Genomic DNA, 115,343 nt, shown 5'->3' with positions numbered 1-115,343 from the left:
AAGGTTGCAAAATATTATACTCCTGATGAATTCAACCAGCTTAAAGAGATTGCCCTTTCAAAAGGCTTCAGCCACTGTGAGTCAGGCCCTATGGTCCGGTCTTCCTATCATGCGGACGAGCAGGTTAACTCAGCCACAAAGGCGAAGGCTGCTCTTGCAGCGTCCGAAGCAAATAAAGAAGTACTTGAAGCATAAGTTAAATGTTATGGCATCCGCGACTCGGGTGCCATTTATTTTTCACCAAATCGGTCGACATAGCCAAAGAGGCATCTGGCAAACACCAGACGCCTTTCAACTAATTCTCCTTATTGTCCCATACGGCGAAGTTCTTCTTTATCGTCTGGAGTCTCCCCGTTTTCATTTTCGGATTCATTCATCCGCTTGCCTTGCGGAGATTTTTTCATCTCCTTAATAACAGCCGCGATAGCTGCATCCGAATTTTTACTTGATGTATTTAAACTGGACAGGGTTTCGATATCATTCATTAGCATTTTGTTGTCCGATACATAAACGTGGAAAAAGCGGGGTACAAACGACATGGCGGTCCTTTTTACCTGATCTGCTGTTAATTCACGATTGTTTGTATCGGTTTCATATGCAATAAGGACTTCTTCATCGGTAACGAGGGTTACAACTTCATTGACATTTGGCAAGTCGGTACTTATCCTGCTGATGTGTCCGGCCAATTCCTGGCGATCAAGCGGCGCTTCATGATCGTTTTTCGCTGAACGGTCTCCCATAATTGGGCTTTTATAATGGCGTACAAATCCAAAACGCTGGCTTTTATCCGCCTTCTTCTCTTCGCCCTGGTCCAATACTTCGGCACGGCGATTGTTTGTATACATATGTGTGTTGTTCCCGTAGCGGTCAGCACCGGCATTTTCTCCCCCACAGCCAGCAAGCAATAGGCCGCAAAGGGAAAGTGCATACAGCTGCTTTTTCATGGCAACGCACCTCCTACCAGAAGTATTGCCCAACGGAGGACTTTTTCTATTAGTAAAAGGATGGGAATCGGTTATAATGGAATAAAGTGAACCTTCCATAAGTGGGTGGTCCATCCCACTTGTGGTTAGGTGAACCAATCGGACCTTTACGGGCAGTTGGTCCCCACCTATACCTTCGTTAACCTTTGAAAACCCGAGGTGGGGGTCTTACTGCACGTTAAGAGTGGGATAAAGATTTGCCCGTAAATGAGGTGATAGAATGGTCGTAGTCAATAATACAGCTTACGAAGTCGTTGAGGATTTCAGGGATGGATTCAACGAGGATGCGTTCAAGGAAAGGTACAGTGAAATCCTGGCAAGATATGATTACATTGTTGGTGACTGGGGGTATGGACAGCTTCGCTTGCGGGGCTTTTTCGATGACCAGAACCAGAAAGCTACTTTTGATACAAAAATTAGTACATTGACCGAGTACTTATACGAATTCTGTAACTTCGGCTGTGCCTACTTCGTTGTGAAAAAAGTGAAGAAATAAACATCATGTGGGGTTTTATTTTTTAGGTAACCGGCGTAAAATGTGAAAGTAAATAGGGAGAGCCCGGTCTAGGGGCTGTCCCTATTTTTTAAGGAAAAGATTAAATAAACTCGGACAGAAAGGACCTCAACTCTTCCGCATCTTCTTCCGATAGCTGAAAGGCGAATTCAAGGTAGCCTTCCTCTTTCAAATCATCGTCTCCGATAATTGCAAACCTGCTCCCTTGCATATCAAGAACCAGCGTCTTGCCGAAGTGCCTGTCGGACTGAATTAAAGCCAGGTCGAATCGGGTGTTGTCGCCAACGAAGCTGACAAACCTTGTTCTTGTCTGCTCGATATCATCATATAAGTAAAAACGCTCTGCCATGGGTATACTCCTTCAAAAAATGTTTTCTCTCTTCATCTTACCAAAACATGATAGTGATTTACACGAAAATGCCATTGGAAGATCTATAAGGTCAAGCCGACAAATTCTGTAAAAATTTGCCCTCGAAAAATCACGGTTTTTGCAAAATTGTGATACAATACTTAGGTAGGTACACCGGAGAGGAATGAAATGAATGGTCCGTTTTTATGCGGCAAAAGCCAAACAGCTTTTGCAATGGGGAAAAATTGTTTTGCCCCTTTCATCAATAAAGTTCTATCCTCCACAATTCGTTCTTCGGAACCCGGTTGTCCAGGGGGTTAAACTAGCCTTTAAAGATGGAAACGAAGCAGCAGTTATTGTTTTTAATATAAAAAACATCCGAGACATCGCTGAATATCTTGGACCTATACAGTTTCCGAAGTTTATGTTGCGCTTTAAACAAATCTTCAGGCAGGCAATCGAGCTTGAGGTAGATAAAGACGATATTATAACCCTGCATGACTTTTTTGTGGACGGCATTTCTCTCTACTTAAAGGTAAGCCAGGATCATGGAATTTCCTCAATCGAAACCATTATGGGTACAGTCGCAAAGGAAGCCAGAAAAGCTCTGCATTCCGAGTTTGAAGGTGTCAGCATGGTACTTGAGAATGGTTATATGTTTATTGAGAAGAACTCTTTTTCCATTCACGAGGCTGTCCAGAAGTCCCATCATCAGGCAGTTGCCATGGCGGAAAAGAGAGTTGACTCAGAATTTAATGAAATGGTTTTTGTGATGGGAAAAATTGTTTCACAAAAGGAAATTTTCCTGCTTGCCCAGCCCATAATTGATGTCGCAACAAAAGAAATACGTGCCTGGGAGATGCTAACGCGTGGCCCGGCTGGAACCATGCTCGAAAATCCTTTAACACTATTTTCAGTAGCAAGGCAGACCGGAAAGCTGTATGAACTTGAAATGGTCGTTTTTGAAAAAGCACTAAACCAAATTGCATCAATTGGCTGCAAGGATGATGTCTTCATTAATTTTACCCCGCTGACAATGGGGAACAGCCGCTTTATCCGTGATGTAAAAAGACTGTTCCAAAACCATAAGACGATATCACCGAAACAAATTACTTTTGAAATAACTGAACGGGATTCGATTGAAGGGATGCGGGACTTTATCTATAACATCAAAGTCCTGCGCCTCATGGGCATCCGGATTGCTGTTGACGATACAGGCTCCGGCTATGCAAGCTTGAACACGATTAGCGAAGTAATGCCTGATATTATTAAAATCGATCGTTCCGTCATTCAAAATATCGATAAGAATGCCGTAAAGGAATCAATGTTGAAGGGGCTGCTGCTTGTAGCGAAAGAGGCCGGCTCGCTTGTTGTTGCGGAAGGTATCGAAAATGCGGAAGAAGCTTCCGTCCTATCCCGCAATAATGTTGATCTCGCCCAAGGTTTCTTTTACGCCAAGCCAGCTATGCTGCCTAAAAAAATCGCAACATAGGAAGTGGAATGATTATGTATTTTGTAGACCGTGGATTAATGGAACAAAAACTCCAATTTATCGAACGCCAAACAACACTTTTCCGAAGCCGGGAAAAGTGGGAAACCGAGCTTGAACAAGCCGCGCTTGAACGGATTACACACATGCTTGCCGAGTCGGTCCTAGACGTTGGTAATGCTATTATTGATGGTTTCATCATGCGTGACCCTGGCAGCTACGAAGATATTATCGACATCCTTCTGGATGAAGAAGTTATCGACAGTACTATAGCTGAAAGCATGAAAGTGCTAATTAGCCATAGAAAGCAGCTTGTCCAGTTTTACACAGCCATCGACCACGAGACCATGGCCGCGGACCTTACCAGAGTTCTCGGTGAAATTGAAGCCTTCCCTGCAAAGGTTAGGAAATACCTCGCCGAGAAAACAGGACCCGTATCTGCTTTCGTAAACTAAGTTGGGAATATTGATCGAATGAGAGGCCGCCTAATAAGCGGTCTCTTTACTTGAATACGGGTGCAAGGACATTTTGCGTGTGGGCAAGTACCAAAATGTACTCGAAACCCGATTTCAAGGACATTTCACCTGTCAGGCAACACCAAAATGTACTCGAACACCAATTTGAAGGACATTTCATCTGGGGGTCAGTACCGAAATGTACTCGAAGAGCTATATAAAGGAAAAATCATTTGTAGGGAAGCACCTTCATATGGCTAATGAAGACGGGAACAGCCGCTAAAGTCCGTCGTTAGCCAATTCTAAAGCGAGGAATCACCAGAAATCCTGCAGGGGCGTATCCCTTTTCAAATGGATTCTTTTAGGGCATGATAGGATTTGACTAGTTTACAGGAGTGATTTTATTGAAAACGTATAAAGGTTATCTGATAGATCTTGATGGAACAATGTATAAAGGCTCAGAGAGGATTGAGGCTGCCTCCGGGTTTATTCAACGGCTTCAGGCAAAGGGGATTCCTTATCTTTTTGTAACAAATAACTCAACGCGCACACCGGCTCAGGTTGCCGAAAAGCTTAGAAGCTTTGATATACCGGCGGAGGAGGCGCAGGTTTTTACAACCAGCCAGGCAACCGCAAATTATATTTATAACCAAAAACAGGATGCATCTGTTTATGTAATTGGCGAGGAGGGCCTGATTACCGCTTTCAAGGAAAAAGGAATTCGATTTGCGGGTGAGGATGCCGATTATGTTGTTTCAGGGCTTGACCGCGAAATCACCTATGAAAAGCTTGCTGTTGGCTGCCTTGCAGTCCGGAACGGAGCTATCTTCATATCAACAAATGGCGATATTGCCATTCCGACGGAGCGCGGTATGATGCCTGGAAACGGCTCACTGACTTCAGTAATCGCTGTTTCAACACAAACGACACCGATATTCATTGGAAAGCCTGAGCCAATCATCATGGAACAAGCCTTAAAAGTGCTTGGTGTGGCAAAAGAGGACACCCTGATGGTTGGGGATTATTATGATACTGACATTATGGCGGGAATCAATGCCGGAATGGATACCCTGCTCGTCCATACAGGGGTAACGACAAGGCAGATGGCTGAAGGCTACGAAACAAAGCCAACGTATGCAGTCGATTCGCTTGACGAATGGGAAGTATAAAAAAGCACCCACTTTAGAACTTAAGCCATCCTGAAGTTGTACTTGTATAATTTAATGATTGCTGCCTTCCACTTAGGAAACTATGGATTCAAAGCCCTTCCTTATCTCCATATATTGGTTTATTATGGAAGAGGGGGATTCAATGCGAAGTGGAATAGTGGCGTTCGTTATAGGAATAGGTTTGCTTGTTATGTCATTCCCGTTGATTTTTTCAGCCATTCGAGAAACGTTTATTAACAAAAACTTACATGAAGAATATGAGATTACACCTGTCTTTTTTTCAGATATCCATTACTTCATCGAAGATAATGGCGATATAGGAATTGAAACTATTGGAAATGCATCTATACTGGTTGGTAATCAATTCAGAGTTCCAAGCGAAATTCACTTAGCTGACGCTTCACTCGAAAAAATCGACGATATGGGTTTTTTTGAACAAACCTTTCTGTATCATGATCAAATGATAACAATAAGAGATCAGTTTCCCTTAGGAGAATATTCCGACCCTCTTCACTATTTTCCTGTAAGTGCGACATCTCCTATTGAGGTAATCATAAACGGACGTTCCTTCGAGGATTCAAAGCCTATCCAATTTCGGCCGAGTGAATTTGGCGGAGATAGATATAACAATGGACTAGGACTGTTACTGGTACAAAACAAATCTACAAGCCAGGAATCTTTAGCAATCATTAAACATTTTGGTGAAGATGAAAGCTGGTCAGTGAAGAATAGCCACTGGAAAATCCTCTTGGTCTCAAAAGAAGGACAAACTAAAGTTGAAACTTTTGATAATAGAGAAAGAAAAGCTGCTCCATATCGGACTGCTTTTATTAATGAAGCCAATGTAGCACCTACGTGGCTGGGGTATACAACCGATGAAGTTGCGTTTTATACAACCTTTATGTATCCGCTAATTTACCCCTGGTTTACTGCTTTCCTTGGTTTATTGTTCACGGTAATCGGGGGCATTCAAAGAATCTTTTTTACACAGTCAACAGCAGTTTAACTCAAAAAGAAGCTGCCCTTTACTGAGGGCTGCTTCTTTTATTGATTATGGCCAGGATATTCATTTGTTTAGAGGCGCCTTTCTATAATGCCCTATTCCACGTTTTCAGCTCTATGGGCAAGCCGGCTTGATGCGGCAGCTGCGACGGCACCGACGATGTCATCAAGGAATGTATGGACCTCGCCCGAAGTCTTGTCGTTTAACTGGCGGAGGATCCCTGGTTTTTGTTTATCAATATATCCATAGTTTGTGAACCCAATTGAGCCATACACGTTCACAATCGAAAACGCAAGAACTTCATCTACTCCATAAAGCCCTTCATCTGTTTTTATAATGGATTGGAGCGGTTCTTCAAGAAGCCCCTTCTCGGCAAGCATATCAAGCTGTATTCCTGTAATGATTGCGTTCTGGACCTCACGCTTGGAAAGGACCCGCTCCACGTTATGAAGGCAGTCTTCAATTTTCAGGTCGTCATGATAATTTTGCTGTAAAAAATAAACGAGGTCAGCGATATCCTGAACCTCGACTCCTCGCTCTTTAAGCCATCTGCGGGCAGTCGTTTCTGTCAAATCTGCTTTTTTCATTTCTCCCATTTGCTAATCACCTTTTCCTTGAATATTCACTATCTATATACCCTTTTTCTTTACATTATGCATGACCGAGACAAAAGGCTCAAATTTTGGCTGGCATTCTTTTCTATTCTGCTCAAATGCCGGGTGTTCATGCCGCCTTTGGAAATTTCTCAACAATTAGTGTTGGCTCCACACCAATCCCTCAAACGAAAATGCTAACAGAGGGAAAGCAGACATATACATTTCAATAGGAAACAAATGAAAGTGGGTGTCGGGATGCTTGAGAAAATGCTTGAACAAGTTTATGGGATAAAAAGCGAAGAATATATGCAAGTGGAATCATTTAATGCGTTTCGGGGCAATGGGAATTATTACTTTGTTGCTGACCCTGGCCCAAAGGATGAAGAAGAAATAGAGGAACTCCAAAAGCTTGCAGCCCATTTGGCAGCGTACGGCGATACGAATGTTCCAGCTCTCCTGCCAACACAAAGCGGAACCCTGCTTGCACAGTGGGAAAATAAAAGGTTTTGTCTTTTAACCTGTCAGCTATCGGAGCGAAAAGCGAACCAAAGGCTTGGAAGGAGGCTGGCTAAATTCCATGAAAGGGGGAGGTTTGTTCCCTTTCAGGTTCAGAAGAGTTCGCGAATTGGAAATTGGAAGCAGTTGTGGGAAGCAAGGATGGATCAAATGGAAAAGGTATGGTCCGAAAAAATATTTCAACCATCTGATGAACAATTTGAAAAACTTTTTATTGAATCCTTTCCTTATTACCTTGGTTTAGCGGAAAATGCGGTTCAATACCTTGTTGATACAGAAATTGATGATGACCCCCTGGACAGTGACAGTGGTACAGTTTGCCATGAACGTTTTTCCGAGTACACTTGGGGCAAGCGCTATATAATAAAAAACCCGATGGATTGGGTATTTGACCATCGCAGCAGAGACCTTGCCGAGTGGGCGAGAGGGCGTTATTTTCACAATAGCCGGACGTGCGGGCCGGAAATAACCGCGTTTCTTGCCAATTATCAGGAAGTAGCTCCATTATCGCCGTTTTCATGGCGGCTTCTCGTTGCCCGGCTTTTGTTTCCGGTGCATTACCTGGAAACAATCGAAACATATTACAGTGCATCTCGGGAATCAGACAGACGTGCCTCTGAAGAAAGGCTTGCTGCGATTATCAGGAAGAGTGATGATTATGAACAATTTCTCGCCGGTTTCTTTGCCCTTGCTCATGCACCTGTTGCCTCAAAGCTTCCGAGGCCCGAATGGCTTATGGCCAAATAAACATTAAACTGCATGTACTATTCCCTTGCACCCTAAACAATCTAACTGCGCCGTTAAAAAAGCGGCCAGTTTTTTTAGTTATTCTGGAAGTTTATACTGTGAAAGGTGATAATGTAGCTAGAGTAGCAGCCAGCGGGCGCATTCAGCCCATAAGCCACTTAATGCGCAAAGTTTTTCATTTTATTTTAACGGAAATTTAGATTCCCGAACAAATTAGTTTTCTTATCTAAAAATTATGCTAATATATGGATATATCAGACAATCTTGGAGGTCAACTATGAAACCCTATGTATACATAACAAGACAAGTTCCAGAAGAGACTGTTTCCTTGTTAACAGAAAAATATGAGGTTGCTATGTGGGAGAAGGATGATGTCCCTGTTCCGAGAGAAAAGCTTCTTGAAGAAGCTAGAAAAGCAGATGGACTCCTTACCGTCCTTTCCGATTCTATTGATGAAGAAGTTCTGTCAGCTGGGGATTGCCTTAAGGTTGTGTCTAATCTCGCTGTTGGATATGACAATATCGACCTTGCGTCTGCAAGCAGCAATGGAATTGCAGTCACGAATACACCGGATGTTCTGACCGATACAACGGCTGATTTTAGCTTTGCACTTTTGATGGCTTCGGCGCGCAGGATTGTTGAGGCTTCCGATTTAATTAAGGAAGACAAATGGACAAGCTGGAGCCCCTTTCTTATGGCAGGACGTGATATCCATCATAAAACGATTGGCATCGTCGGCATGGGGAAAATCGGAGCTGCGGTCGCAAAGCGTGCCACTGGTTTTGATATGAATATCCTTTACCATAACAGATCGAGAAATATGCAGGTGGAAGAAGCGATCGGTGCCCAATACGTATCCTTCGAGGAACTTGTTGCCGAGTCCGATTTCATTGTCTGCCTTACTCCGCTTACAGAGCAGACCCGGAATATGTTTACAAGAGATGTTTTTAGAAGAATGAAGAAATCAGCTATCTTTATCAATGTATCACGCGGCCCGGTCATTGATGAACAGGCCTTGTATGATGCACTCGTTGAAGGAGACATAGCCGGTGCCGGCCTGGATGTTTTTGAAAAAGAGCCAATCAGCGCAAGCCATCCGCTCCTGAAATTGAAAAATGTAACGGCGATTCCGCACATTGGCAGTGCAAGCGTTGAGACTCGTACAGCGATGATCGAAATTTGCGCCGAAAATATTGACCGTGTCCTGTCTGGCAAGGAGCCGAAAACACTTGTCAATAAGGATTGGAAGCAGGCGTAGAACAGCAAAAAGCGATTGCCACATGGGCAATCGCTTATTTTAGGAAAGATTAAAATACTTGTTCTACTTCAACTACTCCAGGAACTTCTTCAAGAAGGGCGCGCTCAATGCCGGCCTTTAATGTGATTGTCGAACTAGGGCAGCTGCCGCAAGCACCAAGTAAACGGAGTTTTACAATGCCGTCCTCGACATCAACTAATTCACAATCACCGCCGTCGCGGAGAAGAAATGGACGCAATTTATCTAGTACATCCTGGACCTGTGAAAACATTTCTTGTTCGGTCATGAAAATCGACTCCTTTCATAGTATCTATTATAATCGGAGAAGGGTTAAAAATCCATTCTCTAAATTAGGAAATCTTATTTTTGTATCATAAATTATCTTTTTATGTTCTTAATGTTGTAAAATTTGCTTTAGGGGGGATCGAAATGGCTGAATCAAAAGTTGAAATTATTGTCTACGGGGCGGAGCAGCTTTGTCCAAGCTGTGTAAACCTCCCATCATCAAAAGAAACATACGAATGGCTTGAAGCCGCTGTGGCAAGAAAGTTTCCAAACCAGCCGTTTGGGATTACATACGTGGATATTTATAATCCGCCTGCAGATCCTGCCAAACGAGACTTTGCAGAACGCGTCATTGACGAAGACATGTTTTATCCCGTCGTCTTGATTGGTGACAAAGTCGTCGGTGAGGGCAATCCACGCCTAAAAACCATCTTCGCGGAACTCGAAAGTTATGGCTACCAGGCGGGATGAACCAGTCCAGCGGGCAATCTTTTTTGAGAATAAACGAAAGAATGATAAAACGAAGACAGCGACTACCAATCATAAGAGCGATGAATGACAACTCGGGGGATCGAGGCATCAAGATGTCATTCATAAAGGTGATGAATGACAACTCGGGGTGTTCGAGGCATGAAGATGACATTCATAAAGACGATGAATGACAACTCGAGGTGTTCGAGGCATCAAAATGTCATTCATAAAGACGATGAATGACAACTCGGGGTATTTGAGGCATCAAGATGTCATTCATAAAGGTGATGAATGACAACTCGAGGTATTTGAGGCATCAAGATGTCATTCATAAAGGTGATGAATGACAACTCGGGTTGTTCGAGGCATGAAGATGTCAAAAAAATCTTTTACAAAATTGGCCTTCCTCACTAAGAGGAAGGCATTTTGCATCTATTCAGCCTCTTCTGGCGAAGGGAAGAACGCAACTTTGAAAACCAAAATTTCCCCAAAACTTTTTAAAAAAACTTACCCAGTCAAAATGAAAAAACCAGGCCTCCCGAAGCCCGGTTCAAAATAATCATCCTTTATGATATTTGTATAACCAAAGTACACCGGATTTGATTAGCCGCGCGACTCTGCCGGTGATCGCCCGTTCCGCCATCATCCCAAAGCCTTCTTTCTTCCCAAGTGATCCCAGAACACCCTTCAGCTTGATCGGAGGGAATGTCTCTGGCAGCGCCTCGCCATTCCAGCGTTTCTTCAGTACCTCAGCAATCTGCTCAGCCTGGCCCTCCGCCAGTTGGGCGCTTGGCGCATGAGGAAGGCTCGCGCAATCCCCGACCGCAAACACATCCTTATAGTCTGGTAGATGGTGATGGGCGGTAATCTTCAGCCTGCCCAGCGAATCCTTTTCCACATCGAGGCTCCTGACTACCGCGCTTGCTTGAATACCAGCAGTCCAGACAATTGCATCGCATGGAACCTGCTCAGTATGGTTAAAAAGCAGCCCTTCTTCAACTCTAGTAATATTAGAATTATTGACAATCTCAACATTGTGTTCAATGAACCAGTTTTCCACATATTCACTAAGCCTGTCGGGAAAGTCCGAAAGAATGTGCTTGCCTCGGTCAAACAGCTTCACACGCAAATCCGTGCGGCTTTCACTTAATTCGCTGGCAAGCTCAACCCCGCTAAGGCCGGCTCCGACAATCCCGACCGTCGAACCAGGGGCAAGATTGCTTAACACCTGATACGTCTCGCGTGCTTTGCCGATGCTCTGAATGCTTAGTGTATAAGTGTCTGCGCCGGGGACATTATGGTACTTATCCTCACAGCCCAGCCCAACCACCAGACTGTCATAGCCCAGCTTCGTGCCATCAGCAAACTCCACAGCTTTTCCTTCGAGATCAATATTCGCCACATCCCCATAGCGAACCGTCAAACGCTCATGCTTCGGAAAGTCAACACGAAGCTCCCGGTCAGACACCGTCCCGGCAGCAAGCGCATAGTATTCAGTCTTCAAACCGTGATATGGTACACGGTCAACGAGCGTAATCTCAACATCTTCCGGAAGATGATCCGGAAGCAGCTCATCAATTAGCTTCAAGCCGCCATAGCCTCCGCCAAGGATTACAAGATTCTTCATTTAAAATTACCCCTTTTTCTGTCGCAAAAAATATGATGTCTTGCAGGTGGAAATTTTTTCAGCATAATATATTTTCAGTAAATTTGCACAGATAAAGTATAGCCGAGTTGTGTCGATATCTCAACAAAAAGCGTTTACATAGTGACTCCAACCACTAAATGTGATAATTGACTGAATCTTAAAAAAACGGTACGATGATACGTATAAATGAGGTGAAGCCCAATGATTAAACCACGCATCGAATTTTGTGTCGACAACCTTGCAAGCGGTTCACATGCTGCCCGTGCCAAGCTCGGGCAAGACCCCAACCTCGACATTATCGAAAAGGGATGCCTTGGCTACTGCGGCAAATGCGCAGCCTCCTTCTACGCCCTCGTCAACGGCAAACCCATCCAGGGCGACACCCCCAGCAAATTAGTCCAGAACATCTATCACCATTTGGAGGACAACCCCATTTTTTAATGCTTTTTTGGAAAAATGGGCCGATGCCCTTAGGTGAAATAATTGAGTGAAATCCAGCTCCAGCGCCTAGCGTCTAGTGTCCTTCGCTCACCGCCCTACGATAAGTCAAGCACGAACACGCCTTTGGCTCTTCGTGTTTCCTTTATCTCAGTTGGAGAAACTCCACAAGGAAGCTTCGGAAGCATAGGCATCGCACGAAGGAAAAGCGATAGCTTTTTCGAGGAGGCCATAAGGCGCTTACCAGGACGCTTCCGCTTTATATGCTACACGAAGCAGACTAGTTGAGGAATTGCTCCCAACAGAATATACTATTACTAAGGTAATTTTTTGAAGGAGGGACTTGGATGGAAAGCCAAGTAGTGAATATAACTGAAGCAGCTGCGTTGCAGATTAAAGATATGATGAAGCAAAACGAAGAAGAAGGCTCATTCCTCCGCGTAGGCGTAAAAGGCGGCGGATGCAGCGGTCTATCCTATGGCATGGGCTTTGATCAGGAAATTAGCGAAAGCGATATTCTGCTTGAGCAGCATGGAATCCAAATTCTTGTGAATAAAGAAGACGGACCAATCCTGAATGGCACAAAAATTGATTTCAAACAATCCCTGATGGGCGGCGGATTCACCATCGACAATCCAAACGCTATCGCTTCCTGCGGCTGCGGATCTTCATTCCGTACAGCAACCAAGACTGGCACACCAGAGGAATGCTAAACCGACATTCATTCGTTTAAATAAAGCCTCCCAGACGAGCAAAGATCTCTGGGGGTTTTTTTTATTAAAGGGGAAGATTTGCTTCCTAATATATATATAGTTACAAAAATAAACACACCAGCCGACCGGACTGGTGTGTTAAATAAGTCTATTTAAACATGGATGAGCTATGGAGTGGCTGAACTTTTGCTTTTGGATCAATGTAAGCTTTCGCATTGTTGACTGCTGTAGGTGCTTCGCCAAAACCGCTGGCAATAAGCTTCACCTTGCCATCGTACGTGCAAATGTCGCCGGCTGCATAGATGCCTGGGACATTTGTTTCCATTCTTGAGTTGACCACGATGGAGTTCTTTTCGATGTTAAGGCCCCATTCCTTGATTGGTCCTAGTGAAGAAACGAATCCATAATTGACGATGACGGCATCCACATCGATAACTTCCTTCGTTTCACCATCGGCAGTTGCAATGACCACTTGCTTGACTTCGCCGTCAGCGCCGATTAATTCATCCGGAACGAAAGGAGTTTTCACTTCAACCTTTGAATTAAACAGGTTTTCAACACTATGTTCGTGCGCGCGGAATTTATCACGGCGGTGAACAATTGTCACCTTTTCTGCAATTGGCTCAAGCATTAGTGCCCAGTCAACAGCGGAGTCTCCACCACCAAACACAACAACCTTTTTACCGGCAAAATGGTTCAAGTCATCGATGAAATAATGCAAATTTGTTTTTTCGTATTGTACTGCGCTTTCCAACTCAAGCCGGCGGGGCTGGAATGCACCGTTGCCTGCAGTAATGACGACAGTTTTTGAAAAATGAGTTTCGCTGTTTGTTGTCAGCTTGAACACTCCGTCAGCCTGCTTTTCAACTTTCTCAACCGATTGTTCCAGGGCGACGTCAGGATTAAACTTCGCCATTTGTTCTTTCAGGTTATTAACCAGTTCCTGGGCACGGACTTTTGGGAAACCTGCAACATCGTATATGTATTTTTCAGGATAAAGCGCGGATAGCTGGCCGCCCAATTGAGGAAGGCTTTCAATGATTTTGACCGAAGCCTGGCGCATCCCGCCATAAAAGGCAGTAAATAGGCCAACTGGGCCTCCTCCAATGATTGTAATATCATAAACCTTTTGTTCTTCTTGCACTCCATATCCCCCCAACAAAGTAGTAAAGGTAGTCCACACATTATCATACCACAACAGGTGGATAACAAGCCATAGTTCACCACGTTTCTGAGTGTGAATATAGCTTTATTAACGTGGAAAAGGGTAATTATTTGTTTATTACTTCCAATTTAGGGAAAAGGAAATATACTGAATAGTAGAATATTTAGAAAGCGGTAACATTGTTAAATTAATTCCTTGAAAACAACTTTGAAAAGGCATATTATGAAGTGTGGATATATTGTTACTATTTTGTGACAAAAAAAGTACATTTTTTTAAGTTCAATCGTGAAAACTCTCACAAACTCATTTTTTATTTTCTTTCTTTCGGTTTACCATAAGGAACAAACTATTTTTCATTAGCTAAAAATAGCTAATAGAGCAAAAGCTAATAGTAATTATAATTTTTTCGTAAAGGTGGAAGTGATTGCATTGAAAAAGCCAAAAATAGTGATTCTCGGTGCAGGATATGGCGGGCTTATTACAGCAGTCAGGCTGCAAAAATTAACTGGCGATAACGAGGCGGACATTGTTCTCGTCAATAAGCATGATTACCATTATGAAACAACTTGGCTGCATGAGGCATCCGCTGGGACGCTTCATCATGACAAGGTCCGTTATGACATAAGCAGTGTCATCGATCGCCATAAGGTTGAATTCAAGGAAGACATCGTTCTCGAAATCAAAAAAGATGAGAAGAAAGTCATTCTTGAAAAAGGCGAGCTCGAGTATGATTATCTGGTTGTAGCTCTTGGAGCAGAACCGGAAACGTTCGGAATTAAAGGATTGAAGGAATATGCGTTTGGAATCACTAATGTAAACGGAGCTCGGCAAATCCGTGAGCACATTGAATATCAATTCGCGACTTATAGCACGGAAGAAGAAAAGAAAGATGAACGTCTGACTATTGTTGTTGGCGGCGCCGGATTTACTGGAATTGAATTTCTTGGCGAGCTCTCCAACAGGATTCCCGAGCTTTGCCATGAATACGATGTAGACTTCCAAAAAGTCCGTGTTATCTGTGTAGAGGCTGCCCCAACAGTGCTTCCTGGCTTTGATCCGGAACTAGTTGATTATGCAGTTACCACACTCCAAAAGCGTGGCGTCGAATTCATGATTGGAACTGCCATTAAGGAAGCAACACCTGAAGGCATCATGGTTGCAAAGGGTGAAGAGCTAGTGGAAATCAAGGCCGGTACTGTAGTATGGGCTGCTGGTGTCCGCGGCCATGCCGTCATTGATAAGTCCGGATTCGAGGCAATGAGGGCACGCGTGAAAGTTCAGCCAGATCTTCGAGTACCAGGCTATGAAGATATTTTCATAATCGGTGACTGCTCACTGGTTATTAATGAAGAAACCAACCGCCCTTATCCGCCTACAGCGCAAATCGCCATCCAGCAGGGCGAGCATGTGGCTAAAAGCCTAGCTGGTTTGATTCGCGGTAAAAGCGAGCTAGAAGCATTCGTTCCTGATATTAAAGGGACTGTCTGCTCACTGGGTGAAGATGACGCAATTGGGGTTGTGTACGGCAGAAAGCTGACCGGCGCGAAAGCATCCTTCATGAAGAAGGTCATCGACAACCGTTCGCTGTTCATGATTGGCGGCGCAGGCCTCGTCCTGAAAAAAGGCAAATTTAATTTTCTATAATAAGAAAGAGGGCAGAGCAATCTGTCCTCTTTTGCATTCACATGAACACCACCACTTAAAGTGTTATTGGTACCATTTAAGGTAAAAAAAGTGATTGAAATGTAACCAACAACAGCTATTAGTGACATTTTAGGGTGTACAAAGCTTGAAATGTAACCAATAAGGGTTATTGGAATCATTTTAGATGAAAAAAGAGATTAAAATGTAACCAAACCGAACCTTTCGATAAAACTGATGTAGAGATTTGCGGCTTGCTCGCTAATTCGCAGGCTTTCTTGATACTATAAATGTGTATTTCTTACTGGGAGGAATCGGTTTATGGCTTCAAATAAACGGGGGAAAGTCTGGCTGGCTGCTGCTGGCCTGGTAATTTCCAAGGAAGGCAAGTGGCTTGTTGTTAAAAAGAGTTATGGAGGGCTAAAAGGTAAGTGGTCCATCCCGGCCGGGTTCGTCGATGAAGGTGAAACAGCTGACGAGGCTGCAGTACGCGAGGTTAAGGAAGAGACCGGGCTTGATTGTGAGGTCAAGGGCTTGATTGGGCTCCGGACTGGTGTAATTGAAGATGTGACCAGTGATAATCTGCTCTTATTTTTACTGGAAGTAAAGGGAGAAGGGCTGTTATCAATTCAGGAACGTGAAATTGTGGAAGCTGCCTATCTGTCGCCAGCCGAATTGATGGAAGATGAGGATGCCTCTGTGCTTATTCACTATTTAATCGGCCTGGGAAAGCTGCAGAACCTTCCTGGCAAGGAAGGGCTGGATCCCGGAAACCTTTTTGGTTACACAACCTATAAGCTGTTTTTCTAATTATTAGATAAAAAAGGCATATTTTTTAAAAATTCAGTATATTTAAGAAATAGAAAGCATTTAAAAGCTAGACGTGCTTGTATGCGTTTACATAGGCGATTTTGGAGGTATATCCTGCTTTTCCTTTTCATATAATCCTGTTATATTATCAGAAAATTAAGTTATTTGAAAAGGAGCGATTGGATTATGGCGACAGCGAAGGCCGATACGAAGAAATGTGATTATTGCGGAGGGCATGGCTATTTCCAGCTGCTGCTTGGCGGATCTGAAACATGTACCTGCTGCGGCGGATCAGGCAAGAAAGGAAAATAATATAAACGAATAGTAAACGCATCAAACCTGGTTGACTGTTCCCCCTGAGGTTAAGTAAACTAGACTTGAGTGTCTGGGGGGATATACATGGGAATCGTTGAATTAACTATTTCAATATTATTATTTTTTGTTTTATTTTTCGGCATCGGGTTTATCCTGAATATGCTGTTGCGGATGTCATGGGTCATGGCAATTATTTATCCAATCGTTGTATTTATGATCGTTGATAAAGTCAGGTTTATCGAATACTTTACAAATTCAAGAGCTGCTTTTACAGATCTGGTGGAAAGGCTAGTCTCACTCGCTTCCGCTGATATTATAATTCTTACAAGCGGTATGGCGGGGGCTCTGGCAGCAGGAGCTGCAATCAAGCTTTTGCGTAAAAATGGATATCGGATGTTCTAGCCTTTTTCTTCGTGAAAAAGGTTTTTTTTATGTCCGTCTAGGCAAATTTTCCTGCTTAAAATGACTTTTTTCCTCCTTTTATGATTATTTTCCTGAATCTTGGGAAAGATTGTGTGTGGGAGGAGTGAAAATTTAATGAACCTACTTACAGTATGGGCAAAGCGGTTGACCATGACAATTTTGTTTGTAATGGCGCTAACAACCACGTTTCAGTCCATCTCGGGGGTAGAAGCAAAGATGCTTATTGCCTATTCCGGACCAGGACAAGTTGCCCAGGAAAAAGATTATAGTTTTAAAACTTTATTTGCCCATAAATTTAAAGAAATTGGATTAACATTAAAAAGCCTCGGACATGCAGCCATGCCAGAGCATCTTATCTCATCGAGTACAGCGGTGGCGGGAACGCCTCCAAGCCTGGAGGAAGCAATCGACTGGAGCAAATACAAAAAGAAAAAGGTTATAGCAACAGGCTACACCGCCGGGGTCGAATCAACTGGCAAGGACAAAAGCCACCCAGCCTATGGAATTACATATTCTGGTGTAAAAGTAAAACGGGATTTATTTTCAACGATTGCAGCTGACCCTAAGGTTTTTCCAATTGGGACTGTCCTGTTCATTCCGAATTACGGCTATGGAGTAGTGGCCGACACGGGCAGCGCAATTAAAGGACATAAGTTGGACCTGTATTACGATACAGTTGAGGAAGTGTATGATGATTGGGGCAAGCGAACACTTGAAGTGTATATTGTTAAAATGGGCAAAGGGAAAATAACAGAAAAAGAACTTGCAAAAATGAATGCAACCGAGTCGCTGCAGGTATTCAGGCAGCAATATATTAAATCTGAGAAGAAATAATACTATTTTTAAGGCTGGCAAATTTTATGCCAGCTATTTTTTGTGTTGCTAGTTGCATAGGTTGTAAAGCAAGTTCCCTTTTTTGTAGATTGCGGTAAAGGAAGGTATGATAAATATAAAACGCAGTATGAAAAAGTAATCGGTGTTTAAAGTGCAAAACTTTTAATAACCATCCTTCAGAATTGCCAGCTGCAAAGGAGGGAGGCAATTATGTATCCGCCAGAGTATTATGAGTTTTTTATAAAATTTAACGAGGGCGATTATTATACATGCCATGACCTTCTTGAGGAGATGTGGATGGAGGAGAAGGGCAATTTGTTCTTCAAGGGATTATTGCAGATGAGCGTGGCGATTTACCATTATGAATATGGGAATGTAAAGGGGGCCCGGCTGATGATGCGGGCTGCTCATGATTATCTCCAGGGGTATCGTCCGCGTCATTGGGGGCTGGATTTGGAAAACGTAATTGCGTTCATTGAAGAGTGCCAGAAGCGAATCCCGGATGGCGTCGACCGGGTTCCTTTTGAAAAAATCGGTTTGCTGCCCGTCCTTCCGCAGCTCTATTTATATTTGGAGGATTAGGCCAGAGCCGCGGCTGTGTGTTTTTTGAAAGATTCGCTATAATTGAAGGATAGGGACTTAAGGAGGTTAGGATATGTTTACTGTAAAATTGGAAGTGGATTTTCAGGCAAGCCATGAAAATTTACTGATTGGGCTTTATGATCGGCCGGTGAAATTTGATGGTGTGCTGAGCAGCCTGGATGAGTTGTTTGAAGGACAGCTTAATGAGCTCGCAAAGGATGGCGATCTTTCAGCAAAGCTGAAGGAAGTTGGGAAAGTACATAGCTTCGGCAAGGCTGGAGCAAAGAAGCTTTGGTTTGTTGGGCTTGGGCGTGAGAAGGAAGTTACGTTTGATAAGCTGCGTGAGGCTCTTGGGCGCGCGTTTAAGGCGCTGAATAGTGCGAAGCAGGAGGAAACGGCTGTACTGCTTGATTCTTTTGTCACAAGTGAAATTGAAGCGGATGATGCTGCATACGCGGTAGCTGAAGCGTTAACCCTTTCTACATACAAATTTGACGGCTATAAGCAAAAGCCAAACGAACGGGAGAAGAAGCTTGAACGCGTAACGGTTTATACAACGAACGCCGATGAAGAAGCGATTAGAGCTTCTTTGGCAGTGGGGCATGCCTATGGCCAGGGAACGAATTCCGCACGCACCTTGGTGAATTTGCCAGGGAATATGCTAAAGGCTACTGATTTAGCTGAGTATGCCCGGGCTCTTGGTGAAAAGTATGGCTTTGAGACAGAAATCCTTGGCCTTGAGGAAATCAAGCGGCTCGGTATGGGTGCGTTGCTAGCGGTCAACCAGGGTTCCACTGAGGAACCAAGAATGATTGTCCTGAAGTACCAGGGCAAGGAAACATGGGAAGATGCGATTGGCCTTGTTGGGAAAGGAATCACCTTTGACACCGGCGGCTATTCGATTAAAACGAAAGCAGGGATTGTCGGCATGAAAACCGATATGGGCGGTGCAGCGGCAGTCCTTGGTGCGATGGAAATCATCGGTGAGCTGAAGCCTGAACAAAATGTCGTGGCGGTCATCCCTTCAACTGATAACATGATTAGCGGAAATGCATTTAAGCCGGATGATGTGATTACGTCTTTAAGCGGGAAAACAATTGAGGTTCTAAACACAGATGCTGAAGGCCGGCTAGTCCTGGCTGATGCGGTCACTTATGCGAAACAGCATGGGGCGGGCTACCTTGTAGACGTTGCGACGTTGACTGGCGGGGTCATCACGGCTTTAGGCCTTCATACGACTGGCGCGATGACAAACAATGAAGCGCTGTACGAGCAGGTGCTGGAAGCTTCGTTTGAGGCTGGCGAACAAATGTGGCAGCTGCCGATTTTTGAAAAAGACCTGGAGCGGGTAAGGGGATCGAAAATTGCCGATTTGAACAACTCGCCAGGCTCAGAAGGGCATGCAGTCATGGGCGGCGCGTTTGTCGGTGAGTTTGCTGAAGGCACACCATGGGTTCATCTTGATATTGCTGGAACTGCAACAACGAAGAGTGGGAATGACTTAGGGCCATCTGGCGCGACAGGCGTCATGACCAGGACGCTTGCATTGTTCGTTGAGCGGTTTGAGCCTTTGGAAAAATAACAGGTAAGTGGAAATCCCCGGAAAATCCGGGGTTTTTTTTGTCGAGTAGAAAAAGTCCAGTACCCAATTTCCTTTCAAGGGCATTTAGGGAGTTCCGGCGGCTCAAAATGTACTCGAAACCCATATTCAAGGACATTTCGCCGTTCCGTCGGCCTCAAAATGTCCATGAAACCCATATTCAAGGACATTTCGCCGTTCCGTCGGCCTCAAAATGTCCATGAAACCCATTTTCAAGGACATTTCGGCGTCCAAATAACCACTAAATGTACTCGAAATACGTGTTCGGCAATGCTTTCTCGATTGGTTCAGTTAAAACACTTAAATACCATCGACTAGAGACCCTCAAATAAATACTAGCTTCCAAGCCCGCCCACTCCTTCTGCTCCGCTCCCGCATATGTAATAAAGAGAGATAAGAGTTAAACAGAAGGAGGTTCCCAGATGAATCAACCACTCAATTATTACCATCATGGAAATGACCAGCGGATATTTGTGGCACCGCTTGTAGGAGGTTTCCTTGGAGGCTTGTTAGGCAGTGCGATAACTCCAAGGCCCTATGGGTATGGGGGTGGCTTCGGAGCCCCAGGCTTCGGAGCACCAGTATTTCCTCCATACGGCTATGGTTCGCCTTACATGTATAGGCCGCCGTTTGGCTACCCATATTACCCATATTGATCCGAGAGGGCTGCCTCCAAAAGGAGCAGCCTTTTTTATTATTTTCAGTTTTCAAATAATAAAATGCAGGGTACAGAATGGAAGTGAGGAGAATTTGGAAGGGTGGTTTGCTTTCTATACATGTTGCTGGTGTGGTAAAATGGAAGGACATAGAAAACGACTAAATTCCAGATTAAGCTTACTACTACGACTTCAGTACTTGCTTGCTATTACAATCGCCGAAGCTTACTAGCCTACCTCCACCAATTCCGTTCACCACAAAACTAACACTTTGCCTCTGCATAGTTCAAATATTCAATTTTAATAAAAGATGAAGTTACTTGTGCATGTATTTTTTTCAAATTTTCTTCCTTGGGGAAGATGGTGGGTTAAGGTTTTTCCACTAATCGTTAGTTATCAAGTCTTTTCTGTCAGAATCCGCCTATAATGGATATTATGAATGAATTAAACGGCTATACGGTTGGATGAAAATACGCATTTATAGTGCTGGCTAAGAAATAGAATTGCGGTCGTAGACGATCTTACAGATATCAGCTCTAAAATAACATGATCCATTAACACAGCCATTGTATTAAAAATGTTTAGGCTAGGGGGGGACAAAGATGGAAATGGAATTCTTAGTTACAATGCTTAAGGAAAGCGGCTATACCGGTCTGTTTTTATGGATACTGCTTGGTGCCTCCACACTGCCTGTTCCTAACGAACTTATTATGATGACAATTGGCCTTGCTGCCTCACAGACTCCATCTCATGCAGGTCCAATTTTTCTAACTACCATTGCTGGTGTTCTGTCGGCTGTCAGCGGTAGCTATTTGCTTGGGAGGCTTATTGGACACCCGCTCCTTCAGTTCTTGCTAAGAAATGAACGTTTTGCCAAGAAGCTTTCATCCTCACAGCGACTTATGGAAAAATACCATGCATATTCCCTTTCATTCAGTTACTTCCTGCCTGGAGCACGCAGTATCATCCCGTTCCTATATGGGTTCAGTAAGCTATCTTTTCGGAAGTTCGCTTTATATGCGTACAGCGGTGCAACGTTGTGGGTATTTATTATGTTCACAGCGGGTTACCTTTTCGGGGATCATATAGACGTGGCAGCAGCATATGCCGGGGAAATAGGGCTCGTGATATTAATCCTTGCAGCTATTATCATTGCCACCGTTAAGCGCCACCGCAAAAGGAAGCCCTCTGGTGATGACTTGGATCAACCAATTGTTCGAGTAACAGTTCCAGCACTTCAAAAACCGGAATAGGAAGCAGAGCATGGTCCCTGCTTCCTCTGTCCTTGATTTCATTTCTGTGTTCGAAAAGGTCGATAGCTCCCAGTACAACATGGGCAAGGCCGAATCCCATAACCGTGTTGGATAAGGTTTTATTAACCCCATTGTTTCGGGACATCGCGTAGCCAGCCGCAGTAACAGCTGTTCCAAGTATTGTTGGGACAAGATCTTCTCTGTTCCTCACCATACGCGCTCACCTCATTCGAATTTTTGTCCGACCACACTTTATGTTTCGGACGTACATAGCATTAGCAGTTCGTTTTTTTATAAAATAGAATATCTTATATGGAAAGTAGGGGTTTGGATGGAATTGAAGGATACCATGATTGAAGCGCTTGGCATAGAAATTACCTTGCTTGAAAAAGGCAGGGTTGAAGCAACGATGCCTGTCGATGGAAGGACACGCCAGCCTTTCGGTTTATTGCATGGCGGGGCATCCGTGGCTCTTGCGGAAACGGTGGCCAGTATCGGTGCGTACGAATTGGTCGACAAAGAATATGAAGGAGTCGCTGGCCTCGAAATTAATGCAAACCATATTCGTGGCAAATCGGAAGGCGTCGTCAAAGCTGTAGCAACGGTCTTGCATCAGGGCAGGACAACGCAGGTGTGGGATATCAAAATAACGGATGAACAGGATAAGTTGATTTGTGTTTCCAGGTGTACGATGGCGGTTCTCAAGCTTAAAAAATAAGAAACAGGGCAGCCGAGGATGCTGCCCTGTTTTTGTGCTTTTTGTTCAGGCTTATTGTTAAAAAATTTAAAAATTTCGTCTTCTTCCGTGCTATAATATAATTAATTATTTTTTAATATAGAGCACACGCACAATTATTTGTACAGGTTCCTTTATATAATGTAGTACAAGGCGTGTAGGGAAGGAGGGACGAAGTGACAGCGAAAAAGCAGTATTTGTTTATTGATTTTGAATTTACCATGCCAGAGAGGAATGTAAGGTCCAGGGAGTTTTATCCCGAGATTATTGAAGCAGGCATTGTGGCTGTTGTAGATAACAAAATTCATTCCCAGTTTTCCGCCTATGTTGTGCCAGCGCGGTTCCCAATCCTATCAGAACGTTGCAAATCATTCTTACATATTTCCCAGCAGCAAATTAACACAGGGATTCCATTTTCCGAGTTGGTCAAGCACTTTGAAGAACTGGGCCGGGGATACGACAACACAATCGTTACATGGGGAAACATGGACATGAAGGTCCTTCGGCAAAATTGCACTGCCTCAGGGCTGCCATTCCCGCTAAAGGGACATGAAATTGATCTTTCTATGGAGTACAAACGGTTTTTTGGGGACCAAAACCAGACAGGGCTTTGGAAGGCTGTCCAGGAATATGGAAAGGAAGGGACAGGGAAGCATCACCGCGCCCTTGATGATGCGCTCACTACTTACAATATCTTTAAGCTTGTTGAAAAAGATAAGCGTTACCTTGGAAAGCCAAAGCCGACGACAATTGGCGACAGGGTTGACTTTTCAAAGCTATTAAACGAATTCGCATAAAAGGCCAAATCACTATCATGTGATTTGGCCTTTGTATTTATTTAAAGTAGTCTTGCTCGAGAGCTTCAATATTCCGAAGGCTCATCTCGGCAAATGCGCTATCGTCACCTTCGAGTTCGGCCTTCATTTTCCCAAGTGCCTCCTTTAAGGAGACTTTATATTCCGGAACTTCGCCTTCATATTTCTTAACCATTTGTTTTGGGATGACTGCGCCTTCCCGGTATGAGAGTGCTCGCCTCTCATGGAAAAAGCCAACTTCTGCATCCTTTGGGTGATGGAGATCGCCCTGCAGAGGGTGCTTTAAAACGGCCAATACCCGGACCAACATCCCAGCGGGCCTTTCCTCTACGAATTCCGTTATGTATTTTCCAGTCTTGTATATCCCCGTTACTATTTCTCCTTGATTGAATCCGGACAAGTGGATCAACTCCATTTCGCAATTTGCATTTGCTATTATTATGAAGGAAGATTATTCAAAAACAAAGTGCAAAACATCAACAAATCAGGTAAATTAGAACAATGGAGGGATGTTAATATGAAAAAGAAACTTCTCGCGTCTATATTCGGCGCTATGCTTATTCTATCTGCTTGCGGGACATCCGAGAACAATGCCGATAAGAAAAACAACAATGGTAACGGTGGCAATACGAGCGAAGAAGCACCACAGGAAAAGGCCCAGGAACAAGCAAAGGCTCCTGAAGGCGGTTATCCACAGCTATCGACAGAAGTTGCTGAAAATGAGCGGCTTGTCGAGATGGTGACCTCGATGGGAACAATCAAAATTAAACTGTTCCCCGACCTTGCACCAAAAACGGTTGACAACTTCATTAAACTGAGTGAAAAGAATTATTATGATGGCGTTATATTTCACAGGGTGATAAAGGACTTCATGATTCAGGGCGGCGATCCGGAAGGCACTGGGCGCGGAGGAGAGAGTGCGTTCGGGGGACCATTCGAAGATGAGTTTAGCCAGAGCCTTATGCATTTCCGCGGTGCGCTATCGATGGCGAATTCAGGCCCGAACACAAACGGAAGCCAGTTCTTTATTGTCCAAAATGACAAGCTAGACGAAGGCCTGGCAGAACAATTGAAGAGTGCCGGCTACCCGGATGAAGCAATCAAGGGCTATGAGAAGGGCGGTACACCGACGCTCGACTTTAGGCACGCCGTTTTTGGACAGGTTATTGAAGGAATGGATGTAGTCGACAAGATTGCTAATGTTGAAACAGGTGAAGCGGACAAACCTGCCAAAGACGTGGTCATCAAAGATATTAAAATAGTAAAATAATCTGCTTTAACAACAACTTTTTGTGAAGCGTTTTAAAAGGCTTATTTCCAAACGGGTATGATATACTACAAATGTATTTTGCCGAGAGGAAGTAATCATAATGGAATCCCTGGTACTGTCGCTATTTCTCTATTTTCCGGAAGATAAAACCGAATACATTCCAGCAGCCATCTCGTTTTTCTTTTTCTTTCTCGCCTGCGTCGCCACATTCTGGCTGATTCTACGCATTTCGAAAAAGGAAGCAAGCAAGGCGAAAGAGCTTGAGGAAAAGCTGCTTAAACAAGAACAATCGGAAGGAAACAGATAAAACGCTGTTTCCTTTTTATTTTGTAGTAGTCTGTTTGGAGCTTCATTAATTGATTGGCCTTCATATTACCATGGAGAAGAAACGAATAATCAATCAGCATTATGATACTGTTCAGCTCAATTGTTGTACCGAGTACAATTTGGGTTTGTCTGCCTGACGAAATGTCCTTGAAAACCTATTTCGAGTACAATTTGGGTTTGTCTGCTCGACAAAATGTCCTTGAAAACCTATTTCGAGGACATTTTGAGTTTGTCTGTCTGACGAAATGTCCATGAAAACTCATTTCGAGTACAATTTGAGCTCGGTTGCCTATTAAAATGTCCTTGAAGATTAAATTGAAGGACATTTATGGTTCAATCACTTACCAATTTTTTCCTTGAGAGGTAATCCAATGAAAGGACTTGTCCTAAAATTAGTGGCTGTCCGGGTTTTGTTCTTTGCGTGTCGACTTTTCCTCCCGGCCTATTTCGTTGCCGGTTGTGAATTCGTATGAGGCTTCCACTCCGGAGTTTTTGGCCTTATTTCCTTTACGGACGCGGTATTGAGACAGGTTCCTGTAGACCATTTTAATCAACCTTTCTATTGGTGATATCTTATTTTTCGCAGGAAAAGCTGTTGTAATTCGGTAATTTCCTGTTTTTTAACTGGGAGATTAGAAAATAAGAACAATAACTGATAAAATGAAAAAGTGAATCTTCCATCAGTGGGGACCTTACTGTCCGTTAAGAGTGGGATAAACGCAAACTACACTTTATGTTTCAAGGAGAGAATTGTTGTATGAATAAGATTCTTGTATTCGGCCACAAAAATCCTGATACGGATACGATTTGTTCCGCTATTGCTTATGCGGAGTTAAAACGGAAGCTTGGCGTTAATGCAGAAGCTGTCCGGCTGGGAGATATTAATGGCGAAACTGCACATGCGCTCAAAACTTTTGGCGCAGAGGCACCACGCCTTGTTGAAAAAGTTGCTGGTGAGGCAGCAGGTGTCATTCTTGTTGACCACAATGAAAGGCAGCAGAGTGCGGATGATATAAACGAAGTTAGCATTCTTGAAGTGATCGACCATCACCGGATCGCAAACTTTGAAACAAGTGACCCGCTCTATTATCGGGCAGAGCCTGTAGGCTGCACAGCAACGATCCTGAACAAGATTTATAAGGAAAAAGGAATTGAGATTGAGAAGGCAACTGCCGGACTGATGCTGTCCGCGATCATTTCCGATTCACTTCTTTTTAAATCACCAACTTGTACCCAGGAAGATATTGATGCGGCTGCCGAGCTTGCAGAGATTGCCGGGGTTGACGCTAACGAATACGGGCTTGCCATGCTGAAAGCAGGAGCAGACCTTAGCGACAAAACGATTGCCCAATTGATTTCACTTGATGCGAAAGAATTCCAAATGGGTTCAAGCAAGGTTGAAATTGCACAAGTGAATGCAGTCGATACAAACGATGTGATGAGCAAGAAGGCTGAGCTGGAGGATGCTATCACAGCTGTTGTTAACGAGAAGGGACTTGATTTGTTCCTGTTCGTTGTCACGGATATCCTGACAAATGATTCCGTTGGCCTTGCAATCGGACGTGAAGCTTCCGCGGTCGAGCAGGCTTATAATGTTGCTCTTGTTGATAACACCGCTGTACTGAAAGGCGTCGTGTCACGGAAAAAGCAAATCGTTCCGGTTCTGACAGAAACATTCCAAAAGCGCAATCAATAATTAAAGAAAAATGCCGTCCCGGGCTTTGGCCAGGGGCGGCATTTTTGTGGGAAATCCCAGTTTGTCCTGAATAAATGAAAAACTGTCCCGATTCGTTTAAAATCTGTCTTAATTCTTTCAGAGAATGTCCTGATTAACGAAAATCTTGTCCTGATTATCAAAAAAACTGTCCGATAAAAAAAGGACGGCAAACGAGAACTGTCCCCATTAGCCGAGTGCCTTTTTCAGTCTCTGCAGTCCGTCTAAAAGAATGTCGCGGGGACAGCCGATGTTCATGCGGACAAAGCCTTCGCCGCCGGTGCCGTATTTCGGTCCAGGCTCAAGGCCGAGTTTGCCGATTTCAACCAGCCTTCTCTGTAGTTCCTCATCTGGCAATCCAAGGTTACGGAGATCAAGCCAGATTAAATAAGACGCATCAGGTTCGATCAATTTGACAGCAGGCAGTTCCCGGCTTATAAATTCCCGCGCAACCCCTACATTTTCTTCTAGGTAAGCGGTCAATGCTTCAAGCCAGTCCCAGCCATGCAGATAGGCGGCTTCCATCGCTTTAATCCCGATGGCGTTCAAGGTGAAGAAGCCCTGGCGCTTTTGGAATGCCTGGAATTTCTCCCTCAAGTCATCGTTAGGGATAATGACAGCGGAAGTCTGAAGCCCAGCGAGATTGAAGGTTTTGCTCGGTGCTACACAGGTGATGGTCTTTGCCGCGATTTCGTCTCCCAGGCTAGCAATCGGGATATGCTTGTGGCTGCTAAACACAATATCCGAATGTATTTCGTCGGATAGAATCAGGCAGTCATACTGAATGCAAAGCTCAGCGATCCTCGTAAGTTCTTCCCTCGTCCAAACCCGTCCGCCTGGATTGTGAGGATTGCAGAGTAGAAATAGCTTGCAGCCTTTTTTCAGCGATGCTTCAAAGCTGTCAAAATCAATTTCATACCGGCCATCCTTCAAAACGAGAGGAGATGCCTCGATGACTCGGCCGTTAAGTTCGGTCATATCAAAAAAGGGCGTGTAAATTGGCGGCTGAACAAGGATTCTGTCACCCGGATCGGAAAATGATTGAATCGCCATACTGATTGACGGAACAACACCGGGAGAAAATAAAATCCATGAAGGGCGAATAGTCCAGCCATGCCTCCGTTCAAGCCAGCTGCTGATCGCTCCATTTACAATGGGAGGCACAAAGCTGTATCCGAAGACACCGTGGTCCACCCTGGTTTTAATTGCATCGAGCACCTGCTGTGGAGGATAGAAATCCATATCCGCAACCCACATCGGCAGGACATCAGAAGTCCCGTAAATCTCCTTCGTCATTTCCCATTTGACGGAACCTGTATTAAAACGATCTATTTTCTTATCAAAGTTCATACTTCATTCCCTCTCTATATACATTTTAACTAGCCCGGAGCTATGGTAAGATAATCAGGAAAATAACAAGAATGCAGGTGAAAGCATGGAAACAGCTACATTGAATCTGCTGCTTGCAGATGAAGTGAATGATTGGGACCCTTTCCGCCTTGGTGGCGGATTTTATGATACGGAAATTGCTGATATTGTTGCTGCTGTCCACGAGTTGGATAGTGTAGCTGAGCTTGCAAGGCGAATCCAGGATATCTTTGAATTTTCATTCGAGGAAAAACTTCCGCTCGATGAATGCCGTAAAGCTGCCAGCAGGATGCTTGTGCTGAAAACTGATAGTTCCTGTGAGATCTAGACTTCTCGCGGCCGCAATGCGTTATGTTTTAAGGGCGTAGGCGCAAAGCATTTTTCTAAAAAAGAAAAAGGCCTTAGCCGATAAAATCATGCATCAGCTGATATACTTTTTCGGGCTCTTCTTCCATGATGAGGTGGCCAGTGTTTTCAAGGACAATCATTTCGGAGTTCTTCAGGTCGCGTGTGAGCCGTTTACCGACTGCGACGGGTGTGACGCGGTCGTGTTCTCCCCAGATGAGCAGGCAAGGGATGTCGAGCTGCTGGAGCGCTTCTGGAGGAAGGTCGCCTTCCCGGTCATGGATGAACTTCCCTAATCCATGGAACATGTCCTTGTTTAAAAAAGGCAGCATATAGCCTCTGAGCATGTCCTCGTCAATGAGGGATTGGTCATGGACGACGAGTTTGAGATTGTCTTTAACGCCTCCTGAGCGGACGAGCCAGCGCTTGACGGCCAGATGGAATAAGGGCAGTTTACTCCCTATTGATAGAAGGCGGCCCGGCGGCTTTAGGTAGCCCGAACTGCATAACAAGACAACTTTCTCGGCGATGCCGGGCTCAAGAGCTACCATATTGAGTGAATATTGGCCGCCCATTGAATGTCCGGCAAGGATTGGTTTTTTTATATCCAGCTCTTTGAGAAGCGCAATCAGAGTGGCAGCGATGTTTTTGTATGTAAACAGGAAGCTTTTTGCTTTGCCGCTTTTTCCAAAAGGAGGGACGTCGACTGTCAGTATGTTGTAGTCCTTTTTTAAAAGCGGTACGAGTTTCCGAAAGCAGAAAGTCGAGGCCAGAAAGCCATGGATGAGTACAACAGTCTTCGCTTCAGGGCGGCAGGGATGCCATTCGTAATACATATCAATTCCATTTATCTTTTTTATGTTCGCGTCAGCAATTTGAGACATGCCCGGCCTCCTTTTATGGTTTTTAATAAGTATATACCTTCTTAGCATACCCTTAAATCATTTAAGCTTTGCTTGCTTTTTAGGTGTCATGTAAAAGTGACGGTGAGGAGGAAGGAGCGTGCAAATTTTGTGTGCAGGAGTTACTGGGTTTGAGCCTGCTCCTTCGGTTGGCAGCGGTGATTTCAAAAAAACTATGAAGAGCATATATCGTTCAAGGGTAGTTGATTTTTCCCCATCTACTCCGGGAAGGAATTATCATATGTGCACGGTCATCACCGAAGAGGATAAGATTCGTATTTTGTTAAATGCGCATTACCCTTTTCTAGCTTTTTCAAAAATAGATTCTCTTGAATTCATTGAGGGATTGGATTTGGCCGGCATGCTTGGGGAGCATTATCATATACTTGGTCCAGAAAAATTATATGTGCCTTTACGATTTACCAATATAGGAAAAAAGTTCGTCATTGCAAATGAAAACACCCTTCATCAAAACGATCAACAACAAATAGCGTATTGGAAGCCAAGCACTGTTGGTGAGGTTGTGTTCAATAATTGGGATTAGGAAAGGACGATAAAAAACAAACCGGCAGGCCCGTCCAGGGCATGCCGGTTTTTTGTGATTTTGAATTAGGATTTAATGGCTTTTTGATCGATAGCCTTTTGGAGAATCTGTCTGGCATTTTCTTTGCCGAGTTCATTAATGAGCAGGTCGATTTCCTGGTCTAGAACAGAATGCTTTACATGGTAGGTTGTTCCCAATAAATCGGAAGGAGCAATATCCAGGACTGTACTGATTTTTAATACGGTTTGGACCTCTGGAATTTTTGCGCCAGCTTCATAGTTCTCGAGTGTCTGTACGCCAATTCGGGCTTTTCTTGCAAGATCCTGTCTAGTCATATTCTGCATTTCACGGGCTTCTTGAATTTTTTTCCCTATCATGCTCATTTCTATTACCTCCCTGGTAAAAGTAAGTAGTATCTTTATGACATTGAAAACTGAAGAAAGTTTAAGGATAGGCAAGATATTCTTGATATTATTGTATCATTTTTCAAGAGATAGTTTTTGTTGAAAATCTGAACAAAGTGTTACCATTCTGCAGTTTTTACGTAAAAAGGTGCGTTTATATTGCTCTTCTCAGTGGAATACGGGTAGGGAAGGCATTCTATGGGCTTTGATTAAGTAAGCCTGTTGTGATATAATTTTATATTGCGTATAAATGGGATAAAATTAAGTCAAACCTAGGAGTGTTAGTATGTCAGAAAAAATTGAAACAGGCAGTGTCCTAACTGGAAAAGTAACGGGAATTCAGCCTTATGGAGCGTTTGTAGCGCTTGATGGAAATACTCAGGGCCTCGTCCATATTTCAGAAATAACTCACGGATATGTAAAGGATGTCAATGAATTTTTGAAGGTCGGCGATGAAGTGAAAGTTAAGGTTCTATCTGTAGATGAGTCAGCAGGTAAAGTTAGCCTTTCTATCAGGGCTACAGAAGAAGCTCCTGCCCAGCAGCCTCGCGCGAAAAAGCCGCGTCCGAAGCGCCAGGCAGCAGCAATTATGCCAGAAGCTCAACAGCAGGAAGGCTTCAACACACTGAAGGAAAAGCTGCAGGAATGGATCGACCAATCCCAGCAAGAAACTAATAAGTAAGAAAAAAGGGTCTGTACCTCAAAGGGTGCGGACCTTTTTCGTTACTTGGAACATATCTGATTCAGCGTTAGATTGGGGTTTGCTGGAAGAATCCGTCCATGTGCCTATGAGATTAATCCACTAAGTTGGTTTGCTGGAAGAATCCGTCCCCGTACCTATGAGATTAATCCACTAAAGTTGGTTTGCTGGCAGAATCCCAACCTTCGGCTCTGAGATTAAAGACAAAATGGTTTAAAGCTTTGCTGATTTTTTACGGTTTTACTTTTTCAGGCTTATTATTCACAGAATCTGTTATACAATCACTACAAAATTTCTGTTCTGTTAGGTACAATGATAATAGCAAAGTTTTGTAAATGGACGGACGGTGACTTGTCCGCAAAACGGAGGGATAGGAATGGTACATACTACAAACACCCACGAAATTATTGAACAAACAGAAAAGTTCGGAGCACCCAATTATAATCCGCTGCCGATCGTGATTTCAAAAGCTGAAGGTGTATGGGTTGAAGACCCGGAAGGCACTAAATACATGGACATGCTGAGTGCCTATTCGGCGGTCAACCAAGGCCATCGCCATCCGAAAATCATCCAGGCTTTAAAAGATCAAGCTGACAGAGTTACTCTGACATCAAGGGCATTCCACAATGACCAGCTGGGACCATGGTACGAAAAGGTTTCAAAATTAGCAAATAAAGAAATGGTATTGCCTATGAACACTGGTGCCGAAGCAGTCGAGACTGCTATCAAGGCAGCGAGGCGATGGGCTTATTTTATAAAAGGGGTAGAGGAAAACAAGGCTGAAATCATCGGCTGCACCGGGAACTTCCACGGACGTACAATGACGGCTGTTTCCCTGTCTTCTGAAGAGGAATACAAAAAAGGCTTTGGACCAATGCTGCCTGGTATTAAACTGATTCCATATGGAAGCCTTGATGCATTGAAGGAAGCGATCACCCCACATACCGCTGCATTTATCATTGAACCGATTCAGGGAGAAGCAGGCATTATCATACCACCGGAAGGTTTCATGAAAAAAGCGTATGAGCTATGTAAGGAAAACAATGTCCTGTTTATTGCTGACGAAATCCAAGCTGGCCTAGCCAGATCTGGTAAAATGTTTGCATGTGAATGGGAAGGGTTTGAGCCTGATATGTACATCCTTGGCAAAGCGCTTGGTGGCGGTGTATTCCCTATTTCCTGTGTTGTAGCGAACAAGGATATACTCGAGGTATTTAATCCCGGCTCTCATGGTTCAACGTTTGGCGGCAATCCAATGGCATGTGCGGTGTCAATTGCAGCTCTTGATGTACTTGTGGATGAGAAGCTTGCAGACAGGTCGCTTGAGCTGGGTGAGTATTTTATGAGTAAATTAAAGGAAATTACAAACCCGCGAATCAAGGAAGTGCGGGGCCGAGGCCTGTTTATCGGTGTGGAGCTTACCGAGCCTGCACGTAAATACTGCGAGCTGCTGAAAGAAGAAGGGCTGCTTTGCAAAGAAACGCACGATACAGTGATCCGCTTCGCGCCGCCGCTTGTCATTACTAAGGAAGAACTTGATTGGGCAATTGAACGGATTAAAAAAGTATTGGAATAGATGTCACCTGGGCCGGGAGACCACTAAACATCCCGGCCTGGTAAATTTGAGTACAGGCGCCATTCAGGCGATATGTAAAAGCTAAGGGGAGCCCGAACATGCTGGAATCAACGCAAGTCATAATCAAAGAGGCTATCAGGAAGCTTGGCTATGATGATGGCGTGTACGAGCTATTGAAGGAGCCGGAACGAATGCTCGAAGTACGCTTTCCGGTAAGGATGGATGATGGCTCGGTTAAGGTTTATACCGGATACCGGGCCCACCATTCCGATGCTATTGGCCTCATCAAGGGCGGTGTCCGCTACCATCCTGATCTAACTGTGGATATTGTTAAAGCTCTCTCGGTATGGGCAGGGCTTCAATGTGGAGTTACCGGGCTTCCTTTCGGAGGCGGAAAGGGCGGTGTCGTCTGTGACCCGCGCCGGCTAAGCCTTGGTGAGCTTGAGCGGCTCAGCCGGGGATACGTCCGGGCAATATCCCAAATTGTCGGGCCTGCCAAAGATATACTAGGGCCGGATCTTTTTACGAATTCACAGGTCATGGCATGGATGATGGACGAATATAACAAGCTGAAAAAATATGATTCAGCGAGTTTTATTTCCGGCAAGCCGCTTGTCCTTGGTGGCTCGCAAATTCGGGAACAGGCTGGTGCTATTGGGATTGCCATCTGTATCGAGGAGGCCGCGAGGAAAAAAGGTATACGGCTACAGGGAGCAAGTATCATCATTCAGGGGTTCGGGAATGCGGGAAGCCACCTAGCAAAGCTTATGGTGGACGCAGGTGCGATTGTCACGGGAATTTCCGATGCCTACGGAGCGCTTTACGATCCTGATGGGCTGAATGTTGCCTATTTGCTTGGAAGGCGCGATAGCTTTGGAACGGTTACATCCTTATTTGAGGGTACGATTTCAAATGAAGAGTTACTTGAGCATGATTGCGATATCCTGGTTCCTGCTGCTGTTTCCAGACAAATCACAGTCAATAATGCCCGCAATATAAAAGCATCTATAGTGGTGGAGGCTGCAAATGGACCTACTACAATAGAAGCCTCGCGCATACTCAATGACCGTGGAATTCTGCTCGTCCCGGATGTACTGGCAGGTTCCGGAGCGATCACAGCCTCGTATTTTGAATGGGTGCAGAATAAACAGGGATTATATTGGTCTGAAGAGGAAGCGGAAGAACGGCTCCGAGAAAAAATAACCGCTGCTTTTAACAACATTTATGATTTGGCTAGTGACTGGAAAGTCGATATGAGGCTGGCGGCATATATGGTAGGAGTCCGCAGAATGGCAGAGGCTGCCCACTATCGAGGTCTCTTATAAAAAACGAAAAAAATCCCCAGCTGCGGGGATTTTTTTTTCGATTCTGCTTTCTATCTGGTTGGGTTTGTTTGTGACGCTTCTTCACGTTCTTGGCTAGGAGCAAACAGTAAGCCAAGATTGATTAATCCAGCAAGACCTACCAGTCCATAGATAATCCGTGAAATAGCAGAATCCTGGCCGCCGAAGATAGAGGCAACTAAATCAAATTGGAAGAAGCCGACAAGGCCCCAGTTAATTGCGCCGATGATAGTAAGGATCAGTGCCAGCCTTTGAATTGTGCTCATCTTTATCCTCCTTAAAATGGAATGTAAACGTTAGTAATATTCCCATATTAAGGTGTACTATACATTTAGAAATTATTTTACCAGAGCGGCATTTCCAAACTAAACAGCAAAAAGGAAAACGGCGTACTTTTTGCATTTATTTTTGGAATAATAAATAATAGTGTATGTGAGAAGGAGGAGATTACATGGAGAACTTTACATTTTACAACCCTGTTAAATTAATCTTCGGAAAAGGCCAGCTCGACCAGCTGAAAAATGAAGTTCCTCGTTATGGCAAGAAAGTTTTGCTTGTATATGGAGGGGGCAGCATTAAACGCAGCGGTCTTTATGATCAAGTAATATCCCTGCTTAATGAAATCGGCGCAGAAGTTTTCGAACTTGCTGGCGTTGAGCCGAATCCGCGTGTTTCAACTGCCCGGAAAGGGATCGATATCTGCAAAACTGAAGGAATTGACCTGTTGCTTGCTGTTGGCGGCGGCAGTGTTATTGATTGTACAAAACTGATAGCGGCTGGAGCAAAATATGATGGAGATGCCTGGGATATTGTTATTAAAAAAGCTCAAGTCCAGGATGCGCTTCCATTCGGAACTGTATTGACACTTGCCGCTACTGGCTCAGAAATGAATGCAGGATCGGTTATTACAAATTGGGAAACAAAAGAAAAGTATGGCTGGGGTGCCGGTGCTTTGACAATGCCGAAGTTCTCCATCCTTGACCCAGTCAATACGTTCACAGTACCGCGCGACCAGACAATCTACGGGATTGTTGACACGATGTCACATACATTCGAGCATTATTTCCATACCGCAGCAAACACTGAGTTCCAGGACCGGATGTGTGAAGGCCTCCTTAAAACAGTTATTGAAACTGCTCCTAAGGCCTTGGAAGACCTTGAAAATTATGACCACCGTGCAACCTTGCTGTATTGCGGAACAATGGGGCTGAACGGAATGATCAATATGGGCTTCCGCGGCGACTGGGCCACACATAACATTGAGCATGCGGTATCGGCTGTTTACGATATCCCTCATGGTGGCGGACTAGCCATCCTATTCCCGAATTGGATGAAGCATAACTTGAAGCATGACCCAGCCCGTTTTGCAAAAATGGCTGTCCGTGTTTTCGATGTTGATCCAAGTGGAAAGTCAGACGAAGAAACAGCGCTGGAAGGCATCGAAAAGCTTCGTGAATTCTGGACAGGCATTGGTGCGCCTTCACGCCTGGCCGATTATAACATCGACGATAGCAATGTGGAACTTATGGCTGACAAAGCCATGGTCAATGGCGAATTTGGCGGCTATGTTAAACTGAATCGCGAAGATGTACTCGCAATCCTGAAAGCATCACTCTAATAGAATCGGGCTGTCCTTATGGGGCAGTCTTTTTATTTTTAATAATCTCAACTAGCCATGATTTAGTCAGGTTCATGAGGCGGTTATAAAATAACCCTCTACTTAAAATCCCTCTTGTCACCAATTGTCTAAAAATGAACCCGCTTTCAAAAATGGCTGTTCCTTGATTATCCGAAAAGCATTGGGTAAAGTGGGTAATGATAAGGTTAGGCATCATCCATTAACTCTGTATTATGCCTGGCTAAACCAATCGGCACGGCCTACAAGCTGCATACATATTTTGAAAAAGCAGCTTGCGGTTCTCCGAGAAACCATAAAACACGGAGGTTCCAAAATGACACATATCCGTTTTGATTACACGAAGGCACTTAGCTTCTTCGGCGAGCACGAACTTACGTATTTGCGTGACGCAGTAAAAGTTGCCCATCATTCCCTGCATGAAAAAACCGGCGCGGGAAGCGACTACCTAGGCTGGATTGACCTGCCGGAGAACTATGACAAAGAAGAATTCTCCCGTATCCAAAAAGCGGCAGAGAAAATCAAATCTGATTCCGACGTCCTCATCGTCATCGGTATTGGCGGTTCTTACCTTGGTGCGCGCGCAGCTCTTGAAATGCTCGGCAACAGCTTCTACAATGCAATGCCTGCTGAAAAGCGCGGCACACCGCAAATTCTGTTTGTCGGAAACAACATTTCTTCAACTTACATGCACGATGTTGCCCAGCTTCTTGAAGGCAAGGATTTTTCAATTAACGTAATCTCCAAGTCCGGTACTACAACTGAACCGGCGCTGGCTTTCAGGCTGTTCCGGAAGCTTCTTATTGAAAAATACGGGGAAGAGGAAGCGAAGAAGCGAATCTACGCGACCACGGACAAGGAGCGCGGCGCATTAAAAACACTCTCCGATGAAGTAGGCTATGAAACATTCGTGATTCCCGATGACGTTGGCGGCCGCTACTCGGTACTTACTGCGGTAGGCCTACTGCCAATTGCAGTTAGCGGTGCAGATATCGAGAAAATGATGAAGGGCGCAGCCCAGGCGATGAATGATTACAGCGGTTCTGAGCTGGAGGAGAATCCTGCTTATCAATATGCGGCAGTACGGAATATTCTCTACAACAAAGGGAAGACAATTGAATTGCTTGTCAACTATGAGCCAGGTCTCCAATATTTTTCTGAGTGGTGGAAGCAGCTGTTTGGCGAAAGTGAAGGAAAAGACCAAAAAGGGATTTACCCATCATCCGCAAACTTCTCGACTGATTTGCATTCCCTTGGCCAATATATCCAGGAAGGCCGCCGTGATATGTTTGAAACAATTATTAAAGTGGAAAAACCACGGTATGAGTTAACGATTGAGGAAGAGGCTAATGATCTAGATGGTCTGAATTACTTGGCCGGTAAGACAGTTGATTTTGTTAATAACAAGGCATTTGAAGGAACGATGCTTGCGCACACTGACGGAGGCGTCCCGAACTTGATCGTTTCAATTCCAGAAATGGACGAGTACACATTTGGTTATATGGTTTACTTCTTTGAAAAGGCCTGTGCAATGAGCGGCTATCTGCTTGGGGTCAATCCGTTTGACCAGCCGGGTGTTGAGGCATATAAAGTTAATATGTTCGCATTGCTTGGCAAACCAGGGTTCGAAGAGAAAAAAGCGGAGTTGGAAAAACGCTTGAAATAAGCCTGAACCAACAAGTACAGAGACGCAGGGCTGGGATTGAAGAAATCGGCAGGAATCCGGATGTGTGGCAGAGGAGTTCATGAAAGAAAAACGCGGTGCTAGATTAAGCAGCGCTTTTCCACCCTAACATGCTAAGGAAGAGGTGCGGCAATGATACCGATTAAAAGCAGTGTTGAAGGAAAGGATTTTTCACTCAGGGAACTTGAAGATGCATTAAGACCACTTGGCTATAGCATCGGCGGCAATTGGGATTATGATCATGGTTATTTTGATTATAAAATCGATGATGAAGGAACCTATCATTTTTTCAGGGTGCCATTCCAAGCTGTCGATGGCCAGATTGACGGTGGAAACCCGCGAGTAAGAATTGGGACTCCGTTTTTGCTGGCCCACCAGTACGAAGACGGTGTCGATGATGAGGGGAATATTGGGACTTTCTCAGGATCGGTCAACCAGTTCCAGTCACCGGAGGAAAAAGATGCTCCAATTGATTCGGAGTATGTTAATCTTGCGTCGAATCTCGTTTCCAAGCTAGAAAGTGTGCTTCTGTAATTATTATTTTATCCGGGCGGTAAGACCCGCCTCGGATAGTTTAAGGTTTAAGGTAGAATAAAGTGGAACCAATCGGCCGCGAAGGTCGTGATTGGCCCATCTAACCATCAGTGTAAAAGCCACTGATGGAAGATTCACCTTATCGCAATAAATTGATCGGTGGATTCAATTGTATATGAGAGGGGCGGATTGATATACAAATCCTCCCCTTTTTTTATTCCCAGTAAAAGCATTTCTTTCTTTGCCCATGCCTCTTTTGCTTCTGCAAAGCTTTTTCCAACCAATTTTTCCTCAGCTGCACAGGAAGCAAGACGGCTCTCCTGCAACTCTCCCATCATTTTTAACAGCAGGCCTGCCCCCCGTGAATGAAGGCTGCTTAACATGAAAATGCTCGCTAGCTTATTTGATTGCAAAATCTGATCAGCGCCTGCACGCTTTGCGTTGATCACCTGCTCAGGTGTCAGGATTTCCACAATGCAGGGCACCTCGGGGCAGAGCCCTTTAATCGTCAACAGCGTCAAAATCGAATTCATATCTGCCTGAAGCTCCTCAGGGCTATGGTCTGCCGTTATCAGCACCATTTCCGCTTTGGGGATATTGCCTTTTAGTATCGTACTATCTACATGGGGTTTTCCTTGAATGAAGTGGACAGGTTTTCCTGGAAGCGGGTTTTCCGTAAGGGTTTCGTCTATCAGGACAATCTCAAGTCCGCTTCCCGAGCCGGATAGCTTGGTGATGACCTCACGAGACCGTTCATTCCAGCCGATAATTGCCACATGACTTGTACCCTTATATGGAAGCTTCCCTTCAGAATAGGCATTTTGCCGCGTAACGGCAGCAGTGGCAAGCGAAACCAAATAGAAGGAGACAAGTCCAGCCCCGAATAAAATCAGGATGGTTGCAGCTATTCTACCGGCAAGGGAATGTGGAACATAATCTCCATAGCCGACAGTTGTGGCGGTAATGATAGCCCACCAGATGCCATCATAGATGGTTGGAAACGTATCCGGTTCAAGGACAGTAATTGCAATTCCGAAAGACATGAAAACTAATAGTGTCAGCAAAGTTATCCTAACGAGAACAGGTAACCGCAAAAATTGAATATACCACCGATTGGGCATAGAGTCCTCCCCCATAGTAACAATTTACTCTAATTCCTTTTTAGACTATCAGTATGGTCAAGGTAAGAAAATCCCATAAGTGCCTGGTTTGAATTTATCAATATTCCGTCCACAAAAAACACCTCCAAAAAAGGAGGTGTGTTAACACTTTAATTTCTACCAAAGATAATCTCCTTCTTTTTTAATGTCGGACTTTGATACATATTCCATGTTCGGAATATGGACAAAGGTTTCCGTCTGTAAATCAATATAACCGGCACCGCGTGTTGTATCCTGAGGCACCCACATGCCTTCGAGCTTAATTTCATTCCAGGCGTGGTCTTTACCGTAAACCACCCTGGCTTCAATACCAGCTGCCCGGTGCAATGCAGCGGACAGGTGTGAAAATCCCATGAACATTGCCTTCCTCGATTCCAGGGCTTCCATTGCAGACTTAAATGTGAAGCTTTGTCCCCTTAAGGTTGCGAAATATGTTTCAGCGTCGTATTCAAGATTTTCGGTTACCCAAACGTATATTGCTGCCGACTTCTCATGATCTGTTTTCTTCTCCTTAATAATCTCCTTAGCAAGCTGGATAACTTGCGGATTATCACTTTGAACAACTGAACTCGGTAAAAGAAATGGGTTTCCGGCAATCGTTTTTGTAACATGATAGGATAGCACGGTGGCAAGTCCATGATCTTTATTTCTTAGTGTGCCGGCCTCGTTCAAAATGCCTTTCGCCACCGCGAAAGGCAGATTTGGCTGGGAGGCAACAATTGCACCAAAAAAGAAAACGATAAGAAAGAATTTCTTCATTCTAATTCCCCTATCCTCATGTTGGAAATGATATCGGTATAACATTGTACTTTAAAGGTAAAGGAAAAAATTAGAATTATCAACTAAATTGTCACAAAAAATTCAAAAATAAACAGGATAAAGATTGCTTTAGGCGACTTTTTCCATTGACTTTATTGGGATAGCCTAATTTGTTGGATTTTTACTATAACAATCTTTCTTTCTATAAAATCAATAACCTTTCAGTTAATCAAAAAAGGAATAAAATCCTTAATTTAGGCGAATACTATAACCGGTCGAATGCAAATTGGAGGTGGCCGGCTTATGGATACACAAACTGAACGAAAACAAACCGGGCTAACAACCCTGCTGCAGTCATCCGAGCGAAAACAAATCGCAGCAGCCATGGCCGTTCTGGCAGCTTATTTAATGCCGCTTTTCTTCCTTGGGGAAGGGGCTCATATTCGGGTTCATGACAATCTCGATTCCAATTTGGCCTGGTACAAGGTTCTGGCGGAAAGTGGACAGACCTTTGGTTCAGTTGAAGCAATTATTCCGCAAATAATCAATGGCAATCTATCAAGAAATGCATTTGGCCCCGAGCTTAGCGGAATTGTCTGGTTGCATGCAATCTTGCCCACTATGGCTGCCTATTCAATTAGCCAGGCGTTAACAAGAATTCTTGCTTTTATAGGGATGTACCTCCTTTTGAAAGGCCACTTTATTACAGAATCCCGTCGCCACTGGATTGTCGTTATTACAGCACTAGCATTCGCTTTGACTCCATTTTGGCCTTCGGGAATGTTGAGCACTCTCGGAATGCCTCTATCGTTTTGGGCCTTGCTGAACATCCGGTCAGGTGATAGGAGAATAAGCAGCTGGATTGTACTATTGTTGTTGCCGCTTTATTCAAGTTTTGTACTTGGTTTCTTTTTCTTTCTTGCATCTATGGGGGGATTCTGGTTAATTGATTCACTGAAACAAAGAAAGCTGAATTTGCGATATTTAATGGCGATTGCCATGATGACAGCCGCATTCCTCTTAGTCGAATACCGGCTGGTCTATTCCTTTTTGTTTGATGATGAGCCAAACAGCCGTGATGAATACTTTCATGCGAGGCTCTCCTTTTGGCAGGCAATCAGGTTATCGGTTAAAAATTTTTTCCTTGGACACACACATGTCATGACCGTACATGGACTTTTTATTATGGCTGCGACTTTCATCGCGCTATGGTTTGTTTTTTCAAAAAAAGTCTGGAGAGAGGAGTGGCAGTTCCTCGTGCTGCTTGGGGTGAACGTGCTGTTATCAGTTTGGTATGCATTCTGGTTTTACAGGGGCTGGCTGCCTCTTACAGAACGCTTTCACTTCCTGGACACGTTTAACTTTGCGCGTTTTCATTTTATTAGGCCAATGATTATTTATATCGGATTTGCGCTTGCTCTTAGGATTCTTGCTGATACAGGGATTGCATGGAAAAGGGCGGGTATTGTCCTTGCAGCTGGCCAGCTCGTACTCTTACTAGGTTTTAATGATGAAATTATTTACCGAAATAAGCCAACCGTTGGTGAGTTTTATGCAAAAGAGCAGTTTGGGGAAATTGCTGAGCATATCGGGGAGCCGAAGGAGTCTTATCGAGTGGCAAGTATTGGCCTTCACCCGGCAATCGCCCAATACAACGGTTTTTACACGCTTGATACGTACAACAATTTTTACCCGCTTTCTTATAAATACGAATTTCGCAAAATCATTGAAAAGGAACTGGCCAAGAATAAAAAAATTCGTACCTATTTCGATGAATGGGGCGGACGCTGTTATCTGTTCACAGCCGAGCTCGGGAAAAGGTATATGTTCAAAAAAGACTCTAACGCATTCCTGAAAAACCTGGAGCTTAATATTGGCCAATTTAAGCGAATGGGTGGGAGCTACATTTTTTCTAGCGTGCCCATATTGAATGCGGATGAAAACGGCCTGTTGCTTGAAAAAGTATTCGATTCAGATGAGTCGGCATGGCGGATCTATCTATACAAGGCTGTTTAATTGTGCTTTGTCCTGATAATTTTCGCATACCGAGCTTCACGAATAAGGCAGGGGCTTTTTACTTTGAAAAGATCCATTAAATAAAAGTGATCAGAACGTTGTCACACTGGAGGTACCTATTATGACTGAACCAGTCTTAACCATTGTTGTTCCATGCTATAACGAGGAAGAAGTATTGCCGTTGACTATGACACGCTTGAGTGATTTGCTTAGCCAAATGATTAAAGACAGGCTAGTTTCGCCCCGAAGCCGACTTCTTTTCGTTGATGACGGAAGCCGGGATAGAACGTGGGAGATTATTTACAAGACAGGCTTTGCAAATGACCTTGTAAAAGGTGTGAAGCTTGCCCGGAACGCTGGACACCAAAATGCACTACTCGCCGGAATCTATGCGGCCAAAGACGCATCCGACTGTATCCTGTCTATTGACGCTGACTTGCAGGACGACATCGAGGTTATACCCCAGTTCGTCAAGAAATACCATGAAGGCAATGAGGTGGTGTACGGGGTAAGAAGAAAGAGGGACACGGATACGTGGTTTAAGCGATTTACTGCGCAGAGTTTTTATAAGGTGATGGCCAGGCTTGGGGTAAAGCTTGTCTACAATCATGCAGACTTCCGCCTTCTTGGTAAAAGGGCAGTCGCGGAGCTTGAACGTTTCAGGGAGGTTAATATGTTCCTAAGAGGGGTAGTTCCTCTGCTCGGTTTCAATACTGCAGAAGTGTATTATGACAGGCAGGAGCGCCAGGCTGGTGAATCGAAATATCCGCTGAAGAAAATGCTGGGTTTTGCCTTCGATGGCATAACATCGTTTTCTGTTACACCAATCCGTTTCGTACTTACCCTGGGCCTTACGTCTTCCCTAATAAGCATTTTGTTTGGGCTATATTTCCTTTTCCTGAAGTTTTTCGGGGAAACAGAGACAGGCTGGACTTCACTCATTGTGTCGATATGGCTAATCGGGGGCCTTCAGCTAGTGGCAATTGGCCTCATCGGAGAATATATCGGTAAAATTTATAAGGAAACAAAACAAAGGCCAAAATTCATCGTCGACGTTGATATGTACAATCTCCCATTCCTGCGCAATAGCAAGCAAGAATCTGAACTGGAGCGAATGAAACTTGATCGAAGTAAAATACCTGAAACCAACTAATTTATTCATTCGCTTTGCAATGGTCGGTGTCGCCAATACGATTGCCGGCCTATTTATCATGCTTTCATTATTAAATCTATTCAATGCTTCCTACTGGATTTCTACCTTCATTGGCAACACAGCTGGGGCTGTACTAAGCTTCTACCTTAATCGAACCTTCACTTTCCGTAGCAAGGTTCGTTTCACCAGGGGTGCTCCAAGATTCGTACTCGTTATCTTAGTTTGTTATATTTTCTCCTACTGGATAAGCGGCAAGGTTGTAGCGCTTGGTATTGCAGGCTTTCTTCCAGCGGGCCTCCACAACGATGCGGCGGTCCTTATCGGAAGTGCCATATATACAATCAGCAATTACTTTGGGCAAAAATTGTTCGTCTTTAAATAGTGCATAGGGATAGAGGTTTTTCATTTTATAGTCGTACAGGCCCCCTTGCCTGAATACAATTTGTAGACAGGCTTTTTTGGGGGGGACTTCATTGCATGAGTATTTATTTAAGTTACATACTGTTAGGTTTATCACTTGCCGCGCCAATCGGGCCAATTAATGCAGCTCAGCTGGACCGCGGGATCCGCTACGGCTTCTGGCATTCCTGGCTAACCGGTGTTGGTGCTGCTGTGGCAGATGGAATATATATGCTCATTGTCTATGTAGGTGTTGTTAAATTCATTGATGCTCCATTGGTTCAAACCTTCCTGTGGCTTTTTGGTGCCTTCGTTCTTATCTACAGTGGTGTTGAAAGTCTAATTGGAGTAAAAGGGCTCACCATTGACCGGGGCCAAAAAAACGAACCGCTTATTAGATCGTTCATGTCCGGTTTTTTCATGAGCTTATCCAACCCTTTAACGATATTATTTTGGCTGGGGATTTATGGATCTGTTCTGGCCAAAACCGCTGCTTCCTACGGTCAGGGGCAATTGGTACTCTACAGCCTCGCCATATTCACCGGACTGTTGATATGGGACATTTCTATGGCAACACTTGCAAGCGCAGCAAAACGCTTCTTAACATCAGCCTTTCTTACCGGAATCTCCATACTATCTGGACTCTCCCTAATTGGCTTTGGCATCTACTTCGGCTGGCAAGGCATCAAAGCCGTACTCGCATGGTAGCGCTTATAGGGGTCAGACCCTTACCCTTGAGGGTAAGGGTCGACCTTTTTTATACCGTTCTTCCTGTAGCACCCGGCGATTTATCGGTATTGCCCTGGCCATTATAGTCATAAGCTCCGTTTTTCTTACCCGCCGGCTGGTTACGGTCAGAGCCAATGTATTCTCCTTGGTGTTTTTCCTGGATATGCTGGAATTTCCCTTTATCACGATTCGGCATTGTTTTTCCCTCCTTATACCTTTAGCTTGCAACTTCGGCTCAGCCTTATCCGAACAAATTTCTGCATAATAACAGGCTGTTTATTTGAAACTAAAGGAAGATTGCAACCGCGCATAATGTGTGCGGATTATTAGGAAAGGGGCCAGCATATGTTATCTTCAAGCCAAATGGAAGAACTGCGGTCTCGCTTGATTAAGGAAAAGGCGGACCTGGATGGGCATTTTTCACAAAACGATGAATTTGGACTGCGGCGTGGGCACGACCATGAATCACTGGGGGAGCTCTCCAGCTATGATAACCATCCGGCCGATGACGCGACCGAATTATATGAACGGGAAAAGGACATTGCCCTAAACGAACATTACAATCAACAAATTGACAATATAAACAGGGCGCTCGAAGCAATGAATAATGGGACCTATGGAAAGTGTCAGGTTTGCGGTATGGAGATTCCATATGAGCGACTTGAAGCACTTCCGGATACAACCTACTGCAAGGAGCACAGCCCGGATCAGGTAACTTCTCACACCCGACCTGTTGAAGAGGGCGTTCTAATGCCGCCGTTCGGAAAATTTGACAAGGATGAAGAGGACGAAAGCGTTTCCTATGATGCAGAGGATGCCTGGCAGGAAGTCGCTTCATATGGAACATCGGAAACACCATCCGATTTTGCCTTTACTGATGAAAAAGACCACTATAATGATGATTACATCGAGTCTGAAGATCCAGTTGGATATGTCGAGGACTATGAAAACTTTGTAGGTGTCGACATGTATGGAAAGAATATCACTGTCTTTCCCAATGGACAGCATCGGAAATATGAGCAGGAGCTTGATGAGGCAGGGACGATGACAGCATTTGGAGACTTGCCGGCTTATGAGCATGATCCATACGTTGATGATGATCCTGCTGACGGCCTGCAAGACCGGCATGGGGACGGGGACGGGCGCTAAGCCTGTTCCTTTTTTAGTTATTGTCCTGTATCAAAGGCCATGAATGACAACTGGGTGTCCGAACAGAAGCCAAGTGTCATTCATAAAGGCCGTGAATAACAACTCGGTGTCCGAACAGAAGCGAAATGTCATTCATAAAGGCGATGAATGACAACTCGGTGTCCCAACAGAAGCAAATGTCATTCATAAAGATAATCAATACAAATGAGCATCAAGAAGGCAGCGAAAATGGCGGGGATAACAATTAAAAAAGTGTCCCTGAGAAACCCTCAAGGACACAGTTTAACTATAATCTTTTAGATAACTTAAATCGAAAGCCTAATTATTTTCTCGTATAAGATAAATTTCTTATTTACCCCTTGGCAGGTCTTCTTCACTGCCATCCGGGCGCTCGATTTTACCGCCGATTTCACCTTCCATATAGCTATCCATTGCTTGCTCATGTGTTTCGGCCAAACCAGAGGATAATTCATTATCCTTTTGATAATCGGAGACATCGTAAATCTTTCCGGCAATTTTTGTTGAGTCAGTTTTATTATCTTTGCTCATTTCACTCATCCTTTCTAGCTGTTCTCGTTTCTACGTTATTTTTCGCAAAAAAAAATGCTTTACTCATTTTTAATACCCAACCATGTTTCTAATAACCTATATTGGAGAAAAGTAAAGTAAAAGGAGGAGATTTCATGAAGGAAAACGAACAAGAGCTGCCATTGCCGTCAAGAAGAAATCTCGATGAGGCATTTCATAGCCTTCAGGACACAATTACCAGGATAACGGTTGAGGAAGAAGAGGAAATGGTTAAACAGGAAGTAGACGGACAGGAGCCCGAAATGTAAAAAACATTCGCCGCCTCTATCAAAGCGGCGGCGAAAACTCTGTTCTTATTGAATGGGCAGCCAGTTTACTTTCCAGATACCTTCCTTGGTTTTTGTAAGCTGAAAACCCAGGCCATCAAAATCCGAAATGTGGATGATTGCTGTACCATCACCGCGTAGCTCTTCTTTTACCACCCCGGAACTTTTTACAATAGTTAATAAATCTATGACGTCCTCATTGTTTTGCTTTTCCGACTCCTTAATATATTCTTCGAGTGAAGCAAACGGTGCATACACATCGGGACTGTTATTGTACAGTGCATATTGCGCAGCATAGTCTTCTTTTTCATCCGCATGGAAATATAACAGGAATACGGAGAATGGATCAAGTCCATTAAGTAACTTATCATCATGGCTCGTTGAATACTTTTCGTATATCGCATTTAACTCTGTATTTAGGATAATCCTGCCAGCCGAATCAACAGAAATCTTTCTGGAGGTATATGTTCGGGATGGATCATCCTCCATAACCTCACGCCTGAAATTAATGACATCTGCAACATCTTTGTCACGATGCTGGAGGGCTGTATAGGAAGTGATTTCAATTTTCACATTTTCCGCTACACTGCCAGGATTAATTTGATATATTTTCTCAACAGTTTTCATGTCGATGTCATTAAAGACCAACTCGCGAACATCGCCGTGGGCTGTAGGCAGCAACTTTGCAGAATGGGCATCAGGGATAAAAACAATCTTGTTGGCAAATTCGCCGCCTTTTTCATCTTGATAAATTAGGATACCTGACAATACAGCAACTCCTTCAAACGTTGCTCCGATTAAATCGGATTGCCCGTAATTAGGTGTTTTTCTAACAAGCTCCCAACCCTTCAGGATATCACCCTTCTCGATATGTTCATAAAATGGGAGGCGGCTGGACTGAGGATTTGGTGTGGAACCCGTTATGCCTTCCAAGTATCCTGATTCGGTTGCAGCAATAGCGCCAGCTAAAAAGATAAATCCTGCAGCTGCAATAGCTGTCAGTGCTTTAGGTAGAATATCGCGCTTACTTCGCGGCTTTTTTCCTTTTAGCGACTGAATCCGGTTCATGATTTGCTCTTTTTCATTATCGGTTAAACGCGCTTCTGCCGGAACACTTCCGTGCATGGCACTTTTCAGCTCCTCACTAAACTGATTCACAATTGCCACCTCTTTCAGTCGGAGTATAGGTTTTCCTCAATTTATCCTGAGCCCGGTACAGCCTTGTCTTCACGGTACTGGGTGAAAGATTTAGAGTTTCACTTATTTCTACAATGGAGAGGTCCTGGTAGTAGTGAAGGAGAAGAACTTCCCTGTATTTTAGAGGAAGTGACCAGACTGCCTTTAAAAGCTGACGATTTGAATCCTTTGTCAGTGCCTCCTCCTCTGGTGTATGCCCTTTGTCTTTCAAAAAAGAAAATATCTTTTCGGCAGTAGAGATGTGACGATGATGCCAGCTCTTTACATAGTCCCTGGAACGGTTTATCGCAATTGCATAAAGCCAGGTTTTATATGACGAACGGCCTGAAAAGCTGTCTAATTTTAAATAAACAGCAACAAACACATCCTGTACGAGGTCGCTGGCGATTCCCCAATCCCGAACATACGAGTAAATCAACCCTTTTACACTGTCGCCGTAGGCGTCCATCAACGCTTCCAGCTTTGCTTCATTATCGTGCGCCTGATTAATCCGCCTTTCCGCTAAATCATTCGGCATCATCTATCCCCCTAATGTGACTTCCTTGTTTCCCTTTAGACGATGGTAATTTAGTAAAAGCTTCATTTTTAAAAAAATTGTTGGAAAAGAAACGCAGCTAAGAAGGTCTTCAGCATTAAACCTGTTAGATTCCCTGCAAGTTTCGCCTTAATTTTTTTAGGGCGTCATGGACATTCTTCCGGTTTTCTTCAGTGTTAAGTTTATGTCTTGCATGGAGGAGGACTGGGCGGACAGATTCGACAGAACGGCCAAACGCCTCCATCCACGGGTAGCGGGGAACCATCCATATATGAAAATGGTGGGTTGTGTCTTCATTATAAAAATAATAAACATAGTCAATACCAAGCGCTTCACGCTGTGCGGCCCGGATTTTCCTGAGTATGCCTATCAGGTCAGCGGCCTCCTCATCGTAAATTTCATCCAGGCAGGAGAAATGGCGCTTTGATGCAAGAATGACAAGCCCTTCGATTGGATAGGCAACATCCTGGTGTGCATGGAAATATTCCGATTCGATTACGGTGCCGCCTTCAGGTTCAATAAGCCCGCTTGTTATGGCGCAGCTCAAGCATTGTACTTCCACTGTTTCTCCATTAGCCAGAGTAATTTTTCTCATAACTTTCACTCCAATCCCTATTTTCAACTTGTAGAATAGCATTCGGATAGGTAAAAGGATACAAAAAAAGTAAAAATTTGCAGACGGTATGTACCACTTTATAAATGTGGCAGTAATGGCGGTATCCTTGTTCTTAAAGGTAAAACTTTAAAAGGGTAGCGGGGTTAGCTTAATTCGGAATAGTTCCGAGTTCTCGCAATGGGAGAATCGAGAGGAAGAGGGTTGGACTGACATTAGGTGGGCGGGAGGAGATGTTCTAAAAGATTGCGCGAGGTTACCATGTTTTGAGGGTTCCGAAAACAACTTATGGGTTATTGCCTTGGGCCATCAATCAAGATTTAACAGATAAACATTCATTACTATTTCGGAAAAATATACAAAATTTTGTAATTTTATACACAAAGGCCAATTCAAAAAACAGGCTCAAAAATTTTAGGGACCTGTTTTTTATTTTTTTCCCAACTTAAAAGTGGTTTGAATCCATCATGTTAAAGTTTTTGGATGCTTCAGCACCGCCAGTTCCATGACAGTTTTTATACATTTCCTTTAGCTCTTTTTCATTCATTTCAGGGTGCATTTGCTGGATATGCTCTTTCATTTTCCCGAAGTTTATATCAATTCCTTTACCAGTTTCCTCTGCTAAAGCACCAGCCGAGCTTGCACCTAATAAAATAGCCGCTCCGAAAAGTGTAACCGCGAATTTTTTCATTTTTATCTCCTCCTAATACGTGATAAATATATTCTACTAGGCAGTTATGCGCAGAATTTTTGCAGAAGAAGTGAATAAATTGTGAGCTCTTACGCGATAATTTTCCCAATAATCAAAGATGAGTTTGAGATTGCTAGTATCTGAATTGTTTAAATATACTAATAATAAGCAGCACACATTGCTGCAGATTTTCAGACTCGAGAGGAGCAAGCAAATGAAGAAGAGAACCAAAATAGGATCGGCTGTTTTGAATTTAGTATTGGGAGTTTCCGTTTTTGCTACAGCTGCATTCGGGCAAGCACCTGAACAGGCAGCGAAGGATTCCTACCGGGTATTGATTAATGGAAGCAGTTCAGAAAAAGCAACGGCAAAGCAAAACTATGGAAAGCGCCACGATTTTGGCGTTCAAGGATTCACTACGACAGTCAATGAAAGCCAATATAAGGCTTTATTGAAAAATAAAAATCTTAATGTAAGCTTGGTTGAGGAAGTTACCCTCGATGCAAAACCAGGGGATGTGACAACTCAAGCTGCGCCAACTGACCAAACACCATGGGGAATTGAAGCCATTTATAATGATTCTACTATTCAATCTACATTCGGCGGCGATGGTATCAAGGTAGCTGTCCTGGATACAGGCGTAAACAAGGCGCACACTGACCTCGTTGCAAATGTTGAGCAGTGTAAGGACTTCACACAGCGCACATCTCCACTTGTTAATGGAGTGTGTAACGATAAAAATGGCCATGGAACTCATGTTTCCGGAACAGTCCTTGCTAACGGAGGAAACGGAACCGGAATTTATGGTGTTGCTCCTCAAGCAGAGCTTTGGGCTTACAAAGTCCTGAACGACCGTGGATCAGGCTATTCCGATGATATTGCTGCAGCAATCCGTCATGCAGCTGATCAAGCGAGTAGCTCTGGTGCAAAGACAGTTGTTTCCATGTCACTTGGATCAAGCTCTAAAGATTCACTGATTGCAAGTGCTGTTGATTATGCTTACGGAAAAGGAGTCCTTGTGGTGGCTGCGGCAGGAAACAGCGGTCCTAGCGCCAATACAATTGGCTACCCTGGCGCATTGGTAAATGCAATAGCTGTTGCATCCCTAGATAACACGTTTGTAAATGGAACGCATAAAGTATCCGACTTCTCATCAAGGGGCAACCCAAATACAGATGGAGATTATGTAATCCAGGAACGCGATGTTGAACTTTCTGCACCGGGTGGGGCAGTATATTCGACTGCTACAAGTGGTGGATACACAACTATGAGCGGCACTTCAATGGCAACCCCTCATATTTCTGGGCTTGCAGCGAAAATCTGGGCTGAAAACAAATCACTCTCCAATGTCCAGCTTCGTACTGAGCTTCAAAATCGCGCAAAATTATACGACATTAAAGGTGGTACAGGTGCTGCTACAGGCGATGACTATGCATCAGGCTTTGGATTCCCGCGCGTAAAATAAGGGGTACACATCAAATCCACTATACGACACAACACGATTGAATCCCATGCCATCCGGCCTTATTGCTGGATGGTTTTGGGTATTTACTGGTATTATAGTAAAATAAAATTCGAATTATTAAGAATAATCTCGTTTCATTTTACTTATTTATGATAGAGTAAAAAGAAAACAGTTGGTGAGGTTTTATGGAAGTAGGACCGTTAATTAAGTACTACAGGACTCAAAGGGGGATGACGCAAAAGGAGCTTGCAGAAGGAATATGCTCCATTCCTCATCTCAGTAAGATTGAGCACAACTCCAAGGAAGGGAATAGGGAAACCATTGCACTCCTGCTTGAAAGGCTGGGAATAGAGGTCGAGGATATTGAAGGAAAAGATGGGGAGATCAAGCAGCTGCTAGAGGATTTTGATGCAGCGATGAATTTCCAAATTCGGACCGAAGCCGACTTACTATTTGAAAGACTATCAGGTTTAGGCAGTCTCATTCATTTCTCATCGTATATGTATACATATGAACTCTATAAATATAGATATCTTTTGTTTAAGGGGTATGCAAGCGATGCAGAAAGCCAGAATGATTTGCTTAGGAAGCAGTCGAATAATTTTTCCCGGCAGGAGAGAAACCTTTTTGATTATTTTATCAGCATTCATTTAATGTCCAAGGCAAAGTACCATCAAGCCGATCTTATCCTGGAAAGACTGGACGGCCAATTTATGGGAAATTTGAGTATCGGTGAGTTCCTTTATCACCGGGCATTTGCCAAGAGCCACATGCTGGAGCCAGGCCATGCCATCCACTTTGGTAAAAAAGCCCTTCAGCATTTTATGGAGCAGCATAATTTCAGGCGAATCCTTCATGTACTAATGCTGCTTGGCATCAACTACACCCACTCCAAAATTTATGAAGAAGCGTCGTCATGCTTTGTGCATTTAATCCGCAATGCTGAGCTTTTGAACGAGCAGGCATTGCTGCCAATGATTTATCACAATATGGGTTTCTTGCAGAAAAAAATGCAAAAGCCAAATCAAGCAATCCACTTTTTCGAAAAAAGCCTGTCCATGAAAAAGGAAAAAGGGATAGATTACCTTGTCACTCTGTATACCATTGGTGAGACGAAGCATTCTATATTCGAAACCGAAGTAGCAAAGGCATACTTCGAGGATGTCCTTGCCCTAGCGAACGAGCTGGGCAGTAAAAAATACAAGAATCTTGCGTCTTTCTACCTGATGCTGGATTCCTCCGAGCCAAAAGCATACGAGTATTTACAGGCAAAAGTTATTCCTTTGTTGGAAGATGGGAAAGAGCACAAAGATGATCTTGCCCATTTCTATAAATTGCTTGCCGAACATTACACCCAGGGGGGCAAGTTCGAACAGGCAGTCATTTATTTAAATAAAATTAATTGAGGAGGAGTACAATGAAAAAAGCAATTATCATCCTTAGTTCGGCATTTGCCCTTGGTTTATTCGCAGTAGGTGCTGCACCTGCATCAGCACACCCAATTCACCCGCCGTTAACGATCGAGGATACAGCCGCAGCGCATCCGATCCACCCACCGCTTTCTGTAGAGAGTTATACGACTGCGCATCCAATTCACCCACCGCTATAAACTCTAGAAAACCGAATACAGCGAAAGGCGCATCCATTAAGGAGTGCGCCTTTTGTAATGGAATCAAAATCAGTCACTATTTTCCCCAAACATGTATTTCTTCGTTTTAGCGGAAATGTTCAGGACAAGCGCCAGTGAAAGCATGGTTCCAAGAAGAGAACTTCCGCCGTAGCTCAATAGCGGCAGTGGGATACCTGTAATTGGTACAAGTCCGATAACCATTCCGATATTTTCAAAAATATGAAAAGTGAGTACTGAAATGACGCCAGTTGCAATAAGACTTTCATAATAACCCTTGTTCTGGAGGGCGATGACGATAATTCGATAAATCAGCATAAAATACAAGGATATGACAATGCTTGCACCGAAGAATCCAAATTCCTCTCCGATAATCGTAAAAATAAAATCGGAATGAGCTTCTGGTACATTAACCTGGGCCAAGTTAAAGCCTTTGCCGTACATTGTCCCGGAGCCGATAGCCAGAATCGAATTTGCCAGCTGGTATGAAGTATTTCCGCGGTCCTCAAATGGTTCCAGCCAGGAATGAATCCTGTTGAGCTGATACTGGTCCATGAAATTCAGGAACCAATCCGGGTTGGTTATATACATATACACAAGCCCTCCGAGTACAGCAGCAGCAATCAATCCAAGTGTCGCGATAATTCTCCAGTTAATCCCCGAAATAAAGGTCATCCCTATGACAATTGCAGTCATTGCCATAGCAGTTCCCGCATCGGGCTGTAAAAGGATAAAACCGAGCGGAAAGGCGGCAGTCAGGCCAATTTTACAAAGCAGAAGAAAGTCGGTTTGCAACGTCCTATTTAAGTGGACTTCATTATGGTTCACAATAACCCTGGCCAGGAAAATGATCAGAAATACCTTCATAAATTCGGAAGGCTGCAGTGATCCAAAGCCAGGAATCTCAAACCATGCTTTGGCGCCCTTCGTCTCTGGAGCAATGGATTCCGGAGCAAGAAACAGCACGAGCAGGAGCAAAACGCCAAACCCGTAAATATAAGGTGAAATCCTCTTAATCTGTTCAAAATCAAACAGGTAGACAAAGGATGAAAAGCCTATTGCTACAAAAAACCAGACAACCTGCCTGAGTGCAAAGTTGACATCATAGGGTGAATACTTTTGTGCACTGTATATAGAAATACAGCTTATAATCATAAATAGGAATATGATGAACACTAAAGTGACATCAAAGTAACTTCGTTGTGATTTATCCATTTACATTCTCCGATTACTCTAATATTTCGTAAGGCAGCTAACAGATTTTATTCACTAAGGATATGTAAAAATATCTTTAGCATTTTTGTTTTCAAGTGTTATTAAAAAAAGGCAATATTAAACAGCTCTGTTGAATTCCATATGACTAAGAGAAAATCCAAGAGTAAATCCTTGCAGGGACAAGCAGTTTTCAATTGCTCGAGGCCTGCCATACCTTCAGGTGAAGTCAAAAAACGACTTCTCTTAGACTCTCGCAATCTAGCTTTAAACCGACCCCTAAGGCTATGAAACACATTTGGTTCCAGAATGCCCGAGGATGAATATATTTTTCCCTAAGGCTTCAGGTAAAAAAAATTAGTGTAAGGATGCCACTTAATTAGTGTACCTTATTTTGTGTGCAGAGGTACTTTTTGGGGCAGGAAATTTAATAAAAGTTTCAATGTATCCCGCTGTGGTTGAACAGATCCCTGGAAGTCCCTATATATTATACAGGAGGTTATCGTGCAATTGGTAAGAAAGATATCATAATTAAGCAGCATTAACATGAAGTTAATTACATTAAAATCCCGAGCTTCGTTGAAACTGTATTAGGGCAGGCTTCTATACCGGGAAGAATCAGACTACTACGGCAGCAAGTCTTGGGCACCGTTTTTCCTCGACTGTTATCATGAAGAAGATACATTTGGACTAAACTGGGTGTAAGAATGTCAGACACGTGATGAAGGAAAGAATTTTTAACGTCTTAAACATTTAAGGGACAAGCTTTTTTTCGATTATGGCAAAATTAGGATGAATTCTTTTACCCCCAAGACTTGCCTTTTTTATTTATCCATGTTATTCTTATCAAGAATTATTTTTGTTCGGTAACATGCGACATCGCCTGGATACGTTTGAGCAAGAATAGTAATACAATTGTGTGCGAACCACACGAGGAGGCAACAAACATGGAAAACGGTAAAGTTAAATGGTTTAATGCAGAAAAGGGCTTCGGTTTCATCGAACGCGAAGGCGGAGACGATGTATTCGTTCACTTCTCAGCTATCCAAGGCGAAGGCTTCAAAACTCTTGAAGAAGGCCAAGAAGTAACTTTTGACGTTGAGCAAGGCGCTCGCGGACCTCAAGCAGCAAACGTTCGCAAAAACTAATTAGTTTTTGCTCCATACAAACAGGCTCCCTCTGGGGAGCCTGTTTTTTTGCCGTTTTTTCTATTTTTCTTCTACTTCCCTAAAGGTCCGATTGGTTCAACTTATAATCGGTGGAAAAACCATCCACTGATTGAAGTTTCACTTTATGCAAAAGCTAATGAAAATTGGATAAGGATGGATTGGATTATGGATGAGCAATGGACCCGCGATTTGGAAATCTGTCTGGAATTGGGGGATAGACGCAAGGAATTTGGCGGGGCTGTTGTGCCCCCCACTTTTGGAGGCACTTTATTTGTTTATGATACTACGGATAAACTTTCAGAAGCCGTTCTGAATGAGCAGGGCAACTATGTGTATACAAGAGGTACGAACCCTACTGTCGAAACTGCCGAACTTAAGATGGCAGCTCTCGAGAGAGGAGAAAAGTGTCGCTGTTTTTCTTCGGGGATGGCCGCAATTAGTGCCGCACTCCTTCATTCTGTCAAAAGCGGTGACCATATTCTTTGTGTAAGTAATTTGTATTTCTCGTCAATGGACCTAATAAAATATTTGGCTAAATTCGGGATTAGTTACTCAGTCTGCTATGAAACCGACGCAGATTCGATAGAAGCCTATATCCAGCCCAATACAACGGTTATATTTATGGAGAGTCCATCCTATATGACTTTCCGAATTGCGGACCTAAATGGCATTACCTCACTGGCGAGGGCCCGTGGCATTCGGACCATCATTGATAATACATGGGCTACTCCGCTATTTCAAAAACCTCTTTTACACGGTGTCGATATTGTTGTCCATTCGCTCTCCAAATATCTCGGTGGTCACAGCGATCTAATAGGCGGTGCTGCCATTGCTAGCAAAAGCATTATCGATACTCTTTTTCAAAAAGAATTTCTCCTGCTTGGTAGTACATTATCGCCGTATGAAGCAACCTTGCTGCTAAGGGGATTACGATCTTTTCCATACAGGATGTTGGAACATCAAAAAAATGCAATGAAAGTAGCAGCCTATCTTGAACAGCACCCAAAAGTCCAGACTGTCCATTATCCGGGGCTGTCTTCCCATCCGGAATATAAACGTGGAGAAAAATATTTTACCGGGTATAGCGGACTGATGGGCTTTGAGGTGGAGGGAGGCTATCAAGGGGTAAAACGCGTCCTGGACAATTTTAAGAATGTTAAAATCGGTGTATCCTGGGGATCATTTGAAAGCCTGGCTCTCTCTCCCAATACCGGGCAAAATGAACAACAGCTAGTTAATGAGCGGATTAATCCAGGCACGATTCGTTTGGCGGTTGGCCTGGGAAGCTGCGAGAGGATCATTGAAGACCTCGAACAAGCGCTAGGTTAATAAATCGCTCCGAAAAAATGATTGGGACATTTAACCAATCTCCTGCCTCTGGAATATCGTAAAGTGATGTTTTAGAAAACGGAGGTATGAGAGATGAATGAAGAAGAACGCAGGACACTTGCCTGGCATGAAACACTTGAGATGCACGAACTTGTAGCCTTCCAGTCCATTGGAGTTATGAAAATGAAAATAGGCATAAAAAAGATCGCAGATGCAGAACTACGCGAGATTTATCGCCGAACTATCCGTGACCTTGAAGAAAACCTGACTGAGCTGCTTCAGTATTATCCTTCCGCCCCAGGTTATGGCGGCCGGGATGAGGATGATTTGAGAGAGGATACAACTTTTTATGCTGGCGACCTCCTCGCAATGTCCAAAACATTGGTCAGGAATTATGGAATTGCCATTACCGAAGTTGCAACTCCCCAGCTGAGGCGCACATTCCAAAACCATATGATAAAAGCTGTCAAAGGCCATGAGCGGATTTATAACTATATGTATTCTAAAGGTTTGTATCCTTCCTACGATCTTGGCAGGCTGCTCCAAAACGATGTGACTCTGGCAAGGAAAGCGATTGGTATGCAATAAGAACATAGGTTACCAAGCAGCCTGTCTAATATGCCAGGCTGCTTTATAATTTCATCATCCGATTTGAATGGTCCCTAATATATACCCCTCAGATATCTTTTTCACGATGAGGCAATGGTTCGGTCGCTGTTTCCAAATCAGTGACTCGCTTCGGCCACATAGTAATCATCTAGCTTCTCTATCCCCATCTAACATACTCGTACGGTCACTGAAAGTAATCTATCCAAATCAAACCCCAAACTAATCCAGGTCAGTACATAACCTAAAAATCATATTGTTTTAGTTTTAAACCAGAAAGGGTAGTGGTAGAAAGAGAGTAATTTACCCAAATTGGTTTCCTTATCAATCAGCAGGACTGAGGAACCTGCTGCCTGAACAATGCATTAGTTGATTTACATATGGGAAAGGGTGGGATTGGCTTGCAAGAAAAGATAAGAGTGAACATAAACGGGGTAAGTGCTGAGGCTGAAGGTGGGCAGTCGGTGCTGGACTTTTTGAATACCAGTTCAATAGACATCCCGCAAGTATGTTACCATCCGAGCCTGGGTGCAATTGAGACATGTGATACGTGTATTGTCGAAGTAAACGGTGAATTGGTCCGTTCATGTTCCACACCTATAAATAAGGGTGATGTCATCAATACGGTAGCCCCGGATGTAAAAAAGGCCCAGACAATGGCGATGGACAATATTCTTTCTAATCATGAGTTGTATTGTACGGTTTGTGACTATAACAACGGCGGGTGTGAAATCCATAATACTGTAAAAGAAATGAAAATTAACCATCAGAGTATTCGGTTGGACCAAAAACCGTATGAAGAGGATAATTCCCATCCCTTTTACCGCTATGATCCTGACCAGTGCATTCTGTGCGGACGATGTGTTGAAGCATGCCAGGATGTCCAAGTCACAGAGACGCTGAGAATTGCCTGGGATCGCGACCGCCCTCGCGTCATATGGGATAATGATGTGCCAATTAACGAATCCTCATGCGTTTCCTGCGGCCATTGTTCGACGGTCTGCCCTTGTAATGCAATGATGGAAAAAGGAATGGTTGGCGAGGCGGGGTTCCTGACCGGAATTGCCAAGCAAACGCTCAGGCCGATGATAGAAATAACCAAAGGTGTTGAAACAGGATATGGTTCTATCCTGGCCATTTCCGATATGGAATCGGTAATGCGTGATGAACGTATTAAAAAGACAAAAACTGTCTGTACATATTGCGGAGTTGGCTGCAGCTTTGATGTATGGACGAAGGACCGCAAAATCCTCAAGGTTGAGCCGCAGGTTGAAGCACCGGCAAATGGAATCTCGACGTGTGTGAAAGGGAAATTCGGCTGGGATTTCGTCAATAGCGAGGATCGCCTGACAAAGCCATTAATCCGGGAAGGAGAAACGTTCCGCGAGGCAGAGTGGGACGAGGCTCTTAATTTGATAGCAAAGAAATTCACTGAAATCAGGAATGAATTTGGACCTGATAGTATGGGATTCATTACTTCATCTAAGTGTACGAATGAAGAATCATACGTTATGCAAAAGCTTGCAAGGCAAGTTATTGGTACCAATAACGTTGATAACTGTTCGCGTTATTGCCAAACTCCTGCAACAGCAGGATTATTCAGAACAGTCGGATATGGCGGTGATGCAGGCTCCATTACTGATATAGGCATGTCTGAGCTGGTTCTTATCGTGGGGTCAAATACATCCGAGGCACATCCTGTACTTTCGACAAGAGTAAAGCGTGCCCACAAACTGAAGGGCCAGAAATTGATAGTTGCCGATCTTCGTAAACATGAAATGGCTGACAGGGCAGATCTTTTTTTTAGGCCAAAAGCCGGAACAGACCTTGTATGGCTGTCGGCGGTAACTAAATATATTTTTGATATGGACTGGGCAGACGAGGAGTTTTTGAAAAATCACGTCAATAATGTCCAGGAATTTTACGAAAGCTTAAAGCCTTATACCCTCGGCTATGCTGAAGAAGTAACCGGAGTTCCAAAGGAAACGTTAATTCAAGTTGCTGGAATGTTTGCTGAGGCAAAAACAGCTTGCATCCTCTGGGCTATGGGTGTTACCCAGCATGTTGGCGGAAGTGATACTAGTACTGCCATTTCCAACCTTCTGCTAGTGACAGGCAATTATATGAAACCAGGTGCCGGCGCTTATCCTCTCCGCGGCCATAATAATGTACAGGGCGCAGGCGATATGGGAGCCGCTCCAAACGTTTACCCTGGCTATCAGCAGGTAGACGATCAACATGTCCGTGCAAAGTTTGAAAAAGCCTGGGGAGTTAAACTTAATCCAAACGCAGGTATCAATAACCATGACATGATTGAAGCAATCCACCATGGTGAAGTAAAAGCCATGTACATTAAAGGTGAAGAAATGGGACTGGTAGACTCTAATATCAACCACGTTCATGCAGCTTTTGAAAAGCTCGACTTCTTCGTTGTCCAAGATGTTTTCTTCAGCAGGACAGCCCAATTTGCGGATGTTGTGCTCCCGGCAAGCCCTAGTTTTGAAAAGGAAGGTACATTTACCAATACTGAACGCCGGATACAGCGCCTATACAAAGTACTTGAACCGCTGGGAGAATCCAAGCCTGACTGGGAGATAATACAGCTAGTTGCAAACCGCCTTGGGGCAAACTGGAATTACACTCATCCGTCTGAAATTATGAATGAGATTGCAATGTTAACTCCACTTTACGCTGGAGTTACGTATGAAAGACTTGAAGGATACAAAAGTCTTCAATGGCCCGTTGCTCCGGATGGAACAGATACGCCTCTCCTTTATACAGAATCATTCCCATTCCCTGATGGAAGAGCAAGGCTTTTCCCGGTGAAATGGTCAGTGCCAATTGAATTCGGAGAGGAATATGACATCCATGTCAATAACGGACGCTTGTTGGAGCACTTCCATGAAGGAAACCTCACGTACAGGTCAAAGGGCATTACGTCTAAAACCCCTAGCGTTTTCCTGGAGGTATCTCCAGAGCTTGCCGAGGAAAGAGGCATTCAGGACGGAACATTGGTCAGGCTTACCTCACCATATGGAAATGTCAAAGTCAAATGTGTCATTACCGACAGAGTAAAGGGGAAAGAGGTTTATCTGCCAATGAATGATACGGGCGATGCAGCTATTAACCTTTTGACTAGCAGCCATGCAGACTATGTAACGGATACACCTGCCTATAAAGAAACAATGGCGAAACTTGAAATCCTGCAAACGGGAGGAAGTAATCCGTTGCCGTCTATAAATCATCGAAATGGAAGCCCACAGCCGCAAATCGGAGTTCAAGTCCAGAAAAAATGGGCACGCCCAGATTACGTCTTCCCAGGCGATGCCTTTAGAAAGGGGCAGAGACACCATGGCTAAGCCAATTACGAAAATTGAGCGAATTGAACTTACTGAAGAGCAAAAGCGTCAGCAAGATCTAAGGGAAGTCGAGGATGCTCTATTAACAAATAAGGATGCCATTCTCGAAACCCTTCAGGTACTTGGCCATATGAAGGAGCGAGGTGTCCTTAGCCTCGCCTCCGCCCTCTTTGGACAGGGTGATAAAGTTTTAAATATTTTTGTTAAGTCAGCAGACAAGCCGGAGGCGACGAACACGTTGAAAAACCTCCTGCTGATGGTGGGAGTGCTTGGTACATTAAACGTTAAGCAGCTCGAACCTCTTCTTCTAAAACTGAATTCCGGAATTGCCCGTGTTGCTGCCAATCGGGACAACCAGGAAGAAATCGGCTATTTCGACATTGTCCGGTCACTGAAGGATCCTGAAGTCAACAACGCTGTCTCCCTATTGTTCGAGTTCCTGAAGGGGATGGGTGAAGATACCACAAAGCTTGAACGAAACACTCAGCTTCCGGAGGAACAGGAATTACATTCGATGGCAAACAAAGGCTGATAGATGCAGGCAGCGATATATCTACTAGATTTGCTGCAGAACCAACAGTCCTTATTAAAACTTAAAACAGTTTTTTAAAAAACAAGGGGGAGGCCGTAATGGAACCAGTCGAGGTCAAGCGGGAAATCATCCGGTTCAGTGAAGACGGGCCCATGATCCTTGAGGATACAATTGTTACCGAATACACCGTCACCATTAAGGTCAATGGCCAAGAATTTGTCACGATGGTGTGCAGCCTATTGTGCTTTCTAAATCCGCGCCTACAGAACTTGCACTAAAGCTTGCTGAACAGCTTGGCATTACCACCATCGGATTTATAAGAAATGGCTCCATGAATGTGTATACCCACCCGGAACGTATTATTTCCTAATCAAATCAGCCTCTGTCCGAAAACGGCCAGGGGCAATTTTTTTGAAAAAATTAGCAATAAAAATTTAAAATCCCATCCATAACCCTTCTGGATGGGATTCTAGTCAATTTCGCGATAATGGAGGAGCCTGAAACGGGTGCCATCTTTTACAAGGTTATCTGGAAGAGGTTTCCCGTTATCCTGGACAATCAGGAAGATATCCCCGTCTTTTGGGTGAGAGTGGCTCCGCAGTTTTTTAAAAAGAAGGTCTGAAGCAACTTCTATAGATGAGGCCTCGATTGTTCCAAACAAGCTGATAGAAGAAGTGTGTTTCTGCTTGGCTTTATATATGGAAAATTTCATATAATGTCTCCTTCTTTTTCCCCGTATTCCCGCTTGAAAGTAAGATTAAACCGGAAAAACTCTAGGTCAAAAAATGAGGAAGAGTGTACATGTATGAAGTACAAATACTAAAAAGCAAAAGGGGCAGGATTTCCCTGCCCCGTGCTAAAGCAAGCCTTAACGGCAGCCGCAGCCTTTGCCCATATGCTTGCCGGAATACGCGCCGGCTACACCTGTTCCTGGTCCCATTCCTGGTCCAGGCTGATAAGCACCGGCTACGCCAGTGCCAGGTCCCATCATACCAGGTCCCATCATACCAGGCATCATGCCAGGAGCCATTCCTGGAGCCATTCCAGGTCCGGGAGCATAAGCACCAGCAACGGAAGGACCAGGCGGAAGGCCAGGCTGAGGGCCGATGTCTGACATTGATGTCACGTTCTGGAAGGACTGTGACTGCGGGAAGAAATGTGCATTCTGGATATTTGTATGGTTTACATGTGTCGTATGAGTTGGATGCACATGCGGCTGCAGAACGTTATTGTAAGAATGAGTATAGCAGCACTTTGTAGGATGGACGATTGCAGGCAATACCTGCGTTGGTCTTGGACAAAACATTCTAATTTCCCCTCTCATTAGGTTTTTTGTTACAGTATTAGCGTATGAGAGTAGGTGTGCTATTGTACTAAGGCAAGTACCTAATTTGAAGGAATCCTTTACAACAAAAGTAAATGTAAAGGTTCACATGGCTCCTTTATCTCAAAATCATTAGTCAGTCTGACACAAACTTCGTTTTCAAACCAGTACTTCGATGCGTTACTGGCATTATTCGCTACCTTTCCCCTAACACAAATACCATCAGCAAAAAGCACTGATGGTAGGTTCATTGATCTCCTTCGAGGCCCCCCACAAGGAAGGCTTCGGCAGCATCAACATCGCACGAAGAAAAAGTGATAGCACAAGGAAAGCACCCCCGAAATACATCGCACGAAATTACGCGATAGTGTAATGAGGATTTTCGAGGATTCCATACCGCGCTGATCAAGGCGCTTCCGCTTTTGTTCTGTCTAGCTCCACAAGGAAAGCTTCCCCGAAATTGTATCGCACGAAATGACGCGATAGCGTAATGAGGAGCGCCTAGCGCCTAGTGTACTTCGGTCCCCTCGTTACGATAAGTCAACATCGATTTGCTTGCGCTCATCGTGTTTCCTTTATCTCCTTCGAGGCCCTCCAGTCCGTACGGCGCTGACCAGGCGCTTGCGCTTTTCTTTTAATCTTCATCTTTGATGTCTGGATCTTCTGGAATTGGCTCACTCCGCCATTCCTCTATTAGCTGTTTCACTTGTTCAAGATGGTCCCAATGATTTTTAAATTGGTCGCGATTAATAAGATATTGCTCACCATCAAAGACTGCGCGGATTTTCTTTAGACTGACAAGCGATTTTACCTGTGCTTCTGTCATAGACAAATACTCGGCAGTTTCTTTTATCGTTAAGTACATAGTACTCCCCCTTGTAAAAATATTTCGATATCTGAAGGATTATATTCTTTCTTTTATAACTATTGAGGTAAAATAAGAACCATATAAAATATCAAAAACCTTTCATCATACAATTATACATAATGGGAGGACACCTGGCATGCAAATGGGGCAGGAAAACCAACAAACCGATCATACGAGTTCAGCTAAAATTTGGACAAGGGATTTTATTTTAATTTGTATTGCAAACTTCTTTGTTTTTCTCGGCTTTCAAATGACGCTTCCAACGATTCCGCTATTTGTCGAGCATCTCGGCGGGAACGACCAGATGATTGGCTTTGTTGTTGGTGCGTTCACCTTTTCCGCACTTATTATTCGCCCTTTCGCAGGCCAATTTCTTGAAACAAAGGGAAGGCGGTTCGTCTTTTTAACCGGGCTTTTAATCTTTGTTTTTTCTGTTGGTTCATTTGGCTTTGCGACAGGATTTGTATTCCTGTTTCTGTTACGTTTCATTCAGGGAGCGGGATGGGGCTTTTCAACAACAGCATCCGGGACGATTGCGACCGACCTGATACCGCCTGCCCGCAGAGGTGAAGGAATGGGCTATTACGGGTTATCGGGGAATCTAGCGTTGGCAGCAGGTCCATCCCTTGGGCTTATCCTTGCTGGGTTTATTCCGTTTAAAACCCTATTCCTAATTTGTTCGGGTTTAGGACTGGCCGCGTTGCTGCTCGCTTCAACAATCCGTTACAAACGTGTCGAGAAAAATGCCAGAACGACCGCCCTTAAGTGGGACTTTTATGAAAAAAGCGCTATACAGCCAGCAATCCTGATGTTTTTCATTACCGTGACGTTTGGAGGCATCGCAGCTTTCTTACCGTTGTATACAGCACAGAAGAATATCGGCGGGATTGAATTGTATTTTTTGATTTATGCGCTCGCACTAATGCTGACTCGCGCGTTCGCTGGTCAAATTTATGATAAGAAGGGGCATAGGGCTGTAATTATTCCCGGAACCTTCTTAATCCTTTTAGCCATGGTTCTGCTCGCCTGGCTTCCGAACCAAATTTCCCTTTTTGCGGCTGCCATCCTCTATGGCCTGGGATTCGGCACCATTCAGCCAGGCTTACAAGCATGGGCAATTGAAAAAGCTCCGAAAAACCGCCGGGGAATGGCGAATGCGACGTTCTTCTCGTTCTTTGACCTTGGAATTGGCGTTGGTTCGCTTCTATTCGGACAAATCGGCCATAGCTTTGGCTACTCAAGCATTTATTGGACTTCTGCAGGCTCAGTCCTTTGTTGCATGCTTTTTTACTTTTTCTTATTGTCTAAAGAGGCTGGGAAGGATCCTGCAGTTTAATGAATTTTATTAATAGCAAATTCAGCTTGGAGAATTGGAAAGGCATGAAACGACACTTCAGAATTTTAAAAACCATCTTATTTACATTGATGCTCGCTTTGCTTGGCGGGATTGTTTTTAGTAGCGGCGGCCTGCCTGTACCGTGGCTGCTCGGCCCTATGGCTGCCACGCTTACAGGCTCCATGCTTGGACTCCACCTTTACTGGCCATCTAAGCTTAGGGACACAGCGCTGATTATCCTTGGCTACACCCTAGGTCTTTCGTTTACGGGTGAAGCAGTTGGACAAATTTCAAGCCATTTCCTCTCCATCATGTTGATGACAATCCTGTTGATTGGCTATTGTTCTTTGATGGCTGTCATTGTATCGAAACTCTCCGGCGTTGATTATCAGACGGTACTGCTAGGCAGCATCCCGGGTGGGCTCTCCCAGATGATTACACTGTCGGAGGAAATCAAAGAAACCGACAGCTCGGTCGTTACGATTTTCCAGGTGACCCGGCTTCTGTTAATTATTTTCATTGTTCCGTTCATTGCCGTAAAATCAGCTCCAAGTTTCAATGGAGGGCCAAACATATCCGAAAGTTTGGCGGCAGACATGTTTCCGTGGATTTTCGTATTCGGGCCACTTGCTGTTTTATTTGCTTTTCTTGGTAAAAAAGTAAAACTGCCTACTGCATTCTTGACTGGTCCTCTTTTGATTACCGCTGCACTTACAGCAACGGGAATTGAAGGCCCAGCTTTACCTGGTTTTGTGCTTGATTTGTCTCAATTTTTAATTGGTGCCCATCTTGGGCTCATGTTTAAAAAAGAAAGCTTTGCGGCTCAAGGGGTACGGTTAGCATGGGCTTTGGTCTCGGGAGTATTGCTGCTTGCGGGGGCAACAGCATTGGCATTTCTGTTAAAGGCAGCCTATCGTATGGACTTCATCACTAGCTACCTTAGTATGGCTCCAGGCGGAATGGATCAAATGAGCATCATCGGCCATGAAACTGGCGCCGATTTATCAATCATTGCAGGCTACCAGTTATTCCGGCTTTTCTTTATCTTCTTTGCATTACCCTATTTGATAAAAGGATTATTCTCTTTTTTAGGCAAAAAAAAACTTAGTTAGCTTTAAAAAATCAATAATTTCTCTAATTGTCGAATTTTCGCTATACAAAATATTGTGAATATCGTTATACTTAAGAAGACAATAAAAATATCTTTTATAACAGGTGCTGAAATTGTTGAAATATCAGCTTAAAAGGGAAGTTGGTTAAATTCCGACGCGGTCCCGCCACTGTAAATGCGAGCAACCTACACTTTGCCACTGCCAGCAATTGGCGGGAAGGCATAGGAAGCGATGACCATGAGCCAGGAGACCTGCCTGTATAATGCACCGAAGCCTACGCGGATGGGAGGGTGTTAAGACAGGCTTTTTCCAATACCTGCTTAACGTTAGACCACCTCCTTAAACAGGGGGATTTTTTTTATGGTTAAAATTTAGGAATGGGGAGAAGAAAGATGGCAGTAAATCGGTATCCAAAATTATTTGTTGTTTTAATGCTTGTGTTTTCGCTATTTGCCGGTGTATTTCCTCAACATGCTAACGCAGCAGCTTCAACAGTTACCGTTAAGGTCATTGGTGAACAGGATGCGGTTTTAGCTTCTGGAGAGGCGGTACTGGAGGAAGGTGAAACGGCCTACGACGCCCTGATAAAAACAGTTGGCGCGGACCAGGTTGGAGTCATAGAGTATTCTTTTGGCAAAATGATCAATTCCATAAAAGGACTAGAAGCAAAAGATAATTATTACTGGGGATTTTATACAAATGGAATTTCATCCTGGACAGGTGCTGATACTTTCAAACCTCAGTCAGGGGACACACTGACATTCCTTTATGACAATGGTGCTGCAGCTGAAAAGGTCAACCTTGAAATTATCGGTAACGACAAATCGACAACTAAATTGTACGAGGGAATTTCATACATAAATGAGCCAAATGCCTTCCAACTGCTCATAGCCATGGCAGGAGCCGAGAATGTCACGTATGACCAGTACAGTTTTGGAAAAATGATTTCTTCTATTTTCGGTCTAAAATCTGATGATACTAGCTTTTGGAGCTTTTATGTAAATGATGAAATGCAGATGATCGGTGCGGAGGACTATCCATTACAGGATGGAAAAACAATTCAGTTTAAATATGAAACCTTCACACCTCCCGTCGAAGAGCCAGGTGACACCGAGCCTGGTGAGGAAAATCCAGCTCCCGGAGAGGAAAATCCAGCACCTGGGGCAGAACCATATCCGGCAGCAAACCTTTCAAAAGCTGTGAATAATACTTTTTCCTATATTCAATCAAACAATCAAATCGGTGAGTGGGAAGCAATTGCTTTGAAGCAGGCAGGCAAGCCGATTCCTTCCGGATACCTCGATGGTGTAGCTAAGCGTGTGATTGAGAGAGAAGGAAAGTTCCGTACGATTACTGAATATGAACGTTATACACTTGGCATTCTGGCAGCCGGAGGGAATCCAGCAGACTTTGCCGGCTACAACCTAGTAGAAGGAATCTACAATGGTGATTTTTCCAAACAGGGACTAAACGGGGCAGCCTATGCGTTGATTGCACTGGATAGTGCAAACTTTGATATTCCAGATAATGCGAAATGGAATCAGGAGAAACTAGTAACCTATCTGCTTGCAAACCAAGGAAATGATGGCGGTTGGGGCTTTGATAAGGAAGCTGGCAGCGATCCCGATACAACATCAATGGTATTAACAGCACTTGCTCCATATAAAAATGACGATCAGGTCAAGACAGCCATTGACAATGGATTACAGTATCTCAAAGGTCTGTTCGCGGCATCCAAGGTGGATAACAGCCCGGCTGCAGCACAGGCTGTAATCGCTCTGTCAGCGCTGGGAATCGACGCAAATAGCGATACCATAACTGTTGATGGTAAAACTCTTTTAGCTTATCTATCAGCCTTCCAAACAAATGACGGCGGTTTTGCCTGGAAATCAGGCGATAAGTCTGATGTGGTATCTACAACACAGGGACTTCAAGGCTTGGTTGCATACCAGCTTTACAAGGATGGAAAAGGATCATTATATACTCTGCAATTATCCGAGACGCCAGTAGAGCCGAACCTGCCTGAAGACGAAGAACAGGAATCTGAAGTGCCAGCAACGCCAGGAACACCAGCTCAACCAGCTCAACCAGCAGCACCAGCAGCGCCAAATTCTGAAGCTCCGAGGACAGAATCACCGGAAAACGGTACAGTTGCTGAAAGTCAGGGGCATAGACTGCCGGACACTGCAACCGACAGTTATTCTCTGTTAGCACTCGGTGCAATTCTGCTTATTGCTGGAAACACCCTGTATTCAATCAGAAGGCGTAAACAAGCTTAAGATAAGGAGGTTCTAGCAATGGGAAACTGTATAAAAAAGAGATGGCTGCTTATTTTTTCATTGCTTGCAGCCCTTGCACTAGCCGGTTGTGGAACGGCCGCTGAATCATCACAGCAACACTCTGACAATGAAAAAGCAGATATTGCCCTTACGGAAGATGCCGCCAGTAAGCAGGCTATTATGCAAGAGGAAAAGTCTCTTGATGAATCTGCAGAAGCGATTGAGGATCCCAACACTTCTGTTTCAAATGGCAAAGACGAAGAAAAATCAATTTCCAAGGAAACAGCAACGTCATCAGAAAAATCGGCCAAGCCTTTTAGTGGAACGAATGATTCCTCCTCTGATTCCGGAAATAAGGCCAGCACCGAATCTCAACCAAAACCGAAAGCCACAACAGAGACAGCATCCGCTTCGAAAGGAACCGGTACTGCAAGCTCTAAGGAGAGCACTCAACCAGCCTCCAAACCTGCACCAAAGAAAACCGCTCCAACCAAGACAAAACCCGAGACGGTTCCTGTTGAAACCGCAACAATCTCAATCAAAGGGCCTGATGATGTCGGCATGATTATGGGTGCCAAAAAGGTTGAGATTAAAGAGGGTGACAGGATTATTGATATTCTGCTCCGTACAGCTAAAGAAGAAGATATCTTTGTTGATTATTCTGGCAGCGGGGCAACCGCATACGTCGCTGGAATCGACAATGTTTACGAGTTTGATTACGGCCAAAGAAGCGGATGGATTTGCAAAAAGAACGGAGTAACCCTTGAAAAAGGAGCCGGCTCAACTAAGGTTTCTAAAGGTGACAGGATTGAGTGGATTTATACTGAAGACTTCCTGAAAAAAGAATGAATAGGCTCCATCCATTAACGGCATTTGTTTACTATGCCGGAGCACTTGCCTTGCTCATACTATTCCAGCATCCGGCCTTTCTCCTGGCCGGATTTGTTGGTGTTTTGACTTTGAATTATGTCCAGGATTGCTTCAGAGGGCTGCGGCGCTGGCTTGTATTTCTATTAACGTCAGGACTGCTCATCCTTTTCATTAATCCTTTATTCAATGAACGCGGCCGCCACGTCCTGTTTGAAATTGGCACTCATCGAATCACCCTGGAAGCCGCCACGCTCGGAGCGATGTCGGCCCTGTCGATTATGGGGATTATCGCCATATTCGTCTCGTATAACGAAATCATGACACCAAACAAGCTGCTATTTTTGTTCGCCCGGGTGGCACCGCAGTTTGCGGTATTACTCATGTTGACACTCCGGTTCATCCCGCTGATGCGGCGGCGCCTTGAAGAAATCTCTTCCGTCCAGGCAAGCAAGGGGATTTCATTAAAGTCCGGAACCATATGGGAACGGGCAAAAAATGGGATGAGCTTCATCCAGACCTTGCTTGTTTTTGCACTAGAGGAAGCGATTCAAACGGCTGACTCAATGAAGGCTCGAGCCTATGGGACAGGCAGGCGTTCTGCTTACCACCATTTCCGTTTTAAATCTCTCGACCGAGTGACGCTGCTGCTCTTTGTTGTGCTCCTGGGGATCGCATTTTATGGCAGGATGAACGGCTGGGGACTTCTGGCCGTCTACCCGGTTATGGAACCATTTGGCCTTTCCATTCAAGACAGAATTACCTTTACAGCCTTCCTGCTGTTTATCGGATATCCAATCATCATCGAACTGAAGGGGGCATTTGGATGGCGTACATCGAATTGAACAACGTAAGCTTTACCTATCCTGAAGCCCTTGTCCCTGCACTTGACTCGATAAACCTGTCAGTTCAGAAGGGAGAATTTGTTGTCCTCTTTGGCCCTTCAGGTTCTGGAAAAAGCACCTTGCTTCGCTTATTGAAGGAAGAAATCCGCCCGTATGGAGAGCTTCGAGGCTCTATTTTGCTAAAAGGGGCCGATTCGAGCAGTATCGGCTTCGTCTTTCAAGATCCCGAAAACCAGGTAGTTGCCGATGATCCTCTTCATGAAATGGTATTCGGGCTTGAAAACCAGGGTCTTCCGTCGAATGAAATGAGGAACCGTGTTGCGGAAATCGTTTCATTCTTTGGCGCGGAGCCGATTTTGCATAAAAAAATGCACGAGCTATCGGGCGGGAAAAAGCAGCAAATGAATCTTGCCTCCGTCTTGTTAATGCAGCCGGACATTTTAGTCCTTGACGAACCAACCTCCCAGCTTGATCCTGTCAGTACCCGTGAACTGCTCGACATGCTGAAGAGGCTAAATGAAGAATTCGGGATGACCATCATCCTTGCCGAGCACCGTCTTGATGATTGCATCATTCTTGCAGACAGGATGGCCATGATGGACAAGGGAAGGATCGTCTATGACAGCGACCCAAGGTCAGTGATGGAGCAGCTTTGGAAAGAAGGGGAAAGGGCGTTCGTTCCTGGCATCCCATCCTTTTTCCTTGAGGCCCTCAGCTTAACAGAGTCTGAAACAGTAAAGCGAAGTGACATAAAGACACTGCCGCTTTCGGTCAAGGAAGGCAGAACACTCCTGCATCTAATTCCCGAGAGAAAGCTTGATGGAAAAAAGGAAAGCAGCATTGGGACAGAGCAAACTATAGAAAAGCCTGTACTCAAGGCGAAAAATCTTGGTTTCAGGTATGAAAAAAACAACAGCCCCGTCCTTGATGAACTGAATTTCGACTTAAAGATAGGTGAAATATATGCTCTTCTTGGCGGTAATGGCTCTGGCAAATCAACGCTGCTAAAGTTGTTGAGTAATGTCATGAAGCCTGAAACAGGAAAGCTAACACTCGAGGGTATTCCTTTTAAAAAGCTAAAGGAGATTGATTTAGCCCGCAGAATTGGCTATTTGCCACAAAATCCTAAATTGTTTTTTCTTCATGATACGGTCGGCAGTGAAATTTCGGCAGTTTGCAACCAATGGGGAACACCTGCCCAGGAGGCAGACATTTTGATTGAGCAATTCTCACTTAGCAACTTGCTTCAATCGCATCCGTATGACCTTAGCGGCGGCGAACTCCAAAAAGCTGCATTTGTTTGTTTGCTCCTAAGGAAACCAGAAGTGCTATTGCTGGATGAACCTACGAAAGGGCTTGACCCGGTTTCAAAGGCAGCCCTAGCACAGGTATTGCAAAAACAGAAAGAGAACGGGAAGGCAATTGTAATTTCGACTCACGATATTGAGTTCGCTGCCAATCATGCAACCCGATGCGGTATGCTGTTCCAGGGTGAAATTACATCCGAGGCTACTCCAGAAGAATTCTTTAGCGGAAACTTTTTTTATAGCACTATGATTCAGCGGTTGTTCCGAAATTAAACTGTTTGTTATTAAAGAGAGGGATGGTGTGATGAAGGGCAAACAATTACTTATTTCTATTCTGCTTATTTCTTTCATTATCATATTGCTTGTCTATTCATCTATCCATCCGGAGAGCTTTATGTGGTCCAGCACAGCCATCGCAGGACTATCATTCGCTTTTCTCCTGTTCCGTTTTGAAAATAGACAGGTTGAACCAAGGGAGCTTGTCCTTATTGCTGTACTCGCTTCAATCGCTGCTGTTGGCCGGATACCATTTGCCAGTATTCCGGGTGTCCAGCCGACAACTTTTGTTATTATGATGTCTGGGCTCGTATTTGGCGCTGAAAGTGGCTTTCTGATTGGTGCAGTTGCAGCACTCGCATCCAATATGATTCTTGGGCAGGGACCATGGACGCCTTGGCAAATGGCCGCCTGGGGACTTGTCGGTTTAACGGCTGGGCTGCTTCGCCGGACGAGCTTTATGAGTTCGCTGACGGGAAAGCTTGTTTTCGGTTTTGTTTGGGGCTTTCTATTTGGCTGGATTATGAATCTGTGGGGGTATCTCGGATTTGTTCAAACTGGGGGGGAGATTTCGGTTTCTTCCTTGCTTGCCTATTTTGCAGCCAGCTCGCTTTTTGACTTTATGCATGCCGCTTCAAACGTCTTTTTCCTGCTTCTATTTGCGAATGGCTGGGTGAAGAGCCTTGGGCGATTTAAGCGAAAATATGGATTATTGGAATGAGTTTATACTATATATCAGATTTGGTTAGGGAACAGTTCAGCACTGTTCCCTTTTTAATACAGAAAAATCTGATGTATAACACTGGCGGAGTAGTTAAAATGATAAAAATTGTTCACAGTGTATACCGTTATAGAAGGAAGAAGGGTGGTATCATCAGATGTGAAATGATTCACAAAAGAAGGAGTAGGTCCTTATGTCATCCGCGTATTATAAACCTGACGAAATACTGGATATAACAATAGAAAACGGAGTAAAAAAAACAAAATACTCTTCTAAAACCTCAGCCATCCTTGGTTTCCAGGCTGGAGCGTTCATTGCATTAGGGTATTTGCTTTATATCAGGATTACCGCTCCGCTTACAGGTGACATAGCCGGCCTCGGAACTTTCCTAGGGGCAAGCGTCTTTCCGATTGGTCTTATTTTAACCTTGCTTGCCGGCGGGGAGCTCCTTACAGGCAATATGATGGCAGTGCCATTGGCTGGTTTTGCTAAAAAGATTAGAATTCGGAGCATTCTGCAAAACTGGGCGATTATTAGCTTCTTCAATTTCATTGGCGCCATTTTTGTTGCCTATATGTTTGGTCATCTGGCTGGATTGACTTCCGAAGGAGTTTTCCTCGAAAAAACTGTAAGCATAGCAGAGCATAAACTCGAAGCAAACTTCCTGGAAGCATTTGTATCTGGTATCGGATGCAACTGGCTAGTAGCAGCCGCAGTGTGGCTTTGCTATGGGGCCAAAGATGTTATTGGCAAAATAGCAGGCATCTGGTTCCCGACCATGACATTCGTTGCAATAGGATTTCAGCACGTGGTTGCAAACATGTTTGTCATCCCGGCTGCTATATTTGAAGGGCATTTCACCTGGACTCAATACATAACTAACTTTGTGCCTGTTTTTTTGGGAAATGCAACAGGAGGGGTTGTATTTATTGGACTTGCCTACTGGCTGGCATACAAAAAGCAAAGTACACAGAAAATAGAAAAAGGGAAGGCTGCACTCGTCATGCTTAAAGGCAGTAAAGGATAATTAGAGAGAACAAAAGCGCAAGCGCCTTCGTGACAGGCAAAAAGCGCCTATCCCTGCGATGATTACTCTCAGAAGCTTTCCTTAGTGGTCATCGCCGTACAAAATGGAGGGACTTCGACTGAGATAAAGGAATCACGAAGAGCAATAGCCCATTGACTTATCGTAGGGAGGAGGCCTGAAGTTTGCGCACGCGTAGGCTCTCCTCATAACGCTAATTGCGTAATTTCGTGCGATGCAATTTCGGGGAAGCCTTCCTTGTGGAGCTAGACGTAGACAAACTTGATAAGAAAGTTAACCACAGTCGCGAAATTTATAATTTCTTTAACAATTAAAGAAGCCGCCAGCGAAATGCTGGCGGTTTTGGTTTGGTTTACTTCTGAATCTCTCCATCTATTTCTCGCTTTACCTTAATAGTGTGAAAATTTCAATTTATTTTCCAATTTATGAATCATTTTTGATTTTGAATCGTCTAATAAATAGGGATTCTACGGAAGGAGTTAGAACATGCTAACTGCTGCGCGTAATTTAGTGTTTGAAAAAATACATAATTTAAGGGATATCGGCGGATTGCCCACGAGGGACGGGCGAAGGATGAAGGCAGGGATTTTGTATAGATCCGATGAGTTGTCGGCTATTAGCAAGAATGACCTGACCGTTCTGGAAGAACTCGATTTGAAAATGGTTTGCGATTTAAGAACAGTGAATGAGCGGAAATCTAGGCCAGACCGAATCCCGCCACATTGGGAAATAAAAGAGATTCATGTTCCCATTCATCACGGGAGCCAGGACATGAGCACGTTCGATCTTTTTAGAACCCTTAATGGCAACACTGACAGCTTGGATTTCGCAAAAATCATTCATGACTTCTACCGTTGTCTTGTTGAGGAGCGGAAGGAACAAGTCAGGCAAATATTCGAGCTGGTCGATGAAGAGGATAACATACCTGCACTCATTCATTGCACAGGCGGCAAGGATCGGACCGGTTATATCGCTGCTTTGTTCCAGCTTTTGGCGGGGGTTGAATATGAGACAGTTGTAAGCCAGTACCTGCTCTCAAATGAACGAATTGCTGGAAAGATGAAGAAGACCGAAAGATATTTGAGGCTGCTGAGCCTTTACCGGATACCTTCCGAAAAATTCAAGCCAATGTTGGCTGTTGACCGAAAGCATCTTGATTTCGTTATTGGCCAGATTCGGAAAGATTACGGCACGATCGAAACATACTTGAATAAGGGATGTGGACTGAAACTGTCGAAAATCAAAAAAATAAAGATGATGCTAGTGGAATAAGTGGGAACTCGAGCATCGAATAAAAGGAATCTGCCGTTTTGGCCGATTCCTTTTATTGTTAGCAATTTACGATTTAGATTATTTTTCTAAATCGAGATGGGTACATTTTCTTATTTATGGGTATTAGAAATTGATAGAACAATAAGGAGGCTGAGAAGAGGATGAGTGATTTATTCAGCAGGGGTATTCTGCTTGGATTAGGAGCTGCGGTAGCTGGAAAGGAAAAGCTTGAAGATACAATCTTGAAAATGGTGAATCAGGGAATGGTGTCAAAAAATGAAGCGGACACACTATTTAACGATTTAGTTAAAAAAGGTGCCGAAAAAAGCGAAAGCTGGAACAATGACATCAGAACCTCCGTTACGGATCAGCTTAAGGAACTAGGCTTTGTCACCAAGGACCAGGTTGATACACTTCAGGCGCAGATTGTTCTTTTGCAACAGGAAATTGCTGTTCTCCGGAACAAAACAAATACAGATTCTAAATCAGGAACAGAATCAGTGTCAGCGGACGGGACGATAATTACCGATATCAATAAGGAAGCTGGATTTTCCGGGAATTTGACTGATTCCAATGGTACAAGCATCCCTCCGAAAACTGATATTGTTACAGATTAATAGTTGGTGATGGAATGTTGACGGGTAAATTGCGGCGTTTGGGTAGATACAGAGAAATCATTTCCCTATTCGGGAAATACGGCTTCGGCTATTTAATTGAAGAAGTTGGCCTTAGCCAGCTTCTTTCTTTCAAGGATCGGATTAAAACAGATTTCCAAAAGGAAAATACACAGGAACTTGGTATCCGGATACGCGGGCTTCTTGAAGAATTAGGTCCAACGTTCATTAAGCTTGGCCAGCTGCTGAGTATAAGAAGCGATCTTCTTCCGGCCGATATCATCCGGGAGCTTGAGACTTTACAGGATAATGTGCCACCAGTTCCGCTTGAGCAAATTAAAGAACGTCTGGAAATTGAGCTTGGCAAGCCGCCGGATGAATTATTCCAGTATTTCAATGAGGACTATGTAGCAGCCGCATCCATTGGGCAGGTGTATGAAGCAAGGCTTTGGACCGGCGAGGAAGTCATGATTAAAGTGCAACGACCTGATATTAAAAGCAAGATATATACCGATCTTGATATTCTGATAGATTTATCGAGGCTTCTTGAACAGCACTATGAGTGGGCAGAGCAGAACAAAGTAACCGAAATATCTGAGGAACTTTCTGAATCGATCCGTAAAGAATTGGACTATCTCCAGGAAGCCCGCAATACTGAAATGATCGCAATGCAGTTTGAAGATACCGATAAAATCAAGGTTCCGGAAATTTACTGGGACTACACAACCTCCCAAGTTCTGACGATGGAAAAAATAAACGGAATCAAGATATCTGAAATTAATAAAGTAGAAACCGATGAAGAAAAAAAGCGTGAAGTTGCAGACCTCCTCGTTCAATCCTTTGTGACCCAAATATTACGGGAAGGTTTTTTCCATGGGGATCCGCATCCTGGGAATATGCTGTACATTAAGGAGACTTGCCAGCTTGCATTCATTGACTTCGGGCAAATTGGCAGGCTTTCGGCCAAAATGAGGTATGATACGACATCAATGATGATTGGACTCATGCAGGAAGACACCGAGATGATTGTTAAATCAATTTACCGTATGTCCGATGTACCGTCAGATGTTGATGAAAGTGACTTTTATGCTGATGTTGAACGAATCAGTAAAACCGTGAGCCGGGTTCCTTTCGGGGAGTTGGATCTCGGGATGACTGTCCAGGATTTGCTTTCAACAGCACAGCAGCACCGTATTATCGTGCCTACGGAATTAACGATGCTGGGGAAGACCTTGATTACGGTCGAAGGAATCATTTCAGGAATTGACCCGAAACTGAATCTTCTTCAGCTTGCGCGGCCATATGCGGAAGAGTTGGTGATTGAACGCTACAATCCCATTAAAATGGGTAAAAGATTGCTTGAAAACGGGGAAGAATTCGCTGAAAAGGTAGCCAAAATTCCAACCCGGGTGGATGATGTACTTGAACAAGCAGCAGAAGGCGACTTGAAGCTAAAAATTAGCCTATCGCAAATTGATTCGATTTTTAACAAAATCGACCGGATTTCAAATCAGGTATCGTTTAGCCTGACTCTGCTTGCATTCAGTATTGTTGTTCTAGGGTTAATTGTGGGTGCGACGTTTGGGACAGACACATTCCTTACAAGCATCCATGCACTGGAAATTGGATTTGCTGTTGCCTTCCTCATGTTTTTATGGATACTCTATTCTATTTTAAAATCGGGTAGGTTTTAGATTTTCCTATTAGATCCGGCTGGACGGGCCGGGTCCTTTTTTATTTCGCTATAAGATGAGGAGCTAAACCCTTTTAGAGTATCACTTTTTTGCTAGTTGAGCTTCCGGGAAAGTTTACTTTCACTAGCAGTACTTGGACGCTTACTAGGCAAACAGCTAAAAAAACTAGTAATACTCCGAGTAGTACTAAAAATGACTACCTTCCTGAACTATACTTTATTGCCAGTTGAGTTTCGGGATTAGTTAAGTTTCACTAGCAATACTCAGAGACTGACTAGGCAATCAGTTAAAAAAAACTAGTAATACTCTGAGTAGTACTAAAAATGACTACCTTCCTGAACTATACTTTATTGCTAGTTGAGCTTCTGGAATAGTTAACTTTCACTAGTGGTACTCCGAGACTCACTAGGCAATCGGCTAAAAAAACTAGTAATACTCTGTAGTACTAAAAATGACTATCTTCTTGGACAATACTTTATTGCTAGTTGAGTTTCGCGAATAGTTAACTTTCACTAGTGGTACTCCGAGACTCACTAGGCAATCACCCCAAAATGAATAGTACTATAATAACTTCAACAGAGCAGAAACAAAGATTACTCCACAAAAAAGAGCTTGCCCCCCAATTAAGTAAATCCACTAAACTACCCAGATAAAACAAAAACCGGCTCCCATATGGGAACCGGTCATTTTGTTAAAAAGGGAAAGCCGCATTTGCCGTAGGAAATAAGAAAGTTTTAAACCACCACTCCTCAAAGTGGGTGTCTCCAGAAGCGTTCCTGCTTGTCCTCCTTGCCGTATAGGCAGAGGCATGTCATTTCAGCTCCGTTCAAAAACTCCCTGTTACAGCTTAAAGGTTAAAACTTTAGTATGAATACGAACAACGCAGCTTTGATAGTAGTATCATACAATGTTTAGCTAAATTATTCAATGTAAATAAGTCCCAGATAGTGTTAAACTGCCGCTTTCTTTGGACTTGTCCTAAATGTTTCGATAATAAGTGAAGCGATTGCTTTATAACCAAGCTGGCTTGGATGAATGCCGTCAGGAGACAGGTTCTCCAGGTTTTCTCCATTAATGACCTTTGAGGTTTCAACAACAATTGATCCCGGAACTGCTTTGGCTGTTTTATAAATATTGATGTTCCACTTTGGCAAAAGCTTCTCAGCGAGGGTGTAATAAGCCATATCGGGGTTAACTGGATTATAAAGTTCAAGGTAAACGATCGTTGCTTTTGGGTTAACCTCGGTGATCCTGCTTGTTATATCCTTAAGGTTCTCCGAAAAGTCAGCCTGAAGAGTATCAAAAGCCTTGAAGGCTGACTGGATATCATGCTGCTTCCGAGCGGCCCTCAATACATCATTCCCGCCTACATTTACAGTAACAATATCGGATTTTTTAATATACACATCATACTTTCCTGAATTAACAAGCTGCTTCAATTCCGTACTAGTGATCCCATTGATTCCTTCATTCTGAAAAGAAACCTTTTTACCCGTCTGCATTTCGAGTTCAGTCGAAAACTCACTGACAAGGTTTTGATTTTGGCCAACCCCATATCCGCTAATGACTGAATCCCCAATAGCAAGGTGGTACAGTGAATTCTTGTCTGAACTCGAAAAATAATCTATATAAGTTGGAATGCTTTCATTCTTCGAAGCCTCCAATGACTGTTTCTTCATTTGCTGAATTTGATATTGAGGATAATAGAGCCATCCAGCAATACCAAGGACTATGACTACCGCAACAATGATAAATGTTTTTATGACCATCGATGCTCCTTTCATAGAGTCGCGAAAAGTTCCGCATGGCGCTTTCCCCACCCGGACTATCTTCATTATACCAAAAAATGTATAGGAATTAAGTAGGGAACAACTGGTAATAAGGTGAGCGAGTTTGTTTTAGGATACTTTACTACTGAATAGAAATAGGTATGTAAATTAAAAGGAGCAGTGAGGAAATTGCCTTTTCACTTACCGGTTTATATTGGAGTCAACCAGATTCGGCAGCCCAATCTCGCCATATCCATACCATATGTATAGGGGTTAGCGAACAATAAAGCAGAGAAAGCAATCAATAATGATATTCTCCGTGTAACAAGGCAGCTTATTCAGAAATCTGGCTACTATGAAAATCAGAAAACTGAAATCACAGGCGTTTTCGATCTAAAGACAAACGAGCGGGGTGTTTTAAGTCTCACACTTGAGCAGCATTCCTATGCAGGCGGTGCTCATGGCATTACGTATATCAATGGACTTACTTGGGACAGTTCAACAGGCCGGCTGTACAGACTGGACCAATTATTCAAACCAGAAAGCAATTATGTAAAAGTGCTTTCTGAAATGGTAGCAGCACAAATTAAGGAACGCAGCATCATGACACTTGAACCTTTTACGGGTATCAAACCAAATCAGGACTATTATATTGCAGACAAAGCTATAGTTCTCTTTTTCCAGCTGTATGATCTTGCTCCATATGCTTATGGATTTCCCTATTTTCCAATATCCATTTATCCCACTCTTAACGGTAAGACCCCACCTCAAGATTAAGAGGAATCGAAGAAGATAGGTGGGGATCAACTGCCCGTAAAGGTCCGATTGGTTCATCTAACCATCAGTGGGGGAAAGAGGAAAACCCCCACTGATGGAAGATTCACGTTATAGTATTCAGGATATTATTTCCGAGCAAAGCCCGCTTCAAAAGATGTTTGGTTAGAAAAAGTGTGTGGCCCAAATTTAAAGAGCCGCACACTTTTTTTATTTATTTATTCCATTTTGGAATGCATCCGTAATAATTATTATCAAGTCAATATGAATAGTATGTGAAAAAAGTAGCAATTTTTGTCGAATTTTTGATTGTTTACCATCGAATATAGATATTTTGTATCTAGATTTAAGGCCTTTTGTATGACAAAATATTTTAAGTAAGGAGGGGGAGTATTGAAAAAGAGAATTTGGATCAGTTTGCTTGCTGTTTTGTTTATGGCTGTTACAGCAGGTGGATATGCTGCCTATGGAATGAATAAAGATAAAAAGGCTGAAAAATCAGTGGATGAGGCAAGTGCCTCGGTTGCTGAATTATATAAGGAAATGCAAACCCGAATAAATGAAGGTAAAGAGAGCGGCAAGTTTATAAAAATTGATAAAGAGAAGATTCTCCAAGCCGAAGCTTTGACCATTGTTGCCAGGACAGACTTGGAGGAAGCTTCAAAAGATGTGATTCAGAAATATGGGAAGAAGCTTGCTGAATCTATATCCCCGAGAATTGAACAGGTTAAGGAATACAACAAAGGGGCGGAAATTTCCCTATTGCTGTATGAGAGGATAGATGATGCTGAAAAGATGGCTGCGGAAAATCCACTATCGCCTGAATTGATAGCAAATCTCCCATTACTAAAAGAAACTGTTAAGAGAGAAAATGAACGATTCAAAGAGCTAAAAGATCCTTTTTCAAGCCTGTTCTTGAATAAATATGTTGAAAAAATTGAAAGGCTTGAGAAAATAATGACCGTGTTTGTGACAGCCGAGCAGGCGGTCCAAATTGTTATAGACATGTCCACCGATATTAGGATAGAAAAAGCTGATTTTGATACTAAGGTTGAGGAAGCAAAGAAGTTAATTGACGAGCTTGCCAATGACTCAGTCAAAGAAAAGCTAACTAGTAAGCTTAATAATGCGGTTAAGTCTTTTGGTTCAATGGATACAAGGCGTAAGGAAGAGAAAAAGAAAGAGGAAAAGATAAAGGAAGAAGAAAAGAAAAAGGCAGAAGCACTGGAAGCAAAAAACTTTACTGCTTCTGATGGCACAATGTTCATATTGAGCGATGGGCTTGGCACCAATTCAGATTGGAAAGTTGCCAAAAAGCATGGTGCAGCACTTTACTACTTGCCTGGATCCGATGTTGGCTTGATTGTTAAAAACAAGAAGTCAATCCTTACCTTAAGTTCTGGCTCCATCACCACAGATATAAGCCAGGCTAGTCTCTTGGCAGACCTTCTTTCCTCAAGAGGTTTTCCAATTACGTTAAAGGATGTAGAGAATGTTGTTAAATCTGGCTCTCCGTTCGAAAACGAAGCAGAATACTTCCGGGTATACCGGGAAGGAAATAAACTATATGCAGAAACATGGTGATTATTGAGCATTCCAGCTTACGGCTGGAATGTTTTTTTATGCGCCAATCTCCAACAGGAAAGATTCCATTTTTATACATAGCAGCGAAACAATAGCGCTTGCGCTTTTGTTCTGTCTAGCTCTACAAGGAAAGCTTCCTCGAAATGCATCGCACGAAATTACGCGATAGCTAACTGGAGGAGCGCCTAGCGCCTAGCAAACTTCAGGCCTCCTCCCTACGATAAGTCATCATCGATTCGCTATCGCTCTTCGTAGTCCCTCCATTTTGTACGGCGCTGATCAAGGCGCTTGCGCATTTGTTCCGTCTAGCTCCACAAGGAAAGCTTCCTCGAAATGCATCGCACGAAATTACGCGATAGCGGAATGAGGAGCGCCTAGCGCCTAGTGTACTTCGGTCCCCTCGTTACGATAAGTCAACATCGATTCGCTAGCGCTCATCGTGTTTCCTTTATCTCCTTCGAGGCCCTCCAGTCCATACGGCGCTGGGCAAGGCGCTTTCGCTTTTGTTACCATAAGTAAATCTTATGTCCTTCTATTTATTTCTTCTATTGGAAAAAGTACCCCTAACAATTGTTCTTGGATTTAGTTCCATGATATTATTTTCATAAAGTTTAATATTTTTAAATTATTTGCTACGCTAATGGTTCGGAACAGGCAGCGAAAAAAGGGAGGTAGGAAAGTTGGGGAATTATGAGAAGGCAGGAGTTTTGCAGGTATCAAGTGAACTGTACAAGTTCATTCAAAAGGAAGTTCTGCCTGGTACACAAGTAGAAAGCAAGGGGTTCTGGGACGGCTTTGGCAAGCTGGTAAAGGATTTGGCCCCAAAGAACCGGGAATTGCTGGCCAAGCGTGATGAGTTTCAGGAAAAACTGAACAGATGGCACCGCGAACAAGGCGAAGCGTTCAATTTTGAGGAATACAAAGCGTACCTTGAAGAGATTGGCTATCTTGAGCAGGAACCGGAAGACTTCAAAATTGGTACCGAAGCAGTCGATAACGAGGTTGCCCTTCAGGCTGGTCCACAGCTAGTTGTTCCAGTTGACAATGCCCGTTATGCATTGAATGCAGCGAATGCCCGCTGGGGAAGCCTGTACGATGCTCTGTATGGAACAGATGCCATACCAGAAGAAGGTGGGGCTGAAAAGGGAATCGGCTATAATCCTGTTCGAGGAGCCAGTGTTATTGAGTTCGGAAGGAATTTTCTTGACAATGCAGCACCTCTTGACGGGGCATCCCATAAAGATGTTGTAAATTATATCATTGAGGATGGATACATCGCTGGATTACTTGAGGGCGGCAAGAAAGCTTATCTAAAGGAGCAAGAAAAATTTGCTGGCTATAATGGCAGAGCTGAAGAACCGACAGCTATACTTTTAAAAAACAATGGATTGCATTTTGAAATTCAGATTGACCCTTCCCATTCTATTGGAAAGACCGATAAGGCCGGTGTAAAGGACATCCTAATTGAAGCGGCAATTTCGACAATAATGGACTGCGAGGATTCGGTAGCTGCTGTTGATGCAGAAGATAAGGTTCGTGTGTACAGGAATTGGCTTGGATTGATGAGGGGAGACCTGACTGCGAAGTTCACTAAGGGCGGCCGTGAAATGACCAGGAGCATGAACGCTGACCGTACCTATCTTTCACCGAATGGCGATGAGTTTTCCTTGAACGGGCGCTCGCTTATGTTCATCCGAAACGTCGGGCACTTGATGACATCGAATGCAATTCTTGATTCCGAGGGGAATGAAGTCCCGGAAGGAATCATGGATGGTGTCTTTACAAGCCTTATTGCAAAGCATACGCTGCTTGGCAATGGAAACTACCAAAATACGAAAAAGGGTTCAATCTATATCGTCAAGCCCAAAATGCATGGCGCTGAAGAGGTTGCATTTGCCAATGAGTTGTTTAATAGGATTGAAGACCTCATCGGAGTGAACCGCCATACATTGAAGATTGGTGTTATGGACGAAGAAAGAAGAACCACACTCAATCTTAAAGCGTGCATTCGGGAAGTCAAGGACCGGATTGTGTTTATCAATACTGGTTTCCTAGACAGGACTGGAGATGAAATCCACACGTCAATGGAAGCTGGGCCAATGATTCGCAAAAACGATATGAAGTCTTCCAAGTGGCTTGCTGGCTACGAAAAGTCCAATGTGTTCACTGGCCTTTCAGTAGGCTTTCAGGGCCGTGCCCAAGTTGGCAAAGGAATGTGGGCTATGCCTGACTTGATGGCAGCTATGCTCAAGCAGAAAATAGGCCATCCGAAGTCTGGCGCGAATACAGCATGGGTACCGTCCCCGACTGCTGCTGTCCTGCATACGCTTCATTATCATCAGGTCAATATTAAGGAAATCCAGGATATATTAAAGGCTGAAGCACAAGATTTACGGGATGAAATCCTTCAGATACCAGTTGCCGAAAATAAAGACTGGAGTCCTGAGGAAATTCAGGAAGAACTCGATAACAATGCACAGGGCATCCTTGGTTATGTGGTCCGCTGGGTAGAGCAGGGTATAGGTTGCTCCAAAGTTCCTGATATCAACAACATTGGTCTCATGGAGGACCGTGCAACACTTCGTATTTCCAGCCAGCATATGGCCAACTGGCTTCACCATGGAATCTGCAGCGAAGCGCAGGTTCTTGAAACCTTCAAGCGGATGGCAAAAGTGGTTGATAAGCAAAATGAACTAGACCCGTTTTACAGGCCAATGTCCACGGATTATGAAGGGTCTGTTGCCTTCCAGGCAGCCCTCGACCTGGTGTTACAGGGATACGAGCAGCCTAGCGGCTATACGGAGCCTATCCTTCACAGAAGACGCCAAGAGGCAAAGGCGAAATTTCTGGTGGAAAATAGATAGAAATTCAACGCGCAAAGAGCCGGGCACCCTTTAGTGTCCGGCTTTCGTTATGATTTCACAACATGTTCCGCTTCAAGAAGTTCTCGCATCAGCGGCAGTATTTCAGACTTCAAGTCAGGATCATCCATGGCGAATTCAATTGAGGTTTTAATAAACCCGGCTTTTTCACCGACGTCGTAACGTTTGCCCTCAAATTCATATGCGAATACACGCTGAATTTGGTTAAGCTTTTGTATGGCATCTGTCAGCTGTATTTCACCACCAGCACCCATTTCTTGAGAATCCAGAAACATGAATATCTCAGGTGTCAATATGTACCTTCCCATGATGGCTATATTGGAAGGGGAGGTTCCAGGCTTCGGCTTTTCAACAAAGTTGGCAACCTGATAACGCCGTCCGTTCTGGTCAATCGGCTCCACAATTCCGTAGCGCTGAGTTTCACTTTCCGCAACTCGCTGAACACCGATGACTGAGCTTCGTGTTTCATCATATACATTCGTGAGCTGCTTTAAACAAGGAACTTCACTTTTAACAATGTCATCTCCAAGCAAGACAGCAAATGGTTCATCGCCAATAAAATTTCTGGCGCACCAAACCGCATGGCCAAGCCCCTTTGGTTCCTTTTGCCGGATATAATGGATATCGAAATTCGAAGCTGCCTGGACCTTTTCTAGCAATTCGTACTTTTCTTTATGCAAAAGGTTTTGTTCAAGGTCTACATTTCTGTCAAAATGATCTTCAATGGCTCGTTTTCCTTTTCCCGTTACGATAATGATGTCTTCAATTCCGGCCTGAACCGCTTCCTCCACAATATATTGAATAGTTGGCTTATCGACGATGGGCAGCATCTCTTTAGGCATTGCCTTCGTTACCGGAAGGAATCGTGTTCCCAGCCCCGCGGCAGGTATTATCGCCTTACGCACTTTTTTCACTAACACCAAATCCCTTCAGAATGATTTTGAAAAGTGTTGTCCTCTCCGAATGGGAGGGCTTTGGATTTCGCCTCTCCTTCGGGACAAAAAAAGAATAATAGAATATGACTCCAAAACACGCCGAAACAAAGATCAGGAACAGGATATTAAGTATGTGAGCCATCTTTTACCTCCTACCAGGAATCTGGGAAACTGGTATTACTGGTTTTTGAAGACGCATGTAACTTCCTACAACCTAAGTGTAAACTTTGCTTGAAAAGGTATGGTTACCGGGGTGTAAAGGTTTTGTTAGGATCTGGTTAGAATGTAAATATTGTGTTGATTTGTAAAGGATACGACTAAGTGCTTACATGATTTCGGATTAACCAGCACTATATGGCAATTTACTCCATTTTCACAACCTGTGTTAAACAAGATTGTTGATTTCCGCTACAGGCGCTTCGCTTTCCACGGGCGGCCTGGGAGCCTGTCTTGCTACGGCTCCTAGCTCCTCGAGGTCGCTTCGGTCCTTCGGCTGAAGTCAAAAAACGACTTCTGCTTCAGTCCCTCCAGCGCTTGTCGGAGCTGGTCAGTCGCCTCCGCATTTCTTTCTCCTCGGCGCGAGCGCCTGTGGGGTCTCCCACTGACCTTTTCTCCCGTAGGACGTTGAGTAAGCTCCCAAGGACAGCATCGCAGGAGAAAATGCGTTTTCTGCATTTTCGAACGAGTCTTCGCGCCTTCCGCTGCAATCAACGCTGTTTATAAAACAACCTTATCCATTAATCCAGCCTTTTCAGAAACAAGATCCATCATCTCCTCAAAAATGGAACCCCAGTCTTTTGTTTTGGCCAATTCTTTTCGCCTGTTTATATAAGACTGAATCCCAACTGTTCCTTCAACCTTTTCACAAGCTTGGATAAAGCTGTTCCCATCCTCGGCATACTCGTAAATCATGTCTTCTGCATACTTCTTTGTGGAGGGAAGATGGACTCCTACGGCTGGCTTTCCTGCTGCCAAAAATTCATACAGCTTTAAAGGGAAAACGGCATTATTATAAGGTGACGGTTTGTAAGGCATCATTCCAATATCCACTAAATTCATATATTTTGGAACGTTTTCTGGAGGTATACTTCCTGTCCAGATGACATTTGGCTCTTCCAGCATCTCTTTAAATTCGAGATTTCCCCCTGTTCCGTCGGGGCCGACAAACAGAAATAGCCATTCTCGTTTTTGGCGTGCCGCCTTTGTAATTAGGGAGAAATCGAGCTTCGGTTTGATGCCGCCAATGAACCCTAAGATGGTTCCTTCAAATCCTGGTACAACGTCAGCAGTCCTATTCTCGTTTGCAAATAAAGAATATTCCACACCATTTTCAAAGGTGTAAACGTGAGAAGCTGCTGAAGCTCCGAGCTTCCTGACGATTTGATCACGCAAGTAATCGGATGTGCAGAAGATAAGGTCCGCTCGTTTTATAATCCGTTCTTCTGCGGCAGAAATTACGTTTTTTCTTAAAGCAGCAGCCATAGAGGGGGAGCCGCTTAATGGGGAAGACCAAAAATCACTGCAGTCATAGATAACCTTGTCCCATGAGTAAAGGTCAGCCAGAAGGGGGTATCCCGGAAACGTGTACCACAGAATCAACTTACATTGATCCCCAGATTGTTTAAGGGACTCAAGGAAAGGGTTCATTTTAATTTTATAAAAGCGATCTATGTATCTGCCAAAGCGGAACACTTTTTGCGGAAGCAAATCCTGAATTGCCCACTGTCTAATACCATTTGGCAGAGTGACAATGGAAGTATCGTTTTTAGTAGGGGTTGGGCATAGCCAGATTACATCTTGAGTTTCCGGCAGGCCATGGAGATACTCGGCTAATCTGTGCCTTCGATACCTTAAGCTATCCTGGCCCCATTCACCTGTTGCAACAATAATATGAATGTTTTTCATTTGCTCCACCCCTTAAATTCTTTTTACTACCGCATTAAAGGCATAATGCGAGAAGCACCAGAATGCCTTTACTACATTTAGCTTTTCTACCTTGCGATAGACGAACCAGTTCATCTTCGCGGCTTTCCATTTGTTTTTTGAGATCGACGAATTCCCGACTCGGTATTCAGCAAGGATTTCATTTAAGCCATAAGCAGTAAACCCTTTTTTCAGGATAGACAGCCATGTGGCAAGATCCTGTCTTGTCCTTATATTCGGCATTTTGAATGCCCCGGTTTGATGCTTGTCAATCATGACAGTTAGCGTTCCGACAATGGTGTTTTTTAGCAAATGATCATAAGAAATTTGTTCTGGAGCCAATACGTGCTTATTTACAGGTTTTCCATCTGAATTAATCATTTCGTACGCTGTGAAAGTAAATGCATGATGATGTTGCTGCATAAATTGCAGCTGTTTCTCAAGTTTTTCCGGCTTCCATCTATCATCGCTATCCAAAAAAGCGATGTACCTTCCTGCTGCTAGTCCAATCGCAGTATTTCTGGCAACTGCAGCACCACCGTTTTCACTTAGGGAGATTACCCGTATCCTCTCGTCAGCCTGTGCATACTTTTTTAGCTGCAGAAATGTTTCGTCGGTCGAGCAATCATCAACAATAATCATTTCCCAGTCTCTAAAGGTTTGGTTTTGCACAGATTCAATCGTTTCTCCTATAAACTCGCTGGCATTATATGAGGGTGTAATAATTGAAACAAGAGGCAGCTTCTTATTCACCTTTGTCAACCTCCTACTGTTTTTGCTCACGAACAAGTTCCGGTATAACTATCCATAATAAGGCTAGGGTCAACCCTATCAACACTCCCAGTACAGCACGAGCTTTTGATGAAACTGCGTTTGCTCCGATTTCTTGTTGGTCAGCTGCTTTTAGAAGCACAGCTGGCTTCATCGTAAGGTGTGCTGATTGCAGTTCATATAAAAAGCGCTGTTGATCAACCTTGGCGTCTGGCCCGACAGTTTCATTTCTCAATTGATCAATCGACTTTTTCATAATGTCCTGTTTTTGTTCATAGTGGGATTGATCAAGTTTTAAAAACGCCTCCGCGATTTTGTTGACTACCTGAATGGAATCCTCTTGGGAGTGATTCTTAAAGGAAATCCTGATATTTGTTTCAGACACAGGTGTCACACTCAAATCGTTAAGAATATCTTCCTTATATTCTTCGTAGATATCAGGAAGATTTTCTTTGTAAAAAGGTAAATTAGATAATAAAACAATCACTTGCTTTGTTTTGTTTAAATTGGGATTTTCATAGCTTCCTAAAGAGATTTCGGCATGAGCAGGTATATCAGATTCAGATGAACCAACTGGAAGAAACCAGCCGAGGGCACCAAGGAAAACAGGGAAAACAATTAGTAAAATGAAATACTTCTTCGTTCTTTCAATCAATCTAGCAGCGACAAGTTCCATGCCAACGGCTCCTTAAACTATTATTTTGGATAGGGAAGATTCTTTATTTCCTGGTGAGAAGGATAATTCCCGAGCGGGTAAAGATTTCATAACAGAAACAACCGAAATAACAAAGCCCAGAAAGACCCAATGGAAATAAAGGTTAATCATTGTACTTGGGCTAATGCTGGAAACGAGGAAAGCCGCCATAGCCAGCAGGCAGGCTTCAAGAAGAACTTTAACTTTTCCTTCTCCCGATCCATATAGCTTGTAAAGGCTAAAAAAGAGATAGCCATACATTAGGACATAACCTAAAAACACGATGATTCCAAAGTTCCCTAGTATTTCCGCCAACCAGTTATGGACTTCCACGACATAATTAGTATGAAAGAGAGGGTTGTTTTTCAAATAGTATGAGATATTGCCTGCGCCGACACCAAAGCCGAGTGAATCTCCCAGGTAATGCAATGTATTTTTCAATAGATTTATACGTGATACATTGGAGGCCAGTGCCTCGTATTTCGGTTGATAGCCTGAAGACTGGAACAAGAGGCTGAAAAGTTTTTCAAACTGGCTAAACATTAGAAATGCCACGACAACTACTGCAGCTGCAGCAAGATATATTGCTAACTTCTTCAGAACCTTAGGCAGGTATAAAAAGAGATAAAGTGAAAGCCCGGCAAACAGGGCAAGTAGGCTGGCCCTTGATTCAGTTAAATAAATAAGATAACCGGAAAGAAGGGCAAGCAGTGTCATGATCGTTTTTAATGTACCATTTGCACAGTTCTTAGCAGCAACTAGATAAAAGAAAAATGAGATGGTTAAAAAAGTGGCAAAATCATTTTGGTTATAAAATACCGATGTTGGATATCCCAGCTTGTATTCTGGTCCTCCGTATAGGGTGGAGGAGGGCAACTGTCTGTGAAGAAAATGATTCATCAGGCCGACGATCATCAATGGAATGCTCATCAGCATCCAAAGGGTATACACCATCCACAGCTTTGTAAGACTTTTAAACGTAAAAACTGCCAAGAACACAAACAAGATTCCAATACCAAGAAGAAATATGTATTTTATTCCATCTATCACCGATTTTGCCCAAAGCAATGATACGCAGGCGTATGCGAGCCAAAACAAGAGAAATAACATTACGCCTTTAACCTGCACTTCACTCCAATAGCGAGGCAGCATCCGGTCCCGCGCAATATGAACCAGGAAAATGCACACGGCAGCAATTAGAAGCAGCCTGTAAAGAAATAAAGTAAAGAAACCAACTTCGATGCTTAGAAACGATTGGTTGAGAAAAGTAGAAGCTACAAGCAGATACATAGTGGCAACAGATAGTTGCCTGAAGCTTACATTCGGTTTTATAAATGCCGCCAGGATTAATAAAGCCCAAACTCCAGAAAAGGCTAGAAATTGACCCATCACACCGGCGAAGTAACAGATTGTCATCAGGCCAATAAATAGGAAAGCGGATGTTATTGTTGCATGTTTAATGTTGATTTTTCTCTCCATACTTTCCCTTCTCCTTTTTACCAAGGCTCTAAATGGCCACCCTACTATTCCCCATCCGGGGGAGTGTTCACTTCCCTGTTAAATTACATGGGACACAAGCGTGTTTTCGCTATATACTGCAGGGCGTCCTGTTGAAATGTAAGTATACCCAAGCTTATGCATAAGGCCGAGATCAAATATATTCCGTCCATCAATCATAATAGGCCGTTTCAAAAGGCGCTTTGCCTTGGTTAAATCAAGCTGTTTCACTTCCGTCCAGTCAGTAAGGATCACACATGCATCTGCATATTTTAACGTTTCATACATATCTGTTGAATAATCACACTGATTCCCAAGATGTTTTTTCGCCTCATCGATTGCAATTGGATCGAAAGCTTTTACATAGGAGCCAAGTTTTTTCAACTGTGGGATAATATCGAGCGCAGGGGAATATCGGACATCATCCGTATTAGGCTTAAAGGCAAGACCAAGAACACTGATGGTTTTTCCTTTTAAAGATCCTAAGGAATCGATCAGCTTTTCTACAACCTGGTTCCTCTGATGTTCGTTTGTTTCCATGACCGCTTTAATCAGCTGAAAATCATATCCGCAATCACTTGCTATATGCAAAAGGGCTGCTGTATCCTTTGGAAAACAAGAGCCTCCAAATCCAACCCCAGCCTGTAAAAACTTATTGCCAATCCTTTTGTCCAGTCCAATTCCTTCGGATACTTTGCATACATCGGCGCCCACACGCTCACATATGTTGGCAATGTCGTTAATAAATGATATCTTTGTCGCCAAAAAGGCATTTGCTGCATATTTTATTAGCTCTGCACTTTCTACCGTGGCCTTAACTATCGTTGATGTAAACGGCTTATGAAGCTCAGCCAGGATTTCATAGGCTTTTTCGCTTGTAGTGCCAATCACGGCACGATCCATATTCATGCAGTCTTTAATAGCTGTTCCTTCACGCAAGAATTCGGGGTTTGATGCAATATCAAACTGTTGGTTCTTAGGAGCATGGCTTCGGATAATCGTCTCTACAAGCTTGCCTGTCCCAACTGGTACAGTACTTTTCGTGACAACCACCTTATAGCTATTCAGATTTTTGCCGATGGTTTCTGCAACCTGTTTGACATAAGTCAAATCTGCTTCTCCATTTGCTGACATCGGGGTACCGACCGCAATAAAAATTACTTCAGCCTGTCTGATCGCCTGTTCAATATCCGTAGTGAAATCAAGTTGCTTTTTTTCCACGTTTCTCTCCACGAGCTCCTCTAATCCTGGCTCATATATGGGCATAATCCCTTGTAAGAGGCTCGATATTTTGCTTTGATTTATGTCAGCGCATGTCACGTGATTGCCTGCCTCTGCAAAACAAGTTCCAGATACAAGGCCCACATATCCAGTCCCGATTACCGTTATCTTCTTCACAATGATCGTCCCCTTTTGTACATTTATTTACTCTTGCTCAAAAGTTGGTCTCCTTTAAGTACTTTTTGATACAACGCAACGAGTTCATCAGCATTCTTTCTGGCATCATAGTGTTCTTGTACACGGGAACGCAGCTCATACCCAATCTTTTTAAGGTTTACGTTTCCATACAGATACTCCTGAATTCCCGCGACAAGGTCTTCAACGGATTGGGGTTCAATTAAAAGCTGGCCATGCTCCCCAAACAACTCCGGGACATCGCCAACTCTGGTACAAATAACTGGCACCTTTAAGGCAAGTGCCTCTATCACAACCGTTGGCATGCCTTCCCGGTAGGAGGGAAGTACGAATATATCGCTGGCAGCCAAGTAATCTTTTACCCTTTCATTTTCTACCTGTCCGATTAGGAATAGCCGTTTATTTAATTCCGGATGCGATTTTAACTTTCCATAAGCTGGCCCATCCCCGACATAGACAGCAGCAACCTCTGCTGGCAGTTCCTCAAGCGCCTTGGCAAGTTCGAAAACTCCCTTTGTCTCTGTTAATCTCCCGATAAATAAGACAAGTTTTTTATCAAGCGGAAGTGCCAGCTGCTTACGAATTTCCAGCTTAAATTGCTTTGGTTCTTTAAAGCGGGATAAATCAACCCCGATTGGAAGAAAGGAGCTATCTCTTCCGCTCATTGCTTTCGCTGTTACTTGCAAATTTCTGCCCACTGACACGACATGGGTTGCTCCTTTGACAGACTGGAGAAATGCTTTCATCGCACTATTGCTATAGTGTGGATAGACATTTACATCACTGCCATGCAAGGTTAATAGCCAGGGAAGGCTTGTTGCTTGAGCGACAAGCCTAGCAGCTCCTCCAGAGGGCATGGCAAAGTGTGCATGAATCAAGTCGGACTCGATGTTGAATTCGATTATCGTCTTTAATACAACGGCAGCTATTCTTTGGTCAGGCTGAACCCACCTAAGCTGCCCCGGAAATGCCGTATAAGGAGGCCGATAAACTGTAATACCTTTACGTACATACCTGAGTGGCATGTTATCCAAGACCCGGTACTTTTTTTTCATATAACGGATTACCACCGGGTTTCTTGGTACCGGGCAGATGACAGTAACTTCAATACCTAGCCTGGCGAGCGCCTGTACTTGTGTTTCATGAAAAACTCCGCTCCCGGGCTGTTCGGGGCTTGGATATACACTTGTTATCCATAAAACCTTCATAGTTGGCCGGCCTCCTGTCCGCTTCATGACTAATGAGATAAACTGCGGATAACATTTGTAAAGGAGTAGTACTTATCAAGATAGTGGAAATGTTCAATCCATTTCACACCACGATTGATTTGCTTGCTATTGGTTCATTTTTGCTTTTAGTTCTACTTGCGTTCGAAATCAACGCGCTCCCTCACCAGTAAAAAGAATCTTGAATGTCTTCATCATAATTTTCATTTCAAACTTGAACGCTAGTTTCTGAATGTACTCCAAATCATATTGAAGCTTTTCTTCAGGTGTAATATCATAGCCGCCGTTTACCTGGGCAAGCCCTGTCAGTCCTGGTTTAACGAGCAGGCGTTTTTCAAATCCTGCAATCTCCTGATTGAACTTCTTTACAAAAACGGGCCGTTCAGGTCTTGGCCCAACAATTGACATGTCTCCCTTTAAAACCAATAGCAGTTGCGGCAGTTCATCAATCCGTGTTTTTCGAATAAATGCACCCACCCTGGTAACACGGGGATCGCATTTCGCCGCCCATCTAGCACCTTGCTTTTCTGCATCCATTCTCATCGACCTGAGTTTAATGATTTTAAAGGTTCTGCCATTCTGGCCAACTCTCTCCTGAAAATAGAAAGGAGAACCAGGGGTCTCCAAAATGATTAGCAGAGCAAAAAATAAGATGACGGGAAGAGACAGCACAATGCCGAAGCCACCAATTACAATATCAATAATTCTCTTTAAATAGAGGTATTGATATGCATCTCTTGAAAGTGATAGATTGGAGATTTCTTTGACTCTTGCATAATCGTGATAGAAATTGTAGGCCTTTTCTGTACTCACAAACACACCACCCAAGCCACATTTTGTAACTGACATATAGAGTTTAGCCCTAATTCGTGAAGAAGATATTGAGTCTTTACTAATACTTTGTAAGGATTGTTAAGATTTTTCTAAAAATTTGATTTCTTGTAAGCTTTTTTACGCCTGTGTAAATTTAAGAAAGGAAAAGTGGAGGATATATAATAGAAGGAAAAGGGGACTGACCAATCACAAAGTGTTACATTTTTGTCATAAAGGTAACCTTTCTGATTGGTACTTTGAAGAAATAAATAAGTAAACCATTTCTTTTTCATCATTAATGTTTAAAGGTGTGCAACTTGGTGACAGGGCGGTCATTCGGAATCGAAAACACCCCTTGACGAAAAAAAACACCGGAATTAGGCTCCGATGTTCTTTTTCGTCATGTAGTTAGACTTTTTCTAAACCGGCTGCTTCTCAACAGGGTTGCTTTTTACATAACCATTAAGATTATTCAACTGCCATCTCCATGAATCCGTACACATTTCTTCAATTTCTTTTGCGGCGTACCACCCAAGCTCATTTTTCGCTTTCTCTGGATTAGCAAAGCATTCGGCAATATCACCTGGCCTGCGTTCGGTTATTTTATAACGGATCGTTTTTCCGGTTGCTTTCTCAAAAGCCCGGATCACCTCGAGGACACTATAACCTTTTCCGGTGCCCAAGTTGTATGCATTGAATCCTGTTTCTGATTGTACTTTTTCTAATGCTTTTAAATGTCCAAGGGCCAAGTCAACAACATGGATATAATCTCTTACACCCGTACCATCTTTTGTTGGATAATCAGATCCAAAAACCTTCAGCTCTCTTAATTTCCCGGCTGCTACCTGGGTGATATATGGCATCAGGTTATTTGGAATTCCATTGGGGTCTTCCCCGAGAAGGCCGCTTTGATGCGCCCCGATTGGATTGAAGTATCGAAGACAGGATATGCTCCACTCCGGATCTGAAATATAAAGATCTTTTAAGATTTCCTCAATGAATAGCTTGGATCGGCCGTACGGGTTCGTCGACCCCAGGGGAAGATCTTCCGGGATAGGAACTGCTTTAGGAACTCCATACACAGTTGCCGAGGAACTGAATACCATTTTCTTTACCTCGAATTTTTTCATAACATCACAAAGGATTAAGGTGCCACCCACATTATTATGATAATAGCGAAGTGGATCCGTTACCGATTCTCCTACAGCTTTTAGTCCGGCAAAATGAATGACAGCCTCTATCTTATTCTCGGTAAATACTGTTTCAAGGGTGCTCTTGTCCAATAAGTCAGCTTCATAAAAAGGAAAATCTTTACCTGTTATTTGTCTTATTCTTTCTAAAGCCTCAGGATTGCTATTTGTAAAGTTATCAATTGAGACAATGTCATAACCTGCATTTAGAAGTTCCACACACGTATGAGACCCAATAAATCCTGCGCCACCGGTAACTAAAATAGCCATACACTACCTCCAAAAGTTATATTCGTTTTTCTGCATTAGCCAGGAACAAAGTGACATTAAATTAAAAGCTCAGATAAAAGGATATATTTACATTACCATTCCCTTAATAATATTCAGCCAAGATAGTGTTAAGTCTCCGTTATTTTTATGTAAAATAAATGGCAAGACAGGGATAGTACTACAATCTATAAAAGAAATTTTTAATGGAAAAGCTGTGTTATAGGAGAAAGTTTATTTACAAATTTGATTTGCAACGCCAGTAGCGGAAATCAACAAATTTGTTTTAACACACCTTTTGAAAAATGAACAAACTATTTCCAAACAATTAATTAATCTGTAACAAACAGCAAACAAGTTGATTCACGGCCAAATTAGTTTTAACTTTGAAGTAAGGGTTTTATTTTGGAGGAGATTTTATGAGAATTCTTGTCATAGAGGATAATGAAAGTGTATGTGAAATGATCGGGATGTTTTTCCTAAAGGAAGGAATAGAAGGCCAGTTTGTCCATAATGGGCTTGAGGGATATAACCGCTATAAAGCGGGCGGATGGGATTTACTGATTGTCGACTGGATGTTGCCAGGCATGGATGGTGTGACGCTTTGCCGGAAAATCCGGCAAGAAAACAGTTCAGTGCCAATTATTATGCTTACTGCAAAGGATAGTGAATCGGATCAAGTGCTGGGGCTTGAGATGGGCGCGGATGATTATGTAACGAAGCCATTCAGCCCTTTAACACTAATGGCCAGAATCAGAGCTGTTGCCCGCCGCTATCAAAATACGGCTGAAGGCACGCAAGAACCAAGGAATGTCATTTCAACAAAGCATTTTGTTATTGATAAAGATACAAGGGAAGTCAATTTGGATGGAAAAACGATAACAAACTTGACACCAAAGGAATTTGACCTACTATCCTTCCTGGCAACCAATCCAAGGCAGGTTTTTACTAGAGACCAACTGCTTGAAAGGGTTTGGGGCTACCAGTTTTATGGGGATGAACGAACGGTCGACGTCCATATTAAACGCCTCAGGAAAAAAGTTGGCACAAGCGCACAGCCTTTTTTCCATACCGTATGGGGGGTAGGCTATAAATTCGATGAAACGGTAGACATAAATGAAAATTAAGTACTTTTATCAGCAGTTATTCAGCCATATCGGGGTACTGATTGCAGCATTCCTCGTCCTCAGTCTGCTGTTCACCAGTTATGTTGAAAAAGTTGTATTTCAAAATAAAACAGACGAGCTGCTTGAATACGGACGAAATATTCTCATCGACCTGGGGCGCAGCGGGCAAAACCCAAGAGCAGTTGAGACGGTCATCAATCAATATGCAAGGGTGCTGTTTGGAAGGGATATTCAATTCAGTGTATTTGAGGTAAATGAAAATCGTGTTGATTTGCTGAATCCAATTGACTGGCGTGGCCCAGCAATTGTTTTGACTCAGAATGACTGGGAACAGCTTCGTTCTGGAAGTCCAGTAGTAATCAAGTCAGACTTGAAACGCTATAATCAAAATGTATCGATTGTAACCGTACCTTACATTACGAGTGGTGGATTCGTTGGTGGTGTTCTGTTAATTTCCCCAGTTAAAGGTCCTAGGGAAATGATTAGCGGTATCAATGAATATTTGCTGTACACAGTCTTGATTGCACTCGGCGTTTCCTTCCTTCTCAGCTGGCTACTATCTAGAATTCACGTAATCCGCATCAAGCGTATTCAAAAGGCTGCTTCTGCGGTAGCCGCAGGAGATTATAGTGTCCATGTGCCTTCTTCACATTTCGATGATGAAATCGGAGAGCTTTCAAATGATTTTAACCATATGGTTGATAAGATTAGTCAGTCCATGGAGGAAATCGACAGCCTTGAAAACAGGCGAAGGCAATTCATGGCGGACGTCTCCCATGAAATGCGGACTCCGCTTACTACAATTAGCGGGATTATTGAAGGGCTCAGGAATGATATGATACCGGAGCAGGAAAAAGAAAAGGGCATAAACTTGGTGAGCAAAGAAACGAAACGGTTGATCAGGCTTGTTAATGAGAACCTGGACTACGAGAAAATCCGTTCCAACCAGGTCATATTGAATAAGGAAGAAATTCAGCTTGCAGAAGCTTTTGAAATTATCAAGGAGCAGCTCGACATGCAGGCGGAGGAGCGCGGTAATAAAATCGAGCTCAATGTTAGTGAGGATATTATGATTTTTGCGGATTATGACCGGCTCCTACAAATTTTAATTAACATTACCAAAAATAGTATTCAGTTTACTACAGATGGAAAGATCAGCCTTACCGGTTATGAAAAAGAAGGCTACAGCTTTATTGAAATTGAGGATTCTGGTATTGGAATTGACGCTTCCGAAATTGAGAAAATATGGCGCCGTTTTTACAAAGCTGATACATCGAGAAGGAACAATCCGTATGGTGCTTTCGGTCTCGGGCTTTCGATTGTAAAAAGGCTGGTGCAGCTCCATGACGGTGACATCCGTGTAGAGAGTCAAAAAGGAAAAGGAACGAAATTTACAATTGTGATCCCAATGCCAAAAGGTTATTGATTCTGCTGCAGGGAAAAACCCTGCAGTATTTTTTTCGGCTTTATAAAATGAACTTATGTAATGAAGTTAGCTGTTGATTTCGCTTCGCAAAGGGAAGCTTCCAAAAATCATCATCGAAGTGAGACAAAGGTAAGTTTCTAGGAATATCCTGGGCACGGATAGGTCGAAATTTACCTGGCATGAGCTGCTTCACTTTCCAAAATTCCCGCAGCAACTATTATTTCTCCTATCCCCATTTCTTATTACAAATTTAAAAGCCTTGCCTCAGTTTGTTAATAATTTGTTCATATCTCCGGTCTATCCTTAAGATAAATAAAAAAGAAGCGGGAGGTATACATGATGGATGATTTTAATAAAAACTATGGACCATTCCTTCCAGAACCTCAGCATCAGCCTGAGCAACGCCAAGAACAGAAGACAGAAAAGAAACCAAGTAAATTCAAACGTTTCCTTTCGACTGTTTCTGCAGGGATCATTGGGTCTGCTGTTACTTTGGGGGCAGTTTACTATACAGATTTCAATCCTTCTGGTTCCGACCAAGGGATAAAAGCAGCCGAAACGGAGTCTATCTCCAACGCATCAGCTAATCTTGTACCGGCTGCTACTACTAGCAATGGAGAAGCGGGTTCGATTGCAGATATGGTAGAGAAAGCATCCAAGGCAATTGTTGGGATTGTCAATATTCAGGAAAATAGCAACCCGTTCACTGGAAATCGTGGAAGTGTAGAAAGTGGTTCAGGTTCGGGTGTAGTTTTTAAGAAATCAGGAGATTTTGCCTACATCGTGACCAATAACCACGTCATTGAGAATGCAACAAAGGTAGAGGTCTCCTTCTTCGATGGAGAGAAGGCAACTGCTCAAGTTGTCGGAGCAGATGCATTGACCGACCTTGCAGTAATAAAAGTTGATGCAAAATATGCTTCACAAACTCTCGACTTTGCAGATTCATCTACCCTAAGACCTGGGGATGAGGTATTTGCAATTGGAAATCCGCTGGGCTTGGACCTCTCAAGGACTGTTACCCAGGGAATTGTCAGTGCGATAGACCGCAGTATTGACGTATCAACTTCAGCAGGTCAATGGGAATTGGATGTTATTCAAACAGATGCAGCCATAAATCCAGGGAATTCTGGTGGTGCATTAATTAATACAGCAGGCCAGGTTATTGGTATCAACTCTCTAAAGATATCTAATAGTGGAGTTGAGGGTTTAGGTTTTGCCATTCCAAGTAATGATGTCGTTCCAATTGTTAATGAATTGATTGAAAAAGGGAAGGTTGAACGCCCATATCTAGGAGTAAGCCTTGCTGACCTCGAGGAAATCCATGCTTCCTATCTTGAGAATCTCCCTGATGGGGTAAAAGCAGGAACCATGGTCACATATGTCCAGCCTGGATTTGGTGCCGATAAAGCTGGCATAAAGCAGCAGGATGTGATTGTTGAAATTAATGGCGAAAAAGTTGAAAATTCATCTGCGCTACGCAAATATTTGTACTCGAATGCAGAGGCGGGCGAAAAAATAACACTCACGTTTTACCGTGATGGAAAAAAAGAAACAGCAGATGTGATACTGACTGGAGATAGTATTGTTCATTAATCCTGATGTTACTGAGGCTGTTAATGCAGGATGAATTTCGAAAATGATCTTTGGAAGAGCTGTTTCATAGACGCAAACAGCTCTTCGTTTTGATGAAATATCACATATAAAAATAAAGTGAAATCCAGGGGGAAAATATATGAAAAAGTTTATGAACAAGAAAGTACTAACGATAGTAGGCGGAATTGTTATTATTGCAGTATTTGTTCTCGTTTCTGCAATTTCAGGACCGAAAGCAGCTGCTACAATTGATGGTGAAAAAATCACCAGGGATGAACTGAATACGAAGCTAAGTCAAGCATATGGGAACACTATGCTTGAAACGATGATCAATAACAAGGTTGTCGAACTTGAGGCCAAAAAGGAAAATGTGGCTGTTACCCAAAAGGAAATTGACGCTGAGTTTGATAAACTTGTTGAGGCTTATGGCGGAGACGAGGCTATGGATGCGGCGCTTGAGCAAAATGGTGTCTCCAAAGAAATATTGAAACAGGATATTGGGGATTATTTATTGGCGGACAAGCTAATGAGGGAAAAGATAAAGATTACTGATGACGAAATGAAAACATTTTTTAAGGAAAATAAAGCAAGCTTTAATACAGAAGAGCAGGTGGAGGCAAGCCATATTCTTGTGAAGGACGAAAAAACAGCCAAGGAAGTGAAGGACAAACTTGATAAAGGAGAGGACTTTGCTGCGCTTGCTAAGGAGTATTCCACAGACACGGGAAATGCGGAAAGCGGCGGGGAACTTGGCTTTTTTGGCAAGGGTGACATGGTAACGGAATTTGAGGATGTAGCCTTTAAGTTGGATGTTAACCAAATAAGTGAACCAGTTAAAACCGAGTATGGCTACCATATTATTAAAGTTACCGACAAGCAGGCTGCAAAAGAGGCAGTTTACGAAGAGAGCAAGGAAGATGTAAAGGAACAGATCTTCCAGCAGAAATTCCAAACTGAGTATCCGACATGGCTGGAAGATGCAAAAAAAGAATACAAAATTGAGACATTCCTAAGCTAGAAAATAGGGGCCACTTATGTGGTCTTTTTTGTGGGGGTACCTGGCACCACCCGGATTTATTGTTTCACATGCAGTAAAAAGCGGAACTACCGTACAAGAATTAGCCTTTGTATACAAAACAAACATCCGTGGGGCAGTAACCCCACGGATGTTTGTTTTTCTTTATAAAGTAAATTATGCCTCAACAGTAAGCTGGATGCCAAGGCCTTCAGCTACACGGGTTCCATATTCTTTATCAGCCTTCAGGAAGTGCTGGATTTGACGAAGCTTGATTTCTTCGTACTCAACCGGCTTCATTGCAGCAACGATGTTGGCAACAAGGCGATTTCTTTCTTCTTCGCTCATCAACCGGTAAAGGTCGCCAGCTTGAGTATAATGGTCGTTACGGTCGTAAGCTACAGATTGTGCCTCACCGGAAACAGCGAATGGAGCAATTTTGTTCTGCGGTGTTTCAACGGGACCGCTGAAGCTGTTTGGTTCGTAGTATACGGAGCCGCCTCCATTATTGTCGAACCTCATTTGGCCGTCGCGCTGATAGTTGTTCACTTCCACACGTGGACGGTTGATAGGAAGAAGGTTATGATTTGCTCCTACGCGATAGCGATGTGCATCCGAGTATGCAAATAAACGCCCCTGAAGCATTTTATCAGGTGAAGCTTCAATACCAGGCACAAAGCTGCCAGGTGAGAAGGTAGCCTGCTCAACTTCGGCAAAATAGTTTTCAGGATTTTTGTTAAGAACCATTCGGCCAACTTCCTGAAGAGGATAATCCTTTTGGGACCAAACCTTAGTAACATCGAATGGATCGAAACGATATGTGTCAGCATCCTCTAGAGGCATGATTTGAACATATAGGGTCCATGCAGGATAGTCGCCTTTTTCGATTGAGTTGTGCAGGTCTTCAATATGATAATCAGGGTTTATGCCAGCAATTTCAGCTGCAGTTTCAGGTGCTAGATTGGCAATGCCCTGTTCTGTCTTGAAGTGGTATTTAACCCAGAATGCTTCACCTTTTGCATTGACCCATTTGAAGGTATGGCTGCCAAAACCGTGCATATGGCGGAAAGTCGCAGGAATGCCGCGGTCAGACATTAGGATGGTTACCTGGTGAAGTGATTCTGGCGAGAGAGACCAGAAATCCCAAACTGCATTAGGATTTTTCAAGTGAGTCTTAGGATCCCGCTTTTGTGTATGTATGAAATCAGGGAACTTGATTGCATCGCGGATGAAGAATACCGGAGTATTGTTGCCTACCAGGTCATAGTTGCCTTCCTCGGTATAGAACTTTACTGCGAAACCGCGAGGATCGCGTACTGTGTCAGCAGAGCCGAGCTCACCAGCCACTGTTGAGAAACGGATAAACATCGGAGTCCGTTTGCCTACTTCGGAAAGGAAGTTAGCTTTTGTAAATTGGGATACGTCCTTCGTTACTTCAAAATAGCCATGCGCTCCTGCGCCCTTGGCATGCACGACACGCTCAGGAACACGTTCCCGGTTAAAGTGGGCCAGTTTTTCAAGTAAATGAACATCCTGGATCAAAGTAGGTCCGCGATGTGCCGCAGTAATTGAGTTTTGGTTATCTCCAACTGGTGCACCCCAGCTAGTCGTAAGGTTTTTTCTGTTTTCCATTTTACAGCCTCCCTAACAAATGTAATCATAGTAAAAATGATATTAATTAAAAACAACTATCATTTTATAATTATTATAATTTAGGATTCTTTCTATCGTCAATTTTTTTAACTAAAAATACAAATAAAATTTTCGAGATAAAGAAAAGCGGGAATAAAAAGGTATTAATAAACATGTAATTGATTTTCAAACCACCACTGTAAAGTTTCGTAAACTGCAGCGGAGTAAGTTGGGAAAAGCAACATTGAGAATAACGATGATCTATGAAGGAGTCTTCGCGGCTTCCATAAAAAATCATTTTAGTAGCTAATGAAAAAATAAAAACAGCGGTCCTTCTAGGTCCGCTGTTTCTCAATTAATAACAATCGCTTGGCTGCCCATTTGCTCCCAAGCCTCTATGAAGTTAGTTTTATCAACTTTAAGATTCTTTGTCCCATACGGGTCGTTTACGTAAATATGGCTTTCATCATAACCAGTTATTGCAACGCTGTGCATATTAAAAGTAATTTGTACGGGCCCATCGGGTGTTTCCCATGTTTCGAAATTACCTTCTCCAAGAGGGGCGTAAATTGTATTGATAATTACCCAGACAGGTTTACTTTCGGAAAGCTTTTCAATTACTCTATCAAAAGATTGGCCAGTGAGATTTTCTACTCGTTCCCCTGCATACTTTTTTGCCAGGTTAAAAATAGGTTTATGATAAACACCCAAACCAGGCCCATTTTCCATATCGCCAACAAAGCCGGCATTCGGATTTCCCTTTTTACCGTTCCCGTAGTTTAGGGGAACATTCTCAATCGATTCAGCTAATTCATTTTTGGATACATCGATTCCTTGAAAGGTTAATATCATTGCCAGGCTTGTTACTTCACAACCATTATATAGCCTCGGAGCTGCCATCTGTTTAAATAATGGTACATCGAGAATCATTTTATCAGGTAGGGAAATTGGAACCTCTTTTAAAGACAATGTTCGTTCTGCTTCTGGTGCTTCCGTATATGTTACTAGTTGTTCAGGTGGAGCGGAGGAGGCTTCTTCCTTATATGGATTATCAAATGCGGCTACTACAACAACAGAAATACATGCTAATGCAACGCCCAATTTCCAAATTTTTTTCATTCCTGACCTCCTCGACAAAATGCTTCAATAATTAACAAAATTTTATTCCCTTTATACCAATCTATCAAACTTTTTTAAAAAAGCTAGTTTTTAGAGAAAATTGAGAATTTCCTCCTATAGTTAATGTGAAGTAAACAAAAAAAGTGCGGGGAATGCCCGCACTTCATGTGAAAATAGTCTTATTCAGCAGCTTGAGTAGCTTGGATTTCAAACGAAATTTTAATTTTATCGCCTACAAGGACTCCGCCAGTTTCTAATGCGGAATTCCATGTTAGTCCATAGTCTGCACGGTTAATTGCACCTGTACCGCTGAAGCCAACCTTTTGGTTGCCCCATGGATCTTTTCCAGTTCCTTCATATACAACTGCAAAAGTTTCTGGTCTTGTTACACCACGGATCGTCAAGTCGCCAGTTACATCATATTCGCCTTCGTCTGTTTTTGAAATGCTTGTTGCGGTGAACGTAATTTTCGGGTTGTTTTCTACATCAAAGAAATCGCCGGAACGAAGATGGTTGTCACGATCTGCATTACGAGTGTCGATACTTGCTGCATCCACAGTAAAAGCGAGTTCGGCTGTAGTCAAATCAGCTGGATCAGCAACCACTTTAGCATCAAAGGATTGGAATGTACCCTTAACGTTTGCAATCATCATGTGTCTTACAGAAAAGTCTACGCTGCTGTGTGCCGGATCAATTGCCCATTTTACTTTTGTCATTTGTTTCTCCTCCAATTTTTCGTTTAATTAAAAAATCTTTAATTTGAGATAACTTAACTAAAATTAATTATATTAGGGTTTATGATAACTGTCAATTCTTTTTAATAATTTTATTTAGGAAATTTTTAAAAGTGAAAAAGGAAATACAGAATGATTCATTTCAGTGTTAAAGGGTATATTATAAGTGGCCAAATATTACATCATTGTGAACAATTCTCCTTTAGCTTAGGCTAAAGGAAATTGTTGGACTATAATGATATGGGCAGACTAATTAAAATAGGAGGATTAAAATGGCTAATAATCTTACAGCAATTGTCAATAAGCAAGTAGCAAACTGGAGCGTTTTATATATTAAACTCCATAATTATCATTGGTATGTGAATGGACCGGAATTCTTTACTCTGCATGCAAAATTCGAAGAGCTATACAATGAGGCAAATCTTCATATCGATGAATTGGCAGAAAGGCTCCTTGCATTAGGGGACAAACCAGTTGCTACAATGAAGGAAATCCTCGAATTGTCTTCGGTAAAGGAAGCGGATGGAGGAGAGAGTGCTACTGACATGGTCATGTCAGTCGTAAATGACTTTTCCGTTTTGATTGGTGAGTTGAAAGAGGGAATGGATCTCGCAGCCGAAACTGGTGACGAAACTACTGGGGACATGCTGCTAGCAATTCATGCAAGCCTTGAAAAGCATGTATGGATGCTGAACTCTTTCCTAGGTAAATAATAAAATTTTATTGGACCCTGTAAAGTGACCTTAAAAAGGACCACTGCACAGTAACGGGTTCAGTTACCTGTCACAAAAGTATAATATGTAAGGCAAATAGACCAGCAAATTGTATTTTAATTTGTTGGTCTATTTTTATTGATATATGGGCATTAATTTTACTATTACCTTATTTTTTGTTATAGAATTTGCATATCAAAATGTAGACTTACAGAAACTTCTGTAAGTATGCAAATTGCCATACATTTTAACAGTTAATTTACCTCACAAATAAATTAAGGGAGTAGAAAATTAGTGAAGATTAAGCCGAGGTACACCAGTACAGAAGAAACCACATTTAAACTGACACTAAAAACAAGAAAAATATTAGAACACTATTCTGAATATACAGGGTTAACCCCTGCACAGATCTTAGAGGAAATGGTTCCGGAATTATTAGGTGATGAAGACTTTATCGAATTTGTGGAAAGTAAACGGAGTAACCTGAGGATGAAACGTGAGTTGGGGTTAGTGAATGGTTAAAATTAAACGGCTCGCTACTATGGATGATTCCATTATTAGCATTGATCCCGGCATATCTCCTGAAGAAGTTAGGAATCGGCAGCTTGATTACTGCATTCTTTCTGATAAGAAGATGAAAACCAAGTATATCAAAAGCATATATCGGCCGGTACACCTCCACTGGAAGAAACAAGATTTTGTCATTCAGTTAAATTATTGCTCTAACCCTTTTTGTAAAAATCATAATGAGCCTCAGACCAAATATGAAGTGGGGAAGAGTCATCGATATGGATTAAGCGGGAAAAATGAACGTGTATTAAGATGCACGCCTGATCCAACCGACCCAGAGGGAATACCGACTTTAGGGTGTTTAACAAAAACCTTTTCCAATTGGTCTCTAGCAACCGAAATAGAGAGGTTAATTCGAATTAACTCTGTTGTTCCATTGGAGCCGGAATACAACTTCCATAAAGACGATTGTGATAACACGGATTCATATTTTGACAATTCGAAGGCTTTTTATAAGCGTGGGATAGCTTCATCTAAAGCACAGAAAATTCAATGCAAAACGTGTAAAAAATACACGAATCTATTGCCCGATAAAACCAGAACTACTTCTTATAATCAAAAGAGAAACGACATTCTCTTACAGTTTGCAAAACATTTGATTAATCGAGTTCCAGTTTCGAGTACTTGCGATATATTGAACATTGGAAAAGGAACTTTTTATGAGAAGTTAGAGTGGTTATATCGGTGCTGCATTGAATTCCTGGAAACTAGAGAAACCAAAAAATTGAGCAAAAAAACATATCCACGCATATGGTTGAACACAGATATGATGGCTTATTACCTCAATAACGTTAGGAAGAAAGGGCAAAAAAGACTACCGGGTGAAATTCGAGAGAAACAGATTCAAACACAAATTGTCATAACCACGGATTTAATCTCACGATATGTATTTCGAGCAGATTTAGCTTATGACTGGAATATTGACTTTTCAAATATACAATCACAAACAGAGCTGTATAAAGATGATCACTTACCGGTTGAATTACGTAAGTTCGCCAAATACACTAAGTTTTCCTATTATCCAATGAAACCAATAGCAACCGACACACAAACTATGGATGATTATAATAATGAATTGGCAGAGTTTATACGTAGAAGTAAGTACGTTGACGGATTACACGTCAATCACACTTATACAGTTATGGCCCAACTTTTTCTAATCAAACAAATGATTAATACGGATAAATGGAGAGTCGTAAGCGATGATGATATGGTCTTGAAATCCGCAGTGAAGAAGATTTTTTCAGATGAAATAAAAGCCGGGGAGCTGCACTATTTCGTCAACACTTTTGATAAAACGCTTTCCAGAGAAGATGCTTATAGTGAATATATAGAGTCTAATAAGTATTTAAACGAGTGGGCAGCAACAAATGGATTTGAGGAATCCTCGTTTTATGACAAAGCGGTTGAGTATATGACGAGAAGGCTGTCAACGCATAAGTTTTTTGAGGAAAAGATGGCACCTAACGGTACACCTTATGTAGTTCATAAGTCTAACAAGATAGAACATCCTTTAGCGATGGCTGACAGGGGCAATCGTTTTATAGATGTTATCACAGATACATCTATGCTTACCGATGAACATTTAGCACGATTGATTGTCAGAGCTAATGATAATTCAGTAAATGCTTTCCTTCAGGAAATTAGGCGAAGTTTATCATTTCTTGAAAGACCGCTAGTTACCTCTAGAGGGGACGGGGTATCTCACATTTATTCAAACTTTAACCCCAAGTATGCACAGATGGCCGTGACAATATTAAGGACCTTTTATAACTTCTGTAAACCAATAAAATCCGGCAACACTTTACAGACTCCAGCTCAACGCCTTGGTATATCGGATAAGGTATATACTTGGGAGGATATTATATACAAAAGATAAATCGCTTAACGGGACCGTTAAGCGATTTATCTTTATTTACATATGGCCTTCTTCAACTAAAGCACCCGTTAGTTTAAGTACATTTTTTCACAAATTTAACTATTTTGGAAGGAGGAATACAGCAAGAGTTACTTAGTAAGCCCTTGAATCCTTAGGGTTAACGTACATATATTGTTAATCCGTATATCCCTGTCCGATAAGTTCTTGGTTTTCAATGCTTGCATAGAAAAGCATATTATTATTGCTTGTAGTGCTTTTTATAGGGAAGTCAACAATATACACTTCCTTCCCGATGTATTCTCCTTTATCAATCTTACCCATACCTGGTTTTAAGGTTAGTTTACTAACTTTTGCATCTTTCCAAGACCCATCTATTCTATCTTTATTTGAAACACTTAGCTGATTCCACACAGACTCTCGGACATCTCTTTTTGTTACTTCTTCGGCTTTTTTTGAATTTTCTTTAGGGGCAGTATTATCTGTACCTGAACAAGCAGACAACCCAATCAAAAAGGAAAAAATTAAAAGTGAAAGTATACGATTTTTCATCTTACCACTCCTTCTGTTTACAATAAATGGATAAGTACATTTTAACACCCTTAGAACCTATAATGAATACAAGTTTAAGAATATTTTCTGAAATCCTTATATCCCATTTGAAACTTTTTATTCAAATCCTTATTGGACAATACTGCCCCGTTTGTTCAAAAAGCAAAAAATGCATTAATCCTCTTGTGATTAACGCACTCGATAGAGTAGCCTAAACTACGTATTTAAATTGGTAATTAATCTTATTTTAAATTTCTGACCAGTTTTAAAAATAACAACATAAATTAGGTACCCGATAACCACACCTAATAGATTACAAATAACATCATCTATATCAGTAATTCGTCCCCATCCACCACCAAAGGATTCTAACAACTGAATAAGTTCAATAGTTACCGACACAGCTAAACCTAGAATTGCAACTGATTTTAAACCTCTAATCTTATTACTTACAATTGGCAGTAAAAATCCAAAAGGCATTAATAATAAAATATTTCCAACAACATTTCTAACAATAAGTGAAATCATAAAGAAAACATCACCATCATAAGCAGTTCCTACCTGACTGATATTCCTAATAATTGATACAAGGGGCACAATATTTATTGAGCGGAAAAAATTTTTGTAGTCCATTTCAAAACCTATTGGTATAGGAAATAAAGTAACAGAAACAACCAAGCATATGTAGATACTAAATAATAAGTTAATAATTTCCTTAAACCAGTATATTGTTTTTTGGTTTCTGTACCTTCTTACAATAAAAATGGATCGAACTATAAGATAGATTAGCATTCCCGCAGCTACAAACAGACTGCCATTTATTAACACCAACTTATTCCACCCCTTTCTCACTGACTCCAATACCTAATTTTACCATATATGTTTCTTAAACTAAACTGCTCCTTTAGCTTAATAAGGAATTCAACAAAAAGGTGCCTTAATCCTTCTTGGATCAAAGCACCCTATAGTGGGATAAGGGAAAATTAAATTTTATCATCTTTGTGCCATTTATCATCGCCCATAATCCTATCAATGATGTGATTATCCGCCCAAGCTGCCGCTACTTCTAATTTTTCACATTCCGATTTTGTTGCACTTCGAATTTCACCTTTATGGTAAATGGAATATTCACCTGAAATACTATCAATGATACAAGAAGGAGGCGGAAATGCTTCATCATCACTTTTAAAAGGGCGATTTTCTACAACCGTCCAATCTCCTGACTTTAGAACATATTTATATACACCAACAATAAATTGGTACTCCTCATCCTTTGGAATGTCTTCAATATTTTCTCCGATGTATTTATAAATTCCTATACCAGCATCTTTAAATATTCTACCGAAAGCATATTTGCCATTAGGTAAAGGTATAGCATATACATCCCCAATTTTGATTCGGGTACGTTTCTTTCCTGTCATTTAAAATTACCCCATTCCTAGAACATATTGATAATAAGTTCTACGTTTTGACTCGTCATCTCCTTCTTGTGCTAACCTGCCACGTTAGTGTAATAAGAAATTCGATAAAAAGGGGCGTAAATCCTCCAATGTAATAATGTTTATATGTGCTCAATAAATAAAAGGACCAAATCGCCGGCATAGCAATTTGGTCCACAAAACCAATAACATATTTGAATACAACAAACATTACATTTTACATTGTAAATTAACTTTTTGTGATAGGTATCCGAACCCGTTAACTGCACAGGGTCTTTTTATGTAAACGGGCAAGTGGGAAAACAAGTAATGCGATAAAATATATGGAGAAAGAAAGGAAGAGTTATCTGTGTTTAAATTTGTGCAAAAAAAAACGGCCAATTAGGCCGGTTACGATAAGGAGAAGATGAGATTCGAACTCACGCGACGGTTGCCCGCCCTAGCGCATTTCGAGTGCGCCCCCTTGAACCACTTGGGTACTTCTCCAAATATTGGAGCGGGTGAGGGGAATCGAACCCCCGCCATCAGCTTGGGAAGCTGGAGTTCTACCATTAAACTACACCCGCAGGTAGACTATACATATAAATGGTCGGGAAGACAGGATTTGAACCTGTGACTCCTAGCAGTCAGCAAATCAATAAAAAATAACGATGCGGATGAGAGGACTTGAACCTCCACGGGGTTGCCCCCACTAGAACCTGAATCTAGCGCGTCTGCCGATTCCGCCACACCCGCAAAAGAAAAAAGCAGCACAATTAATATATCATAATAATAACAAATTGTGAAGAAAAAAAATTAGTATCAAGTGCGAACTTATTTGTTAAGAATTCGTAAATTCATGTAAATCAATTGACGAAACTGTCGTAAATCTCATATAGTATTGGTAACAAGTTGAATATTTCTTTTCTCCTAAAGGGGAGTAGCTTTTACAATATGGTCGTCATTACGGGGCATTCGCCTTCGGCCATGTTGGCAGCATTAGTGTTGTTAGCAAGACCTTTACCTGACTGGTAAGGGTCTTTATTTTTTCTTTGGAAAGCCTTTGCCAATTAATATGGTAAAGGCTTTTTTTGTTTTCTTGTAAGGGAAACGAGGGGCAAAAGGAAGGCTTGGTCAATTGATTATACGCAATTTATGATGGCAGGGAGGATACAAAGTGAGAAAGCCAATCAAGGTATCATTTTTAGATCTTGTAGAAGCAAATAAAGATGAGTTACTGGAGAATAAGGAACAGCTTGATGAAATAGAAAAAAGAGTCGAAGAGAAATTAGCAAATATTGAATCGCATGGCCTAAAGTGAAATCATCAAACAATAAGGAGAATGAAGTTTGTTGCTTAGAAAATATTTAGCGTATGCAGGCATTGGTTCAGCTTCTATTGATTTAGTTCTTGGAAAGGCTGAGTGCAAGCCGGGAGATGTAGTAGATGGTTTCTACTTAATAAAAGGCGGCATTGTTGAACGTAAACTTAAGCGGATTGATTGTGACGTAAAAATAGATGGGAATACGGGGGGAATGGAAGAAGTCCTTGATTCCATAACCATTCTTACAAGTAAAGTAATTCCTCCCAATACTACAAAAAACATACCTTTTTCATTCCGTATACCTGAGTCACTAGAAAGTAATGCTAAAGGCAAAAAGATTTGTTTTAAAACCACCCTGTCCTTTAATAAAGGGATCGAAACAACGGATTATGATTATATTACTATAATTTCACCTAACCTGGAGGTATCATAATGGAATTTTCAATTTTACTTGAGTATGGCTGGGTATTGCTATTATTAATTGCCATTGAAGGACTTCTCGCAGCCGACAACGCGCTAGTCCTGGCTATCATGGTTAAACATTTGCCGGAAGAAGAAAGAAGAAAGGCGCTCTTTTATGGTCTTGCAGGAGCATTCGTTTTCCGTTTTGCTTCCCTGTTTATTATCTCCTTCCTTGTTGATGTATGGCAGGTTCAGGCAATTGGCGCCTTATACCTCCTATTTATTGCTGCCAATCACATTCTGCGAAAACTGGTCTTTAAAAAAGAAAAGGAAAAGGAAACAAAGCCGAAGAAAAAATCCGGGTTTTGGGGAACCGTATTTAAGGTTGAATTGGCTGACATCGCCTTTGCTGTCGACTCAATACTTGCTGCTGTGGCCCTGGCTGTCAGCCTCCCCAATACCAATTTGCCACAAATAGGCGGCCTTGATGGTGCCCAGTTCCTCGTCATTTTTGCGGGCGGGCTAATAGGACTCATTATCATGCGTTTTGCAGCAAACTTCTTTGTTAAATTGCTTCAAACAAGACCTGGTTTGGAAATTGCTGCTTTCGCGATTGTGGGCTGGGTTGGTGTCAAGCTTTCCGTTTACACACTATCTCATCCGGCACTAGGGATACTGCCAGAAGGCTTTGCAACTTCAACTGGATGGAAACTAACATTTTACTTCGTACTCGTAATAATTGCGCTCGCAGGTTGGTTCTTGTCAAAGGAAAAAAAGGACCCTGAAAAGGAATTGGAAGGGCATATTTAATCAATTGCAACGGGACCTGAGTGGTCCCGTTTTTTTAATGGGGGTGACTGTCACTCCTCGGTTTTTCTTGTTCCACAGTGTTTTGTTCCACTACCGGTAAGCGTGGAGGTGCCTTCAAGAAGTACACTTTTTATATGTAAGTAGAAAAAGGATATTACTGGAATTCGTGTATCGATTTTTCCAAAGGGGTAGATTAAGATAAAGATGGCTGGAACAAGTTTAGAAGGGGGGATATTGTGGTTATTATCCAGGTAAGGAATGTATATAAACAAATTACCGGGACTGATAGTGAGGGAATGTCAGTTTTTCTATCAAGGAAGCACCTTCAAGGGTTGTTGAATTGGGTGAGGACGCTGCCTCCTCTAATACGATCTATTCCTAACCGGTAACTATTGAAAGTGACAAATATAGTCCTGTTAAATGTATTTCCAAAATCAATCAGCGAAACGCATTGTTTGAAAACCAAATCCACTAAATGGTTATAATGGAAGAAGCAAAATCATCTTATATGGAGGAATCATCATGTTTATGGTTAAGCCAGTCGGAAGGGTGCTCAATTCTCGCAAAACACCAGAGGATGATCATTGGGGAGAAGTCACATCCGTTATTGAAATGAACGAAATCCTCGATGGTAATTGTCTGGAAGGAATCGATGATTTTTCGCATCTGGAGATTCTATTTTTGTTCCATCTTGTCAGTGAAGACAGTATTGAAACGTGTGCGAGAAGGCCGAGAGACAATCCTGATTGGCCAATGACAGGAATCTTTGCGCAAAGGGGAAAGAACCGGCCGAACCGGATCGGCTCTACTATTGTACGTCTTTTGAAGAGGGAAGGAACTAAGCTTACCGTAGCAGGTCTTGATGCGATAGATGGCACACCGGTGATTGACATTAAGCCAGTGATGAAAGAATTTTTACCAAAAGATGAAATCAGGCAGCCTTCCTGGTCGACAGAATTAATGGAAAATTATTGGAAATGAATAAAGAGCCTTTGCCCGGTCCGGCAGAGGCTCTTTTGTTTAGCCTGTGTATTCATAGTAATCCTGGGCATGATAGGACTTGAAACCGACAGATTCATACAACCCAAGGGCATGGGTATTCTTCGCCTCGACCTCAAGGAACACGGGAAATCCACTCCTATGTTCTTTTTCTATAATCCAGGCAAGAGCGTTGCGGCCAATTCCCTTACCCTGGTGCTCGGGAAGAATAGCAAATCCATATATCCAAGCCTCTCCATCATGGTGATCTACACGCATTTTTCCTACCGGGCTTCTTTCTGCTTCAATAATATAAGAATCTTCATTACTGGAAGTTCTATATTCTTTGTAAAATTCTTCCGCCTCTTGCGGGGTGAAACCAAAGCATTCGATTTCGAGCCGGATTTTTAGGGCAGTGTCTTCTTCTGTTGAAGGGCGGAGCAGGATTGCGGGATTCGATTGCGGCAGTTTTCCCTCCCATTTCATTTGGTATTCGGTCATATGATGATGGTTCGGTATCTTAGTTAAAAATTCTTTTGCAGAAGATGATCCAGCTGGTGCATTCAAAAGGATTTGTCTGGTGCCCCTGAGTTTCGATTCAATTATCCCTTCCTTAAGGAGCTTTGTAAAAATCCCTCTGCGCCTATAATTTGGATGCACCATCCCGCAAATTTCAGTCTTATTTCCGAAGCCGTAAATGCCAAGAAATCCGACAAGATTCCCATCCTCATAATGAAGAAAATCATCTTTTCTGCCTTCCATGCGTGCGGAGAGCATCTCCCAATTCAGTTTTAGGCCAAAGTTGCCTTCTTGTTCGCATACTTGTTGCAATTGTTTTATTTCCTTTAGCTGGTTTACAGTTAGTACCAATATGAATCCCCCTCGAAAAAGAGGCCGCAGCCAATTCTATCTTTGAAAAATAACCCTTTACATTATTCTTTGTCCACAAGGTGGAATCCTTTATTCCCTGTGACAAAATTGACAAATAACCTGGAGATAAGCGGTAATGTCTTTTGCAGGTTGTAAACCAAGTAAAAATAGCGGTCCTCCTCAAAGCCTTCTATAGAATAGAGATTTACAAGGTTTTGATCTGCATAATCCCTTGCTGCAATTTCCGACATGACTGAAATTCCGATTCCCTGCCTGACAAATTGGATTAAGCTCTGACCCGAATCCGTATAGGTAATGATATTTAAATGGTCCTTAGGCAGACCGTTTTTTTTCAAGAACCGTTCAAAAATAGAATTGGTTCCAGAATCGGAATGCCTCATAACAAATGGATATGAGACCACATCCTGAATCTGTACCTTTTCCTTCAGTTTTAACTCTAATGGGGTAACAAGTACTAACTTTTCTTTTAAAAGTGGGAAGTATTCGAGTTTCTCATTTTCATATTTTTCACCAAGTACACCGAAATCGACAGATCCGTTTAAAACCTTATCTGCCACAGACCTTGAAGGGAATTGAGATATATTGAACATGGCAGCTGGATATTCATTCCGAAATTGCTTCACCATTTTAGGGAGTATGAACTGGGAGGGAACTGAGCTTGCCGCCATTCTGATAACGCCACGGAATTCTGTCATTCCCTGGTTCAGGTCAAGCAGGGCTTCGTCTTTCATCAGCAATAGCTTTTGAGCCCAATGGTAAAGTCTTTCCCCATGGGGAGTGAGGATATTCTCACGTCCAACTCGGTCAAATAGTTTGACGTTCAGCATTTTCTCTAAAGATTGGATATGGGAAGAAACGGTTGATTGGCTAAGGAAAATTTCCTCAGCAGCTTTGGAAAAACTCTTATGCTCGACTACTTTTGTAAATACAACTAATTGATGGAAGTCCACGGGTTTCGCCCCCTTATTTATAAAAACGATAGAAGGTATCGAAAAAATAGATATTTTTAGAATAGCATTCTGGAAGATTTTTGGAAAGAGTTAAATTGAAATTTATGTATCAGGACTTATTAACAAGGAGCTGAAGTGAAACCTTAAAGAAGAATTTTCGTATGGCTTATGACCAATAGGTTTTACATAATGCTTTTAATCAAGGAAAATAAACTGAAGAGGTGAAGCTTTTTGGAAACGAATGAATGGCTCAATAAAGAACTGGAGGCAATCAAGAGGTGGGAAAAGGATCAAAACGGAATGATGATATGGGACCGGATTGGCCGGCTCCCTTATAAGCTATTGGACAAAATTACACCGAAGTTTATTCATGAAAAAATCGGCGTGCTCCTCGATGAACTGGGCAGTTACGTCCAAACTGGGGGAAGGTATCTAATAAATGAAAAAGCTGCGTTCAAACGCCTTGAGGCAAGTGCTGGAAAACCAGTTGAGTCTTTAGGCGATGCTGCCCAATTGCCGCTTTCTGCTATGGATCAAGCGAGTGCAGAACTAACAAATCAAAGAAAAAAGGTCGCTGCCTTTCAAGGCGCCAGTACTGGGATTGGCGGTATTTTTACTCTCGCCGCAGACATTCCGGCGCTGTTAGCCATTTCACTAAAAACATTACAAGAGATTGCCCTTATATATGGATATGATCCAAAGGTAAAAAGTGAGCGGATCTTCATAGTAAAATGCCTGCAATTTACATCTGCTGATATTGTCGGAAAACAGGCTATACTAAACAGCCTGTCCGCAAATGAGCGTCAGGGTGAAGTCATGTCGGAGATTCAGGGCTGGCGCGAAGTTGTGTATGCCTATAGGGACAGCTTTGGCTGGAAAAAGCTTTTTCAAATGGTTCCTGTAGCGGGAATTATTTTCGGCGCATTTACCAATAGATCGGCAATTGCAGACCTTGCGGAGACAGGGCGGATGCTCTATAAAAAAAGAAGAATCCTTGAACGACTGAAAGATATTCAAAATAGTGACATCTAAAAACATCGATTTACGTTGAGAACCAATGAAGTTTTCAACACTGACTTCGATTCCCCTCAAAAGCCGGGTTATTTTCTCCCTGTGTCCATAGGGCAGCATTTCATACTTTGGACCCGAATGCCAGGTATGAATAATTCTTGCCTTTTTCCTAAACCTATGCGTAAAAGGAGGTTTTTGGATGCAAAATGAAAAGGATATTGTGATCAAGGAATTAAATGCATTCCTCCAAGGGCAGTACATGGGAATAAGGGCATATGAACATCTGATTGCGAAGCTTGAGGATCCTGAGATCAAAAAGGAGTTCCAAACGATGCAGCAAGACCACCGCCTTCATGCTGCCATGATTTCCGAGAGAATCCAAACTCTTGGAGGGGTACCAGTAAACAACGAGGGACTGACAGGGAAAATCCAGGGATTCATTAGTCAAATCATGATGCCTGAAAGCACAGAAAATATCATCAATATGGCGATCAAAGGTGAGGATTTGTACGGTATCCAATTATCGGAGGAAATTGTAAAAGGTGATCTGGATCCCGAAAGCAAGAACATGGTTGAAAGCATTATTGATACCGATAGGCGCCACCTGGATTATTTGAAAAAACTTGTTCATTAAGCAAGGCCCGGCATAATGAATATGCCGGGTCTTTCTTTTGTTATAAGATAGAGAATTTACTTGTCCATCTCAAAAAAGATGATCCTTCTATATAAGTTGGAAGAGGGCCTGTCAGTTTGTACGGCGATACCCACTAGAAAGCTTTCCAGAATACTCTGGGAGGGAAAGTTGTTCCTAAGCTGTCATAAGGGAGCTGCCGCTTTTGTTTTTTTGTATTTGCTTTTTATAAAGAAAACAAGCACAATCAAGAAAGTGAAATTGTTGAAAACAGGAGAATCTAAATGTCAGAATTTATAAAACTGGGTATATCTAAAAAAGTTACAAATATAATGGCTTCAAACGGGATAGCCGTTCCGACTCCAATCCAGGAGAAAGTCATTCCCCTTGCACTTGAAGGAAAGGATATCATTGCACAGGCGCAAACGGGAACAGGAAAGACTTTCGCTTTTCTATTGCCAATCCTCGAAAGGCTTGAGCTCGATGCAGCCCATATTCAAGCCCTCATTGTAACGCCGACTCGTGAGCTTGCCATCCAAATTACTGCTGAGCTTGAGAGAATTGTTAAAGAACTCCATGATGTTAGAGTGTTAGCAGCTTATGGGGGTCAAGATGTAGACAAGCAACTGAAAAAACTGGATAAGGGTGTCCATATCGTTGTTGGAACACCTGGCAGGCTGCTTGACCATATCCGGAGGGGAACAATTAGGTTAGATGAACTTTACACCCTCGTCCTGGATGAAGCCGATCAGATGCTCCATATCGGTTTTTTGGATGAAGTTGAAGCGATCATTCAAGAAACTCCACCAACTAGGCAAACTATGCTTTTCTCTGCTACTATGCCCCCTGAAGTGCGAAAGCTTGCACAAAAACATTTAAGGGATCCGCAGTTTATTCAGGTT

General features: G+C 42.9%; 118 protein-coding genes, 3 tRNA genes, 1 other RNA gene, 3 pseudogenes and 1 riboswitch (1 of these 126 cut by a window edge). Of the genes and pseudogenes, 78 read left to right on the top strand and 47 right to left on the bottom strand.

Translation table 11 applies throughout. From position 1 onward, the window contains the following. Window positions 1-195 carry the end of a lipoyl synthase gene (gene lipA, locus TY16_RS12800; protein ID WP_043932306.1) on the top strand. 735 nt of this gene lie to the left of the window's left edge, so the window shows 195 of its 930 coding nt (coding positions 736-930); its start codon lies beyond the left edge, outside the window; it ends in the stop codon at window positions 193-195. Between the two features lie 110 nt (window positions 196-305). On the opposite strand, the gene TY16_RS12795 is transcribed toward lipA, so the two are convergent. Beyond that, the gene (locus TY16_RS12795; RefSeq protein WP_043932305.1) at window positions 306-944 is read right to left on the bottom strand and encodes a YhcN/YlaJ family sporulation lipoprotein; all 639 of its coding nucleotides are present in this window, start codon (window positions 942-944) and stop codon (window positions 306-308) included. A 259-nt stretch (window positions 945-1,203) separates the two neighbouring features. Here TY16_RS12795 and TY16_RS12790 point away from each other — a divergent pair, with 259 nt between their 5' ends. Beyond that, window positions 1,204-1,479: a YutD family protein gene (locus tag TY16_RS12790; protein WP_043932304.1), complete on the top strand. Its 276-nt coding sequence runs from the start codon at window positions 1,204-1,206 to the stop codon at window positions 1,477-1,479. A gap of 100 nt (window positions 1,480-1,579) precedes the next feature. Here the strand turns inward: TY16_RS12790 and TY16_RS12785 are convergent, their stop codons facing one another. After that, window positions 1,580-1,846: a DUF3055 domain-containing protein gene (locus TY16_RS12785; RefSeq protein WP_043932303.1), complete on the bottom strand. Its 267-nt coding sequence runs from the start codon at window positions 1,844-1,846 to the stop codon at window positions 1,580-1,582. 193 nt (window positions 1,847-2,039) lie between these two features. Between TY16_RS12785 and TY16_RS12780 the strand changes: the two genes are divergently transcribed. The 4 genes from TY16_RS12780 to TY16_RS12765 all read left to right on the top strand — a co-directional run bounded on the left by TY16_RS12780 (window position 2,040) and on the right by TY16_RS12765 (window position 5,965). Next, on the top strand, window positions 2,040-3,338 hold the full coding sequence (locus TY16_RS12780; RefSeq protein WP_043932302.1) for an EAL domain-containing protein: 1,299 nt from the start codon (window positions 2,040-2,042) through the stop codon (window positions 3,336-3,338). Between the two features lie 14 nt (window positions 3,339-3,352). Beyond that, window positions 3,353-3,790, top strand: coding sequence for a DUF86 domain-containing protein (locus tag TY16_RS12775; protein WP_043932301.1), 438 nt, complete (start codon window positions 3,353-3,355; stop codon window positions 3,788-3,790). Between the two features lie 404 nt (window positions 3,791-4,194). After that, entirely contained in the window at window positions 4,195-4,959 is a 765-nt protein-coding gene (locus tag TY16_RS12770; protein WP_043932300.1) for a TIGR01457 family HAD-type hydrolase, read from the top strand. A 142-nt stretch (window positions 4,960-5,101) separates the two neighbouring features. Then, window positions 5,102-5,965 (top strand): hypothetical protein, encoded by an 864-nt coding sequence (locus tag TY16_RS12765; RefSeq protein WP_043932299.1) that lies wholly within the window; start codon window positions 5,102-5,104, stop codon window positions 5,963-5,965. Window positions 5,966-6,057: 92 nt separating this feature from the next. On the opposite strand, the gene TY16_RS12760 is transcribed toward TY16_RS12765, so the two are convergent. Then, window positions 6,058-6,558 (bottom strand): phosphatidylglycerophosphatase A family protein, encoded by a 501-nt coding sequence (locus TY16_RS12760; RefSeq protein ID WP_043932298.1) that lies wholly within the window; start codon window positions 6,556-6,558, stop codon window positions 6,058-6,060. A gap of 255 nt (window positions 6,559-6,813) precedes the next feature. Here TY16_RS12760 and yutH point away from each other — a divergent pair, with 255 nt between their 5' ends. Both yutH and TY16_RS12750 read left to right on the top strand, forming a co-directional pair. Continuing rightward, entirely contained in the window at window positions 6,814-7,821 is a 1,008-nt protein-coding gene (gene yutH / locus TY16_RS12755) for a spore coat putative kinase YutH (protein WP_043934699.1), read from the top strand. Between the two features lie 277 nt (window positions 7,822-8,098). Then, complete coding sequence (locus TY16_RS12750) at window positions 8,099-9,079, top strand: 2-hydroxyacid dehydrogenase (protein WP_043932297.1); 981 nt, start codon at window positions 8,099-8,101, stop codon at window positions 9,077-9,079. Between the two features lie 49 nt (window positions 9,080-9,128). Here TY16_RS12750 and TY16_RS12745 read toward each other — a convergent pair whose 3' ends face one another. Beyond that, window positions 9,129-9,365: a NifU family protein gene (locus TY16_RS12745; protein WP_043932296.1), complete on the bottom strand. Its 237-nt coding sequence runs from the start codon at window positions 9,363-9,365 to the stop codon at window positions 9,129-9,131. Between the two features lie 143 nt (window positions 9,366-9,508). On the opposite strand from TY16_RS12745, the gene TY16_RS12740 reads away from it, so the two are divergent. Beyond that, window positions 9,509-9,835 carry a YuzD family protein gene (locus tag TY16_RS12740; RefSeq protein WP_043932295.1) on the top strand — a complete coding sequence of 109 codons (327 nt, stop codon included), beginning with the start codon at window positions 9,509-9,511 and terminating at the stop codon, window positions 9,833-9,835. A gap of 559 nt (window positions 9,836-10,394) precedes the next feature. On the opposite strand, the gene TY16_RS12725 is transcribed toward TY16_RS12740, so the two are convergent. Continuing rightward, window positions 10,395-11,462, bottom strand: a complete 1,068-nt coding sequence (locus TY16_RS12725) for an NAD(P)/FAD-dependent oxidoreductase (RefSeq protein ID WP_043932292.1) — start codon at window positions 11,460-11,462, stop codon at window positions 10,395-10,397. A gap of 222 nt (window positions 11,463-11,684) precedes the next feature. Between TY16_RS12725 and TY16_RS12720 the strand changes: the two genes are divergently transcribed. Together TY16_RS12720 and TY16_RS12715 are read left to right on the top strand one after the other, a co-directional pair. Then, window positions 11,685-11,924, top strand: coding sequence for a YuzB family protein (locus TY16_RS12720; RefSeq protein ID WP_043932291.1), 240 nt, complete (start codon window positions 11,685-11,687; stop codon window positions 11,922-11,924). Window positions 11,925-12,268: 344 nt separating this feature from the next. Beyond that, window positions 12,269-12,634: a HesB/IscA family protein gene (locus TY16_RS12715; protein WP_043932290.1), complete on the top strand. Its 366-nt coding sequence runs from the start codon at window positions 12,269-12,271 to the stop codon at window positions 12,632-12,634. A gap of 148 nt (window positions 12,635-12,782) precedes the next feature. On the opposite strand, the gene TY16_RS12710 is transcribed toward TY16_RS12715, so the two are convergent. Next, on the bottom strand, window positions 12,783-13,778 hold the full coding sequence (locus TY16_RS12710; RefSeq protein ID WP_043932289.1) for an NAD(P)/FAD-dependent oxidoreductase: 996 nt from the start codon (window positions 13,776-13,778) through the stop codon (window positions 12,783-12,785). Between the two features lie 450 nt (window positions 13,779-14,228). Between TY16_RS12710 and TY16_RS12705 the strand changes: the two genes are divergently transcribed. The 9 genes from TY16_RS12705 to TY16_RS12665 all read left to right on the top strand — a co-directional run bounded on the left by TY16_RS12705 (window position 14,229) and on the right by TY16_RS12665 (window position 21,913). Further along, window positions 14,229-15,443: an NAD(P)/FAD-dependent oxidoreductase gene (locus TY16_RS12705; RefSeq protein WP_043932288.1), complete on the top strand. Its 1,215-nt coding sequence runs from the start codon at window positions 14,229-14,231 to the stop codon at window positions 15,441-15,443. A gap of 318 nt (window positions 15,444-15,761) precedes the next feature. Further along, window positions 15,762-16,250, top strand: a complete 489-nt coding sequence (locus tag TY16_RS12700; protein WP_043932287.1) for an NUDIX domain-containing protein — start codon at window positions 15,762-15,764, stop codon at window positions 16,248-16,250. A 186-nt stretch (window positions 16,251-16,436) separates the two neighbouring features. Then, on the top strand, window positions 16,437-16,562 hold the full coding sequence (locus TY16_RS26590; RefSeq protein WP_197028391.1) for a YuiA family protein: 126 nt from the start codon (window positions 16,437-16,439) through the stop codon (window positions 16,560-16,562). Between the two features lie 87 nt (window positions 16,563-16,649). After that, on the top strand, window positions 16,650-16,967 hold the full coding sequence (locus tag TY16_RS12695; RefSeq protein WP_155922240.1) for a YuiB family protein: 318 nt from the start codon (window positions 16,650-16,652) through the stop codon (window positions 16,965-16,967). A gap of 135 nt (window positions 16,968-17,102) precedes the next feature. After that, complete coding sequence (locus tag TY16_RS12690; protein WP_043932286.1) at window positions 17,103-17,822, top strand: 3D domain-containing protein; 720 nt, start codon at window positions 17,103-17,105, stop codon at window positions 17,820-17,822. 210 nt (window positions 17,823-18,032) lie between these two features. Further along, complete coding sequence (locus TY16_RS12680; protein WP_043932284.1) at window positions 18,033-18,404, top strand: DUF309 domain-containing protein; 372 nt, start codon at window positions 18,033-18,035, stop codon at window positions 18,402-18,404. A 73-nt stretch (window positions 18,405-18,477) separates the two neighbouring features. Next, window positions 18,478-19,986, top strand: a complete 1,509-nt coding sequence (locus TY16_RS12675; RefSeq protein ID WP_043932283.1) for a leucyl aminopeptidase — start codon at window positions 18,478-18,480, stop codon at window positions 19,984-19,986. 440 nt (window positions 19,987-20,426) lie between these two features. Beyond that, window positions 20,427-20,660 (top strand): hypothetical protein, encoded by a 234-nt coding sequence (locus TY16_RS12670; protein WP_043932282.1) that lies wholly within the window; start codon window positions 20,427-20,429, stop codon window positions 20,658-20,660. Window positions 20,661-21,262: 602 nt separating this feature from the next. After that, entirely contained in the window at window positions 21,263-21,913 is a 651-nt protein-coding gene (locus TY16_RS12665) for a DedA family protein (RefSeq protein ID WP_052342709.1), read from the top strand. A gap of 43 nt (window positions 21,914-21,956) precedes the next feature. On the opposite strand, the pseudogene TY16_RS25700 reads toward TY16_RS12665, so the two are convergent. Next, window positions 21,957-22,127 (bottom strand): annotated as a pseudogene (locus TY16_RS25700) (asparagine synthase); the annotation flags it as partial. 117 nt (window positions 22,128-22,244) lie between these two features. On the opposite strand from TY16_RS25700, the gene TY16_RS12660 reads away from it, so the two are divergent. Beyond that, window positions 22,245-22,631, top strand: a complete 387-nt coding sequence (locus TY16_RS12660; RefSeq protein WP_043932281.1) for a hotdog fold thioesterase — start codon at window positions 22,245-22,247, stop codon at window positions 22,629-22,631. 194 nt (window positions 22,632-22,825) lie between these two features. After that, the gene (gene kapD / locus TY16_RS12655; protein WP_081772965.1) at window positions 22,826-23,446 is read left to right on the top strand and encodes a 3'-5' exonuclease KapD; all 621 of its coding nucleotides are present in this window, start codon (window positions 22,826-22,828) and stop codon (window positions 23,444-23,446) included. 37 nt (window positions 23,447-23,483) lie between these two features. Here kapD and TY16_RS12650 read toward each other — a convergent pair whose 3' ends face one another. Then, the gene (locus TY16_RS12650) at window positions 23,484-23,879 is read right to left on the bottom strand and encodes a kinase-associated lipoprotein B (protein ID WP_043932280.1); all 396 of its coding nucleotides are present in this window, start codon (window positions 23,877-23,879) and stop codon (window positions 23,484-23,486) included. A gap of 102 nt (window positions 23,880-23,981) precedes the next feature. On the opposite strand from TY16_RS12650, the gene TY16_RS12645 reads away from it, so the two are divergent. Together TY16_RS12645 and TY16_RS12640 are read left to right on the top strand one after the other, a co-directional pair. Further along, a complete protein-coding gene (locus tag TY16_RS12645; RefSeq protein ID WP_043932279.1) occupies window positions 23,982-24,734 on the top strand; it encodes a peptidylprolyl isomerase in 753 nt (250 codons plus the stop codon). Between the two features lie 100 nt (window positions 24,735-24,834). Then, window positions 24,835-25,041, top strand: a complete 207-nt coding sequence (locus TY16_RS12640; protein ID WP_197028390.1) for a hypothetical protein — start codon at window positions 24,835-24,837, stop codon at window positions 25,039-25,041. Between the two features lie 412 nt (window positions 25,042-25,453). On the opposite strand, the gene TY16_RS26240 is transcribed toward TY16_RS12640, so the two are convergent. Then, the gene (locus tag TY16_RS26240) at window positions 25,454-25,606 is read right to left on the bottom strand and encodes a hypothetical protein (RefSeq protein ID WP_155922239.1); all 153 of its coding nucleotides are present in this window, start codon (window positions 25,604-25,606) and stop codon (window positions 25,454-25,456) included. 212 nt (window positions 25,607-25,818) lie between these two features. Between TY16_RS26240 and TY16_RS12635 the strand changes: the two genes are divergently transcribed. Beyond that, window positions 25,819-26,757: a manganese-dependent inorganic pyrophosphatase gene (locus TY16_RS12635; RefSeq protein WP_043932277.1), complete on the top strand. Its 939-nt coding sequence runs from the start codon at window positions 25,819-25,821 to the stop codon at window positions 26,755-26,757. Between the two features lie 207 nt (window positions 26,758-26,964). Here the strand turns inward: TY16_RS12635 and TY16_RS12630 are convergent, their stop codons facing one another. Beyond that, entirely contained in the window at window positions 26,965-28,125 is a 1,161-nt protein-coding gene (locus TY16_RS12630; RefSeq protein WP_043932276.1) for a MalY/PatB family protein, read from the bottom strand. A gap of 85 nt (window positions 28,126-28,210) precedes the next feature. On the opposite strand from TY16_RS12630, the gene TY16_RS12625 reads away from it, so the two are divergent. Then, complete coding sequence (locus TY16_RS12625; protein ID WP_043932275.1) at window positions 28,211-28,471, top strand: DUF1871 family protein; 261 nt, start codon at window positions 28,211-28,213, stop codon at window positions 28,469-28,471. 73 nt (window positions 28,472-28,544) lie between these two features. Here TY16_RS12625 and TY16_RS12620 read toward each other — a convergent pair whose 3' ends face one another. Beyond that, a complete protein-coding gene (locus TY16_RS12620) occupies window positions 28,545-29,372 on the bottom strand; it encodes an alpha/beta fold hydrolase (RefSeq protein ID WP_043932274.1) in 828 nt (275 codons plus the stop codon). A 118-nt stretch (window positions 29,373-29,490) separates the two neighbouring features. Between TY16_RS12620 and TY16_RS12615 the strand changes: the two genes are divergently transcribed. After that, on the top strand, window positions 29,491-29,934 hold the full coding sequence (locus TY16_RS12615) for a hypothetical protein (RefSeq protein WP_043932273.1): 444 nt from the start codon (window positions 29,491-29,493) through the stop codon (window positions 29,932-29,934). 65 nt (window positions 29,935-29,999) lie between these two features. Here TY16_RS12615 and TY16_RS25695 read toward each other — a convergent pair whose 3' ends face one another. Next, on the bottom strand, window positions 30,000-30,317 hold the full coding sequence (locus TY16_RS25695) for a helix-turn-helix domain-containing protein (protein WP_043932272.1): 318 nt from the start codon (window positions 30,315-30,317) through the stop codon (window positions 30,000-30,002). Between the two features lie 307 nt (window positions 30,318-30,624). Between TY16_RS25695 and yugI the strand changes: the two genes are divergently transcribed. The 3 genes from yugI to TY16_RS12595 all read left to right on the top strand — a co-directional run bounded on the left by yugI (window position 30,625) and on the right by TY16_RS12595 (window position 33,939). Next, window positions 30,625-31,020, top strand: a complete 396-nt coding sequence (gene yugI / locus TY16_RS12605; protein ID WP_043932271.1) for a S1 domain-containing post-transcriptional regulator GSP13 — start codon at window positions 30,625-30,627, stop codon at window positions 31,018-31,020. Window positions 31,021-31,414: 394 nt separating this feature from the next. Then, complete coding sequence (locus tag TY16_RS12600) at window positions 31,415-32,614, top strand: ornithine--oxo-acid transaminase (protein WP_043932270.1); 1,200 nt, start codon at window positions 31,415-31,417, stop codon at window positions 32,612-32,614. Between the two features lie 98 nt (window positions 32,615-32,712). Continuing rightward, window positions 32,713-33,939 carry a Glu/Leu/Phe/Val family dehydrogenase gene (locus TY16_RS12595; RefSeq protein ID WP_043932269.1) on the top strand — a complete coding sequence of 409 codons (1,227 nt, stop codon included), beginning with the start codon at window positions 32,713-32,715 and terminating at the stop codon, window positions 33,937-33,939. A gap of 50 nt (window positions 33,940-33,989) precedes the next feature. Here TY16_RS12595 and TY16_RS12590 read toward each other — a convergent pair whose 3' ends face one another. Continuing rightward, window positions 33,990-34,223: a DUF378 domain-containing protein gene (locus tag TY16_RS12590; RefSeq protein ID WP_043932268.1), complete on the bottom strand. Its 234-nt coding sequence runs from the start codon at window positions 34,221-34,223 to the stop codon at window positions 33,990-33,992. A gap of 185 nt (window positions 34,224-34,408) precedes the next feature. Between TY16_RS12590 and TY16_RS12585 the strand changes: the two genes are divergently transcribed. The 3 genes from TY16_RS12585 (at window position 34,409) to TY16_RS12575 (ending at window position 37,811) form a co-directional block, all read left to right on the top strand. Next, entirely contained in the window at window positions 34,409-35,575 is a 1,167-nt protein-coding gene (locus TY16_RS12585; protein ID WP_043932267.1) for an iron-containing alcohol dehydrogenase, read from the top strand. Between the two features lie 334 nt (window positions 35,576-35,909). After that, window positions 35,910-37,259, top strand: a complete 1,350-nt coding sequence (locus TY16_RS12580) for a glucose-6-phosphate isomerase (protein ID WP_043932266.1) — start codon at window positions 35,910-35,912, stop codon at window positions 37,257-37,259. Between the two features lie 150 nt (window positions 37,260-37,409). Then, the gene (locus TY16_RS12575; RefSeq protein ID WP_043932265.1) at window positions 37,410-37,811 is read left to right on the top strand and encodes a YugN-like family protein; all 402 of its coding nucleotides are present in this window, start codon (window positions 37,410-37,412) and stop codon (window positions 37,809-37,811) included. Window positions 37,812-37,945: 134 nt separating this feature from the next. On the opposite strand, the gene TY16_RS12570 is transcribed toward TY16_RS12575, so the two are convergent. Further along, window positions 37,946-38,932, bottom strand: a complete 987-nt coding sequence (locus tag TY16_RS12570) for a potassium channel family protein (protein ID WP_043932264.1) — start codon at window positions 38,930-38,932, stop codon at window positions 37,946-37,948. A 156-nt stretch (window positions 38,933-39,088) separates the two neighbouring features. Then, complete coding sequence (locus TY16_RS25230) at window positions 39,089-39,730, bottom strand: transglutaminase-like domain-containing protein (protein WP_052342708.1); 642 nt, start codon at window positions 39,728-39,730, stop codon at window positions 39,089-39,091. A 303-nt stretch (window positions 39,731-40,033) separates the two neighbouring features. Between TY16_RS25230 and TY16_RS12560 the strand changes: the two genes are divergently transcribed. The 4 genes from TY16_RS12560 to TY16_RS12545 all read left to right on the top strand — a co-directional run bounded on the left by TY16_RS12560 (window position 40,034) and on the right by TY16_RS12545 (window position 44,006). Then, entirely contained in the window at window positions 40,034-41,746 is a 1,713-nt protein-coding gene (locus tag TY16_RS12560) for a DUF6044 family protein (RefSeq protein WP_269320297.1), read from the top strand. A 121-nt stretch (window positions 41,747-41,867) separates the two neighbouring features. Continuing rightward, entirely contained in the window at window positions 41,868-42,899 is a 1,032-nt protein-coding gene (locus tag TY16_RS12555; protein ID WP_043932263.1) for a glycosyltransferase family 2 protein, read from the top strand. Then, on the top strand, window positions 42,868-43,281 hold the full coding sequence (locus tag TY16_RS12550) for a GtrA family protein (protein WP_043932262.1): 414 nt from the start codon (window positions 42,868-42,870) through the stop codon (window positions 43,279-43,281). Before TY16_RS12555 ends, TY16_RS12550 begins: the two co-directional genes overlap by 32 nt. 95 nt (window positions 43,282-43,376) lie before the next feature. Further along, window positions 43,377-44,006: a LysE family translocator gene (locus tag TY16_RS12545; RefSeq protein ID WP_043932261.1), complete on the top strand. Its 630-nt coding sequence runs from the start codon at window positions 43,377-43,379 to the stop codon at window positions 44,004-44,006. 49 nt (window positions 44,007-44,055) lie between these two features. Here the strand turns inward: TY16_RS12545 and TY16_RS26235 are convergent, their stop codons facing one another. Next, entirely contained in the window at window positions 44,056-44,223 is a 168-nt protein-coding gene (locus tag TY16_RS26235; protein ID WP_155922238.1) for a hypothetical protein, read from the bottom strand. A gap of 149 nt (window positions 44,224-44,372) precedes the next feature. Between TY16_RS26235 and TY16_RS12540 the strand changes: the two genes are divergently transcribed. Further along, window positions 44,373-45,176 (top strand): TraR/DksA C4-type zinc finger protein, encoded by an 804-nt coding sequence (locus tag TY16_RS12540; protein WP_043932260.1) that lies wholly within the window; start codon window positions 44,373-44,375, stop codon window positions 45,174-45,176. A gap of 348 nt (window positions 45,177-45,524) precedes the next feature. On the opposite strand, the gene TY16_RS12535 is transcribed toward TY16_RS12540, so the two are convergent. Then, window positions 45,525-45,725 carry a YozQ family protein gene (locus TY16_RS12535; protein WP_043932259.1) on the bottom strand — a complete coding sequence of 67 codons (201 nt, stop codon included), beginning with the start codon at window positions 45,723-45,725 and terminating at the stop codon, window positions 45,525-45,527. Between the two features lie 134 nt (window positions 45,726-45,859). Between TY16_RS12535 and TY16_RS26230 the strand changes: the two genes are divergently transcribed. Next, window positions 45,860-46,012, top strand: coding sequence for a hypothetical protein (locus TY16_RS26230; RefSeq protein WP_155922237.1), 153 nt, complete (start codon window positions 45,860-45,862; stop codon window positions 46,010-46,012). A 45-nt stretch (window positions 46,013-46,057) separates the two neighbouring features. On the opposite strand, the gene TY16_RS12530 is transcribed toward TY16_RS26230, so the two are convergent. The 4 genes from TY16_RS12530 to TY16_RS12510 form a co-directional block, all read right to left on the bottom strand. Next, window positions 46,058-47,188: a hypothetical protein gene (locus TY16_RS12530; protein WP_043932258.1), complete on the bottom strand. Its 1,131-nt coding sequence runs from the start codon at window positions 47,186-47,188 to the stop codon at window positions 46,058-46,060. Continuing rightward, the gene (locus tag TY16_RS12525) at window positions 47,175-47,744 is read right to left on the bottom strand and encodes a sigma-70 family RNA polymerase sigma factor (RefSeq protein WP_231505607.1); all 570 of its coding nucleotides are present in this window, start codon (window positions 47,742-47,744) and stop codon (window positions 47,175-47,177) included. Before TY16_RS12525 ends, TY16_RS12530 begins: the two co-directional genes overlap by 14 nt. A gap of 124 nt (window positions 47,745-47,868) precedes the next feature. Continuing rightward, a complete protein-coding gene (locus TY16_RS12520) occupies window positions 47,869-48,357 on the bottom strand; it encodes an HIT family protein (protein WP_043932256.1) in 489 nt (162 codons plus the stop codon). Between the two features lie 463 nt (window positions 48,358-48,820). After that, window positions 48,821-49,066 carry a hypothetical protein gene (locus tag TY16_RS12510; RefSeq protein WP_043932254.1) on the bottom strand — a complete coding sequence of 82 codons (246 nt, stop codon included), beginning with the start codon at window positions 49,064-49,066 and terminating at the stop codon, window positions 48,821-48,823. Between the two features lie 214 nt (window positions 49,067-49,280). Here TY16_RS12510 and TY16_RS12505 point away from each other — a divergent pair, with 214 nt between their 5' ends. The 3 genes from TY16_RS12505 (at window position 49,281) to TY16_RS12495 (ending at window position 52,140) form a co-directional block, all read left to right on the top strand. Next, window positions 49,281-50,531 (top strand): S8 family peptidase, encoded by a 1,251-nt coding sequence (locus tag TY16_RS12505; RefSeq protein WP_043932253.1) that lies wholly within the window; start codon window positions 49,281-49,283, stop codon window positions 50,529-50,531. A gap of 185 nt (window positions 50,532-50,716) precedes the next feature. Further along, entirely contained in the window at window positions 50,717-51,937 is a 1,221-nt protein-coding gene (locus tag TY16_RS12500) for a helix-turn-helix domain-containing protein (protein ID WP_043932252.1), read from the top strand. A gap of 11 nt (window positions 51,938-51,948) precedes the next feature. Beyond that, window positions 51,949-52,140, top strand: a complete 192-nt coding sequence (locus TY16_RS12495; protein WP_043932251.1) for a hypothetical protein — start codon at window positions 51,949-51,951, stop codon at window positions 52,138-52,140. Between the two features lie 69 nt (window positions 52,141-52,209). On the opposite strand, the gene TY16_RS12490 is transcribed toward TY16_RS12495, so the two are convergent. Further along, a complete protein-coding gene (locus tag TY16_RS12490; RefSeq protein WP_043932250.1) occupies window positions 52,210-53,373 on the bottom strand; it encodes an FtsW/RodA/SpoVE family cell cycle protein in 1,164 nt (387 codons plus the stop codon). A 944-nt stretch (window positions 53,374-54,317) separates the two neighbouring features. Between TY16_RS12490 and TY16_RS12485 the strand changes: the two genes are divergently transcribed. The 7 genes and pseudogenes from TY16_RS12485 to TY16_RS25690 all read left to right on the top strand — a co-directional run. Further along, the gene (locus TY16_RS12485; protein WP_043932249.1) at window positions 54,318-54,518 is read left to right on the top strand and encodes a cold-shock protein; all 201 of its coding nucleotides are present in this window, start codon (window positions 54,318-54,320) and stop codon (window positions 54,516-54,518) included. A 48-nt stretch (window positions 54,519-54,566) separates the two neighbouring features. Beyond that, on the top strand, window positions 54,567-55,868 hold the full coding sequence (locus TY16_RS12480) for a trans-sulfuration enzyme family protein (RefSeq protein ID WP_231505606.1): 1,302 nt from the start codon (window positions 54,567-54,569) through the stop codon (window positions 55,866-55,868). A 93-nt stretch (window positions 55,869-55,961) separates the two neighbouring features. Further along, window positions 55,962-56,456 (top strand): spore coat protein, encoded by a 495-nt coding sequence (locus TY16_RS12475; protein ID WP_043932248.1) that lies wholly within the window; start codon window positions 55,962-55,964, stop codon window positions 56,454-56,456. Between the two features lie 419 nt (window positions 56,457-56,875). Beyond that, complete coding sequence (fdhF, locus tag TY16_RS12470; RefSeq protein ID WP_155922236.1) at window positions 56,876-59,833, top strand: formate dehydrogenase subunit alpha; 2,958 nt, start codon at window positions 56,876-56,878, stop codon at window positions 59,831-59,833. After that, entirely contained in the window at window positions 59,826-60,365 is a 540-nt protein-coding gene (locus TY16_RS12465; RefSeq protein WP_043932246.1) for a DUF1641 domain-containing protein, read from the top strand. The genes fdhF and TY16_RS12465 overlap by 8 nt, the downstream gene beginning before the upstream one ends. A gap of 98 nt (window positions 60,366-60,463) precedes the next feature. Next, entirely contained in the window at window positions 60,464-60,643 is a 180-nt protein-coding gene (locus tag TY16_RS26225) for a hypothetical protein (RefSeq protein WP_043932245.1), read from the top strand. Continuing rightward, a pseudogene (locus TY16_RS25690) lies at window positions 60,604-60,735 on the top strand (formate dehydrogenase accessory sulfurtransferase FdhD); the annotation flags it as partial. The gene TY16_RS26225 and the pseudogene TY16_RS25690, both read left to right, overlap by 40 nt. A gap of 99 nt (window positions 60,736-60,834) precedes the next feature. On the opposite strand, the gene TY16_RS12455 reads toward TY16_RS25690, so the two are convergent. The 3 genes from TY16_RS12455 to TY16_RS12445 all read right to left on the bottom strand — a co-directional run bounded on the left by TY16_RS12455 (window position 60,835) and on the right by TY16_RS12445 (window position 62,554). After that, window positions 60,835-61,077 (bottom strand): hypothetical protein, encoded by a 243-nt coding sequence (locus TY16_RS12455; protein WP_043932244.1) that lies wholly within the window; start codon window positions 61,075-61,077, stop codon window positions 60,835-60,837. Window positions 61,078-61,233: 156 nt separating this feature from the next. Next, window positions 61,234-61,671, bottom strand: coding sequence for a spore coat protein (locus tag TY16_RS12450; protein WP_043932243.1), 438 nt, complete (start codon window positions 61,669-61,671; stop codon window positions 61,234-61,236). Window positions 61,672-62,323: 652 nt separating this feature from the next. Next, window positions 62,324-62,554 (bottom strand): excisionase family DNA-binding protein, encoded by a 231-nt coding sequence (locus TY16_RS12445; RefSeq protein ID WP_043932242.1) that lies wholly within the window; start codon window positions 62,552-62,554, stop codon window positions 62,324-62,326. Window positions 62,555-62,699: 145 nt separating this feature from the next. On the opposite strand from TY16_RS12445, the gene TY16_RS12440 reads away from it, so the two are divergent. From TY16_RS12440 to TY16_RS12390, 11 genes are all read left to right on the top strand, one after another. Next, window positions 62,700-63,893, top strand: a complete 1,194-nt coding sequence (locus tag TY16_RS12440) for an MFS transporter (RefSeq protein ID WP_043934692.1) — start codon at window positions 62,700-62,702, stop codon at window positions 63,891-63,893. Window positions 63,894-63,937: 44 nt separating this feature from the next. Beyond that, on the top strand, window positions 63,938-65,005 hold the full coding sequence (locus TY16_RS12435) for an AbrB family transcriptional regulator (protein ID WP_197028389.1): 1,068 nt from the start codon (window positions 63,938-63,940) through the stop codon (window positions 65,003-65,005). A gap of 84 nt (window positions 65,006-65,089) precedes the next feature. After that, window positions 65,090-65,278, top strand: a riboswitch (cobalamin riboswitch). Between the two features lie 119 nt (window positions 65,279-65,397). After that, complete coding sequence (locus tag TY16_RS25225; protein WP_052342705.1) at window positions 65,398-67,284, top strand: DUF4430 domain-containing protein; 1,887 nt, start codon at window positions 65,398-65,400, stop codon at window positions 67,282-67,284. A gap of 18 nt (window positions 67,285-67,302) precedes the next feature. Next, window positions 67,303-68,133 (top strand): DUF4430 domain-containing protein, encoded by an 831-nt coding sequence (locus TY16_RS25220; RefSeq protein ID WP_052342704.1) that lies wholly within the window; start codon window positions 67,303-67,305, stop codon window positions 68,131-68,133. After that, window positions 68,130-68,996, top strand: a complete 867-nt coding sequence (locus TY16_RS12420; RefSeq protein ID WP_043932241.1) for an energy-coupling factor transporter transmembrane component T — start codon at window positions 68,130-68,132, stop codon at window positions 68,994-68,996. Before TY16_RS25220 ends, TY16_RS12420 begins: the two co-directional genes overlap by 4 nt. Beyond that, window positions 68,978-70,576, top strand: a complete 1,599-nt coding sequence (locus tag TY16_RS12415) for an ABC transporter ATP-binding protein (protein ID WP_043932240.1) — start codon at window positions 68,978-68,980, stop codon at window positions 70,574-70,576. Before TY16_RS12420 ends, TY16_RS12415 begins: the two co-directional genes overlap by 19 nt. A gap of 31 nt (window positions 70,577-70,607) precedes the next feature. Next, a complete protein-coding gene (locus TY16_RS12410) occupies window positions 70,608-71,300 on the top strand; it encodes an ECF transporter S component (protein ID WP_043932239.1) in 693 nt (230 codons plus the stop codon). Window positions 71,301-71,493: 193 nt separating this feature from the next. Further along, a complete protein-coding gene (locus tag TY16_RS12405) occupies window positions 71,494-72,327 on the top strand; it encodes a formate/nitrite transporter family protein (protein ID WP_043932238.1) in 834 nt (277 codons plus the stop codon). Between the two features lie 504 nt (window positions 72,328-72,831). After that, window positions 72,832-73,617, top strand: coding sequence for a tyrosine-protein phosphatase (locus tag TY16_RS12400; protein ID WP_043932237.1), 786 nt, complete (start codon window positions 72,832-72,834; stop codon window positions 73,615-73,617). A 161-nt stretch (window positions 73,618-73,778) separates the two neighbouring features. Then, a complete protein-coding gene (locus tag TY16_RS25215; protein WP_052342703.1) occupies window positions 73,779-74,234 on the top strand; it encodes a phasin family protein in 456 nt (151 codons plus the stop codon). A 17-nt stretch (window positions 74,235-74,251) separates the two neighbouring features. Next, the gene (locus TY16_RS12390) at window positions 74,252-75,925 is read left to right on the top strand and encodes an ABC1 kinase family protein (RefSeq protein WP_052342702.1); all 1,674 of its coding nucleotides are present in this window, start codon (window positions 74,252-74,254) and stop codon (window positions 75,923-75,925) included. A 698-nt stretch (window positions 75,926-76,623) separates the two neighbouring features. Here TY16_RS12390 and ssrS read toward each other — a convergent pair. Together ssrS and TY16_RS12385 are read right to left on the bottom strand one after the other, a co-directional pair. Further along, window positions 76,624-76,817, bottom strand: a non-coding RNA gene (gene ssrS / locus TY16_RS25685) — 6S RNA. Window positions 76,818-76,875: 58 nt separating this feature from the next. Beyond that, a complete protein-coding gene (locus TY16_RS12385) occupies window positions 76,876-77,694 on the bottom strand; it encodes an SGNH/GDSL hydrolase family protein (RefSeq protein WP_043932235.1) in 819 nt (272 codons plus the stop codon). A gap of 300 nt (window positions 77,695-77,994) precedes the next feature. Here TY16_RS12385 and TY16_RS26900 point away from each other — a divergent pair. The 4 genes and pseudogenes from TY16_RS26900 to TY16_RS12370 form a co-directional block, all read left to right on the top strand. Continuing rightward, window positions 77,995-78,105, top strand: a pseudogene (locus TY16_RS26900) (hypothetical protein); the annotation flags it as partial. Between the two features lie 159 nt (window positions 78,106-78,264). Next, window positions 78,265-78,471 carry an RsiV family protein gene (locus tag TY16_RS26895; RefSeq protein WP_231505605.1) on the top strand — a complete coding sequence of 69 codons (207 nt, stop codon included), beginning with the start codon at window positions 78,265-78,267 and terminating at the stop codon, window positions 78,469-78,471. Window positions 78,472-78,861: 390 nt separating this feature from the next. Further along, entirely contained in the window at window positions 78,862-80,052 is a 1,191-nt protein-coding gene (locus TY16_RS12375; protein ID WP_043932234.1) for a hypothetical protein, read from the top strand. Between the two features lie 680 nt (window positions 80,053-80,732). Then, window positions 80,733-82,916 carry a malate synthase G gene (locus TY16_RS12370; protein ID WP_043932233.1) on the top strand — a complete coding sequence of 728 codons (2,184 nt, stop codon included), beginning with the start codon at window positions 80,733-80,735 and terminating at the stop codon, window positions 82,914-82,916. Between the two features lie 47 nt (window positions 82,917-82,963). On the opposite strand, the gene galU is transcribed toward TY16_RS12370, so the two are convergent. The 9 genes from galU to galE form a co-directional block, all read right to left on the bottom strand. Beyond that, window positions 82,964-83,848: a UTP--glucose-1-phosphate uridylyltransferase GalU gene (gene galU, locus TY16_RS12365; RefSeq protein WP_043932232.1), complete on the bottom strand. Its 885-nt coding sequence runs from the start codon at window positions 83,846-83,848 to the stop codon at window positions 82,964-82,966. Between the two features lie 738 nt (window positions 83,849-84,586). Next, window positions 84,587-85,774 (bottom strand): teichuronic acid biosynthesis protein TuaH, encoded by a 1,188-nt coding sequence (gene tuaH, locus TY16_RS12355; protein ID WP_043932230.1) that lies wholly within the window; start codon window positions 85,772-85,774, stop codon window positions 84,587-84,589. A gap of 12 nt (window positions 85,775-85,786) precedes the next feature. Continuing rightward, window positions 85,787-86,545 carry a teichuronic acid biosynthesis protein TuaG gene (gene tuaG / locus TY16_RS12350; protein ID WP_043932229.1) on the bottom strand — a complete coding sequence of 253 codons (759 nt, stop codon included), beginning with the start codon at window positions 86,543-86,545 and terminating at the stop codon, window positions 85,787-85,789. Between the two features lie 13 nt (window positions 86,546-86,558). Further along, window positions 86,559-87,239: a hypothetical protein gene (locus TY16_RS12345; RefSeq protein WP_043932228.1), complete on the bottom strand. Its 681-nt coding sequence runs from the start codon at window positions 87,237-87,239 to the stop codon at window positions 86,559-86,561. A gap of 12 nt (window positions 87,240-87,251) precedes the next feature. Then, a complete protein-coding gene (tuaE, locus tag TY16_RS12340) occupies window positions 87,252-88,736 on the bottom strand; it encodes a teichuronic acid biosynthesis protein TuaE (protein WP_052342701.1) in 1,485 nt (494 codons plus the stop codon). 78 nt (window positions 88,737-88,814) lie between these two features. Further along, window positions 88,815-90,152, bottom strand: a complete 1,338-nt coding sequence (tuaD, locus tag TY16_RS12335; protein WP_043932227.1) for a UDP-glucose 6-dehydrogenase TuaD — start codon at window positions 90,150-90,152, stop codon at window positions 88,815-88,817. A gap of 23 nt (window positions 90,153-90,175) precedes the next feature. Beyond that, a complete protein-coding gene (gene tuaC, locus TY16_RS12330) occupies window positions 90,176-91,378 on the bottom strand; it encodes a teichuronic acid biosynthesis protein TuaC (protein WP_043932226.1) in 1,203 nt (400 codons plus the stop codon). Between the two features lie 168 nt (window positions 91,379-91,546). Continuing rightward, the gene (locus TY16_RS12325; protein WP_043932225.1) at window positions 91,547-92,209 is read right to left on the bottom strand and encodes a sugar transferase; all 663 of its coding nucleotides are present in this window, start codon (window positions 92,207-92,209) and stop codon (window positions 91,547-91,549) included. 419 nt (window positions 92,210-92,628) lie between these two features. Further along, window positions 92,629-93,669 carry a UDP-glucose 4-epimerase GalE gene (galE, locus tag TY16_RS12320; protein ID WP_043932224.1) on the bottom strand — a complete coding sequence of 347 codons (1,041 nt, stop codon included), beginning with the start codon at window positions 93,667-93,669 and terminating at the stop codon, window positions 92,629-92,631. A gap of 416 nt (window positions 93,670-94,085) precedes the next feature. On the opposite strand from galE, the gene TY16_RS12315 reads away from it, so the two are divergent. From TY16_RS12315 to TY16_RS12300, 4 genes are all read left to right on the top strand, one after another. Beyond that, entirely contained in the window at window positions 94,086-94,793 is a 708-nt protein-coding gene (locus tag TY16_RS12315; RefSeq protein WP_043932223.1) for a response regulator transcription factor, read from the top strand. Then, the gene (locus TY16_RS12310; protein ID WP_043932222.1) at window positions 94,783-96,219 is read left to right on the top strand and encodes a sensor histidine kinase; all 1,437 of its coding nucleotides are present in this window, start codon (window positions 94,783-94,785) and stop codon (window positions 96,217-96,219) included. The genes TY16_RS12315 and TY16_RS12310 overlap by 11 nt, the downstream gene beginning before the upstream one ends. A 339-nt stretch (window positions 96,220-96,558) precedes the next feature. Continuing rightward, complete coding sequence (locus TY16_RS12305) at window positions 96,559-97,815, top strand: S1C family serine protease (RefSeq protein ID WP_155922234.1); 1,257 nt, start codon at window positions 96,559-96,561, stop codon at window positions 97,813-97,815. 139 nt (window positions 97,816-97,954) lie between these two features. Further along, entirely contained in the window at window positions 97,955-98,833 is an 879-nt protein-coding gene (locus TY16_RS12300) for a peptidylprolyl isomerase (protein WP_043932220.1), read from the top strand. 174 nt (window positions 98,834-99,007) lie between these two features. Here TY16_RS12300 and katA read toward each other — a convergent pair whose 3' ends face one another. The 3 genes from katA to TY16_RS12285 form a co-directional block, all read right to left on the bottom strand. After that, complete coding sequence (gene katA, locus TY16_RS12295; protein WP_043932219.1) at window positions 99,008-100,462, bottom strand: catalase KatA; 1,455 nt, start codon at window positions 100,460-100,462, stop codon at window positions 99,008-99,010. Window positions 100,463-100,813: 351 nt separating this feature from the next. Next, window positions 100,814-101,581 carry a C39 family peptidase gene (locus TY16_RS12290; RefSeq protein WP_043932218.1) on the bottom strand — a complete coding sequence of 256 codons (768 nt, stop codon included), beginning with the start codon at window positions 101,579-101,581 and terminating at the stop codon, window positions 100,814-100,816. Between the two features lie 179 nt (window positions 101,582-101,760). After that, window positions 101,761-102,297, bottom strand: a complete 537-nt coding sequence (locus TY16_RS12285) for a YceI family protein (protein ID WP_043932217.1) — start codon at window positions 102,295-102,297, stop codon at window positions 101,761-101,763. A gap of 290 nt (window positions 102,298-102,587) precedes the next feature. Here TY16_RS12285 and TY16_RS12280 point away from each other — a divergent pair, with 290 nt between their 5' ends. From TY16_RS12280 to TY16_RS12270, 3 genes are all read left to right on the top strand, one after another. Beyond that, window positions 102,588-103,028 carry a Dps family protein gene (locus tag TY16_RS12280; RefSeq protein WP_043932216.1) on the top strand — a complete coding sequence of 147 codons (441 nt, stop codon included), beginning with the start codon at window positions 102,588-102,590 and terminating at the stop codon, window positions 103,026-103,028. A gap of 294 nt (window positions 103,029-103,322) precedes the next feature. After that, the gene (locus TY16_RS12275) at window positions 103,323-103,550 is read left to right on the top strand and encodes a hypothetical protein (protein WP_043932215.1); all 228 of its coding nucleotides are present in this window, start codon (window positions 103,323-103,325) and stop codon (window positions 103,548-103,550) included. After that, window positions 103,543-105,477, top strand: coding sequence for a hypothetical protein (locus TY16_RS12270; RefSeq protein WP_043932214.1), 1,935 nt, complete (start codon window positions 103,543-103,545; stop codon window positions 105,475-105,477). Before TY16_RS12275 ends, TY16_RS12270 begins: the two co-directional genes overlap by 8 nt. Window positions 105,478-105,651: 174 nt before the next feature. On the opposite strand, the gene TY16_RS12265 is transcribed toward TY16_RS12270, so the two are convergent. The 6 genes from TY16_RS12265 to TY16_RS12240 all read right to left on the bottom strand — a co-directional run bounded on the left by TY16_RS12265 (window position 105,652) and on the right by TY16_RS12240 (window position 108,200). Further along, the gene (locus tag TY16_RS12265; protein WP_043932213.1) at window positions 105,652-106,026 is read right to left on the bottom strand and encodes a hypothetical protein; all 375 of its coding nucleotides are present in this window, start codon (window positions 106,024-106,026) and stop codon (window positions 105,652-105,654) included. A 216-nt stretch (window positions 106,027-106,242) separates the two neighbouring features. Beyond that, on the bottom strand, window positions 106,243-106,857 hold the full coding sequence (locus TY16_RS12260; protein WP_043932212.1) for a VanZ family protein: 615 nt from the start codon (window positions 106,855-106,857) through the stop codon (window positions 106,243-106,245). A 152-nt stretch (window positions 106,858-107,009) separates the two neighbouring features. After that, window positions 107,010-107,447 (bottom strand): Imm26 family immunity protein, encoded by a 438-nt coding sequence (locus TY16_RS12255; protein ID WP_043932211.1) that lies wholly within the window; start codon window positions 107,445-107,447, stop codon window positions 107,010-107,012. Between the two features lie 416 nt (window positions 107,448-107,863). Further along, window positions 107,864-107,951: transfer RNA gene (locus tag TY16_RS12250), tRNA-Ser, on the bottom strand. Between the two features lie 6 nt (window positions 107,952-107,957). After that, a tRNA-Gly gene (locus TY16_RS12245) sits at window positions 107,958-108,031 on the bottom strand. 85 nt (window positions 108,032-108,116) lie between these two features. Beyond that, window positions 108,117-108,200, bottom strand: a tRNA-Leu gene (locus TY16_RS12240). Window positions 108,201-108,621: 421 nt separating this feature from the next. Here TY16_RS12240 and TY16_RS25680 point away from each other — a divergent pair. From TY16_RS25680 to TY16_RS12225, 4 genes are all read left to right on the top strand, one after another. Then, window positions 108,622-108,765: an FbpB family small basic protein gene (locus TY16_RS25680; protein WP_081772961.1), complete on the top strand. Its 144-nt coding sequence runs from the start codon at window positions 108,622-108,624 to the stop codon at window positions 108,763-108,765. Window positions 108,766-108,793: 28 nt separating this feature from the next. Then, window positions 108,794-109,201, top strand: coding sequence for a sporulation protein (locus TY16_RS12235; RefSeq protein WP_043932210.1), 408 nt, complete (start codon window positions 108,794-108,796; stop codon window positions 109,199-109,201). Beyond that, the gene (locus TY16_RS12230) at window positions 109,201-109,980 is read left to right on the top strand and encodes a TerC family protein (protein ID WP_043932209.1); all 780 of its coding nucleotides are present in this window, start codon (window positions 109,201-109,203) and stop codon (window positions 109,978-109,980) included. Before TY16_RS12235 ends, TY16_RS12230 begins: the two co-directional genes overlap by 1 nt. Before the next feature lie 522 nt (window positions 109,981-110,502). Further along, complete coding sequence (locus TY16_RS12225; protein WP_043932208.1) at window positions 110,503-110,961, top strand: SAM-dependent methyltransferase; 459 nt, start codon at window positions 110,503-110,505, stop codon at window positions 110,959-110,961. A gap of 39 nt (window positions 110,962-111,000) precedes the next feature. On the opposite strand, the gene TY16_RS12220 is transcribed toward TY16_RS12225, so the two are convergent. Together TY16_RS12220 and TY16_RS12215 are read right to left on the bottom strand one after the other, a co-directional pair. Then, window positions 111,001-111,828, bottom strand: coding sequence for a GNAT family N-acetyltransferase (locus TY16_RS12220; RefSeq protein ID WP_043932207.1), 828 nt, complete (start codon window positions 111,826-111,828; stop codon window positions 111,001-111,003). Window positions 111,829-111,890: 62 nt separating this feature from the next. After that, window positions 111,891-112,799 carry a selenium metabolism-associated LysR family transcriptional regulator gene (locus TY16_RS12215; protein WP_043932206.1) on the bottom strand — a complete coding sequence of 303 codons (909 nt, stop codon included), beginning with the start codon at window positions 112,797-112,799 and terminating at the stop codon, window positions 111,891-111,893. Between the two features lie 231 nt (window positions 112,800-113,030). Here TY16_RS12215 and TY16_RS12210 point away from each other — a divergent pair, with 231 nt between their 5' ends. The 3 genes from TY16_RS12210 to TY16_RS12195 form a co-directional block, all read left to right on the top strand. Beyond that, the gene (locus TY16_RS12210) at window positions 113,031-113,831 is read left to right on the top strand and encodes an EcsC family protein (RefSeq protein WP_043932205.1); all 801 of its coding nucleotides are present in this window, start codon (window positions 113,031-113,033) and stop codon (window positions 113,829-113,831) included. 178 nt (window positions 113,832-114,009) lie between these two features. Continuing rightward, on the top strand, window positions 114,010-114,444 hold the full coding sequence (locus TY16_RS12205; RefSeq protein ID WP_043932204.1) for a ferritin-like domain-containing protein: 435 nt from the start codon (window positions 114,010-114,012) through the stop codon (window positions 114,442-114,444). 281 nt (window positions 114,445-114,725) lie between these two features. Then, window positions 114,726-115,343 (top strand): DEAD/DEAH box helicase (locus tag TY16_RS12195; protein WP_043932202.1); only part of this gene is annotated, 618 nt, incomplete at its 3' end.

This window comes from Bacillus sp. EB01 (genome assembly GCF_000613125.1).
Lineage (GTDB): Bacteria > Bacillota > Bacilli > Bacillales > Cytobacillaceae > Bacillus_D.
The sequence above is the reverse complement of the archived record's forward strand: the minus strand, read 5'-3'. Positions and strand labels throughout refer to the sequence as shown.

Coding starts and splice junctions, on each gene's coding strand:
- TY16_RS12795 (WP_043932305.1), bottom strand. CDS start 944: ATGAAAAAGCAGCTGTATGCACTTTCCCTTTGCGGCCTATTGCTTGCT.
- TY16_RS12790 (WP_043932304.1), top strand. CDS start 1,204: ATGGTCGTAGTCAATAATACAGCTTACGAAGTCGTTGAGGATTTCAGG.
- TY16_RS12785 (WP_043932303.1), bottom strand. CDS start 1,846: ATGGCAGAGCGTTTTTACTTATATGATGATATCGAGCAGACAAGAACA.
- TY16_RS12780 (WP_043932302.1), top strand. CDS start 2,040: ATGGTCCGTTTTTATGCGGCAAAAGCCAAACAGCTTTTGCAATGGGGA.
- TY16_RS12775 (WP_043932301.1), top strand. CDS start 3,353: ATGTATTTTGTAGACCGTGGATTAATGGAACAAAAACTCCAATTTATC.
- TY16_RS12765 (WP_043932299.1), top strand. CDS start 5,102: ATGCGAAGTGGAATAGTGGCGTTCGTTATAGGAATAGGTTTGCTTGTT.
- TY16_RS12760 (WP_043932298.1), bottom strand. CDS start 6,558: ATGGGAGAAATGAAAAAAGCAGATTTGACAGAAACGACTGCCCGCAGA.
- yutH (WP_043934699.1), top strand. CDS start 6,814: ATGCTTGAGAAAATGCTTGAACAAGTTTATGGGATAAAAAGCGAAGAA.
- TY16_RS12750 (WP_043932297.1), top strand. CDS start 8,099: ATGAAACCCTATGTATACATAACAAGACAAGTTCCAGAAGAGACTGTT.
- TY16_RS12745 (WP_043932296.1), bottom strand. CDS start 9,365: ATGACCGAACAAGAAATGTTTTCACAGGTCCAGGATGTACTAGATAAA.
- TY16_RS12740 (WP_043932295.1), top strand. CDS start 9,509: ATGGCTGAATCAAAAGTTGAAATTATTGTCTACGGGGCGGAGCAGCTT.
- TY16_RS12725 (WP_043932292.1), bottom strand. CDS start 11,462: ATGAAGAATCTTGTAATCCTTGGCGGAGGCTATGGCGGCTTGAAGCTA.
- TY16_RS12720 (WP_043932291.1), top strand. CDS start 11,685: ATGATTAAACCACGCATCGAATTTTGTGTCGACAACCTTGCAAGCGGT.
- TY16_RS12715 (WP_043932290.1), top strand. CDS start 12,269: ATGGAAAGCCAAGTAGTGAATATAACTGAAGCAGCTGCGTTGCAGATT.
- TY16_RS12700 (WP_043932287.1), top strand. CDS start 15,762: ATGGCTTCAAATAAACGGGGGAAAGTCTGGCTGGCTGCTGCTGGCCTG.
- TY16_RS26590 (WP_197028391.1), top strand. CDS start 16,437: ATGGCGACAGCGAAGGCCGATACGAAGAAATGTGATTATTGCGGAGGG.
- TY16_RS12695 (WP_155922240.1), top strand. CDS start 16,650: ATGGGAATCGTTGAATTAACTATTTCAATATTATTATTTTTTGTTTTA.
- TY16_RS12690 (WP_043932286.1), top strand. CDS start 17,103: ATGAACCTACTTACAGTATGGGCAAAGCGGTTGACCATGACAATTTTG.
- TY16_RS12680 (WP_043932284.1), top strand. CDS start 18,033: ATGTATCCGCCAGAGTATTATGAGTTTTTTATAAAATTTAACGAGGGC.
- TY16_RS12675 (WP_043932283.1), top strand. CDS start 18,478: ATGTTTACTGTAAAATTGGAAGTGGATTTTCAGGCAAGCCATGAAAAT.
- TY16_RS12670 (WP_043932282.1), top strand. CDS start 20,427: ATGAATCAACCACTCAATTATTACCATCATGGAAATGACCAGCGGATA.
- TY16_RS12665 (WP_052342709.1), top strand. CDS start 21,263: ATGGAAATGGAATTCTTAGTTACAATGCTTAAGGAAAGCGGCTATACC.
- TY16_RS12660 (WP_043932281.1), top strand. CDS start 22,245: ATGGAATTGAAGGATACCATGATTGAAGCGCTTGGCATAGAAATTACC.
- TY16_RS12650 (WP_043932280.1), bottom strand. CDS start 23,879: ATGGAGTTGATCCACTTGTCCGGATTCAATCAAGGAGAAATAGTAACG.
- TY16_RS12645 (WP_043932279.1), top strand. CDS start 23,982: ATGAAAAAGAAACTTCTCGCGTCTATATTCGGCGCTATGCTTATTCTA.
- TY16_RS12640 (WP_197028390.1), top strand. CDS start 24,835: ATGGAATCCCTGGTACTGTCGCTATTTCTCTATTTTCCGGAAGATAAA.
- TY16_RS26240 (WP_155922239.1), bottom strand. CDS start 25,606: ATGGTCTACAGGAACCTGTCTCAATACCGCGTCCGTAAAGGAAATAAG.
- TY16_RS12635 (WP_043932277.1), top strand. CDS start 25,819: ATGAATAAGATTCTTGTATTCGGCCACAAAAATCCTGATACGGATACG.
- TY16_RS12630 (WP_043932276.1), bottom strand. CDS start 28,125: ATGAACTTTGATAAGAAAATAGATCGTTTTAATACAGGTTCCGTCAAA.
- TY16_RS12625 (WP_043932275.1), top strand. CDS start 28,211: ATGGAAACAGCTACATTGAATCTGCTGCTTGCAGATGAAGTGAATGAT.
- TY16_RS12620 (WP_043932274.1), bottom strand. CDS start 29,372: ATGTCTCAAATTGCTGACGCGAACATAAAAAAGATAAATGGAATTGAT.
- TY16_RS25695 (WP_043932272.1), bottom strand. CDS start 30,317: ATGAGCATGATAGGGAAAAAAATTCAAGAAGCCCGTGAAATGCAGAAT.
- yugI (WP_043932271.1), top strand. CDS start 30,625: ATGTCAGAAAAAATTGAAACAGGCAGTGTCCTAACTGGAAAAGTAACG.
- TY16_RS12600 (WP_043932270.1), top strand. CDS start 31,415: ATGGTACATACTACAAACACCCACGAAATTATTGAACAAACAGAAAAG.
- TY16_RS12595 (WP_043932269.1), top strand. CDS start 32,713: ATGCTGGAATCAACGCAAGTCATAATCAAAGAGGCTATCAGGAAGCTT.
- TY16_RS12590 (WP_043932268.1), bottom strand. CDS start 34,223: ATGAGCACAATTCAAAGGCTGGCACTGATCCTTACTATCATCGGCGCA.
- TY16_RS12585 (WP_043932267.1), top strand. CDS start 34,409: ATGGAGAACTTTACATTTTACAACCCTGTTAAATTAATCTTCGGAAAA.
- TY16_RS12580 (WP_043932266.1), top strand. CDS start 35,910: ATGACACATATCCGTTTTGATTACACGAAGGCACTTAGCTTCTTCGGC.
- TY16_RS12575 (WP_043932265.1), top strand. CDS start 37,410: ATGATACCGATTAAAAGCAGTGTTGAAGGAAAGGATTTTTCACTCAGG.
- TY16_RS12570 (WP_043932264.1), bottom strand. CDS start 38,932: ATGCCCAATCGGTGGTATATTCAATTTTTGCGGTTACCTGTTCTCGTT.
- TY16_RS25230 (WP_052342708.1), bottom strand. CDS start 39,730: ATGAAGAAATTCTTTCTTATCGTTTTCTTTTTTGGTGCAATTGTTGCC.
- TY16_RS12560 (WP_269320297.1), top strand. CDS start 40,034: ATGGATACACAAACTGAACGAAAACAAACCGGGCTAACAACCCTGCTG.
- TY16_RS12555 (WP_043932263.1), top strand. CDS start 41,868: ATGACTGAACCAGTCTTAACCATTGTTGTTCCATGCTATAACGAGGAA.
- TY16_RS12545 (WP_043932261.1), top strand. CDS start 43,377: ATGAGTATTTATTTAAGTTACATACTGTTAGGTTTATCACTTGCCGCG.
- TY16_RS26235 (WP_155922238.1), bottom strand. CDS start 44,223: ATGCCGAATCGTGATAAAGGGAAATTCCAGCATATCCAGGAAAAACAC.
- TY16_RS12540 (WP_043932260.1), top strand. CDS start 44,373: ATGTTATCTTCAAGCCAAATGGAAGAACTGCGGTCTCGCTTGATTAAG.
- TY16_RS12535 (WP_043932259.1), bottom strand. CDS start 45,725: ATGAGCAAAGATAATAAAACTGACTCAACAAAAATTGCCGGAAAGATT.
- TY16_RS26230 (WP_155922237.1), top strand. CDS start 45,860: ATGAAGGAAAACGAACAAGAGCTGCCATTGCCGTCAAGAAGAAATCTC.
- TY16_RS12525 (WP_231505607.1), bottom strand. CDS start 47,744: ATGCCGAATGATTTAGCGGAAAGGCGGATTAATCAGGCGCACGATAAT.
- TY16_RS12520 (WP_043932256.1), bottom strand. CDS start 48,357: ATGAGAAAAATTACTCTGGCTAATGGAGAAACAGTGGAAGTACAATGC.
- TY16_RS12510 (WP_043932254.1), bottom strand. CDS start 49,066: ATGAAAAAATTCGCGGTTACACTTTTCGGAGCGGCTATTTTATTAGGT.
- TY16_RS12505 (WP_043932253.1), top strand. CDS start 49,281: ATGAAGAAGAGAACCAAAATAGGATCGGCTGTTTTGAATTTAGTATTG.
- TY16_RS12500 (WP_043932252.1), top strand. CDS start 50,717: ATGGAAGTAGGACCGTTAATTAAGTACTACAGGACTCAAAGGGGGATG.
- TY16_RS12495 (WP_043932251.1), top strand. CDS start 51,949: ATGAAAAAAGCAATTATCATCCTTAGTTCGGCATTTGCCCTTGGTTTA.
- TY16_RS12490 (WP_043932250.1), bottom strand. CDS start 53,373: ATGGATAAATCACAACGAAGTTACTTTGATGTCACTTTAGTGTTCATC.
- TY16_RS12485 (WP_043932249.1), top strand. CDS start 54,318: ATGGAAAACGGTAAAGTTAAATGGTTTAATGCAGAAAAGGGCTTCGGT.
- TY16_RS12475 (WP_043932248.1), top strand. CDS start 55,962: ATGAATGAAGAAGAACGCAGGACACTTGCCTGGCATGAAACACTTGAG.
- TY16_RS12465 (WP_043932246.1), top strand. CDS start 59,826: ATGGCTAAGCCAATTACGAAAATTGAGCGAATTGAACTTACTGAAGAG.
- TY16_RS26225 (WP_043932245.1), top strand. CDS start 60,464: ATGGAACCAGTCGAGGTCAAGCGGGAAATCATCCGGTTCAGTGAAGAC.
- TY16_RS12455 (WP_043932244.1), bottom strand. CDS start 61,077: ATGAAATTTTCCATATATAAAGCCAAGCAGAAACACACTTCTTCTATC.
- TY16_RS12450 (WP_043932243.1), bottom strand. CDS start 61,671: ATGTTTTGTCCAAGACCAACGCAGGTATTGCCTGCAATCGTCCATCCT.
- TY16_RS12445 (WP_043932242.1), bottom strand. CDS start 62,554: ATGTACTTAACGATAAAAGAAACTGCCGAGTATTTGTCTATGACAGAA.
- TY16_RS12440 (WP_043934692.1), top strand. CDS start 62,700: ATGGGGCAGGAAAACCAACAAACCGATCATACGAGTTCAGCTAAAATT.
- TY16_RS12435 (WP_197028389.1), top strand. CDS start 63,938: ATGAAACGACACTTCAGAATTTTAAAAACCATCTTATTTACATTGATG.
- TY16_RS25225 (WP_052342705.1), top strand. CDS start 65,398: ATGGCAGTAAATCGGTATCCAAAATTATTTGTTGTTTTAATGCTTGTG.
- TY16_RS25220 (WP_052342704.1), top strand. CDS start 67,303: ATGGGAAACTGTATAAAAAAGAGATGGCTGCTTATTTTTTCATTGCTT.
- TY16_RS12420 (WP_043932241.1), top strand. CDS start 68,130: ATGAATAGGCTCCATCCATTAACGGCATTTGTTTACTATGCCGGAGCA.
- TY16_RS12415 (WP_043932240.1), top strand. CDS start 68,978: ATGGCGTACATCGAATTGAACAACGTAAGCTTTACCTATCCTGAAGCC.
- TY16_RS12410 (WP_043932239.1), top strand. CDS start 70,608: ATGAAGGGCAAACAATTACTTATTTCTATTCTGCTTATTTCTTTCATT.
- TY16_RS12405 (WP_043932238.1), top strand. CDS start 71,494: ATGTCATCCGCGTATTATAAACCTGACGAAATACTGGATATAACAATA.
- TY16_RS12400 (WP_043932237.1), top strand. CDS start 72,832: ATGCTAACTGCTGCGCGTAATTTAGTGTTTGAAAAAATACATAATTTA.
- TY16_RS25215 (WP_052342703.1), top strand. CDS start 73,779: ATGAGTGATTTATTCAGCAGGGGTATTCTGCTTGGATTAGGAGCTGCG.
- TY16_RS12385 (WP_043932235.1), bottom strand. CDS start 77,694: ATGGTCATAAAAACATTTATCATTGTTGCGGTAGTCATAGTCCTTGGT.
- TY16_RS26895 (WP_231505605.1), top strand. CDS start 78,265: ATGGTAGCAGCACAAATTAAGGAACGCAGCATCATGACACTTGAACCT.
- tuaH (WP_043932230.1), bottom strand. CDS start 85,774: ATGAAAAACATTCATATTATTGTTGCAACAGGTGAATGGGGCCAGGAT.
- TY16_RS12345 (WP_043932228.1), bottom strand. CDS start 87,239: ATGGAACTTGTCGCTGCTAGATTGATTGAAAGAACGAAGAAGTATTTC.
- tuaE (WP_052342701.1), bottom strand. CDS start 88,736: ATGGAGAGAAAAATCAACATTAAACATGCAACAATAACATCCGCTTTC.
- tuaC (WP_043932226.1), bottom strand. CDS start 91,378: ATGAAGGTTTTATGGATAACAAGTGTATATCCAAGCCCCGAACAGCCC.
- galE (WP_043932224.1), bottom strand. CDS start 93,669: ATGGCTATTTTAGTTACCGGTGGCGCAGGATTTATTGGGTCTCATACG.
- TY16_RS12315 (WP_043932223.1), top strand. CDS start 94,086: ATGAGAATTCTTGTCATAGAGGATAATGAAAGTGTATGTGAAATGATC.
- TY16_RS12310 (WP_043932222.1), top strand. CDS start 94,783: ATGAAAATTAAGTACTTTTATCAGCAGTTATTCAGCCATATCGGGGTA.
- TY16_RS12305 (WP_155922234.1), top strand. CDS start 96,559: ATGGATGATTTTAATAAAAACTATGGACCATTCCTTCCAGAACCTCAG.
- TY16_RS12300 (WP_043932220.1), top strand. CDS start 97,955: ATGAAAAAGTTTATGAACAAGAAAGTACTAACGATAGTAGGCGGAATT.
- katA (WP_043932219.1), bottom strand. CDS start 100,462: ATGGAAAACAGAAAAAACCTTACGACTAGCTGGGGTGCACCAGTTGGA.
- TY16_RS12290 (WP_043932218.1), bottom strand. CDS start 101,581: ATGAAAAAAATTTGGAAATTGGGCGTTGCATTAGCATGTATTTCTGTT.
- TY16_RS12285 (WP_043932217.1), bottom strand. CDS start 102,297: ATGACAAAAGTAAAATGGGCAATTGATCCGGCACACAGCAGCGTAGAC.
- TY16_RS12280 (WP_043932216.1), top strand. CDS start 102,588: ATGGCTAATAATCTTACAGCAATTGTCAATAAGCAAGTAGCAAACTGG.
- TY16_RS12270 (WP_043932214.1), top strand. CDS start 103,543: ATGGTTAAAATTAAACGGCTCGCTACTATGGATGATTCCATTATTAGC.
- TY16_RS12265 (WP_043932213.1), bottom strand. CDS start 106,026: ATGAAAAATCGTATACTTTCACTTTTAATTTTTTCCTTTTTGATTGGG.
- TY16_RS12255 (WP_043932211.1), bottom strand. CDS start 107,447: ATGACAGGAAAGAAACGTACCCGAATCAAAATTGGGGATGTATATGCT.
- TY16_RS12230 (WP_043932209.1), top strand. CDS start 109,201: ATGGAATTTTCAATTTTACTTGAGTATGGCTGGGTATTGCTATTATTA.
- TY16_RS12225 (WP_043932208.1), top strand. CDS start 110,503: ATGTTTATGGTTAAGCCAGTCGGAAGGGTGCTCAATTCTCGCAAAACA.
- TY16_RS12205 (WP_043932204.1), top strand. CDS start 114,010: ATGCAAAATGAAAAGGATATTGTGATCAAGGAATTAAATGCATTCCTC.